This window comes from Anaeromyxobacter soli, assembly GCF_022808855.1.
Classification (GTDB): domain Bacteria; phylum Myxococcota; class Myxococcia; order Myxococcales; family Anaeromyxobacteraceae; genus Anaeromyxobacter; species Anaeromyxobacter soli.
Genome location: NZ_JAKZLF010000008.1, coordinates 73,236 through 173,982 on the forward strand (window position 1 = coordinate 73,236; position 100,747 = coordinate 173,982).

The window sequence follows — 100,747 nt, forward strand, 5'->3', positions numbered from 1 at the left end:
ACGGCCCGGTGCTGCGCGCCCGCGAGGCGCGGGCGGGCCGTCCCCGCGAGGTCTACCAGGCCGGCGTCGAGCTGCTCGGCGCGGGCGGGCCGTCCGCGGACGCGGAGGCGCTCGTGGTGCTGGCGCGCGCGCTCGAGCGGGTGGGGCTCGGCGCCGCCGTGCTGGAGGTCGGCCACGCACGCTTCGCGCACGCGGTGATCGACGGGGCGGGGCTCGCGCCGAAGGGCCGCGCCGCCGCGTGGGAGGCGCTCTCCCGCAAGGACGAGGACGCGCTCGCCGCGCTCGCGAAGAAGGGCCGCGGCGAGGCCGCCGCCCGCGCGGCGCTCCCGGAGCTCGCGACGCTGTACGGCGACGGCGCGCTCTCCCGCGCCCGCAAGCTCGTGCGCGACGTCCCCGGCGCCGCCACGTCGCTCGGCCAGGTCGAGGCGGCGCTCAGGATCGCCCGGCGCCGAGGGGTCAAGGACGTCTCGGTGGACCTCGGGGAGACGCGTGGCCTCGGGTACTACACCGGCATCACCTTCGCCGGCTACGCGCCGGGGGCGGGGAGCGCGGTCGCGGCGGGCGGCCGTTACGACGAGCTCCTCGAGCGCTTCGGCCGGCCCGGGCCGGCGATCGGCTTCGCCGTCGACCTCGAGTTCGCGACCCAGGCGCTCGAGCGTGCCAACGGCCGGGCGGGCGAGCGCACCGCGCGGTCCCGCCGCAGCCGTCCGCGCTAGCGGATCCCGGTCCGCCCTGGTATCGTGCCGCACCTGCGTCGGCGCTGCGACCGCGAGGTGCGCGCGCCGGGAGTCCACCCAGGGAGCCATCACATGCCGAACGTGGTCGTCGTCGGAGCCCAGTGGGGCGACGAGGGCAAGGGAAAGATCGTCGATCTCCTCACCGAGCACGCGGACGTCGTCGTCCGCTTCCAGGGGGGGAACAACGCCGGCCACACGCTGGTGGTGAACGGCGAGAAGACGGTCCTCCACCTCATCCCGGCGGGCATCCTCCACCCCGGCAAGTCGTGCGTCATCGGAAACGGCGTCGTCTTCGACCCCGAGGTCTTCGTCATGGAGGTGGACCGGCTCAAGAGCCGGAACGCCCTCGCCGACGACGCCCAGCTCGTGGTGTCGCTCGACGCGCACGTGATCATGCCGTGGCACAAGGCGATCGACATCGCGCGCGAGCAGGCGATGGGCGCCGGGAAGATCGGGACGACCGGCCGCGGCATCGGGCCGACCTACGAGGACAAGGTGGCGCGGCGCGGGCTCCGGATCCGGGACCTCGTCGACGCCTCCCGCCTCGAGCGCAAGGTGAAGGAGCGGCTGCCGGCGGCGCGGGAGGAGCTGCGCCGGCTCGGCGCCACGCCCGACCTCGACGAGGCGGCGATCGTCGCCCGCTACGCGGAGCTCGGCCGCCGCGTCGCCCGCTACGCCGCGGACGTGTCGCTCTGGCTCCACCGCGCGCTGCAGAACGGCAAGCAGCTGCTGTTCGAGGGCGCGCAGGGGACGATGCTCGACGTCGATCACGGCACGTACCCGTTCGTCACGAGCTCGAACACCGTCGCGGGCAACGCCGTGGTGGGGTGCGGCCTCGGCCCGACCGCCGTGGACTACGTCCTCGGGATCTCCAAGGCCTACTCCACGCGCGTGGGCGGCGGCCCTTACCCGAGCGAGCTCAAGGACGAGACCGGCGAGCGGCTGCGCAAGATCGGCGGCGAGTTCGGCGCGACCACCGGCCGGCCCCGCCGCACCGGGTGGCTCGACGTCCTGGCGCTGCGCTACGCCGCTCGCGTGAACGGGCTGCACGGCATCGCGATGACGAAGCTCGACGTGCTCACCGGGTTCGACACGGTGAAGATCGCCGTCGGCTACCGCGTGGACGGCAAGGTGCTCGACGAGATGCCGTCGGATCCGGAGCTGCTCGAGCGGGCCGAGGCCATCTACGAGGAGCTGCCGGGGTGGAGCGAGAAGCTCGACCACCTCCGGAGCTGGGACGACCTCCCGCCCCGCGCGCGCGCCTACGTGAAGCGCGTGGAGGAGCTCTCGGGCGTGCCGGTGGTCGGACTCTCCGTCGGCGCCGACCGTGGGCAGACGATCCTGCTCGAGAACCCCTTCCGCAAGTAGCCTCGGCGCACGCGGTGGGCGCGTCCCCGCGCCCGCCGCGCACCTCTTCCGCGTTCCACGCACAGCGGCGCCATCTCGGGCGCCGCCTCGCGCGGCGCCGCGGGCGGTCGCTTCGGCTCTGAGCGGTCGCGCCTCGAGCGCCGCCGCCTTCGCTGGTCGTGCGCTCGGGCGTATCATGCGCGCCATGCGCGCTCTCGCCCTGTTCGCAGTCCTCCAGGCCGCTCCGGCGCTCGCGCTCGCGCAGGGGGCGCCCGGGACGGCGCCCTCGAGCGGCGCGCGCCCGGTCGTGCAGAGCGCGGGCGCGAGCCCCGCGGCTCCTCCGTCGAGCGTGACGGGCGTGACGGCCGCCCCGGCTCCCGGCACGACGACCGTGACCGCCGCTCCGAGCTCTCCTCAGCCGTCGACCGCGGCCCCGACCGCCACCGCGACTCCGACCGCCGCGAGCCCGACCCCGGCCGCGACGGCGAACCCGGCCGCGACCGCGACCGCGAGTCCGGCCCCGACCGCGACGGCCAGCCCGGTCGTGACCGCGAGTCCGGCCCAGACGCCGCCCGCGAGCCCCGCCGCGACCCCGACCGCCGCTTCCGTTCCGGTCGCGCCCACGGCCGCCGTCGCGGAGCGGCTCGCGCAGGGCGATCGCGCCTTCGGGGCGGGTGACGTCCGCGGCGCGCTCTTCGCGTATCAAGACGCGGTCTACCTCCAGCCCGGGTACGTTTTCGCGCGCGTGAAGCTCGGGCGCGCCTACCTCGCGCTCCGCTACCCCGCGCAGGCCATCGCGCAGGGAGAGCTCGCGCTCGCGTCCGATCCGACCAGCGACGACGCGCGCAGGCTCCTCGAGGAGGCCCGCGCCGCCCGGGTCCCGGCGCCCGCCCTTTCGGCCTCCCCGACGCCGCAGCCCGCGGCTGCGGCGCCCGCTGCACCCGCTGCGGCCGCTGCGCCCGCGATCGGCGCGCCCACCGCCGCCATTCCGGCGGGAGCGACGGTCGTCGTCGTGATGCCGGCGGGCGTGGCGCCCGGAACGACGATCGCCGTGCCTTCCGCGGCCCCCGCGGCCCCCGCGGCCGCTCCGGCCCCGGCGGGGACCCAGCCACGCACCTACCGTCTCACGCCCGAGCCGTACGACGCTCCTGCGCCCCTCCCTGCGGCGCCGGCGCAGGCCGGCGGGCCCACCGCCGCGCAGCGCTACCGCAGCGCGCTCGACCTCGTCGCGCGCCGCGAGTACGGCGCGGCGATCGCGCTCCTCGACGACGCGATCGCGCTCGATCCGCGGCTCGCCGTCGCATACACGGCCCGTGCGAGCGCGAAGTTCGGCCAGAGACGGTTCCGCGAGGCGGCCGACGACTACAAGGCTGCGCTCGGCCTCGACCCGGCCCTCGGGACTCCGCTGTACGGCCTCGCCGAGTGCTACCGGCTCCTCGGCGACCCGCTCGCGGGCGAGCTGTACCGCCGTTACTCGAATAGCCACGCCCGGGACGTGCGCGAGGAGCTTCGGTCGGTCGCGCGCGCCCGCGCAGACGAGCTCTCCGGCCGCTGATCCTGGAGGCGCGGCCCCCTCGGCCGCGCGGCCGCCTCCGCCCCCGCGCGGAGGGCGGTCGCGTGCCGCGCACGAGCGCTCGGGTCGCCCGGGCCCGGCCCCAATCGTACCGCGCCGCCCGTCTGGCCCACCTCCGTGGGCGGCCGTACACTTGGGGCATGGAGGCGGCGCGGATCTACAAGACGCGCCTGCCGCTCCGGATCGCGGTCGCCACGGCGGGCACGTTCTGGTTCGGCGTGCTCGTCGTGCTCCTCGGCGCCCCGGGCGCGGAGCCGCGCGCCGTGCTCGGCGCGACGCTGTTCCTCGCCTTCTTCGCGGTGTTCACCGTCCTCTACGCCCGGACGTCCATCACCGTGACGGACGACGGCATCGTGGCCGCGACGCCCTTCAGCCGTCGGCCCGTGCGCTACGAGGAGATCCGCGAGATCATCGTGCAGGACGGGCTCGGCGGGCGCGTCTACGCCCTGTTCACGCAGCGCGGGCGCGTGCAGTTCACGAGCCTCTTCGCTCGCCACCGCGAGCTGTTCGAGCTGCTCCTCGAGCGGGCGGACCTCTCGCCGCAGCGGCTCCGGCGCTGAACCTCACGATGAGGACGCGAGCGCCAGCGCCGCGGCGGAGAGGCCGAGGAGCGCCGCGGCGGTGAGGTGCGCGAGGGGGAGCCGAGGCGCCCTTCGGCCGGGCGCGTCGGCCGAAGCGGGGAGCGCGGCGCACGTGCGCGCGCCCGGGTGGACGAAGACGAGCGTCGTGTCTCCGACCGTGAGCTCGTCGCCGTCGCGGAGCGCGCAGGGCAGGCGCTCGAGCCGCATGCCATTCACCCGCAGGCCGTTCTTGGAGCCGAGATCCTCGATGAAGGCGCCCTCCGCGTCGAGGCGCAGCCGCGCGTGACGGCGCGACGCCTGGGCGTCCCGGACGCGGATGTCGGCCGCGCGCCCGCGCCCCAGGACCTGCTCGGCGCCGAGCGGGTGCCGCGCCCCGGCCTCGGGCCCGGTGACGACGACGAGGTGCACGCCGCCGATCGGCGCCTCCGGGCTCGCCGACGCATCCCGGAGCAGCGCCGCCGCGGCGACGCGGGTGCCCTCCGCGGCGACGGCGGCGGGGAGGGCGATGCGGTGGCCCCCGAGCTCGACCGACTCGCCGGAGCGGAGCAGGCGGCGCGCGCCCGCAGGCAGGGGCCGCCCCGCCGCGCGAGCGCCCGACACGCACGCCTCCACCACCAGGCCGGCCGCGCACGGCAGGAGGCGGAGCGCGCAGGGGGGAGCGCCAGGCAGCGGGAGGTCGTCGGCGCGCGAGCCGCCGGCGGTCGCGGGGGAGGAGAGGTCGCGCCGCTCGGGGTCGGCACCGGCGCACTGGAGCATGAGCGTCTGTCGCACGAGGCCATGGGATCCAGCGCCCGTGCCAGCGGGGACCGAGCACGGGCCATGAGATCTCGCGAGGTTGGACGGGCGGCCTGGCTGAGGGGGTCCGCCGCGCGGCCCGGCCGGCACCGCGCGCGCCCTATAGCGGGCAGCGCTATCCGGAGTCGGAGCCGACGTGCCAGCGGCTCTCGGCCCGCGAGCGCTCGGAAGGATCGCCCTCGAAGCGCAGGTAGCCGTTCAGCTCCAGGGTGTCCACGAGCGTCTCGGCCTCGAACTCGCCGATGCCGAGCTCGTGCACCAGGACGTCCCGGAAGTAGCTCCGGCCGCGGAGGTATCCGACGGGAGGCTCGGTCGGGGGGATGTGACGGCGAATCCGCTCGGCGACGTCGGCCAGGTCGAAGTCCTCGATGCCCACAGGCAACCCTAGGGGCGCTCCCATAGGATCGCCAGGGGGTCGAGGGCGGCCGAAGCGGGCACGCGGGTGACGCGGCGCCCGTCCGAGAGCAGCCGGACCGCCCCCTCCTCGTCCGTCCGGAGCACTGCGGCGCCCGCCGCGCGCCAGCGCTCCACCGCCTCGGCATGGGGGAAGCCGAAGCGGTTGTCCCGGCCGAGGCTCACGACGGCGAGCGCCGGGCGCACCGCCCGGACGAACGCCTCGCTCGAGGACGTCCGGCTGCCGTGGTGCGGCACCTTCACGACGTCGGCCCGGAGCCCTCCCCTCGAGAGCGCTGCGGCCTCTCCCGCGTGCTCGACGTCGCCGGGGAACAGGAACGCGGTCGTGCCGTACCCGACGCGCAGCACGACCGAGGCGTCGTTCGCGCCGAGCCCTTCGCGGTCCCCGCCCAGCACGTCGAAGCGGACGCCGGCCCGCTCCCATCCGTCGCCGGGGGCCAGGGGAACCGGCGCCAGCGCCGCGAGCACGCGCGCCACCTCGCCCTCGGCGGGAGCGCCGTTCGAGAACACGAGGTCGATCGGGAACGCGCCCGCGACGGCGGCGAGGCCGAGGGCGTGGTCGGGGTGCGGGTGCGAGACGAAGACGGCGGCGAGGCGGGTGACCCCCAGATCGCGGAGGAGGGGGACGACGTCGCGCGCGCCGGGATCCGCGCCGCCGTCCGGCGCGCCGCCGGCGTCCACCAGCACGGCGCTGCCGTCCGGGAGCCGCAGGAGCGCCGCGTCCCCCTGGCCCACCGAGAGGAACAGGACCTCGAGCCCGCCGCGCGCCTCGGCCGCGGCGGCGCGCAGGTGGGCCGGGGCGAGGAGCGCGGCGACCGCGGCGAGCGCAGCCGCGAGCCGGCGCGCGCCGCGCGCGCGGGTGGCGACGAGCGCCGCCACGTAGAACGCCACGACGCCGGCGAGCCCCGGCGAGCCGACGCCGACCACCGCGAGCCGGGGCGCCGCGGCTGCGTCCGAGACGGCGAGGAGCGCGGTCGCCAGCGGGCGCGCCGCGACGAGGGCGAGCGCTCCGAGCGCGGGGGCGGCCGCCGCGCCGACCGCAGCGATCGTGGCCGCGATCGTGAGCGCCGAGCCGATGGGCACGGCGGCGACGTTGGCGAGGAGCCCGAGCACGGGGAGCTGGCGGAAGTGAAAGGCGAGCACCGGCGCGGCGGCGAGCGACGCGGCGACGCTCGCGCAGGCCCCCGCGACGACGGGCTCGAGGAGGCGCGCCCGCCAGGTGCCGGCGCGCGGCCGCTCGAGCGGGAGCGCGCGGCGGAGAGGCCCGGCCCAGGCGACGAGGCCTGCGACCGCCGCGAACGAGAGCTGCAGCGAGACGTCGAGCGCTCCGCCCGGATCCGCGGCGAGGAGCGCGATCGCGGCGAGCGCGAGGGTGTTCGCGCCGCCGGGCTCGCGGTGGAGCGCGGTGCCGGCGAGGATCACCGTCGCCGCGACCGCCGCGCGCAGCACGGGCGAGCCGGCACCGGTGGCGATCGCGTAGACGAGCGCGACCGGGAGGGCGATCGCGGCGGCGATCCTGCGCGGGTCGGCCCGCTCGGCGAGCGCGTCCGCGCGCAGGAGGAGAGCGCGCAGCAGCCGCTCGAGCCCGAACGCGACCACCACGAGGTGCATGCCCGAGACGGCCAGGACGTGGGCGAGCCCGCTGCGGGCGAACGAGGTGCTCGTCTCCGGATCGAGCCCGCCCCGATCCCCCGCGCCGATGGCGCGCACGACCCCGGCCTCGCGGGCCGGCAGCGCACGCGTCGCCTCCTCCGCGAGCCGCTCGCGGCCGCGCTCGAGCCAGCTCGGCGCGCGCGCGGGACGGGTCCGGATCGCCGGGCCGGTCGCGAGCGCCTGGTGCGCGATGCCGCTCGCCGCGAGCCGCGCGCGCACGTCGCGCCCGCCGGGGTTGCGGGCCTCGGGGGGAACCCGGAGCACCGCCCGCAGCCGCACCTCGTCGCCCAGGCCGAGCGGCCAGGGCGCCTGCGCGGCGAGCACCTCCAGCGGGCGGCCCTCCGGGGCGCGGAGCCGGAAGCGGACGCGGTCGCCGAGGGACTCCGGAACCGAGACGATCCGGCCCTCGAGCGGCGCCGGCCGCGGCGGACCCGAGGAGAGGCCCCGATCGCCTCGGGAGTCGCGAGCACGCGCCGTTCCCTCTCCGGCGGCCGTGAGCGCACGCTCGGCTGCCCACCAGCCGGCCACGGCGAAGGCCGCGGGCGCGAGCGGCGGGGACGCCCCGAGGAGCAGGAGTGGGGCAGAGGCGGCCGGGAGGCGAGCGCCGTGGAGGCCGAGGGCCACTCCGGCGACGAGGCCGAGCGCCGGCGCGACGAGGGGATCCCGGCGGGTCAACGGACCCCTCGGGACCCCCAAACGGGAGGCACGCGAAGAAATCCGATTTCCGTAGTGTTATTGAGCGGAACGGGAGCTTGTGATAGCCTCCCGCGATCAAGCTCCCGCCCTGGCCTCGACCGTTCCGGTCGGCTCCCGGGAAGACTCAGGGAGCGGAGGAAGGAATGCCCGCAACGCAGGCTACTCAGATGGCCCCGAATTTCAAGGTCGGGGACAAGGCGGTTTATCCCGGCCAGGGGGTCGGCGAGGTCATGGGAATCGAGCACAAGGAGGTCGCCGGCCAGCGCCAGTCCTTCTACGTGCTCCGGATCCTCGAGAACGGGATGAAGATCATGATCCCCATGAACAAGGTCGGCTCCGTCGGCCTGCGCGAGATCATCGGGGAGAAGGACGTCCGACGCGTCTACACCATCCTCCGGGAGAAGGAGGTCTCGGTCGACTCGACGACCTGGAACCGCCGCTACCGGGAGTACATGGACAAGATCAAGACGGGCAGCGTCTTCGAGATCGCCGAGGTCCTGCGCGACCTGTACCTCCTCCGCTCCGACAAGGACCTCTCGTTCGGCGAGCGGAAGATGCTCGACACGGCGCGCTCGCTGCTCATCAAGGAGCTCGCGATCGCGAAGGAGTGCGGCGAGGACGACGTCGAGCAGGACCTGAAGAAGATCTTCAACTGTTGACCGGCTGCCCGGGCGCGAAGGCGCCCGGGCGCATCCCACCCGACCGCCGCACGGACGCTCGTCCGCGCGGCGGTTGCGTATCGGCGCGCTCGTGCGCGCGGGTGGGTGAGCGGCGGTCACGGTGGTCACGGCTGTAGCAGGTGCGGTGCCAGCCCGCGTCGCGGGCGAGGAGATCCGGATGATCCGCGGCGAGCGGGTGGCGGCGATCCTGGCGGCAGGCGGCTCCGGCGTGCGCGCCGGGGTCCGAAAGCAGTGGCTCGAGGTCGGGGGCGAGACGGTCCTGCGGCGCGCGGCGCGCGTGCTCGCCGGCTGCGACTCCGTCGACGAGCTCGTGGCGGTGGTGCCCGCCGGCGAGGAGGAGCGCGGGCTCGCCGAGCTGGCAGGGCTCGGGAAGCCGGCGCGGGCTGTCGTGGGCGGCGCCGCGCGCGCCGACTCGGTGCGGAACGGCGTGCGCGCGGCGGACGGCTGCGGGATCGTGCTCGTGCACGACGCCGCCCGGCCGTTCGCGACCGCGGAGCTCGCGACGCGCGTGGCGGAGGCGGCGGCGCGCGACGGGGCGGCCCTGGCGGCCCTCCCGGTCACGGACACGGTGAAGCGGGCCGCGGCCCGCGCCGACGCCGCCGCGCCCGCGCGGGTCGAGGCGACGCTCGACCGGCGTGCGCTCTGGCTCGCGCAGACACCCCAGGGGTTCCGGCGGGCCCTGCTCCTCGAGGCGTTCGAGCGGGCGGGGGCCGCGGCGGCCGAGGCCACGGACGAGTGCGCGCTCGTCGAGGCCATGGGGGCGACCGTGACGCTCGTGCCCGGGGAGCCGGGGAACTTCAAGATCACCGGGCCCGAGGACGTCGCCCGGGCCCGGACCTTCCTCGAGGCCCCCGTGGCGATGGGGGTCGGCTACGACACCCACCGGTTCGCGGAGGGGCGCAGGCTCGTGCTCGGCGGCGTCGAGTTCGACGGGGACGGCCTCCTCGGCCACTCCGACGCGGACGTGTGCGCCCACGCCATCGGCGACGCGATCCTGGGCGCGGCCGGGCTCGGCGATCTCGGCCGCCACTTCCCCGACACCGACCCGCGCTGGAAGGGGGTCTCCTCGCTCGCGCTGCTCCGCGAGATCGCCGCGAAGGCGGCCGCCCGGGGCCTCCGGGTCGGGAACTGCGACGTGACGCTCGCGGCCCGGCGGCCCAAGATCGCGCCGCGCGCCGAGGAGATGCGCGCGCGGCTCGCCGAGGCGCTCGGCGTCGCGCCCGCGCAGGTGAACGTGAAGGCCACCACGGGCGAGGGGATGGGCTTCGTCGGGCGCGGCGAGGGGATCGCCGCGCACGCCGTCGCGCTCCTCGTCAGAGTGCGGTAGGAGAAGCGCCGATGCCCATCGTCATCTCGGACACGCTCACCGGCACGAAGCGCGAGCTCGTGTCCATCGAGCCCGGCAAGATCCGCTTCTACGCCTGCGGCCCCACCGTCTACGACTCGGCGCACGTCGGCCACGGCCGGAGCTACGTCGTGTGGGACCTCGTGGTGCGGCACCTGCGGGCCCGCGGCTACGAGGTCCGCTACGTCCGGAACTTCACCGACGTGGACGACAAGATCATCCGCCGCGCGAACGAGCGGGGCGAGGACCCGGTGAAGCTCGCGGCCCGCTACGCCGAGGAGTTCGACGAGGACATGGACGCCCTCGGCAACCTGCGCCCCGACGTGGCGCCGAAGGTCTCCGAGCACGTCCCGCAGATCGTCGCGATGATCTCGACGCTCGTGGAGAAGGGCTTCGCGTACGCGCCGGGGAACGGCGACGTGTACTACGCGGTGCGCGCGTTCCCCGACTACGGGCGGCTCGCCAAGCGGAACCTCGACGACCTCCGCTCCGGCGCGCGCGTGGAGCCCGGCGAGGCGAAGCGCGATCCACTCGACTTCGCGCTCTGGAAGGCGGCGAAGCCCGGCGAGCCGGCGTGGGACTCGCCCTGGGGCCGCGGCCGGCCGGGCTGGCACATCGAGTGCTCGGCCATGACCCTCGCCCACCTCGGCGCGCCCATCGACCTGCACGGCGGGGGCAAGGACCTCGTCTTCCCTCACCACACGAACGAGATCGCGCAGTCGGCCGCGGCGGTGGGGGACGGCCGGACGGCGGAGAGCTTCTGCCGCCACTGGATGCACCACGGGTTCGTCGAGATCGACAGCGAGAAGATGTCGAAGTCGCTCGGCAACTTCTTCACGCTGCGCGACGTGATCGCGAAGTTCGACCCGGAGGCCATCCGCCTCTTCTTCCTGGGGACGCACTACCGCAACCCGATCAACTACTCGGACGCGATCCTCTCCGAGGCCGAGCGCCGCCTGAACTACTTCTACGAGACGCTCGAGAAGGTGGACGCCCTCTCCGAGGGGATCTCGCCGGCGGGGGAGGGCGGGGCGGTGGTGGAGGCCGCGCGCCGGGCGCTCGACGACGACTTCAACGCGCCGCAGGTGCTCGCCGCGCTCGCAGAGGCGTTCACGGCGGCGAACGCGCTCGCCGATCGCAGGGGGAAGAAGAGCCCGGAGGACCGCGCCCGGCTCGCCGCGTTCGCGCGGGACGTGCGCGAGGTCGGCACGACGCTCGGGCTCGTTCAGCGCCGGCCGGCCGAGGCGCTGCGCGCCGTCCGCGCCAAGGCGGCGGCGCGCCGCGGGATCGAGCCGGCGGCCGTGGAGGCGAAGCTCGTCGCGCGCGCCGAGGCGCGCAAGGCGCGGGACTTCGCGCGCGGGGACGCCATCCGCGACGCGCTGCTCGCCGAAGGGGTCGCGATCATGGACGGGCCGCAGGGCACGACCTGGAAGGTCGAGTAGCCGCGGTCGGGCGCGGCCGGCGGACGCGCCGGGAGACCGGGCGTCCGCGGCGCGGGAGGTCACTCCTCGAGCGGCGGCTGCGGACCGGGGACGATCCCGGCGATGTCGGGGTCCTCGCCCGGCGCGACGGGACCGCGGTCCACCTTCTCGCGCTTGCGCTGCTCCTTCTTCTCGTCCTTGCGGCGCTGCTTGTCGCGGCGCGCCGCCTCCTTCTGCCGCTTGGTCGCTCCAGGGTTGAAGGCCATCTCTCCTCCGGGGCTCGAGATCGCGAAATCGTGGGGGCCCGGCCACTGCGGCCGAGCCCCCGGGAAGCGGCTCACGCCGCGCGCTGCGCCGGGCGGACGTACGCCGCCTGGGCCCGTGCCGTTTCGACAGGCGGGACGCGCGCAACGTAACCGGAACGGGTGCGCTTGTCGAGCGTCCGCGCCGCCACTCTCCGCCCGGGCGCGCAGTCCCGGACGGTGCGCCGCCAGGCGGGGAGCGGAGGCCTCGCCGCCCGCCGCGGGAGGGAGACGGCGAACGGTTCCTGATCGCGGGGCCGCGCGCCGTTACACTCCGCTGCGTGCCTTTCGACTTGAGGAGCGAGTTCAAGCCCACGGGCGATCAGCCGCGGGCCATCGAGGAGCTCACGGCCGGGCTGCGCCGCGGCGACCCGCACCAGGTCCTGCTCGGCGTCACCGGCTCGGGCAAGACCTTCACCGTCGCGAACGTGGTGGCGGAGGTGCGGCGGCCGACGCTCGTCATCGCGCACAACAAGACGCTCGCGGCCCAGCTCTACGGCGAGTTCAAGGAGCTCTTCCCCAGCGCCGCCGTCCACTACTTCGTCTCGTACTACGACTACTACCAGCCCGAGGCGTACGTCCCGTCGACCGACACGTACATCGAGAAGGACTCGTCCATCAACGACGAGATCGATCGGATGCGGCACGCGGCCACGCACGCGCTCCTCACGCGCAACGACGTGCTCATCGTCGCCTCCGTCTCCTGCATCTACGGCCTCGGCACCGCGGAGGCCTACTACGGCCTCCTGCAGCAGGTGGAGCGGGGGCAGGAGTTCCTGCGCGACCGCTTCATCCGGTCGCTCATCGACATCCAGTACGAGCGGAACGACGTCGACTTCCACCGCGGCACCTTCCGCGTGCGCGGCGACACCATCGAGGTGTTCCCGCCGTACGAGGAGGATCGCGCCATCCGGATCGAGTTCTTCGGCGACGTGGTCGAGTCGATCCACGAGTTCGATCCGCTCCGCGGCCAGACGCTGGCCGAGCTCGACAAGGCGGCGATCTTCCCGAACAGCCACTACGTGTCGGCGCCCGAGACGCGCAAGCGCGCCGTCGACGGGATCCGCGAGGAGCTGCGCGAGCGGCTCGGCGAGCTCAAGGCGGCGAACAAGCTCGTCGAGGCGCAGCGGCTCGAGCAGCGGACGATGTTCGACCTCGAGATGCTCGAGCAGATGGGGTTCTGCTCCGGCATCGAGAACTACTCGCGCTGGCTCTCGGGCCGGAAGGCGGGCGATCCGCCGCCGTGCCTCCTCGACTACTTCCCGAAGGACTTCCTCCTCGTCATCGACGAGTCGCACCAGACCGTCCCGCAGATCGGCGCCATGTACCGCGGCGACCGCTCGCGCAAGGAGACGCTGGTGGACTTCGGGTTCCGCCTGCCGTCGGCGCTCGACAACCGGCCGCTCAAGTTCGAGGAGTTCGAGGGGCTCGTGCGCCAGGGCATCTACGTCTCGGCGACGCCGGCCGAGTACGAGCTGCAGAAGGCGCAGGGCGTCGTCGTCGAGCAGATCATCCGCCCGACCGGCCTGACGGACCCGGAGGTCGAGGTCCGGCCGGTGGGGTCCCAGGTGGACGATCTCCTCGGCGAGGTGCGCAAGCGCGCGGAGGCCGGGGAGCGCGTCCTCGTCACGACGCTCACGAAGCGGATGGCGGAGGACCTCACCGAGTACTTCACCGACGTGGGCGTCCGCTGCCGCTACCTGCACTCCGACATCGAGACGCTCGAGCGCAGCGCGCTCATCCGCGACCTGCGCAAGGGCGAGTTCGACGTGCTCATCGGCATCAACCTGCTGCGCGAGGGCCTCGACATCCCCGAGGTCTCGCTCGTCGCGGTGCTGGACGCCGACAAGGAGGGCTTCCTCCGCTCGTCGGTGTCGCTCATCCAGACGATCGGGCGGGCCTCGCGGAACGTGAACGGGCGCGTGATCCTGTACGCAGACTCGATCACGGCGTCCATGAAGCAGGCGCTCGACGAGACGAACCGGCGCCGCGAGATCCAGCGCGCCTACAACCTCGAGCACGGGATCACCCCGCAGACGGTGAAGCGCAACATCACCGACCTGCAGATGGCGATCGTGGAGGCGGACTACGTCACCGTGCCGATGGCCGCCGAGGGCGCGGAGTACAAGCCGGAGCAGCTCCCGATCATCGTCGCCTCGCTCGAGGAGGAGATGAAGGAGGCGGCGAAGGCGCTCGAGTTCGAGAAGGCGGCGCAGCTCCGCGATCGCATCCTCGCGCTGAAGGACCTCCAGCTCGGGCTGCCCGCCAAGGCGAGCGGGGTGAAGGGGCTGCTCGGCTCCGGCGCCTTCGCCGGCGCGGCGGCGATGGGGAAGCTCGGCGGCGCGCGGCGCCCGCAGCAGCGGCGCCGCCGGCGCTGACCACCGGCGGGCGGGCGAGCGAGCGCGTGCCGTCGCCGCCTGGAGGAGCGCCGCCCCGCGTGGGAAGACGTGCGGCGCCTCGCGATGGGTAGGGATGGATCTCCATCTTCACGGAGGGAGATCGGACCATGGAGCGGATCGCGGCGGCGGTCGTGCTGGTGGGGGTGCTGGGGGCGTGCGGTGGCGGCGGCGACGGCAAGAAGTCCGAGCCCGAGCCCGCCCGGGTGAAGGGGACGGTGCTGGGCCAGGCGTTCGACCCGGTGGACGGCACCGCCCTCGTGCTGAGCCCGGAGACCTGCGTCTTCCAGGACGTGCTGCAGGCGAGCGCGACCGCGATCCTCGTGGGCTTCGGGACGTTCGAGAACATGTGCCAGGTCGCCCAGCAGACGAAGGCGTGCGGCGGGAAGGCGAACGGGACCACCGTGAACCTGCTCGTGCTGAACGCGAGCGCGGTCGGCGCCGCGACCGCGGTCCAGCCGGGGACCTACCCCGTCACCACGGCCCAGCCCGACGTGACGAAGCCGTTCACCGTCGCGACCGCGTTCGTCGCGAAGACCGACGGGGCGTGCGCGGACTCCGCGAGCGCGGTCGAGGCGACCGGCGGCACCGTCACGCTCGACAGGACGGGGCCGGACCGGGTGACCGGGAGCGCGAGCGTCACCTTCTCGGACGGGAGCAGCGTGAGCGGCGCGTTCGACGTCCCGGTGTGCGGGTTCTCGATCGACGTCTGCAGCGGCCTCGGCGCGGGCTGCGACAGCCCCACCTGCGTCCCCTGAGCGAGCGGCGGGGAGGCGTCCGGGCGCCCGGGAGGGCCCGCGCCGACCGCGAGGGAGCGGGGCGTCCCGGCCGACGCCGGGGCGCGGCCGCCCGCCCGCGCGAACCCACAGGTGATCCGCGCCCCATTTCCGGGTAATTCCTCTACTCCGGGATGGACGCGAACCTCCGAAAGAAGCTCGACGAGCTGCCCGCCGAGCCGGGCTGCTACCTCATGAAGGACCGCCGCGGCGAGGTGGTCTACGTGGGGAAGGCGTCGAGCCTCCGCTCGCGCGTCCGCTCCTACTTCGACGCCTCGCGCGGCGACCGCCGCGCCTTCGTCGCGCTGCTCGACGACCTCCTCGGCGATCTCGAGGTCATCGTCACGCGCTCGGAGAAGGAGGCCGTCCTCCTCGAGAACGAGCTCATCAAGCGGCACAAGCCGCGGTTCAACATCCGGCTGCGCGACGACAAGGACTTCATCGTCCTGCGGCTCGACGACCGTCACCCGTTCCCGCGCCTCGAGGTCCGGCGCGCGCGAGAGCCGCGCCGCCCGGGCGCGCGCTACTTCGGCCCGTACTCGTCGGCGAGCTCGATCCGGGAGACGCTCCGGGTCGTGAACCGGCACTTCCAGCTCAGGACGTGCACCGACCACGTGTTCGACCACCGGAAGCGGCCCTGCATCCTCTACCAGATCAAGCGCTGCCCGGCGCCGTGCGTGTACGACGTGCCCGAGGCCGAGTACCGGCGGTCGGTCGAGGACGCCATCGAGTTCCTCGAGGGGCGCGAGTCCGAGCTCGTCGAGCGGCTCCGCGGGCGGATGGAGGAGGCGGCGGGCGCGCTCCGCTTCGAGGACGCGGCGCGGCTCCGCGATCAGCTCCAGGCGGTGGAGCGCAGCCTCGAGAAGCAGCGCGTGCTCATGGCCGACCGGGCCGATCGCGACGTGGTCGGGCTCTACCGGGAGGGCCCGGACCTCGTGGTGCAGGTCCTCGCCATGCGCGGCGGGAAGCTCCAGGACTCGCGCAGCTACCCGTTCCGCGAGCAGGAGTTCCCGGACGAGGAGACGCTCTCGTCCTTCCTCTCCCTCTACTACGAGCAGAACCCGGCGCCGGAGGAGATCCTCGTCCCGGTCGAGCCGGTCGAGGCCGACGCGCTCGCCGAGGTGCTCGCCGAGCGGCGCGGCCGCCGCGTGCGGGTCCTCACCCCGCAGCGCGGCGCGAAGGCGGATCTCCTCGAGGTGGCGGCGCGCAACGCGGAGCAGGGGTTCAAGAGCTGGCACGAGAAGGACGAGCGGCGCGAGCAGGCGCTCGCGGCGCTCACGCGCGCGCTCCACCTCGCGAAGCCGCCGCGCTGGATGGAGTGCTACGACATCTCCACCTTCCAGGGCGCGCTCGCGGTCGGCTCGGGCGTCTCGTTCCGGGACGGGGAGCCCGACAAGGCCAACTACCGCCGCTACAAGGTGAAGGGGGTCGCGGGGCAGGACGACTTCGCGATGCTCTACGAGGTCGTCTCGCGGCGGCTCAAGCGCGCGATCGGCGAGGGCGTGTTCCCGGACCTGCTCGTCATCGACGGCGGCAAGGGCCAGCTCAACGCGGCGCTCGCCGCCGCGAAGGACCTGGGCGTTCCGACGAAGCCGTCACCCGGCAACGTGGGCGCGCCCTTCGTCGAGCTCGTCGGCCTCGCGAAGAGCCGGCTCGTGGACGCGCCGGCCCTCGGGACGTCGCGGGTCATCGGGCGCCGGGGACGGGGCGCGCGCGGCGCCGCGGCGCTCGCGGACGCGGCGGAGGCGCAGGAGCGCGGGTTCGTGTCCGAGCTGGCGCGGAGCCCCGAGCGCGTGTTCCTCCCGGCGCGAAAGGATCCGGTCGTGCTGCGGCAGAACTCGGCGGAGCTCTTCCTGCTCGCCCGCCTGCGCGACGAGGCGCACCGCTTCGCGATCACCTTCCATCGCAAGCTCCGGCGCGAGCGGAACTTCCAGAGCGTGCTCGAGGAGATCCCCGGCGTCGGGGAGGGGCGGAAGCGGACGCTGCTCCGCCACTTCGGGTCGCTCCGGCGCGTGAAGGAGGCGACGCTCGCGGAGATCGGCGAGGTGGACGGGTTCGGGCCGAAGCAGGCGCGGGCCGTGCACGAGTTCTTCCACGCCGCCGTCGGATCGGATGCCGCCGCGCCGGAGGGCCCCGAGGTCGCCGGGCCCCTCGCCGGCGCGCCCCCGGCCGCCGTCCCCGCGGGCCCGCCCGCCGAGGGCGTGACCGAGGCGGACATCGACGCGGCGCTCGCGGCGGAGGCCGAGGCCGGGGAGGGCGTGGAGCCGATCGAGGACGCGCACGCCCCGTCGCTGACGGAGTGACGCGCGGCCGCCGGTCGAGCGTTGCCGGGCGGGCGCCGGCCTCTTATGCAGGACGGAACCGGTCCCCTTTACGGAGGTCACATGCGCATCGCCGAAGACATCACGAAGCTCATCGGCAACACGCCGCTCGTGCGGCTCAACCGCGTGCTCGACGGCGCGAAGGCGACCGTCGCGGCGAAGCTCGAGATGTGGAATCCGGCGGGCAGCGTGAAGGATCGGATCGGCGTCTCGATGATCGAGGCCGCGGAGCGGGAGAGGAAGATCAAGCCCGACACGATCCTGCTCGAGCCGACGAGCGGCAACACCGGCATCGGCCTCGCGTTCGCCGCCGCCGCGAAGGGCTACCCCCTCACGCTGACCATGCCGGACACCATGAGCGTGGAGCGCCGCAAGCTGCTCGTCGCCTTCGGGGCGGAGCTCGTGCTCACGCCGGGCGCGGAGGGGATGAAGGGCGCCATCAAGCGCGCCGAGGAGATGGCCGCGAAGGACCCGCGCTACCTCATCCTGCAGCAGTTCGAGAACCCCGCCAACCCGGACATCCACCGCCGGACCACGGCGGAGGAGATCTGGCGCGACACGGACGGCAAGGTGGACATCCTCGTCTGCGCGACCGGCACGGGCGGCACGGTCACGGGCTGCGCCCAGGTGCTGAAGCCGCGCAAGCCGTCCCTGCGGATCGTCGCGGCCGAGCCGGCGGACTCGCCGGTGCTCTCCGGCGGCAAGCCGGGGCCGCACAAGATCCAGGGGTGGGGCCCGGGGTTCGTGCCCAAGGTGCTGGACCCGAAGCTCCTCGACGAGATCGTGACGGTGCGTCACGAGGACGCGGGGGACATGGCGCGCCGCCTCTGCAAGGAGGAGGGGATCCTCTCGAGCATCTCCGACGGCGGCGTCGCCTGGGCGGCGCGGGAGATCGCCCGGCGGCCCGAGAACGAGGGTAAGCTCGTGGTCGCGGTGCTCCCCGACACCGGGGAGCGGTACCTGTCCACATGGCTCTTCGAGGAGGCGAAGTGAGCGATTCCAAGCAGGCGAGGGCGCCGGCCGTCGACACGGTGGCGCTCGCGCCGGTGGTCGACCGGCTCTGCCGCGAGGCGACGCTCGCGACGGCGTTCCCGCCCGGCGGGAAGGTGACCCTCCCGTCGCGCGAGGCCGTGATCGGCTTCGTCGAGGATCTGCGCGGGGTCCTGTTCCCCGGCTACTTCGGGACGAACGACGTCCACGGCGAGAGCCTGCACTACTTCGTCGGCGCGACGCTGGCCCGCGCGCTCCGCTCGCTCGAGGAGCAGGTCCGGCGCGGGCTGTCGTTCACGGAGCGTCACGACCTGGACACGTGCGATCACTGCGCGGACACCGCGCGCCACGTGACGCGAGCGTTCCTCGGGCGCGTCCCGGAGCTCCGGCGACTCGTGGCCTCCGACGTCGAGGCCGCCTACGAGGGCGATCCCGCGCTGAAGACGCGCGACGAGGCGATCTTCGCCTACCCGGGCATCTTCGCCATCACGAACCAGCGCATCGCCCACGAGCTGCACGTCCTCGGGGTGCCGCTCATCCCCCGCATCATCACGGAGCACGCCCACACGCTGACGGGGATCGACATCCACCCGGGCGCGGCGATCGGCGAGCGCTTCTTCATCGACCACGGCACGGGCGTCGTGGTGGGGGAGACGTCCCGGATCGGGGATCGCGTCCGCCTGTACCAGGGCGTGACCCTCGGGGCGAAGAGCTTCCCGCTCGACGAGAAGGGGACCCCGATCAAGGGCATCGATCGGCACCCGATCGTCGAGGACGACGTCGTGGTATACGCCGGCGCCACCATCCTCGGCCGGATCGTGATCGGCAAGGGCTCGTCGATCGGCGGCAACGTCTGGCTCACCAACGGCGTTCCGCCCGGGAGCCGCATCACGCAGGCCGAGGTCCGGGAGCAGCGCTACTCGCACGGCGGCGGGATCTGAGCCTCGCGCGGGGCGCCGAACCGAAAGGAAACGCCTCCTTGGCCTACCACCCCTGGCACGACGTCGAGCTGCCCCGCTTCATCGAGGAGCCGGTCCCGGCCATCATCGAGATCGCCACCGGCTCGAAGGTGAAGTACGAGCTGGACAAGAAGTCCGGGCTGCTCCTCGTCGACCGGATCCTCTTCTCCTCGGTTCACTATCCGGCGAACTACGGCTTCGTCCCGCGCACGTACTGCGACGACGGCGATCCGCTCGACGTCCTCGTGCTGTGCCAGGAGGCGATCGTACCGCTCGCCATCATGCGCGCCAAGGTCATCGGCGTCATGAAGATGCGCGACGACAAGGGCGAGGACGACAAGCTCATCGCGGTGCACGCCGACGATCCGACCTACTCGGACTACTCGGACATCTCCCAGATCCCCTCCCACAAGCTGCGCGAGCTGAAGCGCTTCTTCGAGGACTACAAGGCCCTCGAGAACAAGAAGGTGCTCGTCTCCGAGCCGCAGGGCCGCTCCGAGGGCCTGCAGGTGCTACGCGACGCCATCCGCCTCTACGAGCAGGAGAAGGTACGGCTCAAGGAGGCGCCGCTCGCCCCGCCGGCGCTGCCGCCCAGGGCGCGGCAGGCGAGCCGGGCGAAGCCCTCCGCGCGGAAGGCCACCGCCAAGGCCCGCCGCTAGCGGGCTCGCGGGGAGGGGCCCGCTCGTCCGGGGCGCGCGGACGGGCGGGTGGTTATGTTCGTCGCCGATGGAACACGCGCTCGAACACATCGCGGCGGCGGTGACGCCGGCGGTCATGGTCTCCGCGTGCGGCCTCATCGCGCTCGGCCTCGACAACCAGGTCGCCCGGATGTCCGGGCGCCTGCGCGATCTCGCCCGCGAGTTCCGCGACGAGGACGCGCCGGCGCGGCGGGCCGTCGTGGCGCGGCAGGTGCGCGTGATGGAGCTCCGGCACCGGCTCTACTCGCGCGCCATCCTCCTCGACTACGCCGCGCTGTTCGCGTTCGTGGTCACCTCGCTCCTGTGGCTCGCGCAGGCGTTCGTGTCGCTCTCCGCGGCGGTCCCCGTCATGACGTTCGGCGTCGGGGTGCTCCTCCTCGCCGGCATGGCGATCTACGTCATGGCCTCGATCACGCTCGCGCGGCGGACGGTGCGGGCCGAGGCGGCGGACATCATCGGGCGCACCCCCGAGGCCCCGTTGCGAGAGCCGGCCGGAGTGCGTGCGCACTGAGCCGACGGGCGGCCGGGCGGGACGCGCCGCCGCGTCGCAGGCCGCCGCCGTGCCCGCCCGGTCCACGAATCCTTCCCGCGGCGGTGGGCTCTCATGCGAAGAACGGGCCCTGAGGCCCGAGGTCCCTCCCGACGATGCCGATCTACGAGTACGCCTGCGCCAGCTGCGAGAAGAAGTTCGAGGAGCTCATCGTCCGCAAGACGGACGAGGCCGAGGTGAAGTGCCCGGCCTGCGGAGGGACCGAGGTCGCGCGGCAGATGTCGCGCCCCGCGGCCGCCCGCGTGGGCGGCTCCGGCGGTGGGGCGCCGCCCGCGTGCGGCCCCGTCGGTTGAAGCATCTAGCCGCCGCCCGGTCGGGCGGCACACCACGACGGTAGCGGCGCGGGCGGCGCCCGCGCTGCGTCGAACACCTACAAGGGCGGAGCTCCCGGGAACTTCTGGCGCGGGGGACCCCGCGGTACACTCGCGCGCGCCGATGGCCAGGACCTACCGCGCGACCGACTACACCCTCGAGTTCGTGGCCGATCTCCTCGCCCGCGAGGGGATCCTCACCGACGACGCCAAGCGCACCGCCTTCGCGCGCGAGAACGTGCAGCGCGCCCGCCTGCTCCGCGATCACGCCTCGCGCGCGGGTGGCCGCGGGCTGCGCCGGGCGGAGCTCTCGCCCGTGGAGGTGCTGGCCTCGTTCGAGTTCCCCGACGCCCGGCGCGACTCGGAGCTCGTCGACGAGGACAAGGCCACCCAGGCCATCGCGCAGGCGGTGGGGATCCCTTACCGCAAGATCGACCCGCTGAAGCTGGACGCCCAGCTCATCACCCGCACCCTGTCGCGCCCGTTCGCGCGCAGGCACGCGGTGCTGCCGATCGAGCGCCGCAACGGGGCGCTCGTCGTGGCGGCGGCGAACCCGTTCGACCGCGAGCTGTTCGAGAACCTGCGCGGCCTGACCGGGGCCGAGATCGACCCGGTGCTCTCGTCGCCCTCCGACATCCACCGCGCCATCGCCGAGGTCTACGGCTTCCGCCAGCAGATCTCGGAGGCGCACACCCAGCTCGAGCAGGGGCCGTCGGGGCCGGACGTCGCGAACCTCGAGCAGTTCGTGAACCTCTCGGGGATCGAGGCGCTCGAGGCGTCCTCGGAGCCGGTGATCGCGGCCGTCGAGTACCTGCTCCACTACGCGTTCGAGCAGCGGGCGAGCGACATCCACCTCGAGCCGCGGCGCGAGGAGTCCGTCATCCGGATGCGCATCGACGGGATCCTGCACCCGATCCACCGCATCCCGAAGGCGGTCCACGGGGCCATCGCGAACCGGTTCAAGATCATGAGCCGGCTCGACATCTCGCTGAAGCGGCCGCAGGACGGGCGCATCCGCACGGCGCGCGGCGACGCCGAGATGGAGCTGCGCGTCTCCACCATCCCGACGACCTTCGGCGACAAGGTCGTGATCCGCGTGCTCGACCCCAACGTGCTCGTGCGCGATCTCTCCGAGCTCGGGTTCCTGCCCGGCGAGCGCGACCAGCTCGAGCGGTGGCTCGTGCGGCCTCACGGGCTCGTGGTGGTGACCGGGCCGACCGGCAGCGGGAAGACGACCACCCTGTACTCCGCGCTCCAGGCGCTCGCCTCGCCCGAGGTGAACGTCGTCACCATCGAGGATCCCATCGAGATGGTGCACGAGGAGTTCAACCAGATCGCGGCGAACGCGAAGACCGGCACCGGCTTCGCCGAGGCGCTGCGCCACGTGCTGCGCCAGGACCCCGACGTCATCATGGTGGGTGAGATCCGCGACGGCGAGACCGCCACGCAGGCCGTCCAGGCCGCGCTCACGGGGCACATGGTCCTCACGACGCTCCACACGAACGACAGCGTGAGCGCCATCGCGCGCCTGCGCGACCTCGGCGTGCCGAGCTTCCTCGTCGCCGCGACGCTCACGGGCATCGTGGCGCAGCGGCTCGTCCGGCAGGTCTGCCCCTCCTGCGCGAGCGACGTGCCGCTCACCGCGGACGAGATCCACGCGCTCGGCGTGCCTCACCCGGAGGACCACGCGGGCCAGCTCCTCGCGCGCCGCGGGCAGGGCTGCCCGAAGTGCCGGCACACCGGGTACTACGGCCGGACCGGCATCTTCGAGGTGCTGCCGGTGAACGCGCGGCTGCGCCACCTCATCGCGGAGGGCGCGACGCCCGAGGTGCTGGCGCGGACCGCGCGGCAGGACGGGCTCGAGTCCCTGCGCGGGCACGCGGTCCGGAAGATCGCGGCGGGGGCGACCTCGTTCGAGGAGGCGTTCCGCGCCACCGCCGACGTGGAGGCCAGCGCGTGAGCGCCATCGCCCAGGAGATCGCGGAGCTCTGGTCGGCGGGGACGCCGCTCCTCTACATCGTGACGGCCGAGGAGGAGCGGGCCGTGGCGGTGTGCGAGGCCGCCGCGGCGGGGTTCGGCGCGCGGGCCGCCGTCTGGTCTGCCCCGCGCGGCCTCGAGGGGCTCGCGCCCGCCGCCAAGGAGCCCGCCGCGCTGCTCGAGGCCCTCGCCCGGGCGCCGGCGCCGCTCATCGTGGTCGCGCTCGACTTCCACGAGGCCCTGCGCGATCCGCTGACGGTTCGCCGGGTCCGCGATCTCCTCCCGCGGCTCGCCGCGGAGGGGCGCTGCCTCGCCATCGTCGCGCCGCGGCTCGCCGTCCCGGACGGTCTCGCCGCCGACGTCGCGGTGCTCCGGCTGCCGCTCCCGGACGACGGCGAGCTCGCCGCCCTGCTCGAGGCCGTGCAGGTGGGCCTCGCGCACCCGGCCCCGGCGGCGGCGCTCGCGCCGGAGGTCCGCCACCGCGCGCTCGTCGCGGCCCGCGGGCTGTCCGAGGGGCAGGCGCGCCGCGCCTTCACCCGCGCGCTCCGGCGCGACCCGACCCTCGGCGCCGCCGGGCAGGCGATCATCGCCGCGGAGAAGAAGCGGCTCCTCGCGCGCGACCTGGGCCTCGAGCTCGTCGAGAGCGCGGAGGGTCCGTCGGACCTGGGCGGGCTCGCCGGGTTCAAGGCCTGGATGGAGGAGCGCGCGCTCGCGTTCGACCCGGACGCGTCCCGCTTCGGCCTGCCGCCCCCGCGCGGCGTGCTGCTCGTGGGCGTGCAGGGCTGCGGGAAGTCGCTCGCCGCGAAGGCGGCCGCGGCGCGGCTGGGCGTGCCGATCCTCCGGCTCGACCTGCCGCGCGTCCTCGGGGCGAGCGCCGCCGAGGAGCGGCTCTCCGCCGCCCTGGAGGCCGCCGAGGCGCTGGCGCCCGTGGCCCTGTGGGTCGACGAGATCGAGAAGGGCTTCGCGGGCAGCGCCCCGGGGGACGGCGGCGAGCCCCGCGCCGCGCGGCTCCTCGGCGCGTTCTCCACCTGGCTCCAGGAGCGCCGCGGGCCCGTGTTCGTGGTGGCGACCGCGAACGACGTGTCGCGGCTTCCGCCCGAGCTCCTCCGGCGAGGCCGGTTCGACGAGCTGTTCTTCGTGGATCTCCCCGACCCCGAGGCGCGCCGGGAGATCCTCGGCCTGCACCTCCGCCGCCGGGGCCGCGACGCCGAGCAGATCGACGTCGGCGCCGTCGCCGAGCTCTGCGTGGAGTACTCGGGCGCCGAGCTCGAGCAGGTCGTCGTGGGGGCGCTCCACCGCGCCTACGCGCTGGGCCGCGACGTGGAGACGGGCGACCTGCGGCGCGTCGCGCAGGACCTGGTGCCGCTCTTCCGCACGTACGAGGACCAGATCAAGAGCCTGCGCGAGTGGGCCCGCGGGCGGGCGCGCGTGGCGGGTCGCGCGGGCGCGGTCGTGGATCTGTTCCGCCGCGCCCAGTAGCCCTCCGGCGTCACCCGCGGTCGCTCACGGATCCCGGGCGCGCGAGCGCCCGGCTCGCTAGGGAGCCGGGATGCCCCCCGCTCGCGCCCCGAGGCCCCCCGCCGCGAAGCTCGAGATCCATCCGGCCACGCCGGCGCGCTTCGCGGACCTCGAGCGGCTCTTCGGGCCGCGCGGTGCGTGCGCCGGCTGCTGGTGCATGTGGTGGCGCGTGCCGCGCGCAGAGTTCGAGGCCGGGAAGGGGGAGGGGAACCGGCGCGCGCTCGCGGCGTACGTCGCGGCCGGGCACGTCGCCGGGCTGCTCGCCTACGACGGCGCCGTCCCCGTCGGGTGGGTCGCAGTGGAGCCTCGCGCGGCCTACCCGCGGCTGGCGCGCTCGCGGAACCTCGCGCCGGTGGACGCGCGGCCGGTCTGGTCGATCACCTGCTTCTTCGTGGCGCGCTCTCACCGGCGCCGCGGCGTGACCCGCGCGCTCGTCGAGGCGGCGGCGGCCCATGCCCGCGCGCACGGCGCGCCGGCGATCGAGGCGTACCCGGTGGACTCGAGCGCGCGGCTCGGCGACGCGTTCCTCTACACCGGGGCGGCCTCCACGTTCGAGGCGCTCGGGTTCGAGGAGGTCGCGCGCCGCAGCCCGACGCGCCCGGTCGTGCGGCTCGAGCTCAGCGCCCGCCGAGCGCCCGCAGCACGTGATCGTGCACGAGCCCGTTCGACAGGACGCAGCTCCCCGACGCGACCGTCGGGTGCCCGTCGAGGTCGGTGAACCTGCCGCCTGCCTCCTCGGCGAGCACCGGCAACGGCCCGAGATCCCAGATCTGCACGCCCGCCTCGATCCAGGCCTCGGCCTTCCCCTGCAGCACCAGGGCGGCGCCGGCCAGATCGCCGTAGCAGCGGGCGCACTGCGCGCTCGTCGCGAGCGCGGCGACCCGCTCCAGCATCGGCGGGCGGAACAGCACGTGCGGCTCGCCGAGCGAGAGCGTGGAGTCCTCCCACGCCCCGATCTTCGACACCTGGAGGCGCAGCGGCGCGCCGTCGCCGGCCCGCAGCCAGGCGCCCTTCCCGCGGGCGGCCCAGTAGGTCTCCCCGAGCGCGGGCAGGGCCATGGCGCCGGCCACGACCGCGCCCTCGTGCTCGAGCGCCACGAGCGGGCCCCAGAAGCCCCGCCCGCGGGTGAAGCCCTTGGTCCCGTCGATCGGATCCACGATCCAGCGGGTGCCCGCGGCGCCCGCGTGCGCTCCGGTCTCCTCGCCGAGGAAGGCGTGGTCCGGGAACGCCGCGCGGACGACGGCGAGGATCGCGGCCTCGGACTCGCGATCGGCGGCGGTGACGGGGGTGCGATCGGGCTTCACCTCCACGCGCACGCCGCGCCGGAAGTGGGCGAGGCTCGCCTCCGTGGCCGCCTCCACCGCGCGCCGCGCGGTCGTCATCGCAAGGTCGAGATCGAGCTCGGGCATGGCGGGAGATTAGGCGGGGGCGGGGGCGCGGACCGATAAAAAAGAGCGGCGGTCCCGGGGGACCGCCGCTCGTCGGCACGACGGGGGTGGGGCGCGCGACTACTTCTTCGGGCGCATGTCCCCGGTCTTGAGGTACCGGGTGTGGAACGAGAACGCCTCGTCCAGCATGTGCGGCGAGTGCAGGCCGGCGCTCGGGTTCTTCATCGACCGGTTGTAGTAGTCCCACAGGATCGGGCGGAACTCCGGGTGGGCGCACTTCTCGATGATCTCCTTCGCCTTCTGCTTCGGGCTCTTCCCGCGCAGGTCGGCGAAGCCGTACTCGGTCACGATGCCGCTCACGTCGTGCTCGGTGTGATCGATGTGCGACGCGAAGGGCACGATGGCGGAGATCTTCCCGCCCTTGGCCACCGACGGAGACATGAAGATGGTGTACGCCGAGTTGCGGGCGAAGTCGGCCGAGCCGCCGATGCCGTTCTCGATGCCCTTGCCCACGATGTGCGTCGAGTTCACGTGGCCGTAGATGTCGGCCTCGACGAACCCGTTCATCGCGATGCAGCCGAGGCGGCGGATGACCTCGGGGTGGTTGGACACGTCCTGCGGGCGCAGGATGATCTGCTTGCGGTAGCGCTCGATGTTCTTGTTGAAGCGCTCCTGGCCGGCCGGGGAGACCGAGAACGCCGTCGCCGAGGCGATGCGGAGCTTGCCGGAGTCGAGCAGGTCGAGCATGCCGTCCTGGATGACCTCGGTGTAGCTCGTCATGTTCTCGAAGTGGCCCTCGTTGAGGCCGACGAGAACGGCGTTCGCGATGTTGCCGACGCCCGACTGCAGCGGCGTGAGGCTCTTCGGGAGCCGGCCGCCCTTCACCTCGCCGTCGAGGAAGTCGAGGATGTGCTGGGCGATGCGCTTGTGGTCGGCCTCGGGCGCCTTGAACGGCGCGTTGCGGTCCGGGTAGCTCGACATCACCACCGCGACGACCTTCGAGACGTCGAGGTTGTAGTGCGGGGTGCCGACGCGGTCGTCCGCCTTGAGGACAGGGATCGGAATGCGATCACCGTGCTTGCCGGGGACGGAGAGGACGTCGTGCATCCCCTCGAGCCGCTCGTCCTGCCACTCGCTCACCTCGAGGATGATCTTCTCCGCCGTCTCGAGGTACGCGGTGTTCGCGCCGACCGACGACGAGAAGATGACCGAGCCGTCCTCGCGGATCTTGGTGACCTCGACGAGGGCGAAGTCGATCTTGTTGTCCGGACGACCGTAGTAGCCGTACCGGACGAGCGACCCGGCGTGGCTGAGGTGCATGTCCTGGTACTCGATGACGCCCGCGTTGAACTTCTCGCGCATGACGGCGTCGCCGTTGTACGGGAAGCGGAAGCTGACCGCCTCCGTCAGGCCCATCACCTGGTCGAGCTCGGGGCCCGTGGAGGCACCCGTGAGCAGGCTCACCTTGAACGGCTTGCCCTTGAGGCGCTCGTCGACGGCGCGCTTCGCGAGCGCGATCGGGACGGCCTTCGGGTAGCCGGCGCCGGTGAAGCCGCTGGCGCCTAGGACTGCGCCGCTGGGGATCAACGCGGCGGCGGCCTCGGCGGACATCACCTTCGCCTTCAGGCCCTTGTGCTGGATGCGGTCCGACATTCGATCAGCCTCCTGGGTATCGTCCGTCACGCAGGACGAGGCTCGGTACGACTCCGGGTGCTGCGGCAGAGCTGCGCGGATTTAGCTGCGCGGGTGGAGGCGAAGGTTACCGCGCTCGATGTAGGCTGGGAAGAGACCCCGGCCCAAATCACGCGGCAGTATGCCGAGTTATCCCGTCCACGATCGCCCGCAGCGACGCGCCGTCCGCGTCGGCGAGGCGAAGCTTTCCCGCCTCCTCGGCGATGACGCCCTGCGTCGCGAGCCACTCGATCGCGTTCTCGAGCGTGGCCTTCGACAGGGATTCGCGGAGCTGGATCTCCCCGGAAAGAAAGGCCGCGCGACCCCGCTCGAGCGCCTCGCGCACCAGCGCGCGCCGGTCCGGCGCGGCGGCTGGCGCGCCGGCTGCCGGGGAGAGGACGGAGAGCGCCGTCGCCGCCGCCAGGCGATAGGCCTCCAGGTAGGCCCGCAGGAGCTCCGCGAGGAACGCGAGGAGCTCCGGCTCGGATCCCGGCCGCACCCGGTCGCCGTCCCGCGTCACGGCCCCGACGCGGGCGAGGAAGGCGAGGTTCTGCTGGAGGATCTCCTCCGGCGCCGAGCCGACCTGGTACATGAACTCGAGCTTGAAGAGGCGCGACAGCCACAGGGCGCGCTGGCGCAGGACGAGGAGCGGGGCCTCCCCGCCCTCGGCCCGGAGGGCGGCGGCGACCACCGCGGGCGCCACGAAGCGGTGGATGACCGCGTTGCGGTGGTAGTCGAGCACCGGACGCTTCTCGTCGGGGACGAGGTAGATGGTGTCGCCGGCCGCCACCTCGATGCGCACCGTCCCGCCGAGCGCGAGCCGCCGCACCGCGTCGGCGATCGCGCCCGGCTGGCGCGGATCCGACGGCGCCCCCGCCAGGTCGCGCCCGAAGCGCGCGCCCCCCTCGGCCGCCATGTAGCGGAGGAGCTCGATGCGGCGCGCGAACTCCGCCGCGGTCATGCCGCGCCGCCCGTGCGACAGGAGCGTCGCGGCCACGAGGCCCACCGGCGTGATCGTGACCGCCCGGCTGATCCCGTAGGCGACGCGGTTCGTGAGCGCCTGGACGAGGGCGCGCTTCCCCTCGCCGGGGGCGCCGCGCGCGACCCGCTCCCCCTCGCCGCCCCAGGCGTCGTCCACCGCGAGCGTGGCGGCGCTTTGGCCGAGCCGCTCCGACGCGACCTCGCGCAGCGAGATCGGCTCCTCGAACTGCACGTACAGCCGCTCGTACCGGCGGAAGAGCACGGTCGCCGCGCCCAGGAGCCCGCGGAGGCTCTCCTTCTGCTTCTCCGCCCCGGAGAGCTCGCGCACGTAGCTCGAGGCCTCGATGAGCTTCTCGTAGTCGATCGCGATCGGGACGAAGAGGATGTCGTCGGCCGCGCCGTCGAGCCAGGCGTCGACCTCCATCGAGACCAGGCCGCTCTTCGGGGGGAGGAGCTTCCCGGTCCGGCTCCGGCCGCCCTCGACGTAGAACTCCTGCGGGAACCGGTCGCGCAGGAGGTGCTTCACGTAGGCGCGCAGGACCGCGGTGTAGATGCGATCGCCCTTCACCTTGCGGCGGATGAAGAACGCGCCGCCGCGCCGCGCGATCGGGCCGAACGGCCAGAAGGAGAGGTTGATGCCGGCCGCGACGTGCGGCGGCGTCATGCCGTGCTCGTACAGGAGCCAGGAGACGACGAGGTAGTCCACGTGGCTCTTGTGGCTCGGGCACAGCACCACGGGCGCCTCGGCCGCGGCGCGCTTCAGGCGCGCGAGCCCCGCCTCGTCCACCTCGACGCTGCGGTAGAGCCGGCCGAACATCCAGGCGAGGAGCCCGCGCAGGAAGCCGACGAACGTCGGGTCGTAGCGGCTCGCGATCTCCTTCAGGTCCTTCTCCGCCTCCGCCACGAGCGCGGTCGACGGACGGCCGGTCTCGGCCGCCACCGCCTCGATGGTGGCGCGCAGCGTGCGATCCCGCAGCACCTTCTCGCGCACGCGGGAGGGCGCCTTGAGCGGCGGCCCCACCACGGTGCGGAACACGCGCGCGAGGTGCTGGTGGAGGGCGCCGCGGATCTTGCGGGCCACGATCGCGTCCGGCTCGTCGGGGCGCTCGCGCAGGTGGGCCTGCAGGTCGAGCGGCCGGCCCACGTCGAAGAGCGCGCGCCGGAAGTTCCGCAGGAAGCCGACCGCGTTCGCGAACGCGCTCGGTGCCTCCGGCGAGCCGTACAGGAGGTCCCAGAATGACGGCTTCAGCTTCTGCGCCCGGCGGCTCCAGACGAGCAGGACGGGGACGAGGAACACCGGCTGGAAGAGGTCGCGCTGGATGCGCACCAGCGCGGCGAAGGGATCCTTCTCGGTGGGCCGGCCGAGGAACAGCAGGCTCGCGTCGCCCGTCGCGAGCGCGTCCTCGAACGCGCGCCGGCTGCGGCGCACGCGCGCGATCCAGCCGAAGAAGCCCGGGAAGCCCTGCGCCGCGCGGAGCGTCGGCAGCCCGAGCCGCCGCAGGAACCAGCGCAGGTAGAGGAAGTTGAGCAGCCCCGGCGACCGCATCACGAAGACGAGGCTGCCCCGGGCCGCGAGGGCCTGCAGCTCGGCCCCGGCGTCGCGCGAGACGCGCACCGGCTCGAACCAGCGCGAGAGGAACGTGCGGGGGGGCTCGGGAGCGGGCGGCGCAGGACTGGCGGGCGCGGCGCCGGAGGGCCGCCCGTTCGGAGGTGACTCCTGTACGTCCACGGAGCGAGTGTAACCCGGGCGGGGCGGCTCAGCCGCGCTTCTTCACGCGTCCTTCGCGGTCGAGGAAGAACGGCTCGACGAGCAGGGCCTCCACGCTCGGTCGGTGCCCCTTCACGTCCGCGCCGAGGTGCGCGAGCGCCTCGAGCACCTCTCCGCGCACGCGGGCGTTGTCGCGATCCCGGAGGAGGAGCTGGATGAGCGCGTCGCGGCTCGCCTCGCCCGGCGCGAGGCGGGCGATGGCGCGCGCCGCGCCGATGCGCACGTCGTCCGAGAAGTCCTCGAGCAGCGGCAGGAGCGCGCCCTCGATCTCCGCGCCCGTCGCGCCGGGGTGGTGCTCGACGAGCCAGGTGAGGAGGACGAGCTTCTTCTCCGGGTCGCGGGTGTACTCGCGCCCGAGCCGGGCGAGCTCGCGCACCACGACCTCGACGAGCCGGTCCGGAGGCACGATGTCCGCGAGCGCCCGCAGGCCCCAGGCGATGCCGCTCTCCTGCTCGCGCACGAACGCCTCGAGCGGACCGACCGCGGCCTCCTTCGCGTCGGCGAGGATCCGGTGCGCGGTCTCCTTCTCCTCGTCGTCGGTGATGCCCGGCTCGGCCCTCACCGTGAAGCGCAGGCACAGCGTCGAGAGCGCGCCGGGCGTGCCCATGTCGCCGAGCTGCTGGATCGCCTTCTGCCGGTTCTCGGGCGGCCCGTAGCGCTCCGTCACGCGCTTCGCGAGCTTCTTCAGCGCGCCGCGCTCCCGTTCCTCCTTCGAGCCGAACAGATCGAAGAGTCCCATCCATCCTCCGTGGGGCGAGGTTCTACAACGAGATCCCCGCCCGCGGATCCTCCTCGTACAGGGCTTCGAGCGGCTCGACCGCCTTCCGGAGCGCGTCCGAGGCCCGGGGGAGGACCACCTGGACCACCGCGTACAGGTCGCCGCGCGAGCCGTGGCGCAGGTCGGGGAGCCCCTTGCCGCGCAGCCGCAGCCGCGTCCCCGTCTGCGCGCCGGGAGGGACGCGGAGGCGGACCGGGCCCTCGAAGGTCGGGAGCGTCACCTCTGCGCCGCGCACCGCCTCGGGGACCGTGACGGGGAGGTCGATGGAGAGGTCCTTCCCCTCGCGCCGGACGTGCGGGTGGTCCTGGAGCTTCACCTTGAGGTAGAGGTCCCCGGCCGGGCCTCCGTGGGCGCCGGGGCCGCCCTGGCCCGCGAGCCGGATCTGCGACCCGTCGGTCACGCCGGCCGGGATCTTCACCCGGAGCGTCCGCCCGTCGAGGCGCAGGTCCCGCTCCGCGCCGAGCACCGCGTCTCGCAGCGGGATCTCGATCTCGGCCTCGGCGCTCGCGCCGGAGGAGGGGATCGGGCCGCGGCGGACCCGGCCGTGCGCGCGGGGCCCGCCCGCGCCGCCGAAGAGGTCTCCGAAGATGGAGCCGAAGTCGAACGCCCCGTAGTCGCCGACGTTCACGGTGCTGAAGTCGCCGAAGTCGAACGGCATCCCACCGGGCGGCGCCCCCTCGCGCTTCCAGCGCCGGTACTCCGCGGCCCGCTTCTCATCGAAGCCGGTGCGCAGCGCGTCGGCGCCGAACTCGTCGTAGAGCTTGCGCCGCTTGGGATCGGAGAGCACCTCGGAGGCCGCGGTCACCTCCTTGAACTTCTCCTCCGCATCCTTGTTCCCGGGGTTCACGTCGGGGTGGTACTTCTTCGCGAGCTTCCGGTACGCCTTCTTGATCTCCTCGGCGCTCGCGCCCCTCGGGACGCCCAGGATCTCGTAGAGGTCGCGCTGTGGCACGCCGGGAACGTAACGCGTCCGGAGGGGGCGTCAATGCACGGCCGCTCCGGAGCGCCGCGGCGTCGCGCCGCCCCGGCCCCTCGCACTACAATGGGGCACATGCTCTCGCTCGTCGCCGCGACGCTCCTCGCCGCCGCCCCTCCGGCGGCCGCCCCCCGCGTCGTGGAGGAGATCGTCGCCGTCGTGCGGAACCCGGCCGGTGCCCCGCCGCGGGTCGTGACGCTGACGAAGCTCGCCGAGGAGGCGCGCCTCGCGCTCGTCTCGCGCGGCGCCGCGGCGGCCGCCACCCGTCCCCTCGACGCGGAGGCCCTCCGGGCGGCGCTCGACTGGCTCCTCGATCAGATGCTCCTCGCGGACGAGGCGGCGCGGCTCGGGCTCGACGGGGTGGAGCGCGAGGCGGTGGCGGCCGCGCTCTCCCGGTTCCGCGCGCAGGTGGGCCCGGCCGAGGCGTACGCGCGGTTCCTGGCGGAGTCGGAGCTGACGGAGGAGGAGCTCTCCGTCACGCTGGCGCGCATGGTGAGGGTCGAGCGCTACGTCCAGAGCCGGGTGGGCCGCGCAGCGCGGGTGGGCGACGAGGAGGTGGACCGCTGGCTCGCGGAGCACGGCGCGGCCGGCGCGGCGGGGCCGGCGCGCGACGCGGCGCGCGCGCAGCTCGAGGAGGAGCGGGCGCGGGGGCAGGTGCGCGAGCTCGTGGCGGAGCTCCGCGCGCGGGCGGACGTGAGGATCCTCCACGTCGAGCGGAAGGACGGGTAGCGTGCGGCGTCCCGTCGATTCGCAGGGGTGGCTCGAGTTCCGGCGGATGCAGCCGGAGGATCTCGATCGCGTGGTCGACATCGAGCGGGCCGGGTTCCGCAACCCGTGGTCGCGCGAGCTGCTCGCGCGCGAGCTCGACCATGCGTGGTCGCACATCGTGCTCGCGGTGGACCGCGACGCGGGCGCGGAGCGGGTGCTCGGCTACATCGTGTTCTGGCTCGTCCACGACGAGATCCACGTCCTGAACATCGCGACGGCGCTCGAGGCGCGGCGGCGCGGCGTCGGCCGGGCCCTCATGCTCGAGGCGCACGGCGCGGGGAAGGCGCGGGGCGCCACCGTCGCGACGCTGGAGGTTCGCCGCTCGAACGCGGCGGCGCTGGAGCTCTACCGTTCCCTCGGCTATCGGCAGGTGGGGGTGCGGCCGAACTACTACCAGGAGGAGGGCGAGGACGCGATCGTGATGATCCTCGACCTCTGACGCGCCACGGCGTGGGAAGGCGCTCGCATCCTCTCCCGCCATCGAGTATCTCTCGCCCCCCGGATGATCTGGCCCGCCCTGCGCTGGACCCTGTTCCACCTCGATCCTGAGCAAGCCCACCGGCTCGCGCACGCCGCGCTTCACCGGGTGACGCCCGGGCTCGCGCGCCTCCGCCGGCCGAAGGTTCCCCCCGAGCTGCACGTCTCCTGCCTCGGCCTCGAGTTCGACGGCCCGATCGGCCTCGCCGCCGGCTTCGACAAGGGCGACGCGTCGATCGCGGGGCTCTTCGCGCTCGGCTTCTCGCACGTCGAGATCGGCACCATCACCCCGCGCCCGCAGCCGGGGAACGAGCCGCCGCGCCTGTTCCGCCTCGTCGAGCACCGCGCCCTCATCAACCGCATGGGGTTCAACAACGCCGGCGCCGAGGAGTGTGCGCGGCGGCTCGCCCGCGTGCCCCCCGTCGCGCGGATGGGGCCGGTCGGCGTGAACGTCGGCAAGAACAAGACGACGCCGAACGAGGACGCCGCGGCGGACTACCTCGCCTGCATCGAGCGGCTCCACGCCCACGCCGACTACCTCGTCGTCAACATCTCGTCTCCGAACACGCCCGGCCTCCGCCAGCTCCAGGAGCGCGAGCAGCTCGACGCGCTGCTGCGCGCGTGCGTGGGGCGCCTGCGCGAGCTCGCGCCCGGGAAGCCGCTCCTCGTGAAGCTCGCGCCGGACCTCTCGCCCACCGCGCTCGACGAGGCGGTGGACGTGGCCATCGAGGCGGGCGTGTCCGGGATCGTGGCGACGAACACGACCCTCTCCCGCGCGGGCGTCGAGCGCCACCCGCGCGCCACCGAGGCGGGCGGGCTCTCGGGGGCGCCGCTCGGGCCGCTCGCGACGACCGTCGTCCGGCGCTGCTATGCGCGCGCGGCGGGGCGGGTCCCCATCGTGGGCGCGGGCGGCGTGATGAGCGCCGAGGACGCGTACGCGAAGATCCGGGCGGGGGCGGCGCTCGTGCAGGTCTACACGGGCCTCGTTTACGGCGGGCCCGGCTTCGTGCGCCGGCTGAACGACGGGCTCGCGAAGCTCCTCGCGCGAGACGGCTTCCGCTCCGTCGCGGAGGCCGTCGGCGCCGACCACGGGCCGGGCGAGCGGGCGAGCGTCTGACCTATCCCTAGGTGTGGTGCCGACCCTCCAGGGGCAATTTCCCCTGGCAGGAGAGGGGCCACACATGTAGGGTCGATCGGTCCGGAGCACCGACTGGGTCGTTTGACGTGTGCTGACGCGACGCGTTACCTGGATGCTGTCGCGGGGGTTTGCCTGCTCCCTGGAACCCACCGACCGCCCAGGAGGACGACCAATGACCGAAGCTCAGAAGACGGACAACGGGAAGCTGAAGGTGCCGGAGTTCCTGCGAGAGCCGCTCGTCGCGGCGCAGGCGCGCATCGGGCTCATCGAGGAGGAGGCGCAGCGGGTTCTCAAGGACCTGGTGGTCCGGGGCCGCGCCGGAAGGAAGGACATCGAGGAGATCGTTCACCGCCTGTCGCGGCAGGACTTCTCGCTGCCCGAGGTGAGGCAGCGGCTCGAGAAGCTGCGCGACCAGGGCGCCGAGCGCGCCGCCGAGTGGCGCGACCGGGCCGAGTCGTTCCGGTCGGAGGCGCTGGAGCGGATGCTCGACCTGCAGTCGCGCGCGGTGCAGTTCCTCGGCGTCGCGACGCGCGACGAGGTCCAGGAGCTCTCGCGCGAGCTCGAGAAGCTCGCGAAGCGCTTCGAGAAGAAGGGCGCGCGCCGCGCCAGGCGGGCGAAGTCGCCCGAGGGGACTTAGGGATGCCGGACCTGCAGGAGATCTTCAAGGACGCCTGGTCCCACGCGCTCGCCGGCGTCAACGCCGCCGAGCAGGAGGCCGAGAAGGTGTTCGCGCGCGTCGCCGACGTGGCGGGCTTCTCGCCCGAGGACGTCCGGCGCCACGCGCGCGAGTTCGGCGAGCGGCTCGTCGCCCAGCGACGGGAGGTCGAGCGGACCCTCGACGACGCGATTCGCCGCGCCACGAGCCGGTTCCGCGTCCCCTCGCGCGAGGATCTCGACCAGCTCGAGAAGCGGCTCGAGGCCATCGCCGCGCGGGTGGAGGCGCTCGCCCAGGAGAAGGAGAAGAGCGCGCCGTGACCCCGCCGCGCCTCCACGGGCTCGTCGGAGCCGCGATCGCGGTCGGCCTCGCGGCCGCCGCGGTCGCGTTCCCGGGCGAGCTCGCGGAGGGGCCGCGGCAGCTCCTGCCCGCCGAGCCGGGGCCGGCGGCGTGCCTTTTGGGCTGCGACGCCGTCGGGTCCGCGGTCGGGCGGATCGAGCGGCAGCTCGGGGCCGAGATGCCGTCCCTCGGCGCGGACCGCCGCGGCGCGCTCGCCCGGACCATCGTGGCGGAGGCGCAGGCAGCCCGCATCGACCCGCTGCTGGTCCTCGCGCTCATCGAGGTCGAGTCGTCGTTCGACCCGCGCGCGCTCTCCGGCGCGGGCGCCCGGGGGCTCATGCAGCTCCGCGAGCCCACGATGCGCCGCGAGCTCCAGCGCGCCGGGCTCCTCCACCTCGACCTGCACGACCCGGCCGCCAACGTGGTCGCGGGCGTGCGCTACCTCCGCCGGCTGCTCGACGCGTTCGGCCGCGAGGAGGTCGCGCTCATGGCTTACAACGCCGGGCCGAACCGGATCCTCGGCTACCTGCGCGAGGGGGAGATCCCCGCGCGGTTCCACGCCTACCCGCGCCGCGTGCAGGCCCTGCACCGGAAGCTGCGGCGCAGCGCCGGGGGGACCGCCGTCGTCGCCGCCGCACCGCTCGCCGTGGCGCGCGTCCCGGTGGCCGCGGAGTAGCCGCTCGCGGGCGTGACCTCCCGCCCCGGAACGGTTAAGGATGGCCCGCCATGCGGGTCGACGAGATCTTCTTCAGCCTCCAGGGGGAGGGGACGCGAGCGGGGCGGCCCTGCGCGTTCGTCCGCTTCACCGGCTGCGATCTGCGCTGCGGCTACTGCGACACCACCTACGCGTTCCAGGGCGGGCGCGACATGACGCGCCAGGAGATCCTCGCCGCGCTCGGTCGTTACCCGACGCGCTTCGTGTGCCTGACCGGCGGCGAGCCGATGCTCCAGCGCGAGCTGCCCGAGCTCGCGCGCGCGCTCCTCGAGGGCGGGTACGAGGTCGCCGTGGAGACGCACGGGCAGCGGCCGCTCGAGGCGCTCCCGGCCGAGGCGATCCGCATCGTGGACGTGAAGACGCCCGGCTCGGGCGAGGAGGCGCGGGACCTCGCCTACCTCGACCGGCTGCGCGCGCACGACGAGGTGAAGTTCGTCGTCTGCTCGGAGGCGGACTACCGCTGGTCGGTCGAGGTCGTGCGCCGGCACCGGCTCGAGGGGCGGGCCGCGCTGCTGTTCTCGCCGGCGTGGGGCCAGGTCGCGCCGCGGGACCTCGCGCGCTGGATCCTCGAGGACGGGCTCGACGCCCGGCTCTCCCTCCAGATCCACAAGGTGATCTGGGGTCCCGACGCGCGCGGCGTGTAGGCGCGCGCTTTCTTGACCTGGGCGGCGGGCCGGGGCTAACAAGTCTGCGGATGCGTCCCTTCGCCCTCGCGCTCGCCGCGGCCGCGCTCGCGACGGCGCCGCCTGCCGCCGCCGAGCCGTCCCTCACCCTGAACGGCGTCGCGATCGACGGCGTCACGAGCCAGCGCTTCGAGAACGCGACGGTCGTCATCGACGCGCAGGGGAACGTCCACATCGAGGCGAAGGGCTACACGGTGCGCGTCGCCGGCGAGGCCACGACCCCGGCCGCCGCGGCCGTGCCTCCCCCCGCCCCCGAGGCCGGCGCCGCCGGCGCGCCCGCGCGGGTGACCCGGCGCTACTTCCTCGCGGCGGAGCACCCGGCCCCCTCCGGCCCGCAGTACGACCTCGCGATCTTCATCAACGCTCAGTGGATCCGGGAGGTGAAGGCGAACGAGCCGCAGGTGGTCATGGAGGTCACGCGCTACCTGCGCCCCGGAGCGAACCGCGTCGTGCTCGCGCCCACGCGGCGGAGCCCGGGCGACCAGCCCGCCGGCTCGCGCGAGGTGGCGCTCAGGGTGGTCATCGGCGAGGGGAACGTCGGCGGCGACCACGTGATGATCGACAACCCGCTCCTCGAGATGACGCGCAGCGCGGCGGACCTCGAGGACCGACCCGAGGAGCACGTCCTCGTGGCGCGCTGACAGGGGGCCACGTGTTCACTGCGGAGCCGAGCCTCAGCTGGGTCCAGACGACGCGCGAGCAGATCGTCGCGGTGGTGGAGAGCATCAACCAGGCGCAGGTGTCGATCCCTGGCAAGGCGGCGCAGGCCGTCTCCGCCCACCTGTGCGGGCTGCGCAACCCGAACGGCTCGTTCTCGATCTACGTCGCGCTCCACCTCCAGAAGTCCGGCGAGAACGTCGTCTACCTCCCCTCGCGGCGGCAGCTCACGACCGCGGACGAGTACCGCGAGATCGAGCTCGAGGGGCTGCAGTTCCTCGAGTCGATGGGCTTCATGCTCGACAACCTGAACTTCCGTAACCTCGCCGCGGACGTGCAGGAGCAGGTGCTCCGCCGCGTCCCGCTGTTCTCGCCGCCGCGCGCTCCCGCGGCCTCCGCGCCCTCCGCTTCGCCCGGGGCGCCCGGCGCGACCTCCGCCGCGCCCGACGCCGCCCGCGTGGCCCGCCTGCTCGCGTCCTTCTGATGACCCGATCTCTCGCCCTCGTCCTCCTCGCCGCGGCCGCGCTCGGCTGCGCTCACCGTCCGAGCGGCAAGCAGCGCCGCACCGCCGAGATCCACCACGACCTGGCGGTGGAGGCGTTCCGCGGCGGGCGGGCGCCCGACGCGCTCCGCGAGTACGACGCGGCGCTCGCGGTCGACCCCGGCTTTGCGGAGGCCCACCGCGGCCGCGGGCTGGTCCTCGACTTCGGGTTCGGCCGGCTCGACGAGGCCGAGCGCGCCTACCGCCGCGCGCTCGAGCTCCGGCCCGAGTACCCGGAGACGCACAACGATCTCGGCCAGCTCCTCGCGCGCACCGGCCGCTACGACGAGGCGCTGCGGGAGTTCGACCTCGCGCTCGGCGACATGACCTACCGCGAGCCGTACGTGGCGCGCTGCAACAAGGGCCAGGCGCTCTGGCGGATGGGGCGCCGGGAGGAGGGGCACGCCGAGCTCCGCGCGTGCCTCTCGCTCGCGCCGTCCTACTGCAAGGGGCGCCGGGACCTCGGGCGCATCTTCCTCGAGGAGGGCAAGATGACCGAGGCCGTCGAGGAGCTCGGCGCGTACGCGCGGAGCTGCGAGAAGACCCCCGACGCGCACCTCCAGCTCGGCCTCGCCCGCATGCGCGCGGGCGACCTCCCCGGCGCGCGCACCGCGTTCGAGCGCTGCGCCGAGCTCGCCCCCTCGAGCGCCGACGGCGAGGAGTGCCGCCGCAGCCTCACCCTGCTCGGCGAGTAGCCCGTGACCGATCCCGTCGACCCCACCGGAGCCGCCCCTCCCGACGTCCCCACCGACGACCCCGGCGCGTCCGCCGAGGAGCGGCTCGCCGCGTTCGGCCGCTGGCTCGCGCGGGAGCGCGAGCTGCGGGGCCTGTCCCGCGACGAGGTCACGCGCGCCACGAAGCTCGCGCCCGGCGTGGTCGAGGCGCTCGAGTCGGGCGAGGAGGCGCGCATGCCGCCGCGGGCGTACGTGGTCGGCTACCTCCGCAGCTACGCGATCGCGGCCGGCCTCGACGCGACCGAGGTGGTCCTCCGGTACGAGGAGGCGGCGGCCGCTTCCGCCGAGGCGGGCCCGCGCGGCGACGCGCGGGGAGTTCCCGCGGGCGCCTGGGTGGCGGCCGCCGTCGCGCTCGCCGCGGCGATCGCGGCGGCCATCGCCCTGCTGCGGTAGCGGCCGCGGCGCCCGGCGGGCCTGGCGCCCAGCCCGGTGAGGGGCTACGGTCCCTCCGTGCCGGATCGGCTGAAGCTCACCGCGCTCGTCCTGCGCGCCGTCGACTACGGCGAGTCGGACCGGATCGTGACGCTCCTCACGCACGAGCGGGGGAAGGTGTCCGCGTTCGCGCGCGCGGCCCGCGCGTCGCGCCGGAGGTTCGGCGGTGCGCTCGAGCCGTTCACGCTCGTCGCCGCGGAGGCGCGGGAGCGGGCCGGCTCGGACATGCTCGGGCTCGACTCCGTCGCGGTCCTGCGCGCGCACGGCGCGATCCGCGGCGACCTCGCCCGCATCGCCTGCGCCGGCTACGCCTCCGAGCTCGCGCGCGAGCTCGTGCGGGACCACGAGCCGCACGCCGAGCTCCTCGCCCTCCTCCTGGAGTACCTCGGCGCCCTCGACGCCGCGCCGGCGCGGCCGGCGGCCCTGCGCGCCTTCGAGCTCGGCGCGCTCCGGGCCGCCGGGCTCATGCCGCGCCTCGACGCGTGCGCGAGCTGCGGCGGGCCGGTCCCGGCGCAGGGCCGGGTCCGCTTCGATCCGGCGCAGGGCGGGACGCTCTGTCCGGCGTGCGCGCCGCAGGCCGCGCCCGGCGCCCCCTGGCTGTCCGCCGGCGCCGCCGCCGCGCTCGCGCGGCTCCAGGCGGCCGGGCTCGGCGGGGCGGAGGCGGCGCTCTCGCCGGCGATCGGGCGGGAGGCGCGCGACGCCCTCGCGGCCTTCATCGAGCACCACCTCGGCCGGCGCCTCGCGGCGCGCCGGTTCCTCGACGAGATCGGGCCGCTGCTCGGGGACTGACGCATGCAGCGCGACCTCGACGTGGTCTGCCTGGGCGAGGCGCTCGTCGATTTCCTCCCGGAGCGGCGCGGGCGGCTCGAGGACTGCGATCGCTTCGAGGCCTGCCCCGGCGGCGCCCCCGCGAACGTCGCGACGGGGCTCGCGCGCCTCGGGGCGAGGGTCGCCTTCCGGGGAGTGCTCGGCGACGATCCCTTCGGCAGGCTCCTCGTCCGCAAGCTCGAGGAGGAGGGGGTGCGCTGCGCCTTCCGGCTCACCCGCGAGCGGCCGACCGGCATCTGGTTCGTGGCCCTCGACGCCCGCGGCGAGCGGAGCTTCTTCTCGCCGAACGCGCGCTTCTCGGCGGACAAGCTCGTCGCCCCCGGCGACGTCGATCGCGGCCTCCTCTCGCGCGCCGCGTGGCTGCACGTGGGCTCCTCCGCGCACGTCCTGCCCGAGGGACAGGAGGCGCTGCGCGCGGCGGTCGCCGCGGCGCGCTCGCTCGGCCTGTCCGTCTCGTTCGACCCGAACGTGCGCGCGCACCTGTGGGACGATCTCGGCGCGCTCCGCCGCCTCTGCGCGGACGTGGTGCCCGCATGCACGCTCGTGAAGGTGTCGGAGGAGGAGGCGGAGCTCGTGACGGGGGAGGGGGACCCCGCCCGCGCGGCGGCGCGGCTCGCCTCGCTGGGGGTCCCGCTCGCGTGCGTGACCCTCGCCGAGCGCGGCGCGCTCGTCCGGCGCGGGGACGACCTCTTCCACGTCCCGGCGGAGCCGGTGGAGGTGGTCGACACCACCGGCGCCGGCGACGGCTTCGTGGCCGGCCTCCTCGCGGCGATCGCCGGACGTGGCCCGATCGAGGCGCTGGCGCGCGCGGATCTGGAGCGGGCGGTCGCGTTCGCGAACCGCGTCGCCGGCCGCGTCTGCACCCGCGTCGGCGCGGTCGCCGGGCTCCCCCGCGCCGGCGATGTTTCGGTTTGACACCGCACCCTTACGGCCCTACCGTCGCCGGCTCCGGTGACGGGGCCGCCGCGCGACGCGCGCCGGTCGAGGAGGCGCGCGCGTGTACTTCCAGGACCTCATCTTGAAGCTCCAGACCTACTGGGCGGGCCGCAACTGCATCCTCGCCCAGGGGTACGATCAGGAGGTCGGGGCGGGGACGATGAACCCCGCGACCTTCCTGCGCGTGCTCGGGCCCGAGCCCTGGAACGTGGCGTACGTCGAGCCCTCCCGCCGCCCGGCCGACGGCCGCTTCGGCGAGAACCCGAACCGCCTGTACCAGCACCATCAGTTCCAGGTCATCCTGAAGCCCAACCCGCCCGACGTGCAGGAGCTCTACCTCGGCTCGCTGAAGGCGATCGGGATCGACCCCCTCGAGCACGACATCCGCTTCGTCGAGGACGACTGGGAGAGCCCGACGCTCGGCGCCTGGGGCCTCGGCTGGGAGGTCTGGTGCGACGGGATGGAGATCACCCAGTACACCTACTTCCAGCAGGCGGGCGGGTTCGAGGTGAGGCCGGTGGCGGCGGAGCTCACCTACGGCCTCGAGCGCATCGCCATGTACCTGCAGGACGTCGAGAACGTCTTCGACGTCGAGTGGGTGAAGGGCGTCCGCTACCGCGAGGTCTTCCACCGGAACGAGGTGGAGATGAGCGAGTACTCGTTCCGCGTCGCGGATCCGAAGATGCTCTTCGGGCTCTTCGACATCTACGAGGCCGAGTGCAAGCGGCTCCTCGCGGCGAAGCTCCCGCTGCCCGCGTACGACTACTGCCTCAAGTGCTCGCACACGTTCAACAACCTCGACGCCCGCGGCGCGATCAGCGTGACGGAGCGGGCGGCGTACATCGGGCGCGTCCGCGCGCTCGCCCACGAGTGCGCGCGGGGCTACCTCGACTCGCGCGAGGCGCTCGGGTTCCCGCTCCTGCCGCCCGCGGAGCGGAAGAAGGCGGTCGAGGCAGCGCGCCTCGCGCGAGAGGCGCGAGAGGCCCTCCGCCAGGCACAGGGCGAGCGGTCGCAGGCGCGAGACGAGCGGCCGCGGCAGGCCTGACGGTCCGATACCTCCTACCCCACGAGAGACACCAGATGGCGGACCTTCTGTTCGAGATCGGCGCGGAGGAGATCCCGGCGGGCTTCGTGCCGCCGGCGCTCAAGCAGCTCGAGGAGGATCTCGCGAAGGCGCTCGACGCCGCGCGGCTCTCCCACGGCGAGGTGAAGGCCGTCGGCACCCCGCGGCGGCTCGCCGTGTGGGCGCGCGACGTCGCGAAGCGCCAGACCGACGCCAAGACGGAGGCGTTCGGGCCGCCCGTGGCCCAGGCGTTCGACGCGGGCGGCAACCCCACGCCGGCCGCGCTCGGGTTCGCGAAGAGCCAGGGCGTGGAGGTGTCGAAGCTCGAGCGGGCCCAGACGCCGAAGGGCGAGCGGGTCGCGGTGACGAAGGTGGAGAAGGGGCGCAGGGCGGAGCAGGTCCTGCCCGAGCTCCTCGAGCGGCTCCTCGCGGGCCTCCGCTTCAGGAAGGCGATGCGCTCGCGCTTCGACGACGCGACCTTCGCGCGCCCGATCCGCTGGATGGTCGCGCTCTACGGCGGCCGGCCGCTGAAGGTCCGCCACGGCGAGATCGTCTCCGGGAAGGTGACGTTCGGGCACCGCTTCGCCGCGCCCAAGGCGATCGCGCTCGCGGGGACCCCGGAGGACTACGTCGCGAAGCTCCGCCGGGCGAAGGTCCTCGCCGATCCGGTCGAGCGGCGCGCGGTCCTCGAGCTCGAGCTCGCGAAGGCCGCCAAGGCGGCCGGGGGCAAGATCCGGCCGGACGAGCCGCTCGTCGAGCAGGTGCTGTACCTCGTCGAGCACCCGACCGGCGTCGCGGGCGAGTTCGAGCGGTCGAACCTCGACCTGCCGCCCGAGGTGGTCGTCTCCGAGATGCGGAACCACCAGCGCTACTTCGCGGTGGTGGACGGGAAGGGCCGGCTCAAGAACCGGTTCGTCGCGATCTCCGGCACGCCGGTGAGGGACCCGAAGGTCGCCCGCCACGGCTACGAGCGCGTGCTGCGCGCGCGGCTCGCGGACGCCCGGTTCTTCTTCGAGGAGGACAAGCGCCGGCCCCTGCGCGATCGCATCGAGGACCTCGGGCGGCGCACGTTCCAGGCGCGGCTCGGGAGCGAGCTCGCGCGCACCGACCGCATCGTGGCGATCGCGAGCGCGCTCGCCAAGGCCGTCGACCGGGAGGACCTCGTGCCCGACGTGGTCGAGGCCGCGCGGCTCGCCAAGACCGACCTCACCACCGGCATGGTCGGCGAGTTCCCCGAGCTGCAGGGGGTCATGGGCGGCCACTACGCCCGGCTCGAGGGCCTGAAGCCGGAGATCGCGGACGCGATCGAGGATCACTACCGGCCGGTGGGGGCCTCGGGAGAGATGCCCCGGGGCGACGTCGGCGCGCTCGTCGCGATCGCGGACCGGCTCCACTCGCTCGTCGGGATCGTCGGCGTGGGCGAGAAGGCCACCGGCGCCGCCGACCCGTTCGGCCTGCGCCGCGCCACCATCGGCATCCTCCGCATCCTGCTCGCCCGCGGGTATCACCTGTCGCTCTCCGCGGCGGTCGAGCAGACGCTCGACGCGCTCGCGGGGGTGAGCCTCGCGGCCGATCGTGCCGTGATCGCGGAGCAGGTGCTCGACTTCGTCCGCGGGCGGCTGCGCGCGCTGTGGAGCGACGAGCTCGACGGCGACCTCGTGGACGCGGTGCTCGCCGCGGGCTTCGACGACGTGGTGGACGCGCGCCGGCGCCTCGAGGCGCTCGCGCAGGTGAAGGCGCGGCCCGACTTCGTGCCGCTCGCGCTGGCGTTCAAGCGCGTCGCGAACATCCAGGAGAAGGCCGGGGGCGGGACGGGGGCGGCGGTGGATCCCCACCTCCTGCGCGAGGAGGCCGAGCGCCACCTGCTGGCGGAGCTCGAGCGCGTCGAGGCGGAGGCTGCGACTCTCCGTACGACCCGCGACTACCCGGGCGTGCTGCGGAACGTCGCCGAGCTCGAGCCCGCGGTCGCGCGGTTCTTCGACGACGTGCTCGTCATGGCGGAGGATCCGCAGGTCCGCGCGAACCGGCTCGGGCTCATGCGGCGGGTCGCGGCGCTCTTCTCCGGCGTCGCAGACTTCCGGAAGATCCAGGCCGAGGCGCCGGCCCAGGCGTGAGCATCCCGACCTTGACCGGCTCCCGACCCCGCGGCTACGGTTCGCGCTCACCCGTGCCCGCCCACGTCAGAAACGCGCTCCTCGCCGCCGCCGCCGCAGCGCTGGCAGCCTGCGGCACCCCGCCGTCCGCCGACCCGGCTCCGCTCGACCGGTTCAGCGCGCCCATCGCCCTCGGGATGTCGGGGAGCGACCTGCTCGTCGTCTCCTCCAACTTCGAGCTCGCCTACGGGCTCGACGACGGCGGGAGCGTCATCCCGGTCGACGTGCAGGCGTCCCCGAGCACCTTCGGGAAGGGCGTCCGCATCGCCAGCTTCGCGGGGGAGCTCTCCGTCGCCGACGCAGCGGCCTGCGGGCTACCCGAGTCGCTCGCGCTCGTCCCCGCGCGCGAGGGGAACGCGCTCTATCGCATCGGCGTCGGCGCCGGCGGCGAGCTGTCCTGCGGCGCCGGGTGCCGCCTGCCGCTGCGCAGCGACGTGGCGGACGCGTACGGCGTCCTCGCCGTGTGCCGCCCGCCCGCCGTCGCCGGCGGCGAGCCGCGGGCGCGCGCGTACGTCGGCTTCCTGCGCACGCCGGGGAGCCGCGGCCAGATCTCCGAGGTAGACCTCCGGACCGGCGCCACCCGCAACCGGGACGTCGGGCTCGGGCCGGTGCGCAGCTTCGCCTACGACGCGCAGACCGACCGGCTCTTCTTCACCGCCATCGAGAGCGGCACGACCGCGCCGTTCCGCTGGCTCGACCTGGCGGGCGACTGCGCGATCGACGCGGCCGTCTCGGAGGGCGGCTGCCCGGTGTTCGGCATGGACCTCGCGGTGTTCCTCCGCGGAGTCGAGGCGCGCGGCATGGCGCTGTCGAACCCGCAGGACGGCCGGACGCGCCGCGCGTACGTCGCGGCGCGCGTCTACAACGCCGATCTCGCCGGCGCGATCGGGGGGCGTCCGGGGTTCGACGTGGGAGGCGTGCTCCTCGTCATCGACCTCGTCGAGGAGCGGTCCGGCCTCCAGCCACGCGTCGTCGGGATCTACGACGTGGGGCTCGGCGCGAACGAGGTGAAGGTGCTGCCGCCGAGGCCGGGGATGGGCGATCTCGTCGCGGTCACCGCCTCCGACGACGGGCTCCTCTGGATCTACGACGACGAGCAGGGCGCGCTCGTGCGCGTGATCGGGCGCGATCCCCACACCGGGATCCCGCTGTTCGGGCGGCAGCCGTTCGGCCTCGCCGTCCGCGACGACGGGGCCAAGGCGCGCCTGTTCGTCTCCTCCTTCAAGGACGGGTTCGTGACGCCCATCGACATCCCGCTCGACGCGCCGTGGACCGCGGCGGACCCGCGCGTCGAGGACCGGATCGGGGTGACGCCGTGAAGAGACGGCTGGCCTTCCTCGCGCTCGCGGCCCTGGCCGCGTGCGGAAAGAGCAGCACCTCCATCGGCGTCGGGCTCTCGGGGCCGTCGTCGGTGGTGGCGTACAACGGCTTCACGCCCAAGAACGCCGGGCTGCACCCGTACTTCGCCATCGCGAACGCCGCGCGCTCGGACCTGACCCTCGTCGACGCGGTGGACGACGCGCCGGTCCTCGCGCCCGTCATCGTCCGCTCGCTCGCCGTGCCGGTTCCGGATCCGCGCCCCACGCTGCTCGCCGCGTCGTCGCTCTGGGACGGCACCGGGGACGCCGCGAAGGCGGACCTCCTCGTCGTCGCGTCGGCCGCGGTGCCGGCGCTGCAGCTCGTCGAGACCTGGAACGCGTCGGCCCGCATCGTGGACGAGGCCGACCTCGCCGCGCTCGCGCCCGGCGCCGCGATCGTGGCCCTCGCCGCGATCCCGGTGCCGGACGGCGCCAGCCCTCCCGGCCGGACCCCGGGCCGCGTCCGCGTCGTCGCCGCTCTCACCGGCGCCCGGCTGGCGATCGTCGAGTACTCGCGGGCAGCGGACGGCCCGGGGATCGTGCGCGGAGAGGCCTCGGTGCGCTCCCTCGACGCCGGCGGCGCTCCGTTCGACGTCGTCTCGCTCGCGATGAACCCCCACGACCCGCTCCACCTGTACGCCGCGTCCCCCGATCCGATCGGCGCGGTGGAGGGCGTCGCCGAGATCACGGTGGCAGGTGCGCCCGCCGACTGGACGATCCGCGCGCTCGACGCCCGCGCGCCGACGCGGTTCGTGGCCGCGGCGCGCCTGCAGGAGCGGCTCACGGAGTGGCCCTCGGCCATCTACGGCGCCTTCTACGACGACACCAGCGAGTTCCAGGCCACGGCCGTGGATCGCGTCTACGCCGTGGTCGATCCGACGCGCTGCGGGCCGAACCACCGCATCGGCTGCGGCATCGCGGTCATCGATCCGGCGACCGGCGGCATCGTTCCGGACTACGCCGGCCTCATGCCGTACCTGGCGCCGATCACGCTGCCGGAGTTCCCGCTCGGGCTGGCCGTCGCGGAGCCTCCCGCCACGCCGCCGCCGGGCGAGGAGGCCCTCTTCCCGAGCGGGTTCATGAAGATCGCGCCCGGCACCGGGCGCCGCGCCACGACCGCCGTCGCGGCGATCCCGTCCGCGAACGGGCGGATCTACTACGCCGATCTGGGCCGGTACGCCGTCCCGAACGACCTGTCGATCATCCGCGCGAAGACCAAGACGCGCGTCACGACCGGCCTCGCGCTCGGAACGACGGTGGAGGGCGAGGACCACCCGCGCATCTTCGGCATCTGGTTCCTCGACGGCGAGACCTGGAAGCTCGGGTACGACACCACCGAGATCCAGAAGGGCGTGCACGTGACGCCCGGGTTCACTGGCAGCGAGACCTGGGTGGTCTCGTTCCAGGGGCTGCTCCCGGGGCTCGAGGCGCACCGCGGCCAGACCGGCGCCACGGCCGGCGGCGGGACCTGGGTCGCCATGCAGGTCCCGGTGACCGGCTCGGGCGCCACGCCGTTCACCGAGGTGGTGCGCGTCTACGACCCCACGTTCGCCGTGCGGGTGGGGGACCTCGCCGAGATCTACGCCCCCGCCGTCGCGGGCTGTCCCAGCGACGCCGCCATCGAGGCCCGGGTGACGGAGCTCCTGCCGCCCGCCGACGCCTACCCGGGCGGCGCGCTCGCGCTCGAGCCGCTCGACGACCCGCGACCCAAGGTGAACACGGACGGCTCGGTCGGCCCGTGGCGCGACTGGCCCGCGTGCCTCCAGGCGCTCCGCGCAGGGGCCGTCGGCGTCCAGGCCCGCGTGCGCGCCTCGGGGCTCATGCTGACCGGGACCGCGAGCGGCTACGCCGGGCGGCCGGAGCTCGTGCCGGCGGCGGACGTCGCCACCACGCCCGACTTCGCGCTGCAGTACGAGGACGAGGACGCCCTCGCGGCGCAGTGCCCGCTCCTGCCCTGGCCGGCCGACTGGCGGACCCCGCCCGCCGGTTTCAGCACCTGCGACGCCGCGTGCCGGCTCGTCTGCGAGCGGCTGGTGCTGGCTCGCAAGGCGCGCCGCATCTACCACGTGTCCGACCAGTGTCACGGCACCGAGGCCGCCCCTGGCGACGACCTGGAGTGCTACCAGGCCTGGCCCGCGGCGCTCTATCCGTTCCCGCGGGCGAACGGGCCCGTCATCTCCTTCAAGGTCGGCTATCACGGCTCGGTGGCGGAGGGGGAGGTCTTCCCCGCGGACGACCACACGCTCTGGAGCCAGCTGCGGCTCCTGCAGACCTCCGCCGTCACCGTCAGCGGGATCGCCCCGAGCTCCCGCGGGCCGACCTCCCCGACCTCGACGGCCGCGGTCCTGCCGCTCGCCGTCTCGAGCTTCGATCGCAGCGCCATCGCCGGCGAGGCCGGCCTCTCCGCGGACACCCGGAAGCGTCTCCTCACCGAGGGCTACCGGTTCCTCGTCCCGTACGCGAACGACTTCGTGCTCGACTTCAGCCCGAGCGAGCCGGTGAACACCATCAAGGTGATCCGATGAGCTCGGCGGCGCGCGACGGGGGGCCTCGCGGGCGCCCGGGAGCGCTCGCATGAAGACGGTCCGGCAGGTCGCGATCGCCGACCACCTGTGGGAGGCGCTCGAGCGGATGGCGGAGGAGATGGGCTCCGACCGCGAGGCGCTCGTGAACCAGGCGGTCCACGTGTTCATGCGGCTCAACGGCTACGTGGTCCCCGGCAGCGTCGCCGCGACCACGCGCCCGGGGGCCCCGCCTCCGGCGGCCGGGGCGCCCGTGCTGCCGCGGGCCGAGCGCGCCGTCGTGGCGGAGCAGGTGCTCGACACGGCCGCGCGGCTCGAGCGCGAGATGCGCGCGCCCCCGCCGGTGCCGGCCGCCGTCGCGGCGGCTCCGGCCGCCTCGCCTGCGCCGTCGGCCGCGGCGGGCGTCGCGTCCGCGCTCGTGCTCGTGCGCGACGACGGCACCGAGGTGCCGGTCGCGAAGGATCGCTTCGTCATCGGCCGGGGACGGCACTGCGACCTCGTCGTGGACAGCGCGAAGGTGTCCCGCGAGCACGTCGCCATCGTGCGCGAGGGGCCGGGCTGGCTCATCGAGGACCTCGGCTCGTCGAACGGCACGTGGTTCCGGCGCGAGCGGATCGCCCGCCGGCGCATCGAGGACGGCGACGAGTACTTCGTGTGCGCCGAGCGGCTGCGCTGCGCGCTGCGGTGAGGCGTCCCTCGCGCGGGCCCTGGGCCGCGACGTTTCCGCCGCACCGCCTCGCGACTCGCGGGCGCGCCGCGTTTTCCCGCTGCCCGCGCCGGCGCGTGGGACTATCGTTCCGTCCCGCATGCCCACCCTGACGCTCATCGACGGCTCGGGCTTCGTCTTCCGCGCCTATCACGCGATCCCGCACCTCTCGACCACCCGCGGGACGCCGACCAACGCGGTCTACGGCTTCACGACGATGCTCCTCAAGGCGCTCCGCGAGCACGCGCCGACGCACGTCGCGCTCGTCATGGACGCGGGGCGCAAGAGCTTCCGGAACGAGATCGACCCCACCTACAAGGCGAACCGCCCCGAGGCGCCAGACGATCTGCGCGCGCAGTTCCCCCTCGTGCGGGAGGTGGCGGACGCCCTCGCCGTGCCGCGCATCGAGGAGGGAGGCGTGGAGGCGGACGACGTCATCGCCACGCTGGCGTGCCGCGCGCGCGAGCAGGGCTACGAGGTCGTGGTGGTCACGGGCGACAAGGACTTCGCGCAGCTCGTGGACGAGAAGCTCTCGCTCTACGACCCGATGGCCGAGGCGAGCGGCCGGGGCGGGTGGACCGGGCCCGCCGAGGTCGAGAAGAAGCTGGGGGTCCGGCCGGACCAGGTCGTCGAGTACATGGCGATCCTGGGCGACAAGATCGACAACGTGCCGGGGATCGCGGGCATCGGCGAGGTGACCGCCGCCGCGCTGGTGCGCCGCTTCGGCACCGTCGAGGAGATGCTGCGCCGGCCCGACGAGATCCCGGCGGCGGTCGCGCGCGGCGGCGAGAAGGTGAAGGAGAAGATCGTCGCGAACGCGGCGCGCATCCGGATGAACCGGGAGCTCGTGGCGCTGCGCTGCGACCTCACCCTCCCGCTCGCGCCCGAGGCGCTCGGGCGGAGACGTCCGGACGACTCGCGCGTGCGCGCGCTCTTCTCCGAGCTCGAGTTCTCCCGGCTCCTGAAGGACCTGCCCGCGCCCCCGCCGACGCCGCGCACGGAGCGCGCGGAGCTCGTCCTCGACGCGGCGGCGCTCGCGGACGCCGTCGCGGCGCTCACGGCCGCCCCCGCCGTGGGGCTCCGGCCCGTGCTCGCGGGGCCGGCCCCGCGCACGGATCCGGTGGTGGGCCTCGCGCTGGCGGGAGGCGGCAGGGCGTTCTACGTGCCGCTGCGCCACCGCTACCTCGGGGCGCCCGCGCAGCTCGGCGTGGAGGACGTGCGCGCCGCGCTGCGGCCGCTCCTGGAGGGCGACGCGCCGAAGCACACGCACGACCGCAAGGCGGTGCAGCACGCGCTCGCGGGGCTCGGGCTCACGCTCGCGGGGCCGGGGATGGACACCGAGCTCGCGAGCCGGCTGCTCCTCCCCACCCGGCGCGAGCACGCCCTCGCCGACGTCGCACGCGAGCGGATCGGCTGCGAGCTGCCGCGCGATCCGAGCGGCGGCGACGCCGCCCGCAAGAGCGAGCGGGTCGCGGTCGAGGGGATCGAGGTGGAGCGCGCCGGCGCGTGGGCCGCGCAGTGCGCCGCCTCGCTGCTCGACCTGGTCCCGGCGCTCGAGCGCGCGCTCGAGGAGGAGAAGGTCCTGCCCCTCTACCGGGACGTGGAGCGGCCGCTCGTGCCCGTGCTCTGGGAGATGGAGCGGGCGGGCATCCTCGTCGACCGCGGCGCCATGGAGGGCATGAGCGCCGAGTTCGGGCGCTCCATGCAGGACCTCGAGACCCGCATCCACGCGTCCGCCGGTCACCCCTTCAACATCGCGTCCACCCGCGAGCTCTCGCAGGTGCTCTTCACCGAGCTCGGCCTCCCCGTGCTGAAGCGGCTCAAGACCGGCCCGTCCACCGACCAGGACGTCCTCGAGAAGCTGGCCGAGCAGCACGAGCTGCCGCGGCTCGTGCTCGAGCACCGGGGGCTCTCGAAGCTCAAGGGCACCTACGTCGACGCGCTCCCTCAGCTCGTCGACCCGGCGGACAGCCGCATCCACACGACCTTCCACCAGGCAGGCGCGGCGACCGGGCGCCTCTCCTCGTCCGATCCGAATTTGCAGAACATCCCGGTGCGCACCGAGCTGTCGCGCCGCATCCGCGCGGCGTTCGTCGCCCCGGAGGGCGCCCGGCTCCTCTCGGCCGACTACTCCCAGATCGAGCTCAGGATCCTCGCGCACTACTCGCACGATCCCGCGCTCCTCGAGGCGTTCCGCGCCCGCGACGACGTTCACACGCGCACCGCCGCGGAGACGTTCGGCGTCGCGCCCGCCATGGTCACGTCGGACATGCGCCGCATCGCGAAGGTGCTGAACTTCGGGATCGCCTACGGCCTCTCCGCCTTCGGGCTCTCGCAGCGGCTCGACCTGCCGGGCGCGGAGGCGCAGGCGATCATCGACCGGTACTTCACGCGCTACGCCGGCGTGCGGCGCTGGGTCGAGAAGGCGGTGGAGGACGCGCGTGCGACGGGGGAGTCGCGCACGCTGTTCGGGCGCGTCCGCGCCATGCCTGAGATCGCGGCGCGGAACCCCGCGCTCCGCAACGCCGCGGAGCGCACGGCGATCAACACGCCGATCCAGGGCACGGCCGCGGACATCGTGAAGATCGCGATGATCCGCGTGCACGACGCGCTCGCGAGCGAGGGGCGCCGGGCCCGGCTGCTCCTCCAGGTCCACGACGAGCTCGTGCTCGAGGTCCCCGAAGGCGAGCTCGCGCCGGTCGAGGCGCTCGTCCGGCGCGAGATGTCCGGCGCGGCGGCGCTCGAGGTGCCGCTCGAGGTGGAGGTGGGGGTGGGGGGGAGCTGGGCGGAGGCGCACTGATTACGGCGCACGATCCCTGCCTGCTGGGGCTACGGCGCACGATGCCTGCCTGCGCCGGGCGGACTCGTCGCTCCGCTGCTCGGCGTACGGAAGCGGTCTCATTCATCACAACGGCAGGTACTCGCCGGACGAGCGGTGGGTGTTTCGACCGCGGTTTCAGTGCGGGTGCCGGATTTGGGCATCGACGGGGTCGGCGCACGCGCTCGTGCTCGACCCCGATGAACGCGGGGAGGCGGCGGAGCAGGCGAACGTCTCGTCGTGTCGGGCCGGGCGCGGCGACGGCATGATTTCGCGCGTGGTGCGTGCGGCCTTCTCGAAGGCGCCTCCGCAGCCGCACCGGAGCACGGGCTGGAGCGTCACGGACGGTCGGCCGTCTTCACCCATGGTGATAACTATCGCCAGCGGTAGTGCCGCCCGATGTCGCGGCATTCTCGCGAAGAGGCAGGGCGTCCCAGGTGCGGTGGGTGAAACATTTCCCGTTGACGCCTTCTCGCCTCGAGCGCGCTCCGGCATCGGAGCCGGCGCGGAAGGGCCGCTCTCGCGCACGCGCCTCGCGCGTGTCACGCGCGGAGACCGCGGAAAGGCATCGACGAGGGCGCAGCGGATAGCGCCGCGGGCAGGTGCTCACCCAGGAGAACGTGGACGACATCCTCGCTCGCGCCGCCTTCCGGACGCGGGCCGAGGTCGAGCACCTCGTCGTCTCCGTCCAGGCCCGCACCGCTCCGCGCGCAGGCGTCCGCAAGCTGGCCGAGCGCGCGCCCGCCGCAGCGAGCGCAGCGCTACCGCTCCCGGCGTCCGATGCAGGCGCCGAGGCGGCGCCAGTGGCCGGCCCTGCTGAACCGACCCTCGGCCCGGACCCCATCGCCGACTCGCGGCCTGCGCTCCCGCCCACCGTCGCGCAGCCGAAGCGAAGGGCCGAGACGCTCGCCGTCTCGGAGACGCACTGGTCGCTTCGGGTCACCCTCGACCGCGCCTGCAAGGAGGACCTCGAGACGCTCCGGTCACTCCTGTCGCACAAGGTTCCGGACGGCGACCTCGCGGCGGTGCTCCACGAGGCGATCCGCTGCGCCATCGAGAAGCACGGCAAGCGCAAGGGCGCTGCCGCGCCGGAGCGGAAGACGAAGGACGCGAAGGAAGGTTCGAAGGAGTGCGCGAAGGAGGGCTCCGAGGAAGGCTCGAACAGGGGCGCGAAGCAGGTCGCGGCGAAGCCGCCGGGGGCGAGGCCCACGATCCCGGCGATAGTTCGCCGCGCCGTGTGGAAGCGCGACGGCGGGCGCTGCGCCTGGGTCGGTCCGGACGGCTGCGGCTGTAACAGCCGTTGGAAGCTCGAGCTCGACCACATCCGACCCGTCGCCCTCGGGGGACTGTCGACGATCGACAATCTTCGGCTCGCCTGCCGAGCCCACAATCTTCTCCACGCAGAGAACACCTTCGGGCGCGAGCACATGGATCACTTCCGCCGCGACGCGAGCGCCGGGCCGACGCCGCTCTCTGGCGCTGGCGTGGCACCTCTGCGTCCCGTCATGCAGCTGGGGATGTGGGCGCCGTGACGCTGCGGCCGCCAGCGGAGTTGGCCGACCTCCGGCGAACCGGGTTGGGTTCACATGGCCGCGCGGCTAGAGCGACGACTCGCCGCTCGGTGCTACCCGGCTTCCGAACCTTTACGCCCCATCGGGTGACGCTCACCGCTCTGCGCCCGCAGTGCTCCGCGCGGAGCCTTCCCGGTGCGCGCGTGCCAACCCCGTCGTTGCCCAGCCGGAGCGTGCGATTCCCCGCTCGTCCGACCGAAGCCGCTCCCCCCCCTCCGGTCAGCAGCCGAAGATGTGACGGATCCTCAAACGCAAGCAGTACGCCTGCGCGGCTGCGCTCCTCGTGCGCCCGGCTCGGCGACGGGCTCGTGCGCCTGCGAGTGGCCGTGCTCGGTGGTGCTGGCTCTACGGTAAACGACCCCGCCTGCGACGGGCTCGTGCCCCTGCGTTCTGCTCGACTACGCGAGGATGAGAGCGAGCGGGCCCGGAGCGCTCTGAACGTCCGCTACTCGTCCGCGGCCTTCCGGCGCGAGGGGATGTACTGGACGGTCTCCTCGCGGGCAGGCTCGCGGAACGCCTCGATGAGCTTCAGGTGGCTCTCGGCGAGGGTCCGCACGTTCGCCTCGAACTGGACGCGCTGGCGCTTCAGCTCGTTGATGTCGTCGACGATGCGGAGGAAGCGCTGGTGCGCGCCCTGGACGATCTTCTCGGCCTGGAGCTCGGCGTCCGAGATCGTGATCTCCGCCTCCTTGCGGGCGGACTCGCGGATCTCCTCGGAGGCCCGCTGGGCCGTCACGAGCGTCTCCTGGAGCGCGCGCTCGCGGCTCCTGAACTCCGCGATCTCCTCGGCCTTGCGGCGGTCCTCCTCGCGCAGCGCGAGGTTCTCCTTCACGAGCGACTCGAACTCGGTCGCCACGAGGGCGAGGAACGCCTCGACCTCCTCGGGGGAGGAGCCGCGGAACACCTTGGAGAACTGCTTCTGAGTGATGTCGAGGGGCGTGATCTTCATTGGGGGCGCGCTCCGGTGGGTCATGATACCGACCCATCCGCGGCTGTCCATTTCGCCCGGCCCACCTCGGCCCACAGGTTGGCCGGCGCGGTTCCCCGTCCGGTCGCTATGATCCCTGCCCGTCGAGGCTCCCACGATGGACTCGTCCGCCGGCCAGATCCTGCTCGCTGCGGTGACGCTCGCCGCGGCGGCGGTCGCGGTGGCGCTCGGCGTCGCGCTCCGGCGGGTCTCCAGGGCGAGGAGCACCCTCGAGCGCGAGGGCGGGACGCTGCGCCGGGAGGCGGAGACGGCCCGTCGCGAGCTGGACGCCGAGCGGCAGCGCGCGAGCGAAGAGCGAGCGCGGCTCGAGGCGAGGGAGCGAGGTGCGCGCGCGGAGGCGGAGCGTTCGGATCGCGCGAAGGACGAGTTCGTCTCCACCGTCTCGCACGAGCTGCGCACGCCCCTCAACGCCGTGCTCGGCTGGGCGCGGCTCCTCCGGCTCGGCAAGCTCGACGCGACCGCGGCCGCGCGCGGGATCGAGACCATCGAGCGGAGCGCCCAGGCGCAGGCGCAGATCGTGGACGACCTGCTCGACGCGTCGCGCATCGTGCGGGGCCAGCTGCGGCTCGACGTGCGTCCCGTCGAGCTCGTGCCGGTCATCGAGGCGGCGCTCGAGGCCGTCCGTCCTGCCGCGGCGGCGCGGAGCATCTCGATCGCGGCGGTGCTCGTGCCGCGCGCCGGGCCGGTGGCGGGCGATCCGGGGCGGCTGCAGCAGGTCGTCTGGAACCTGCTCTCGAACGCCATCAAGTTCACGCCGCCCGGCGGTCGCGTGGAGATCCGGCTCGCGCGCGAGGGGGACGAGGTGACCATCCACGTGCGCGACACGGGCGCGGGGCTCGACCCGGCGTTCCTGCCGCACCTCTTCGAGCGGTTCCGCCAGGCGGACTCGTCCTCGACGCGCGCCCACGGGGGGCTCGGCCTCGGCCTCGCGCTGGTGCGGCACCTCGTGGAGGCGCACGGCGGCTCCGTCTCCGCGTCGAGCGACGGCCCGGGGCGGGGCGCGACGTTCGCCGTGCGGCTGCCCATCTCGCCTCAGCGGCCCCGGCGAACGTCGGAGACGGCTCCGGCGCCGCCGACCGGGCCGCGCGAGCTTCGGCCGCTCGCGGGGCTCGAGCGCGTGCGGGTGCTCGTCGTCGACGACGATCCCGACACCCTCGACGTGGTCCGTCAGGTGCTGGAGGCGGCCGGCGCCCTCGTGACCGCGGCGGCGTCCGCGCGCGAGGCGCTCGCGGCGCTCTCCGCGCGCCCTCCCGACGTGCTCCTGTCGGATCTCGGCATGCCCGGGGAGGACGGGTACGCGCTCATCCGCAAGATCCGCAGCCTCGAGGCGACGCGCGGCGGGCGCGTCCCCGCGGCCGCGCTCACCGCCTACACCCAGGCGGAGGATCGGACGGAGGCGCTGCTCGCGGGCTTCCAGGTCTACCTCGCGAAGCCGGTGGAGCCCGCGGAGCTGACCGCGGCGGTCGCCCGGCTCGCGGGGCGGATGAACTGATCCCCTCTCGCCGGTGCGCAGCGCGCGCGGCGGCCGCCCGGCGCGCCCCTTATGTTATCTTCCGCGCCGCGTCATGCCGTTCTCCGAGCTCATCGCGCAGGATCGCGCCGTGTCCTCGCTGCGATCCGCCCTGCGGCGCGGCGCGCTCCACCACGCGTACCTGTTCGGTGGTCCGGAGGGCGTCGGGAAGGCGACGGCGGCCCGGCTCCTCGCGCAGGCCGCGAACTGCGAGGCCCCGGCGCCAGAGGGCGGGAGCCGCGACGACGCCTGCGGCACGTGCGGGCCGTGCCGGAAGATCGCGCGCGGCGTCCACCCGGACGTGCTCGTGCTCCACGAGGAGCGCGTGATGGCCAAGGCCGGGAGGTGGGATCCGAAGGGCGGCCGCGCGCCCTCCAAGGACATCGTCGTGGACCAGGTGCGGGACGTGGTGGACCGCCGCCTCGCCCTGAAGCGCTTCGAGGGGCGCCGCCGGTTCGTCGTCCTCGATCCCGCCGACGCGATGAACCCTCAGGCCCAGAACGCGCTCCTCAAGACGCTCGAGGAGCCGCCCGACGACACGACGCTCGTGCTCGTGGCGTCGAGCCCCGACGCGCTCCTGCCCACAATCCGCTCGCGCTGCCTGCGCGTGCCGTTCGCGCCGCTGCCGGCGGCGGCGGTCGCGGCGCGGCTCGAGGCGGAGGGCCGGCCTGCCGGGGAGGCGCGGCTCGCGGCCGCGCTCGCGGGGGGCTCGCTGGCGCGCGCCCTCGCGCTCGACGCGGAGACGCTCGCCGCCGAGCGGGACGCGGTGCTGGCCGCCGCCGCCCTCGATCCCGCCGACGCAGGCGCCTGGCTCGCCTTCGCGCGCGAGCACGGCGACGACCGCGAGAGCGCGGCCGAGCTGTGCGCGCTCCTCGCGGTCTGGCTGCGGGACGTCCTGGCGGCGCGCGCCGGAGCCGCCGAGCTCGCCCTCGGGGATCTCGCCGAGGCCACCCGGCGCGCCGCCGCGGCGCTCTCGCCCGCGGAGATCGTCCGGCGACGCGAGGAGGTCCAGAAGACCGCCGCCGCCCTGCGCCAGAACGCGTCGGCGACCCTCGCACTCGAGCGCATGCTCATCGCGTGGTTCCATGGCCGGGGGTAGGGGGACGGCGCCGCGCGGCGCGGCGGGCGCCACGCTCGAGACCTGCCTCGCGGACGTCCGCGGCGGGGCGCCGCGTCCCGTCTACCTGCTCGACGGCGACGCGTTCCTCGCGCTGCGCGCGGCGCGCGAGCTCGCCTCGGCGCTCGTCCCGGAGGCGCAGCGCGCGCTGAACCTCGTCGAGCTCGACCCCGCCACCTCGCCCGCCGAGGTCGCGGCCGAGCTGTCCACCGGCGGCCTCTTCGGCGGCGGCAAGGTCGTGCTCCTCCACGAGCCGGCGTTCCTCACCTCGAAGGAGGACGCGGAGGACGCGTTCCGGCGCGCGAAGGACCAGTGGGCGAAGGGCGCCCAGCGCGACGCGGCGCGGCGGCTGCTCGCGCTCGCCGCGAAGGCGGGCTGGTCCTCGAAGGACCTCGCGCCGGACCGGGGGATCGACCACGCCGCGCTCGCGGCGGATCTCGGCGTGCCGGAAGGCGCTTACGACGCGGCGTTCGTGGAGGGGGCGGCGCGGTTCGCGGCGGAGCGCGAGCTCAAGGTCTCGAAGGACGACGCGTCCGCGCTCGACGCCGCGCTCGAGCGGGGCTTCGCCCGCGGCCACGTCCTCGTCGTCGCCGCCGGCAAGGTGGACGGGCGGCTCCCGCTCGTGAAGCGGCTCGCCGCGGCCGGGCGCCGGGTCACGATCCAGCTGGAGAAGGAGGGCACGTGGGACGCGCAGCGGCTCGTCCTCGGCCCCGTGCTCGAGTCGCTCCTCGCGGGGACCGGCAAGCGCGTCGACCGCGCCGGCGAGGCCCGGCTCGCGGCGCTCGTCGGCGAGGACGCGCGCACGCTCGCCTCCGAGGTCGCGAAGCTCGCCGCCTACGTCGGCGACCGGAAGGTCATCGGCGCGGAGGACGTCGACGCGGTGGTGACCCGCGTCGCCTCGGATCCCTTCTTCGCGCTCGGCAACGCCGTCGAGGCCCGCGACCTCCCGCAGGCGCTGGGCGTGCTCGAGCGCGCGATCGCGGACGGCGGGAGCCCGTTCATGCTGCTCGGCTCGCTCGCGAGCACCGTCCGGCGGATGATCGTCGAGCGGGAGCGCGCGCGCCGCGCGGTGGGCGACCGGCGCATCGGCTCGGCGCGGGAGTGGGAGGCCGAGGTCTTCCCGCTCGTCCCCGAGGACGAGGCGAAGGGCAAGAAGCCCTACGGGTTCTGGATGAAGTACCAGGCGGCGCTGCGCTTCTCGCGGGCCGAGCTGCTCGACGGCCTCGCCGCGCTCGCGGAGGCGGACGTCGCCATGAAGAGCGGGCAGGACGGGCGGATCCGCCTCGAGCGCGTCCTCCTCGGCCTGCTCGCCAGCGGACACATCGAAAGGAGCCACCCTTGAGCCAGCGTCTCCTCGTGACGAGCGCGCTCCCTTACGCGAACGGGTCGATCCACCTCGGCCACCTCGTCGAGTACATCCAGACCGACGTCTACGTGCGGTTCCGGCGGGCGTGCGGCGACCACGTCACCTACGTCTGCGCGGCCGACTCCCACGGCACGCCCATCGAGCTGAACGCCGCGAAGGCCGGGATGACGCCGAAGGCGTTCGTCGAGAAGTACCGCGCCGAGCAGCACCAGGACTTCGCCCGGTTCGGGGTCGAGTTCTCGACGTATTACACGACGGACTCGCCCGAGAACGCGCGCTGGGCGTACCGCGTCTACGACGCCCTCAAGGCGAAGGGGCTCATCTACAAGCGCTCGATCGAGCAGCTCTACTGCGAGACCGACCGGCGCTTCCTGCCCGACCGCTTCGTGAAGGGCACCTGCCCGAAGTGCGGCGCGAAGGACCAGTACGGGGACGTCTGCGAGGTCTGCGGAACGACCTACGACCCCCGCGACCTCATCGACCCGCGCTGCGCGATCTGCGGCAGCACGCCCGTCGTGCGCTCGTCGGACCACGCCTACGTGGATCTGAAGAAGGCCCAGGGGATCATCCGCGCGTGGGTGGAGGAGGAGGGGCACCTCGAGCCGGGGGTGCGGGAGCAGGTGAAGGGCTGGCTCGCCGACCTTCAGGACTGGTGCATCACGCGCGACGCGCCTTACTTCGGGTTCCCGGTGAAGGATCCGGAGTTCGCCGGCAAGTTCCTGTACGTCTGGGTGGACGCCCCCATCGGCTACCTCTCCTCGGCGGAGCACTACTTCACGGAGGAGGCGCCGGAGGGCGAGCGGCTCACCGCGGCCGAGTTCGAGCGCCGCTACCTCGCCGAGGGCGCGGACGCGCGCCTCGAGCACTTCATCGGCAAGGACATCCTGCGCTTCCATGCGGTGTTCTGGCCGGCGATGCTCTGGGCGGCCGGCCTGAAGCGGCCGGACCGGATGCCGGTGCACGGGCACCTCACCGTGAACGGCGAGAAGATGTCGAAGACCCGCGGGAGCTTCATCACCGGACGCACCTACCTCGACTCGGGCCTCGACCCCGAGCTGCTCCGCTACTTCTACGCGGCGAACCTCGGGCCGAGCGTGCAGGACCTCGACCTCGCGCTCGACGAGTTCCGCAACCGCGTCAACGCCGACCTCGCGAACAACGTCGCGAACCTCGCCTCGCGCGTCGCGGCGCTCGTCCCCCGCGCGGGGGCGCCGCTCGCGGAGGCCCCGGAGCCGGCGCTCGTCGAGGTGACGCGCACGGCCCTCGCGCAGGCGCGCGCCGCGTACGGCGCGCTGGAGTACCGCGAGGTGGTCCGCGCGGCGAACCAGGTGGCGGACCGCTGCAACAAGCGGCTCCAGGAGGCGAAGCCCTGGGAGGATCCGGCCTCGGCGGCGAGCCGGGCGCTCCTGTACTCCTGCGCCAAGGCGCTCCGCGGCATCGCCACGATCCTCTGGCCGGTGATGCCGCGCTTCTGCGACGGCCTCGCCGCGGCGTTCGGGCAGGAGCGGCCGGCGCGCTGGGACGAGGGCTTCGATGCCTTCGCCGGCGGCCCCGTCGCCGTCGCCGCGAAGCCCCCCCAGATCGCGCGCCTCGACGCGAAGCAGGTGGAGAAGCTCATCGTGGTGCCGCCCGAGGCGAAGGCGCCGCCTCCCAAGGTGGCCAAGGCGACGAGTCCCGCGGAGACCGCCACCAAGGCGAGCGCGAAGCCGGCGCCGCCTCCGCCCCCGGGCGTCATCCAGTACGACGACTTCGCCAGGCTCGAGCTCCGCGTGGCCCTCGTGCGCGCTGCCGAGAAGGTCCAGGGGGCGGACAAGCTCCTGAAGCTCACCGTCGAGGCCGGCGATCCCGAGCCGCGCACCATCGTCGCCGGCATCGCGCAGGCGTACCCGGATCCCGGCGCGCTCGTCGGCAGGCGGATCGTCGTCGTCGCGAACCTGGCGCCGCGCCCGCTGCGCGGCATCACCTCGCAGGGCATGCTCCTCGCCGCGGGCGAGCCGCCGAACCTGTCGGTGGTGACGGTCGCCGACTCGATCGCGCCCGGGACGCGCGTGAAGTAGGGCGGGGGCGACGCGCGGCCGGGGAGGGCAGGGGAGACGGATCGCATGGGGCTCATCGACTCTCACGCCCACCTCGACTACGAGGACTACGCCCAGGACCTCGACGGCGTCGTCGCGCGGGCGCGCGCCGCCGGGCTCGAGCGCGTCGTCTGCGTGGGGCTGTGGCGCAAGCCTGGAGACTTCGGCAACGCGCTCGAGCTCGCGACCCGCGATCCCGGCTTCTTCAGCGCGACGATCGGCGTCCACCCGCACGAGGCCGCGCGCGTCCCGGAGGAGGACTGGGCGACCGCGGCCCGGCTCGCGGCGGACGCACGCGTCGTCGCGGTCGGGGAGACCGGCCTCGACTACCACTACGACCACTCGCCCCGCGAGGATCAGCGCGCGGGGTTCCGCCGCTCGATCCGCATGGCGCGCGCCGCGGCGAAGCCGCTCGTCGTCCACGTGCGCGAGGCGGACGCGGACTGCGCGGCGATCCTCCGCGAGGAAGGGGTGCCGGCCGCGGGCGGGGTCATCCACTGCTTCACCGGCGACGTGTCCGCCGCGCGCGCCTACCTCGACCTCGGCCTCCTCATCTCGGTCGCCGGGGTCGTGACGTTCAAGACGGCGGACGCGATCCGCGAGGCCGTGAGGATCGTCCCGCGCGACCGGCTCCTCGTCGAGACCGACAGCCCGTTCCTCGCGCCGGTGCCCTTCCGCGGGAAGCGCAACGAGCCCGCCTACGTGGTGAAGACCGCGGAGAAGGTGGCGGAGCTGTGGGGCGCGACGCTCGACGAGGTCGCGGCCGCGACGACGGCGAACGTGCGGCGCCTGTTCCGGATCTGACCGGGGGCTGCGCCCCCCGCCCCGCCGAGCGAAGCTCCGCGCGCACGTGCGCCCCGGCGGACTCGCTTTGCTCGCCTGTTCGCGAATTGATCGTTGAGGCTACCCGCCCCAGCTGCCCCACTCGTCCGCGACGTCGCCCGGCTCCCCGGGCCGGTTCCGCTCGCGCCACTCCTGGAGCTCCCAGCCCCGGCGCTGGGCGAACGCGCGGAACGGCGCCTTGGGGTTCACGACCACCGGGTTCCCCACCGCCTCGAACAGCGGCACGTCGGCGATGGAGTCGGAGTAGAGCCAGCTGCGCGACGGGTCGAGGTCCCACTTCTCGAGCACCGCCTCCACGGCCGCGCGCTTGCCCTCGCGGAACACGACCGGCGGGACGATCTGGTCCGTCACCTTGCCGTCCACCACGCGCGTGCGGGTCCCGATCGCCGCGTGGACGCGCAGGTGCCGGCCGATCTCGTCCACCACGTACTGCGGCGACCCGGACGCGATGAGGACGAAGTGGCCGGACAGCAGGTGCCGGCGGATGTGGCGCATCGCGCCGGAGGTGATGCGCCTGCGCAGGTGGCGCTCGAAGCAGGCGTGCGCGTGGGCGCGGAGGTCGTCGGCGTAGAGGCCCTGCTGGCAGCGCGAGCCGACCTCGACCATGTCCTGCTCGGTCAGCCGGTGGCGGGCGTACTCGTAGATGATGCGCGGGATCCGCGCGCGCATCTCCGGCCGCATCACCTTCTGGTTGTACAGGTACCAGGTGAAGATCGTGCCGGCGTTCCCGTCGAGGAGCGAGTCGTCGACGTCGAAGATCGCCGCCGTGCGGCCGAACGGAACCATCAGGGAGCCCCCGCGCGCCCGGTCGTCGGGCGCACGGGGGCGATTGTACGCGCGTCAGGGCGCTTACGTGCCCTGCTTCGGCTCGGCCGCGGGGGCGTCGGCCGGGGCGGCAGACGCCTGCTCGGGTGCGGAGTCCACCGGCGCGGTCTCCGGAGCGGCCTCCACGGGAGCGGAGGCCGGCGTGGCCGGCTCCTCGGCGTGAGGAGGCGCCTCCGCCTTGCCGGTGTCCTCGAGCTTGGCAGCGAGCGCGGCGAACGGGTTGTGCGTCAGGTTCTTCTTCTCGGGCGGGCGATGCGGCCCCTTGTCGCCGGGGAGCCGCGGCCCCGTGTAGCCCCGCTTCTTGTCGCCGAAGCCGCCGGGCCCGCGGTGCTCGCCGGGGCCGCCGCGGTGCTCGCGCGGGCCGCGCTCGGGGCGCGCCTCGCGCACGGCGCCCTCGGGCCGCGCCTGTGCCTCCGCCGTACGCGGCGCCGGGGCGCCCTCGGCCGGCCTCGCCTCGCCCTGCGCGGGCGGCGGCCGCGGCGCGGGCGCGCGCTTCTCGCGCGGCGGCTTGTTCCGCTTCGGTCCGCCGCCGGCGCCGCCGCCCTCGCGCGGCACGTAGATCACGGGCGTCATGAGCTCCGCCGGCGGCCCCTTCTTCTCGGCCTGCACGGTGGGGAGCTGGCCCCGCCAGATCTGCTGCTCGTAGACGTTGTCCGACGAGGTCCAGCGCTTCGAGCCGGACTCCTTGGCCATCAGGTTGAGCCAGGAGTTCACGCGGCTGTCGAGCTCGTCGATGTAGTGGGTGAGCAGCGCCTCGAGCGTCATCGGCGGCTTCGGCGAGCCGTACTCGAGCCGGCCGTGGTGCGCGAGGACCATGTGCACGACGTGGTGCTCGAGGTCGCGCGGCACGCCCACGCGCCGGGCCTTGTCGTGCACCCACTGCGCGGTCATGACGAGGTGGCCCACCAGCCGGCCCTCGTCGGTGTACTCGGCGTTCCGATCGCCCTGGATCTCGCGGATCTTGCCGAGGTCGTGGAAGAACGCGCCGGCGACGAGCATGTCGCGGTCCACCTGCGGGTAGTGGTCGGCGATCCGGTGCGCGAGCTTGAGCGACGAGACGGTGTGCTCGAGCAGGCCGCCCGCGTAGGCGTGGTGGACGGACTTCGCGGCGGGGGCGCGGCGCATGCGGCTCGCGACGTCCTCGTCGTCCACGAACGCCTTCACGAGGCTCTTCAGGTGCGGATCGACGATGACGTCGACGATGCCGACGAGCTCCTTCCAGAGCGCGTCCTCGCCCTCGCTCGGCCCCGGCTTCTCGGGCTTCTTGGGCTCCGGCGGCGGCGCCCACACGAACTCCGCCGCGTCGAGCGCCGTGGCGTCGGCGACCTTGGCCGCCGTCTCGATCTTGAGCTGGGGCTTGCCCTGGAACGCGCCGATGGGGCCCTCGACCTCGACGTAGTCCTTCTCGTCGAAGAGCCCCGAGAGCTCGTCCACGCGCTCGAACGCGCGGGCCTCGAGCTCCCCCGTCTTGTCCTGGAAGGTGACCGACAGGTACGTCTTGCCGCTCTTCGCGGTGGGCACCGCCTTGCGAGCGACGAGGAAGACGCTCTTCAGCCGCTCGCCCTCCTTGACGTCCTTGACCCAGATCTTGTCCATGGTGCGCGCAAGCTAGCTCAGGCCCGCGCCCGAGACAACACGGATTCCGGCCGGTTCCGGGCCTCTTCGCGCGGCGCGCGCGGTCCTGGACTTCCCCCCGGCCGGGTGGCCGGAGGGCGGCGCGCGCGAGGAGGGGAACGCGGCGCGCGCCCCGGTTAAACTGGAGACGCATGCGAATCGATCGCGAGCACGACGCCCTCCTCGCCGTCGACCTGCAGCACGACTTCCTGCCGGGCGGCGCCCTCGCCGTCGAGGACGGCGACGCCATCGTCGCGCCGATCGCGCGGCTCGCGCCGCGCTTCGCGACGGTGGTGGCGACGCAGGACTGGCACCCGCCGGGACACGTCTCGTTCGCGTCGGCCCATCCCGGCGCGAAGCCCTACGAGACGATCGCCCTCGCGCAGGGGCCCCAGGAGCTCTGGCCGGACCACTGCGTGCGCGGCAGCCGCGGCTCGGCCCTCCACCCGGAGTTCCCGGACGTCGCGGCCACGATGATCCTGCGCAAGGGCATCCACCTCACGGTGGACTCCTACAGCGCGTTCCGGGAGAACGTCGGGCCGGACGGGCACCGCCCCACCACCGGCCTCGGCGCGTGGCTCGCCGCGCGCGGCGTGCGGCGCGTGTTCCTGTGCGGCCTCGCGCGAGACTTCTGCGTGCTCTGGTCCGCGGAGGACGCGGCGGCCGAGGGTTTCGAGACCTTCGTGCTCGACGACCTGACGCGCGCGGTCTTCCCGGAGCGCCGGACCGAGATCGACCGCGCGTTCGCCCGGGCGGGCGTCCGCCTGGTGCGCTCCTCGGAGCTCGACACCGCCTAGCTCGGGCGGCCGCGCGAGCGTCCCGTTTGCGCTCCGCGCGGGCACGTCGAACCTTTCCCGTGGGGAGGGCGATGCGCGCGCTCGTCTACGAGGGGCCGTACCGGGTGCGGGTGAGGGACAAGCCCGCGCCTCGGATCGAGCACCCGGATGACGTCATCCTGCGGGTCACCCGCGCCGCGATCTGCGGCTCGGACCTGCACCTCTTCCACGGGATGGTCCCGGACACCCGCGTCGGCACGACGTTCGGGCACGAGTTCACCGGGGTGGTCGAGGAGATCGGGTCGTCGGTCCGCGGCGTGCGCGCAGGCGACCGGCTCGTCGTGCCCTTCAACATCTCGTGCGGCACCTGCTTCTACTGCGAGCGCGGGCTGTACGGCGACTGCGAGTCCTCGAACCCGATGAACGACCTCGCCTCGGGCGTGTTCGGCTACTCGCACACGACCGGCGGCTACGACGGCGGCCAGGCGCAGTACGTCCGGGTGCCGTTCGCGGACGTGGGCCCGATGAAGATCCCCGACGACCTCGACGACGAGGACGTGCTCCTCCTGTCCGACGTGCTGCCCACGGGCTACCAGGCCGCGGAGATGGGCGCGATCCGCCAGGGCGACGTGGTGGCGGTGCTCGGCTGCGGGCCGGTGGGGCTCGTGGCGGCGCGCTCCGCGTGGCTCCTCGGCGCGTCGCGGGTGGTGGCGGTCGACCGGATCGAGGCGCGGCTCGGGTTCGCCGAGCGCTGGGCCGGCGCCGAGACGATCGACCTTCGGCGCGAGCACGATCCCATCGCCGCGCTGAAGGCGCTGAAGGGCGGGCACGGTCCGGACGTGGTCGTCGACGCGGTGGGGATGGAGGCCTCCGGCTCGGCGTGGCAGACGCTCGTCGGGCGCAAGCTGAAGCTCGCGCCCGGATCGTCGATCGCGCTCCACTGGGCGATCCACTCGGTCCGCAAGGGCGGGACCGTCTCGATCGTCGGCGTGTACGGCCCGCCCGCGAACCTCGTCCCGATCGGCGTCGCGATGAACAAGGGCCTCACCTTCCGGATGGCCCAGGCGAACGTGAAGCGCTACATGCCGCACCTGCTCGAGCACGTCCGCGCGGGCCGGCTCGACGGCAAGGGGCTCATCACGCACCGGTTCCCGCTCGAGCGCGCGCCGGAGGCATACGACCTCTTCGACGCGAAGGCGGACGGCTGCGTGAAGTGCGTGCTCGTGCCGAGCGCGTAGAGGGGGAGGAGATGGACGACGCGGGTCGAGTGAACGTCTCCGGCGCGGGCATCGACGGCGCCACGGGCGTGCGTCCGGGCGTGCCGCGCGAGCGGCGCGCACCGGACCCCGGCGCGCACTGGGACAGGCCCGAGCAGCAGCACGACCTGACGCCGCTCGCGCGGTCGGGGCTCCTGCACGCGACGCCGGTGTTCGGCACCGCCGCGCCGCCGCGAGCGCTCTCCGGCGCGGTGCGGCGCCTCGCGTATCGCGTGCCGGAGCACCGCGCGACGCGCTGGGCGCTCCTGCTCGCGGGCGACAGGCTCGACGTGATCGAGCACCGCCTCGCGGCGGGCCTCTGGCTCCTGCCCATCGCGGCGGCGCTCGCAGTCGGCTACGTGGGCGTGTCTCGCGCGCTGAGGCGGTGAGGTGTCGAGGCGGGGACTGCGCCCCCGAACCCGCGGCGGCTCTGGACGTGGAGCCCCATTCGGCGCTGCGCAAGGCGTGCGTCACCTGCTCGGCCGCACGCAAACTCTGGCGGGTACATCGCGGAATCACGCGGGATTCCTGGAGGCACGCCTCGTGAAGAGGGGCGGACCCCATGAGTCGTATCGAGGCGGAGGCGCGCGAGGTCCTGCTGCGTCGCCGCCGCTCACTCAGCCAGGGAACGTCCCACGCCGCAGCGGATCCCGCCGCGCGCTGGACGGACTACGAGGCCATGCCCGATCCGGTCTCGGAGCTGGCCCGGCGGGAGCTCGCCGACATCGACGCGGCGCTCGCGCGGATCCAGGAGGGGAGCTACGGCCGCTGCCTCAACTGCGGCGGCCCGCTGGGCCTGCAGCGCCTCCGCGCGATCCCCGAGGCGCGCTACTGCCTGGCCTGCAGCGGCCACGTGCACCTCCTGGATTGACGCGGCGCTTCAAGCGAAATCGCAGGCCGGTCCGGGCGGTTGTAGAGGTAGTCACTCCCGCCCGCAGGCGTCGTCGTGTAGCGCTCCAGGCGGGGGCCTGCTATTTCACCCGCCCGTGTTGCCCGAGATCGCACAGCGCGAGCCGACGCTCGCTTACTCGCTTGGCGACGCGCTCTACCTGAACCTGACGAGCGCCTGCACCCTCGCGTGCGTCTTCTGTCCGAAGATCCGCGACGACGACTGGACGGTGGGCGGGTTCGACCTCCGCCTCGCCCGCAACCCGAGCGCGGACGAGGTCTGGGAAGCGGCCGTGCACGCCGGGATCGCAGGGCGATCCGAGGTCGTCTTCACCGGCCTCGGCGAGCCGACGCGACGGCTCGCCGTCCTGCTCGAGGTCGCTCGCAGGCTGCGGGCAGCGGGCGTGGAGCGCGTGCGGGTCGACACCGACGGGCTGGCGTCCCTGCGCGAGGGCTACGACGTCGCTCCCGCGCTCGCGGCCGCTGGGATCTCGGCCGTCTCGGTCTCGCTCAACGCGGCGGACCCCGCGACCTACGCACGGATCTGCCCGAGCCGGTACGGCGAGGCGGCGTACGAGTCCGTGAAGGCTTTCATCCGCAGCGCGGTGCGCTGCATCCCGGATGTGGCGGCGAGCGCGGTTGCGCTCCCCGGCCTGTCCGAGGAGGCGTGCCGGAGCGTGGCCGAGTCACTCGGGGCCCGGTTCCGGTGGAGACCCTTCGACCGGCTCGGTCGGGTCGAGGGGGCCGGCTCGCTCCCCCAGGGAAGCGCGTGAGCCAGGCGGGGTTGGTAAGCGGCTTTGTCCCGTAGGATTGGGGACTTGCGTCGAGATCTGGTGGATCTCGCGCGCAGGATCATGCATAACGTGCGGCATCCTGCACGGTTTGCGCTTGGCGTGAGGCAACGGTGAACATTCCGAACACGGCCGGCCGCTCGGGGAAAGAGCGGATCCTCGTCGTCGACGACGAGCAAAACGCGCGCGTCGCGCTCAGGACCATCCTCACCGAGGAGGGTTACGAGATCGCGGAGGCGGCGGATGGCGAGGAGGCGCTCGCGCTGCTGCCGGGGTTCGCCCCCGCGGCGGTCCTCGCGGACGTGCGGATGCCGCGCATGGACGGCATCACGCTCCTCAAGCGGGCGCGCGAGCAGGGCTCCGACGCGGTGTTCGTCATGATGACCGCCTTCGCGAGCGTCGAGGCGGCGGTCGAGGCCATGCGGGCCGGGGCGGAGAACTACCTCGTCAAGCCGCTCGACGTGAACGCCGTCATCGTCGTGCTCGAGAAGGCGCTCGAGAAGCTCCGGCTCCAGCGAGACACGGCGAACCTGCGCGAGCGCGTCCGCGAGCGCTACCGGTTCCACAACATCGTCGGCGACGCCCCGGAGCTGCAGGCCGTCTACGAGGTCGTCAAGCGCGCCGCGCCGACCCGCGCGACCGTCCTCATCCTCGGCGAGTCCGGCACCGGCAAGGAGCTCATCGCGCAGGCGCTCCACGAGGAGTCGCCGCGCTCCGACAAGCCGTTCATCAAGGTGAACTGCGCGGCGCTCTCCGAGACCCTCCTCGAGTCGGAGCTCTTCGGGCACGAGAAGGGCTCCTTCACCGGCGCCATCGGCCGCAAGGAGGGGCGGTTCGAGCTCGCCGACGGCGGGACGCTGTTCCTCGACGAGATCGGCGACATCTCGCCCGCGCTCCAGATCAAGCTCCTGCGGGTCCTGCAGCAGAAGGAGTTCGAGCGCGTCGGCGGCACGCAGACCATCAAGGTGGACGTGCGGCTCGTCGCGGCCACGAACCGCGATCTCGCCGCCGAGGTGAAGGCGGGGAAGTTCCGCGAGGATCTCTACTACCGGCTGAACGTGGTCGCGGTGACGCTGCCCCCGCTGCGCCAGCGCAAGGGCGACATCCCCGCGCTCGTCTCCCACTTCATCGACAAGTACGCGAAGGCCTACGGCAAGGAGATCCGCGGCCTCGCGCCGGGCACGCTGAACGCCCTCCTCTCGCACGACTGGCCCGGCAACGTGCGCGAGCTCGAGAACGTCGTCGAGCGGGCCGTCGTGCTCTGCAAGGCGACCGAGCTCACCGCGGACGACCTGCCGCCGACCTTGCGCGGGCCGCGGCCGCGCGAGCGGTCCCCGGGCGCCCTCATCCCCGGCGCGACGCTCTACGAGATCGAGCGCGAGGCCATCCTCCGCACCCTCGAGATGGTCGGGGGCTCGACCTCGCGCGCGGCCGAGATCCTCGGGATCAGCGTCCGCAAGATCCAGTACCGGCTGAAGGAGTACGCCTCCGGAAACCGCGAGCCCCGCGAGCACGGGGAGCTCGAGGCGGAGAAGGCGGAAGGGGCGGAGTAGGGCAGGCGGCCCGCCCGCCGGGCGCGACCTCAGCGCCCGCGCGGAGCCGCCGCGACTGACGCGGCCATCGTCGCCAGGAACGCCTCCGGCCGGTCCGGCGAGAGGACGTACTGAGCTCCGCCCGCGCGCACCAGCACGAGCCCGGCGCTGCGCGTCGCGTACATCCGGAAGCGACCGAGGGCGCGCGAGCGGAACAGCCCGTAGTGTCCGAACAGCCCGCTCGTGCCGAGGAGCCGGAGCGCACCGCGCAGGGCGTCGGGGGCGAGGGGCTCGGCCGTGCGGACCTCGCGGAGCGGTACGAGTCGCGCCGGCCAGGCGTTCCGCTCGATGCGGAGGAAGCCGCCCCCGATCACGAAGCCGCGGGGCCCGAGCGCCCATGCGCCGACGGGGACGGCAGCGACGAGCGCGGCGAGCGCCACCCGGGGGAGGGACCAGCCCGCGTGCGCGGCGGCGGCGAGCGCCGTCGCCGCGGCGGCGACGATCAGGACGAGCACGAGCGCGGTCGTGATCCGGAGTGAGCGGTCCCAGGGAGCGCGGAAGCGGTGCATGCCGGAGACAGTAGACGACAGTCCACTTCGCGACACCTTCGATGACGCGAATCGCGCCGTTCAGCGCGCCTGCGGCAGCTCGAGGACGAACCGCGCTCCGCCCTCGGGGGACTCCGCGACGGTGATCGTGCCCCCGTGCTGCGTGACGATCGCGTGCACGATGGAGAGCCCGAGCCCCGAGCCCTTCGCCTTGGTGGTGAAGAACGGCTCGAAGATCCGGTCGCGCGACTCGGGCGGGACGCCGGGGCCGTCGTCGTCGATGACGATCGCGACCTGGCCCGGCGCCTCGCCGGTGCCGCTCGCGGCGGGCACCTCCCGGCAGGAGACTCGCACGAGGCCGCCGTCCTTCACCGCCTCGAGCGCGTTCAGCCCGAAGTTCACGAGCACCTGGCGGAGCCGCTCCTCGTCGCCCGCGACCGGCGGCACCGGCTCGAGCTCGCGCTCGAGGCGGATCTCGCGCCGCTCGGCCTGGGCGCCGAGCAGATCCAGGATGCGGTTCAGGAGCGGGGCCACCTCGATCGGCCGCGCCACGAACTCGCGCGGCCGGGCGAACTGGAGGAAGTCCTCGAGGATGTGATCGAGCCGCCTGATCTCGTCGCGCACGAGCGTGAGCGGCTCGAGGAGCGGCCCCTGGGTGTCCTTGTGGAGCTTCTGGATGCGGCGCTCCAGGACGGAGAGCTGCAGGGCCGCGGCGTTCAGCGGGTTGCGGATCTCGTGCGAGAGGCCGGCGGTCATGGTGCCGACCGTGGCGAGCCGCTCGGCCATCTGGGCGCGCCGCGAGAGCTCGCGCTTCTCGCCGTGGAGGCGCACCTGCCGCATCGCCTGCTCGACCGTGACGAGCAGCTCCTGCGTCGCGCACGGCTTCACGAGGTACGCGCAGGCCCCCGCGCGCACCGCCGCGACCGCCGACTCGAGGGTGGCGAAGCCGGTGAGGAGCACCACCTCTCCGTCGGGCGAGAGCTCCTTCAGCTGGGGGGCGAGGGCGGTGCCGTCGCCGTCCGGCAGTCGCAGGTCCACGAGCGCGACGTCGAACCCGTCGCGCGCCGTCGCGAGCGCCTGCCGGCAGGTCCCGGCGCCGCGCGCCGAGTAGCCCGCGCCGTCCAGGATCTCGCAGAGGTTGTCGACCAGCCCCTCGTTGTCGTCGACGACGAGGATGCGCGCCGGCTTGGGGGCGTCCTTCATGGGCGCGCGACCGCCTCGCCGCGGTGGCGGTGGAGCCGCTCCACGGCGGAGAGGAGCTCCGCGGTGTCGAACGGCTTCGTGAAGTACCCCTCGTGCGGGAGCGCCGGGACCTCGGGGATGCCGGTCACGACGATCATCGGCAGCCCGGGGAACTTCTCGCGGAGCCGGCGCATCGCCTCGCCGTCCGTTCCGCCGGGGACGCGGAGGTCGACGAGCGCGCAGAAGGGCTTCACCGGGCCGAGCCGCTCCGTCTCGAGCACCGACGCGGCCGTGACGGCGGCGAACCCGCGGCCGCGCAGCGCCTCGCAGAGGTTGTCCGACATGCGGGGGTCGTCCTCGACGACGGCGACGAGCCCGTCGCGGCGCGCCACCGCGAGCAGGTCGAGGAGCCGACTCACGGCGACCGGCTTGGGCAGCACGGCGAGGAGCCCCTCGCGCCGCGCGGCCTCGATCGCGTCGTCCGCGACGTGGGCGGTGATCACCATCGCGGCGGCCTCCGGGTCCACCCGGCGGATCTCGTGCACGAGCTCCGCGCCGCCCATGAGCGGCATCCGCATGTCGGTGAGGAGCGCGTCGAAGCGGGACCCGTGCGCGAGCTCGAGCGCCTCCTGCCCGTTCTCCGCGATGGCGACCTCGTCGCCCGCGTCCCGCAGGATCTCGGCGAGGTTCTCGGCGAACTCGCGGTTGTCGTCCACGATGAGGTAGCGGCGCATGGAGACCTCGCGCGTCAGGCGGGCAGTCGAACCGTGAAGCGCGCGCCGCCGCCCGGGCGATCGGAGTACTCGACCGTCCCGCCGTGGCGCTCGGCGATCCGCTTCACGAGCGCGAGCCCGAGACCGATGCCCTTGTCCTTGGTGGTGATGAGCGGCTCGAAGAGCCGCCTGCGTGTGGCGGGGTCGACGCCCGGGCCGGTGTCCTCCACCTCGAGCGCGACGCTCCCGTCGGCCGCGCGCGCGCGGACCGCCACGGCGCCCTCGGGCGACGCGGCGAAGACCGCGTTCTCGAGCAGGTTCACGAACACCTGCCGAAGCTGGACCGGATCCCCCTCCACCTCCGGGATCGCGTCGAGCCCGTCGAGGTCGAGGGAGACGCCCGCGGGGCGCTTCACCACCGCCGCCGCGCCGCCCAGCACCTCCGCCAGCGCGACGCGCTCGCGGGCGAGCGGGCGGTTACGGATCATGTCGAGCAGGTTCGTGATGATCCCGTTCGCGACGCCGAGCTGCTCGCCGATGCGGTCGAGGTGCTTCTTCGCGCGCTCGTCGCCCTCGCCGATGCGCGTCCGCAGGATGTACAGCGACGTCTCGATCACGCCGAGCGGGTTGCGCAGGTCGTGGCCGATCGAGCCGACGAGCTGACCGAAGGTGGAGAGCCGCTCGACGCGCGCCTGCTGGGCGAGGAGGTCGTCGCGGTAGGTGTGCAGCATCACCGCGAGCTCGAGGTCCAGGATCTTCCCGAGCGCGGTCCGCACGCGCTGGAGCGCGTCCGGATCGTCGTGGAACGCCTCGTAGGCGATGCGCGCGAGCCCCGTCCGGTGCACGTTCATCGCTCCGAACATGTAGTGCTGCGGCAGCCCGATGCGGACGTGCACCCGGCCGATCCGGTAGCGCTGCTCCCAGTACGCCTCGTCCCACGGCCCCGCGAGGAGCCGATCGAGCCAGGCGACCATCGTCACCTTCAGATGACCGACCTGGCTCTCGCCGCCCGCGAGCGCGGCGCGCGCCCCCTCGTGCTTGAGGATGCGGTCGTAGAACTCCTCGGCCAGGAGCTGGAACTGCGGCGCGGCGAACCCGTGCAGCGTCCGGAGCGCCTGCTCGTCGGTCTCCCCCCAGCGGACGTACCGCTTCAGCTCGTCGAAGACCGTCTCGGGCACACCGCTCATCTAGCGGCGCGCCCCCCTCCGGTCAACGGGCGAACGGCCCGGCGCTGCCGCACCCGGAGCCCTCCCTCGCGCGGGCCCGGCGGCGGCGCGTCCGGTGCCGCGCGCGCTGCCGTCTAATGCACCACCAGGACGGGCTTCGGGCTGATGTGTATGAGCCGGTCGGAGACGCTGCCGAGGAACATGCGCGCCACCGCGCCGTGGCCGCGGCTCCCGACGACGATCATGCCGACGTCGGCCGCCGCGCCCTCCTCGGCGATCGCCTCGGCGGGCGCGCCGTACAGCACGGAGGTGCTGACCTCGATGGCGGGCTCCTCGATGGCCTCCACGGCCCGCTCGAGCAGGCGGTCCGCGTAGGCGCGGTGCTCCCGCTCCACCTCGGCGATGGTGAGGCCGTACACGTCCGGCGGAAGCAGCAGCTTCGGGACGACGTGGACGAGCGAGAGCTTGGCGCCGAAGCGCAGCGCGATGTCGGCGGCCATGCGGGCCGCCTTGAGCGATGAGTCGGAGCCGTCGACGGCGACCAGGATGCGCTTCATGGTGTTCTCCCCCCTGCGTGACGCTCCAACCATTCAAGGGGGATGCCTTCGCGTCACGCTCCGGAGGGACCGCGCGGAGCGGCGCGATTCGCCCGCCGGCCGGGCCCGCGAGCCGGTGCTTTCCTCGGGCTCGCAACCCGCCTGGGCATCTCCCGGCCGCTGGCGACCGCCTGTGCGAGCGAACGCGGAACGGGGCGCGCGCGAGGCTGGGCCCACACGGGGTGGGACGGCTCGAGCGGGTCCGGGCGGTGGGACGCATCCCGCGCGCCGGCCGAGGATCATGTGCGAGGTAACGGGAAGGGAGGCGCGCCGGTAAGGCCGCAAAAGGCGCGGGGGCGAGCACGGTCGCGCTCGCCCCCGACGAGAGTCGGAAGATGGGGACCGCGCGGTCGCGCGGTGCGAGGTCGGCTACGCCTGCTTGCCGGCCTTCGACGCCTGATCCTGCGAGGAGGCGCTCGGCTCCGCCGGCTTCTCCTCGTCCTCGCCCGAGAACGACTTCTTGAAGCTGCGGATGCCCTGACCCAGGCCCGCTCCGAGCTGAGGGAGCTTGCTCGACCCGAACAGGATCACGACGATGAGCAGGATGACGACGAGCTCGCCCATTCCGAGCTTGGGAAACATGCGGGAGTCCTTTCTGAACCTCGGTGCGACGGCCCTCTTCTAACAGGGATCAGGCCGCGTTGTCTTCCATCGCGATCGCCGCGAGGCGGCGCTGATCGAGCACGCGGACGCCGCGAGAGGCGTCGACCACACCGTCCTTCTCGAGCTTCGTCAGGCAGCGCGAGAGCGTCTCCGGGCGCATCCCCAGCAGCCGAGCCACCACCTGCTTGCGAACCGCGTTCGGGCGATCCGCGAGGAAGCGGGCGTGAGCGAGCGCGAAGCGCGCGACGCGCGAGAGGCAGTCGCCCTGGCGCCAGTTCACCTCGTCGCGCTGGGCGCGAGACTCGGTGAGCAGGAGATCGAGGACGACCCGCGCGGCGCTCTTCTCGGGTCCAATCCACTGGGACATCGCGTCGCCGCCGATCCCGCAGATCTTCACGCGCGACAGCGCGCGGACCTCGAAGGGCGAGGGCTCGCCGTGCAGCGACTCGGTGCAGAGGAGCGACGTCGGCCCGCGGAGCGAGAGGAGCAGCTCGGAGCCGCGTGGGCTCACCGCCGAGAGGGCGACGAAGCCTTCCTTGACGAAGTAGACGGTCCGGGGGCGCTCGCCCTGCGCGCAGATCGTGGCGCCGGACTCGCGCGAGGTGGGCGTCAGCCGGCAGCGCCCCTGCGAAGCGAGACCCAGCGAGCAGGCGTTGCAGTCAGAGACCGGAGCGTTCGAGAGCACCGCAGTTCCTCCCCCGCGACAGACTTCCTTTTACTTGATCGGCGTCTGTTTGCACGAGCTAGGCCCGCGTACGCCCGGGGTTTTATAGGGCGCTCCGTGCAGACAATGCGTTTGCGGTTCGGGGGCCCTCCGGTGTGCGCAAGGTTTGCGGAGGCTCGTCCGGGGACCCGCTCCTCCACCCGGTCCCCGCGCGGTCTCGCGGCCGCTCGCGCAGGACGGATCCGCGCGTCGCGGCACGTGGCGACCTCCGCAGGCGCGGGTGACGCGCCGTGCGGACGGCCCGCGCCGCGCGCGCGTGGCATGATGCGCGCGCATGCAGAGGCTCCTGCGCATCCGCGACGAGGTGCTCGCCGCGATCTCGCCGCTCGAGGCCGAGGAGGTCGCCCTCGGCGACGCCGCCGGCCGGTACCTCGCCGCGCCCGCGCGCGCGCGCGTCCCCGCGCCGCCCGCGACGTGCTCGGCCATGGACGGCTACGCGGTTCGTGCGGAGGACGTGACCGGGCCCTGCGTGCTCGCCGTGACGGGCTCGCGCTACGCCGGAGAGGAAGCGGGCGCGCCGCTCACGCCCGGGACCGCCGTCCGGATCTTCACCGGCGCGCCGCTGCCCCCCGGCGCGGACACGGTCGTGCGCGAGGAGGCGACGCACGCGGAGGGCGGGCGCGTGCGCTTCGCCGCCGCTGCGCGGCGCGGCGAGAACGTCCGGCTCGCCGGCGAGGACGTCGCGGCGGGCGGGCTCGCGCTCGAGCCGGGGACCCGCCTCGGCGCCCGCCAGGCGGCGCTCCTCGCCGCGGTGGGCGCCGATCCGGTGAGCGTCCACCGGCGCGCGCGGGTGGCCGTCATCTCCACCGGGGACGAGGTCGTGACGGGGCGCACGCCCGACTCGAACGGAGTCGCGGTCGCGGGCCTCGTCCGCGCCCTCGGCCTCGAGGTCGTCCGCCGCGCGGTCGAGGACCGGCTCGAGGCGGTCTCCGCCGCGGTCGCGGAGGCCGCGCGGACCTGCGACGCGGTCGTCACGATCGGCGGCGTGTCCGTGGGCGAGCGTGACCACGTGCCCGCGGCGCTCGCCGGCCTCGGCGCGGACGTGCGCGTGCACGGCGTGCCCATGAAGCCCGGCAAGCCGTTCTTGTTCGCGCTCGCCGGCGCGACGCCGGTGTTCGGGCTGCCCGGCAGCCCCTCCGCCTGCCTCGTCGCGTTCGAGGTGTTCGCGCGGCCCGCGCTCCTCGCCCGGGCCGGTGCGGCCCGCCGCGAGCGCCCGGCGCTACCCGTGAGGCTCGCGGAGGTCACCGAGGGCAGACCGGGTCGCGCGCGGCTCGTGTGGGCGCGCCTCGAGGGCGGCGGGCGCGCGCGGCCGCTCGGGAAGGACGCCGCGCAGGTGCGCGGGCCGGCGCTCGCGGACGCGCTGCTCCTCGTGCCCGCCGACGCGGGCGATCTCCCCGAGGGCGCGGAGGTGACGGCGTGGCTGCTCGGCGACGACGCGTGAGGCGTGCGCCCCTCGTCGCCGTGTCCGGGGCCTCCGGCGCCGGCAAGACGCGGCTCCTCTCCCGCCTCATCCCGGTGCTCGTGCGCCGCGGCGTTCGCGTGGGGGTCCTGAAGCACACCGGCCACCCGCACCCGTTCGACGTGCCCGGCAAGGACACCGACGTGCTGCGCCGCGCCGGCGCGGTCGCGGCGGCCATCGAGGGTCCGCACGGGCTCGCCTACTTCGGCCCCCCCGCCGGCGGCGCGCGGGCGCTCGCGCGGCTCCTGCCCGAGGTGGATCTCGTGCTCGCCGAGGGCTTCAAGCGCGAGCCGCTCCCGCGCGTGGAGGTGTACCGCCCCGGCGTGTCGCGGGCGCTGCTCGCGGACGCAGACCCGCGCGTGTTCGCGATCGTCGGCACGCGGCCCACGCGGCGGCGGATCCCCGCGCTCGATCCCGACGACGCGGAGGGGCTCGCCGACCTCCTCTGCGGGCGCTTCCGCCTGCTCGGTGCCCGGGCCGGGGGCCCCGAGCGCTTGCGGGTGCGACCCACCGTGAGCAGGGTTTCCGCGAAAGGAAGCGAGCGCACGCGAGCGCTCGGGAGAAGGGAACGCATGCCGAAGAAGACGACGAACCGGAAGGGCGCCACGGCGCGCGCGCGCGGCAGCCGCCGCAGCGGCGCCTCCCGCAGCGACGCGGGGCGCAAGGGCGGGAACGCGACGCTTCGCGCGCGTGGCCCGGAGTTCTACTCGGAGATCGGCCGCAAGGGCGGCAAGAAGAGCCGCTCCGGCGCGCGGGCGGGGCGCTCCTCCTCCGCGGCGCGCACCAGCTCGAAGCGCGGCACGACGACCAAGCGCGGCGCGGCCCGGCGCGGCACGGCGCGGCGCACGTCCCGCACGAGCCGCACGAGCCGCACGCGCTGACGCGCTGACGCGATGACGCGATCCAGCGGTGATCACGGCGCCGCCGGGAGCTCCCCGGCGGCGCTCGCGCTTTCGGCGGCCCGGCTGCGTCGCGCGAGGCCCGTGCTAAGACATGGGCCCGCATGGTGACGCTCCTCTGCTCGCTTTTCCTCGCCGCGGCGCAGCCGCCCGTGCCCCCGCCGCAGGCCCCGTTCCTCACCCAGCTCGCCGAGACCCGCGGCTTCCGCGCCGGCAGGCCGACCCGCGTCACGCTCGCGCGGGACGGGCAGCACGCGCTCTTCCTCCGCTCGGGGCCGCGAACGGCCGTCCAGTCGCTCTACGAGACCGACCTCCGCACCGGCGAGACGCGTGAGCTCCTCTCGCCGGCGGCGCTCGCGGGCGGCGCGCTCGCCCCGACGGCGGCGGAGGCGGCGCGGCTCGAGCGGCAGCGCATCCTCGCGCGCGGCATCACGCACTACGCGGCGTCGCCCGACGGGCGCCGGATCGCCTTCGCGCTCGGCGGGCGCCTGTGGCTCCTCGAGCGCGCGACGGGGAGGGCCGCGCCGGTCGCGGGGGCGGACGGCGTGCTCGATCCGCGCTTATCGCCGGACGGCGGCGCGCTCGCCTTCGTGAAGGACCGGGACCTGCACGTCCTCGAGCTCGCGTCGGGCCGCACCCGGCGGATCACCCGCGCGCGCTCCGCCTCGATCACGAACGGCCTCGCCGAGTTCGTCGCGCAGGAGGAGATGGGGCGGCAGGAGGGCTACTGGTGGTCGCCCGACGGGCGCCGGCTCGCCTACGCGGAGGTGGACGTGGCGCCCGTGCAGCGCCTCGCGCTCTGCGATCCGGCGCGCCCGGAGGCGCGCTGCGAGGACGTGGCGTACCCCCGCGCCGGGACGCCGAACGCGGCCGTGCGCCTCGCCGTGGTGCCCGCCTCCGGGGGTCGGCCGGTCCTCGTCCGCTGGGACCGGGAGGCGTTCCCCTACCTCGCCACCGTGCGCTGGGAGGCGGGCGGCCCGCTCGCGCTCGTCGTGCAGAACCGCGCGCAGACCGAGCTGCGGCTCCTCGCGGCCGACCCCGCGACGGGCGCGACGCGCGTGCTGCTCGACGAGCGGGACGAGGCGTGGGTCGAGCTCTTCCAGGCGTTCCCGCGCTTCCGGCGCGACGGGAGCTTCTACTGGGAGACGGAGCGGAACGGCGCCCCCGAGGTGGAGCTGCGCGGCGCCGACGGCGCGCTCCGCGCGAGCGTCGTCCCGGCGTCGTCCGGGTTCGTCGACCTCGCCGGCTACGACCGCGACGAGGACGAGCTCGTCTACACCGCCGCGCCGGATCCGACGCGGACCGTGGTGCAGCGCGTGCGCCGCGGCGGGCCGCCCGAGACGCTCGCGCTCGGAGAGGACGGCCCCGCGCTCGCGCGCGCCGTGGCGGCGGAGAAGGGCGGGGCGGTGGCGGTGACGTGGACCACGCTCACCCACGCGGCGCGCACCACCGTGTTCGCGCGGGGCGGGGAGCGGCTGGCGGAGCTGCCGAGCGTCGCGGAGGAGCCGCCCTTCGCCCCCACGACCGAGCTCCGGCGCGTCGGCGCGGGGGAGGGGCTCTGGACGGCGGTGGTGCGCCCGCGCGGCGCGGCTCCGGGCGCGAAGCTCCCCGTGGTCGTGGACGTCTACGGCGGGCCCTCCGGACCGCGCGCCGTGCGCGCGCCGCTCCTCGCCGAGCAGTGGCTCGCGGATCAGGGGTTCCTCGTCGTCCGGATCGACGGCCGCGGGACGACCGGCCGCGGCCGCGCGTTCTCTCGCGCGGTGAAGGGCGACTTCTCCTCGATCGTCCTGGAGGACCAGATCGCCGGGCTGCGCGCGCTCGCGGCGGAGCTCCCGGAGCTGGACCTCGGGCGCGTCGGGATCACGGGCTGGTCCTTCGGCGGCTACGCCTCGGCGCTCGCGGTGCTGCGCCGCCCCGACGTGTTCCACGCCGCGGTGGCGGGCGCGCCCGTCTCCGAGTGGCGCGACTACGACACGCATTACACCGAGCGTTACCTCGGGCTCCCCGACGACAACCGCGCCGGGTACGACGCGAGCTCGCTCCTCACGTGGGCCCCGGGGCTCACGCGGCCGCTCCTCGTCCTGCACGGCACCGCAGACGACAACGTGTTCTTCTCCCACGCGCTCAAGCTCGGGAACGCGCTGTTCCGAGCCGGCCGCCGCTTCGAGCTCCTGCCGGTCGCGGGCGCCACGCACCTCCTCCCCGAGCCGACCGCGGTCGTGCGCCGGTGGGAGGAGACCGCCGCGTTCCTGCGGACCCACCTCGCGCCCGGGGGGAGCGCGGCGGCGGGGACCACCCCGCTCTGATCCGGCGCCCACGCGGCGCTCTGGCGGCGGCCTCGAGGTCGGGGAGAGCGCCGCTCGGCGACGCCGCGGTTCACCGTCGAGCTGCCCTCCGCCGCTCCTTGACACCCCGGATCCCCGGTCGTTACCCTCCGCCGTCCATGACCTCGACGACGGGCAGCGCGGATCGCTCCGCGGCGGGGCGCGCGGCGTTCGTCTCGCCGGAGACGCTCACCCTCGAGCTGCCGGGCGGCCTCGAGCTCGAGCTCGGCGGCCGGCTCGAGCGCGTCCAGGTCGCGTACCGGACCTGGGGCGCGCTCGCCGCCGACGGCGGGAACGGCGTGGTCGTCTGCCACGCGCTGACCGGCTCGGCGGACGCCGACCAGTGGTGGGCGCGCATGTTCGGGCCCGGGCGCGCGCTCGACCCCGAGCGCGACTTCATCGTCTGCGCGAACATCCTCGGGAGCTGCTACGGCACCACCGGGCCGACCTCGATCGACCCCGCCACCGGCCGGCCGTACCTGGGAGCGTTCCCCGCCGTCACCGTCCGCGACATGGTCCGCGTCCAGCGCGCGCTCGTCGACGCGCTCGGCGTCCGCCGCGTGCGGATGGCGATCGGCGGCTCGCTCGGCGGCATGCAGGTGCTGGAGTGGGCGCTCCTCTACCCGGAGCTCGTCGAGTCGGTGGTGTTCATCGCCTCGACGGCCCGGCACTCGGCCTGGTGCATCGGCCTGTCCGAGGCGCAGCGGCAGGCGATCTACGCGGATCCGCGCTGGAGGGACGGCGCGTACGACCCGGCCGATCCGCCGGCGGCGGGGCTCGCCGCGGCGCGGATGATGGCGATGCTCTCGTACCGGAGCCAGCCCTCGTTCGAGCAGCGCTTCGCGCGGCGCCCGCAGACCGAGGACCTGTTCGCGATCGAGAGCTACCTCCGCTACCAGGGGCGCCTGCTCGTCGACCGCTTCGACCCGGCCACCTACGTCACGCTCACGCGGGCGATGGACACGCACGACGTGTCCCGCGCGCGCGGCGACTTCGACGACGTGCTGCGCTCCCTGCGCCAGCCGACGCTCGTCGTCTCGATCGACTCGGACGTGCTGTACTGGCCGTGGGAGCAGCGAGAGGTGGCCTCGCTCCTGCCGAACGCCCGGCTGGCGATGCTCGACTCGCCCCACGGTCACGACGCGTTCCTCATCGACGTCGACCGCCTCTCGGAGATGGTCGCGGAGTTCCGGGGCGAGCGGCGGCGGGTCGCCGGCGCGGCCGTGGAGGGGGAGGCGCCCATCGACCGCGCCTACGCGGAGCACGGCGTCTCGCTCCTCGTGCTCGGCAAGGGCAAGGTCGGGGCGGAGCTCCTCGAGCAGCTTCGCGCCCAGCGCACCGAGCTCGAGCTCGACTACGAGACCGTGCTGCGGGTGGTCGGCATCGCAGACCGGCGCGGCGCGCTCGTCCGGGCGGAGGGCGTCGATCTCGAGCGCTGGCGCGAGCTGCTCGCCGCCGCGCCCGCGTCCGGCCCCGTCGTCCCGGCGAGCGCGCCGGCGCTCCTCGATCGGCTCGCGGGGATGCCGCGGCCGGTGCTCGTGGATCTCACCGCCGCGGAGGGGATGGAGGAGGTCTACGAGCAGGCGTTCCGTCGCGGCATCGACGTGGTCGCCGCGAACAAGCGGCCGCTCGCGGCGCCCCCGCGCCGTCGCGAGCAGCTCCGGGAGGCGCGCCGTCACCACGGGCGGCAGTACCGCTACGACACGGCCGTCGGCGCGAGCCTGCCGGTCATCGGCACGCTCCGGCGCCTCGTGCGGAGCGGCGACCGGATCCGGTCCATCGTCGGCTCGCTGTCGGGGACCCTCGGCTACCTCTGCACCGAGCTCGGCCGCGGCGTGCCGCTGTCGCTCGCGACGCGGTGGGCGATCGGGCTCGGCTACGCCGAGGAGGACCCGCGCGACGATCTCTCCGGGCTCGACGCCGCCCGCAAGGCGCTCATCCTCGCCCGGGAGATGGGCGCGCAGCTCGCGCTCGAGGACGTCTCGGTCGAGCCGCTCGTGCCGGGGGAGGCGCTCGTGCCCGGTCGCCCGGAGGCGCTCATCGCCGCGCTGCGCGCGCACGACGACGCCCTCGCGGCCCGCGTGGAGCGGCTCCGCGGCGAGGGCAAGGTGCTGCGGTACCTCGCGCGCCTGCAGACCGGTCCGGACGGCCGGGTCTCCGCGCGGGTGGGCCCGGAGGCGGTGGAGCTCGCGGACCCCGCGGCCCGGCTGGTGGGCGTGGAGGCCTACGTGGCGTTCACGACCGCGCGACACGCGGAGCGGCCGCTCATCGTGCAGGGCGCGGGCGTCGGCGGGGCCAGCACCGCGGGCGGCATCCTCGCGGAGATCCTCTCCATCGCCGGGGGCGGCGAGGCGGGGTGAGCCCGCGCCCGTCACGCGCCGGCTCCGCTGGGCCGGCGCGTCCGGGCGAGCGCTACGGCCGCGCGCGCGTGGGCGCGACGCCGTACTTCTTCATCTTGCCCTGCAGCGTCGTCGGACGGAGGCCGAGCAGGGAGGCCGCGCCGCCCGGGCCGTAGACCCGGCCGCCGGCGTGCGAGAGCGCGCGCTCGATGAGCGCCCGGACCTCCTCCTCGAACGTGCCGGGCGCCGCGGCGTCGGGCGCGGCCGCCGGCGCGCCGTCCTGCGTGAGGCGGACGGGCAGGTCGGGGAGGGACAGCTCGGGCCCGGGGGAGAGGATGAGCGCCCGCTGCAGGAAGTTCTCGAGCTCGCGGACGTTGCCCGGCCAGTCGTGCGCCTCGAGGGCGCGCCAGACGTCCTCGGCGACGCGGGGCGGGCGGCGGTGCATCCCCGCCGCGTGGCGCGCGAGGAAGTGCATGGCGAGGGGCCGGATCTCGTCGCGCCGCTCGCGCAGCGGCGGGAGCTCGATGGGAAACACCGCGAGGCGGTAGTAGAGGTCCGCGCGGAAGGTGCCGCGCGCGACCATCTCCTCGAGGTTCCGGTTCGTCGCGGCGACGACTCGCACGTCGACCTTCACCGGCTCGGTCCCGCCGACGCGCTCGACCACGCGCTCCTGCAGGACGCGGAGGAGCCGCACCTGCACCGAGGGTGGAGCGTCGCCGACCTCGTCGAGGAAGATCGTCCCGCCGTCCGCCTGCTCGAACCGGCCCGGGCGGCGGCGGCTCGCGCCGGTGAAGGCGCCCTTCTCGTGGCCGAACAGCTCGCTCTCGATGAGCCCCTCGGGGATCGCGCCCAGGTTCACCGGGACGAACGGTGCGTTGAAGCGGGGGCTGAACTCGTGGACCATCCGCGCGAGCCCCTCCTTGCCGACACCGGTCTCGCCCCGGATGAGGACGGTGGTCGTGGAGGGCGAGACGAGCCGCACCCGCTCGACGACGTCCTTCATCCCCGGGCTCTCCGCCACGTAGCGGGCGTCGCGCTTGATCTGCCGGATCTCCTCCTTGAGGAGGGCGTTCTCGCGCCCGAGGAGCCGGTTGAGGCGCTGGACCTCCTCGACCATGAGGCTGTTGTGCAGGGCGATGGCGACGAGGTGCGCGACCTGCTTCGCCACCTCGAAGCAGCAGTCGAGGAGCCCCTCCGCGGGCGGATGGGCGATGTCGAGCGTGCCGAGCACCTCGTTCTCGAAGACGAGGGGGAACGAGACGAGGGAGCCGTAGCCGTACGCGGCGAGCAGCGGCTCCTCGCGGTACCGGGGCGACTTGGGCTGGAGCGGGTCCACGACGCAGGGCGTCCGCTCGCCGAGCGCCTTGCCGGCCGCGGACCCCGCGAGCGGGAAGGAGGTGCCGAGCTCCGGCGAGGGCTGGCGGGGGTCCGAGACGAGCACGACCTCTGCACGGGTCGGGTCGGTCGGAGAGATGCGGTTGATCGCCACGCGCGTCACCCCGAAGTGGCGGCGCAGGAGCTGGCCCGTGCGGTCGAGCACGGAGGCGAGATCGACGGTCGAGAGCACCGCCTCGATCGCCTCCTCGACGATGCGCCGGTGCGGGTCCTCGTGCGAGACGACGGGCAGGATCGAGCCAACCATGGGCCGGTGAGTAACGAAATGCCGGTGCGTCCGTCAACCTCCCGGCGGTGCGAGTTCCCCCGTTGGAGAGTCGAACCCCAGGAAGACCGGGGGGTTCGGCGGTTGGCAACGCCCTTGCTCTAGCTCACGGACGGGTGCGCGCTGTCGCCCCCGCACGGAGAGGAAGCCATGGACGCCATCGAGACCCTCATGAACGAGCACCGCCTGATCGAGCGCGTGCTGGACGCTCTCGTCGGCTTCGCCGACGAGGCCCGCCGCAAGGGCACGACCGACAAGGCGGAGCTCGGCCGCTTCGTCGGCTTCATCCGCGAGTTCGCCGATCGCTGCCACCACGGGAAGGAGGAGGACATCCTCTTCGCCGCGATGGTGTCGCACGGCTTCCCGAAGAACGGCGGTCCGGTCGCGGTGATGCTCCACGAGCACGCGCAGGGCAGGGCGCTCGTGGGCGAGCTCGCCGCCAAGGCCGCGCAGGACGGCGAGTGGACCCCGGCCGACCTGCAGGAGATCGCCGACGGCGCGTACGCGTACTCGAACCTGCTCCACGCCCACATCCACAAGGAAGACGCCATCCTCTACCCGATGGCGGAGCAGCGGCTCCCGCCCGAGGCGATGGAGCGCGTCGCCGAGGACTGCGAGCGCTTCGAGCGCGAGCAGACCGGCGGGGGCGAGCACGAGCGCTACCACGCGCTCGCCGACGAGCTCGTCCTCCGCCACGCGGGCACCATCCACCCCGCCGCGAGCACGACCCAGCCGCACCGCCACGACTGCTGCGGCTAGCGGCCCGCGCCCGCTCGCCAACCCACGACCTTCACCCCGCACCCGCACGGCTGCCACGGCACGCCGCCGCGCGAGCCTCATACCCCGCAGTCCGGAGAGTCCATGAGCCACAAGGGACGCGCCATCCTGCTGTTCACCATCGTCGCCGCCTTCTCCGTCCTCATCTTCGGCGGTGCGAAGATCAACGAGCACAAGCCGCCCATCCCCGACCGCGTCGTCTCCGCGACGGGCGAGGTGGTGATGACGGGCGAGGACATCCACCAGGGCCAGCTGCAGTACCTGTCCCGCGGTGGGCAGCAGACCGGCTCGATCTGGGGCCACGGCGCGTACCTCGCGCCGGACTGGTCCGCCGACGCGCTCCACCGCGTCGGCCTCGCCGCGGCGGGGCTCGCGGCCGGCCGCGCGCCCGCGGACGCCGCCGCGTTCACGCAGGGAGACCTGGAGGCGCTGCCCGCCGGCGAGCGCGGGCGCGTCGACGCCGAGGTCGCCGCCGAGCTGCGCCAGAACCGCTACGACCCCGCCACCGGCACGCTCACGCTCTCGCCGGGCCAGTCCGCGGCGTTCCCCGCGCTGGTCGCGTACTACACGAAGCTCTTCGGCGAGGGCTCCGACCCGATGTCGATCCCGAAGGGCTTCGTCGCCGATCCCCGGGACGCCCGGGCGATGACAGCGTTCTTCTTCTGGACGGCCTGGTCCGCGGGCACGAACCGCCCCGGCGAGACGTTCAGCTACACCGCGAACTTCCCGTACGACCCGCTCGTCGGCAACCGCCCGCTGCCCTCGTCGCTCGTCTGGTCCATCGTCTCGGTCGTGCTGCTCATCCTGGGCACGTTCGGGGCCATCTACTTCTACCTGCGGCTGCGCGGGAAGGATCACGAGGAGCCCGCCCGGCTCGCGCCGCTCGCGGAGCCGAACCCGACCCCGAGCCAGCGCGCCGCGCTGCCGTACTTCCTCGTCGCGATCGTCCTCTTCATCCTCCAGGCGGCGCTGGGCTCCGTCACCGGCCACTTCGCCGTCGAGGGCAACAAGCTCTTCGGCATCGAGATCGGGCAGCTCCTGCCGTACGCCGCGACGCGCGGCTGGCACCTCCAGCTCGCCGTCTTCTGGATCGCGACCTGCTGGCTCGCGACGGGCCTCTTCATCGGCCCGGCGGTGAGCGGCCACGAGCCGAAGGGCCAGAAGGCCCTCGTCTACACCCTCCTCGGCGCGCTCGTGGTCGTCGTCGTCGGCGCCCTCGCCGGCACCTACTTCGGCGTCCGCGGCAAGCTCTCCGGGCCGAACGGCTGGCTCATCGGACACCAGGGCTACGAGTACATCGAGCTCGGCCGCGTCTGGCAGCTCGCGCTCATCGGCGGGATGCTCCTCTGGCTCGCGCTCGTGTACCGCGCGGTGAAGCCCGCGCTCGCGGCCGAGAAGGACAAGGGCGGCCTCACCCACCTGCTGCTCTACGCCTCGGTCACCATCCCGCTCTTCTACTCGGTCGGGCTCTTCTACACGCCGGGCACGCACATCGCCGTCGCCGACTACTGGCGCTGGTGGGTCGTGCACCTGTGGGTGGAGAACTTCTTCGAGGTGTTCGCCACCGTCGCGCTCGCGTTCATCCTCGCCCGCATCGGGGCGGTCGGTCAGAAGTCGGCGCTCCGCGCGACCTACTTCTCCATCCTGCTCTACCTCGGCTCCGGCATCATCGGGACCTTCCACCACCTGTACTTCACCGGCTCCCCGCTCTTCATCACGGCGCTCGGCGCGACGTTCTCGGCCCTCGAGATCGTGCCGCTCACGCTCCTCGGCTTCGAGGTGTACGAGAACCTGAAGCTCGCGCGGTCGGGCCCGAACGCGCAGCCCTGGAAGTGGCCGCTCTACTTCTTCGTCGCGGTCGCGTTCTGGAACGCGGTGGGCGCCGGCGTCCTCGGCTTCCTCATCAACCCGCCGATCGTCCTCTACTACGCGCAGGGCCTCAACACGACGCCCATCCACTCGCACGGCGCGCTGTTCGGCGTGTACGGCTTCCTCGCCATCGCGCTCATGCTCTTCTCCATGCGGAACATCGTCCGCAAGGACGCCTGGAGCGACGGCCTCCTCAAGGGCGCGTTCTGGGGCCTCAACGGCGGCCTCGCGGGCATGATCGTCTTCTCCCTCCTCCCCGCGGGCATCTACCAGTTCGCGATCGGGATCGAGAAGGGCCTTTGGTACGCCCGCAGCCCCGAGGTGACGGGCAGCGCCTTCATCCACGCCGTCACCTGGGCGCGCCTCGTGCCGGACCTCGTGTTCCTCGGCGGCGCCGCGCTCCTCCTCACGTTCGTGGTGCGCGCCATCGCGCGGGACGTCGCGCTCCGCCGCGCTGACAGGGCCGGCGAGCGCACGGACGTGCGCCGGGCGGCGTAGCCGGGCGGACGTGGGAGCGCGTCCGTCCCGGACGGACGCGCGAGCGCCAGGGGGTTTCCCCCGAGCCCGAGGCGCGACGGAGGGGCGGGGCCGGTTCGCCGGTCTCGCCCCTCCGCCTTTTCGGCGGCGCGTGCCTACGCTGCCAGGAGGGAGGGAACACCGTGAACGCCATCGACCTACTGGAGCAGCAGCATCGAGAGGTGGAGGAGCTCTTCGAGGAGTTCGAGAGCGCCGGGGAGCGGGCGAAGAAGAAGAAGGAGCAGCTCTGCCGGGAGATCTCGGACCAGCTCGCGATGCACGCCGAGATCGAGGAGAAGCTCTTCTACCCGGAGTCGAAGCAGGAGAACACCGAGGACATCCTCCGCGAGTCCGTGGAGGAGCACCTGTCCATGAAGCGCATCCTCTCCGACCTGCTCGAGCTCGGGGCCGACGACGCGCAGTTCGACGCGAAGCTGTCGGTGCTCAAGGAGCAGGTCGAGCACCACGTCGAGGAGGAGGAGAAGGAGCTCTTCCCCAAGGTCCGCAAGGCGCTGTCGAAGGACGAGCTCGAGGACCTCGGCGAGCGGATGGAGCAGATGTTCGACCGGCTGGAGGCGGAGGGGGACGCCAGCGCCAAGATCCCCGGCCAGACGGACGCGCCGTCGCAGATCTGAGCGGGCGAGTTGCCCGCTCCCCCCGGCTCCCTTAAAACGGCTCCCGTGAACGAGACCGAGCTGCTCGCTCGGGCGCGGCCGGGTCGGAACGACCCCTGCTGGTGCGGGAGCGGGCAGAAGTACAAGAAGTGTCACCTCGACGAGGACTCCCGCGGCGCGGCGCCGGACGCGCCGGCGCGCCCGCACCGCCGCCCCCTGCGGCCGGGGGTCGTATCGCCGCGGCGGGCCGTGCCGGCCACCATCCCGCGGCCGGACTACGCGTCGAGCGGGCGTCCCAAGGCGCAGGGCCGGGACGTGAAGACGCCCGAGGAGCTCGTGCGGCTCCGGCGCGCCTGCCGGGCGGCCGCCCGCGTGCTGCGGGTCACCGGCGAGGCGGTCCGGGCGGGGGTCACGACCGACGCCCTCGACGAGCTCGCCCACGCGGAGACGCTGCGGCTCGGCGGCTACCCGAGCCCGCTCAACTACCGCGGCTACCCCAAGTCCCTCTGCACCTCGGTGAACGAGGTGATCTGCCACGGCATCCCGGACAGCCGGCCTCTCGAGGACGGCGACATCGTGAACCTCGACGTGACCGTCTACCTCGACGGCATGCACGGGGACTGCTCGGCGACGTTCCTCGTCGGCCAGGTGGACGGCGAGGGGCGCCGGCTCGTGCAGGTCGCGCGCGAGTGCCTCGCGAAGGGCATCGCGGCCGTCCGTCCGGGGCGGCCCATCTCCGACATCGGGCGCGCCATCGAGTCGCACGCGTCGCGCCACGGCTACGGCGTCGTCCGCTCCTACTGCGGGCACGGCATCGGCGAGACGTTCCACACCACGATCCAGATCCCGCACCACTACGATCCGTCGCTGCGCCGCACGATGGAGAAGGGCATGACGTTCACGGTCGAGCCCATGATCACCGAGGGGACCTGGCAGGACCTGCTCTGGGACGACGGCTGGACCGCCGTCACCGCGGACGGGAAGCGCTCGGCGCAGTTCGAGCACACGCTGGCAGTGACCGACGACGGGGCGGAGATCCTCACGCTGGAGGAGTAGCTCCGCCCCCGCCCGCAGGCGCCGAGGTGAGCCGGCGGGGCGCGCGCCCCCTCACACCCTCAGCCCGACCGCGCGCATCAGCGCGAGGGCGTTCGAGTGCGCGACGACCCCCGGCCGCAGCCGGTAGTCGAACGCGATCTCGCCGTCCTTCACCTGATCCTCGAAGTGCCCGTTCGCGAGCACGCCGTCCGAGCCGCCGAGCTCGGTGAGGGCGAGATCGTGCGTCGTGACGAGCCCGAGGGCGCCGCGGTCGAGGAGGCCCCGCACGATCGCCTCGGCGCCGATGCGGCGGTCGTGCGAGTTCGTGCCGTGGAGGATCTCGTCGAGGAGGAAGAGGAGGGGGAACGGGCCCGCCGCGAGGTCGGCGAGCTCCTTGAGCCGCGTGATCTCGGCGTAGAAGCGGGACTTGCCGGCCTGGAGCGAGTCCTGGATCCGCAGCGTGGCGCCGGCCTGGACCGGCGTGAGGCGCATGCGGGCGGCGCGGACGGGCGCGCCGGCGAGGGCGAGCACGACGTTCACGCCGGCGGTGCGGAGGTAGGTGCTCTTCCCGGACATGTTCGAGCCGGAGACGAGGAGCACGCGCGGACCCTCGCCGCCGAGACGGAGATCGTTCGGCACCGCGCCGGGCAGCAGCGGGTGCCTGAGCCCCTCGGCCTCGAGGATCGGCCCGCGACCCGGACCTCCGTCCAGGAGCTCCGGCCAGGCGTCGCCGGGATGCTCGTAGGCATACCCCGCGAGCGAGGAGAGCGCCTCGAGCTCCGCCACCGCCTCGAGCCAGCGCCGGATGCCGCGGCCGGACGCCGCGCGCCAGCGCTCGACCGCGGCGGCGTGCAAGGGCCCCCACGCGAGCGCGAACGCGAGGGGGGCGAAGAACTGGTTCCGGCCCCACTCCATCCGCGCGACCACGCGGACGAGGGCGGCGATCCGGACGGAGGCGGGCGCCCCGGCGCCGCGCAGCGACGCCTGGAGCGCCCCGAGGCGCGCGTCGCCGTCGAGCGGCTCAGCCTCGAGCCGCTCGAGCAGCAGCGCCAGCACGCGCAGCTCCGCCGCGGGGTGCTCGACCCCGCCGAGGACGTGGGCCATCCGGCCGCGCAGGACGCGCGAGAACGCCCACTCCCCGAGGAGGACGAGGAGCAGCGGCGCCGGGCCGAGCCCCACTCCCCAGGCGACCGCCGCCGCGACGGCCAGCGCGGCGAGCGCCAGCGCCGCCGGCCGCACGAAGGCCGGGAGGAGGGGCGCGGCCTCGCCCCACGCGGCGAGCCCGGCGGCGTCCACGCCGGCGCGGACGTCCTCGCCGAGGACCGCGAGGTCCTCGCGCAGATCGAGGCGCGGAGCGAGCGAGGCGATCGCGCGCTGGCGGGCTCGGCCCTCCGCCGCCGGCGCGGGGTGGAGGAGCCAGGCCGCGAGGCGCTCCTCGCCCGGGCGCGTGCGGGCGGCGCAGAGGAGCTCGAACAGCGAGCCCCGGCCGAACAGGTCGAGGTCGAGCGCGTACGGGTGGGCGGGATCGGCGAACCGCTCGCCGCCGGCGCCGGCGCCGGCGAACGTTCCGTCCATGCGCGCCAGCGCCGCCGTGTGGAACGCGACGGCGCGCCGGGCGCGAGCGCGCGCGGAGAGGACGCGATCGTGGACGACGGCGAGCGCCACGAACGCGGCGAGCGGCCCGAGGAGCCAGCCGGCCGAGAGCCGGTGCTGGCCCCACGCGAGCCACGCGAGCGCGGCGCCGGCGGCGAAGATCGCGAGGCGGCCCCACGCGATGCGGGCGTCGGCGCGGTCGAGCCGCGCGACCGCCGCGCGGCGCGCCTCGAGGCGGCGGGTGATCTCCTCTCGGGGACCGTTCACGGCGCGGGAGGGTAGCGCGGAAGCGGCGCGGCCGCACCGGTTCGCAGGCGCGACGGTTCGGAGGCGTGGACCCGCCGGGGCGCCGAGGCGCGCTCCCGGACGCCCGAGCGCGCAGCCTCCGCTGGGGCTAAGCGAAAGGGGTCCGCCGCGTTGCCTGGCTCTCCGCGCGTGGAAAGGTTCAGAGCCGGCGCGGGACGCGGACCGTCCGTCCGGCGCGCCAGGGAGGACGGGTGAGGGAAAGCGTGGGGGGCGCAGGAGGGGCGGATCGCGCGGGGACGCTGGCCGCGCGGCTCGCTGACGTCCGCCGCCGCACCGTCGCGCTCGCGGCTCCGCTCTCGCCGGAGGACGCCGCCGTTCAATCGATGCCGGACGCGAGCCCGGCGAAGTGGCACCTCGCGCACACGTCCTGGTTCTTCGAGGCGTTCGTGCTCCCCCGGGTGGAGCGGGCCTTCCGCCCGTTTCACGATGCGTACGCGTACCTCTTCAACTCCTACTACGAGGCGGTCGGGCCGCGGCAGCCCAGGCCGCAGCGGGGCCTGCTCTCTCGCCCCTCGCTGGCGGAGGTGCTCCGCTACCGCGCGAACGTGGACGAGCGGATGTCGGCGGCGCTCGCCGCGCGCCCCGGGGACGAGGTCCTCGCCACGGTGGAGCTGGGGATCGCCCACGAGGAGCAGCACCAGGAGCTGCTCCTCACCGACGTGAAGCACGCCTTCTTCTCGAACCCGCTCCGCCCCGCCTACGCCCCGGACGCCCTCCCGGGGAGACCGGCGCCCGCCTCCGCCCCGCCGCTCGCCTACGTCCCGCGCGACGGCGGGATCGTCGAGGTCGGCGCGCGCGGGAGCGAGTTCGCGTTCGACAACGAGCGGCCCCGCCACCGCGCCCTCCTGGAGCCGCACGCCCTCGCGACGCGGCCCACCACGAACGGCGAGTGGCTCGCCTTCGTGGAGGACGGGGGCTACCGGCGGCCCGAGCTGTGGCTCTCCGACGGGTTCGCCGCGGCGCGCGCAGGTGACTGGAAGGCGCCGCTCTACTGGGAGCGCGGGGAGAGCGGATGGGCGATCTTCACGCTCGCGGGCCCGCGCCCGCTCGATCCCGCGGAGCCCGTCGCGCACGTCTCGTACTACGAGGCGGACGCCTACGCGCGGTGGGCGGGCGCGCGGCTGCCGACCGAGGTCGAGTGGGAGGCGGCGGCGGCCGGAGCGAGCGCCACCGCCGAAGGGACGCTCGCGGACGCGGGACGGTTCCACCCCGCGCCGGCCGCCGCCGGTCCGGGGTTCCGCCAGCTCCTCGGCGACGTGTGGGAGTGGACCTCGTCCGCCTACGCGCCATACCCGGGCTTCCGCCCGCTGGCGGGGCCGCTCGGCGAGTACAACGGGAAGTTCATGGTCAGCCAGCTCACCCTGCGCGGCGGCTCGTGCGCCACGCCGCGGGGGCACGTGCGCCCGACGTACCGGAACTTCTTCCCTCCGGGGGCGCGCTGGCAGTTCACGGGCGTACGACTGGCGAGGGACGGGGCGTGATCGGACTCGAGGGTGCGAGCATCGGGGTGGGGGAGCGGACGAGCGAGTCCGCCCGGTTCCGCGAGGACGTGGTGCGCGGCCTGTCGCTGCCGCGAAAGGCGCTGCCGCCGAAGTGGCTCTACGACCGCCGCGGCTCGGCGCTGTTCGAGCTCATCTGCGAGCAGCCGGAGTACTACCCGACGCGGACGGAGCTCGGGATCCTGGAGGGGTACGCCGGTGAGATCGCCGAGGCGATCGGCCCCGGCGCGCTCGTCTTCGAGCCCGGCGCCGGCAGCGGCCGGAAGACCGCGCTCCTGCTCGCGGCGCTGGAGCGGCCCGCCGGCTACGTGCCGGTCGACATCTCCGGGGACGCGCTCCTCGAAGGCGCCGAGTCCCTGCGCCGGCAGTTCCCGCGCCTCCCGGTCCTGCCGCTCGTGGGCGACTTCACCGCGCCCATGGCGCTGCCCCTCGGGGAGCTCCCCGCGCGCCGGCGCGTGGCGTTCTTCCCGGGCTCGACCATCGGCAACTTCGATCCGCCCGAGGCCGTGGCGCTGCTCCGGCGGATGGCGCGCGACGCCGGGCCGGGCGGCGCGCTCGTCATCGGCGTCGATCTCGCCAAGGACGAGCGGACCCTCGTCCGCGCCTACGACGACGCCCGCGGCGTCACCGCCGCGTTCGACCTGAACCTGCTCGCGCGCATGAACCGCGAGCTCGGCGGGGACTTCCGGCTCTCTTCGTTCCGCCACCGCGCGATCTTCGACCCGGACTACTCGCGCGTGGAGATGCACCTCGAGAGCCTGGAGCCGCAGATCGTCACCGTGGCGGGCGAGCCCTTCGCGTTCCGCGCCGGCGAGACCATCCACACCGAGAGCGCGTACAAGTGGGAGCCGCGCGCCTTCGACGCGCTCGCGCTCATCGCCGGCTGGCGCCCGGAGCGGACCTGGACGGACGAGCGGGCCTGGTTCGCGGTGAAGCTCTACACCGCCGTACGCTGAACGGCCGATCATGATTCGCGAACGGGCGAGCGACGCGCGCGCGCCGGGGCCCTGACGGTCCATGGGCGCGCGGCGGACCGCGGCCGAGCTGGAGGCGCGCGCCGCCCGCGCGGCGCCGGGCAGCACGGCGCGGCCGCCGGTCTCGGAGCCGCTCGCGATGCTGCAGCGGCGGGGCCTCGACCCGCGCCCGTCGCGGCACGACCTGCCGTTCCCGCCCGGGCACGATCCCGCCGCCGTCGCGGCCCTCGTCGAGCGCCTCCGGCACTACGCCTTCCGGCTGTTCCTGCGCGGCGCGATCCTGCGTGGCGCGGGGTTCACGCCCGGGCAGGCGACGCGCTACGTCGCCGCCGAGAAGGCGCGCGAGCTGGCCGACGCGCTGGTCGCCATGGGGCTCGCCGCGCCGCTCCCCCGCGGCCGCTACCGGCTCGTGCACCGGCCGCGCACCTTCGGCGGCACGCTCGAGTGGTGGCTCGGCGAGGAGCTGCGCGCGCGGCTCGCGCTCGAGGTGGCGACGGGCGTCCGCTCCGGCGCGCCCGGCGTCGGCGGCGACCTCGACGTCGTCGCGGCCGGCGAGGGGAAGCTCATCTACCTGGAGGTGAAGTCGTCCCCGCCCAAGCACGTCACCCAGCCGGAGGTCGGCGCGTTCCTGCGCCGCGTCTCGGCGGTCCGGCCCGACGTCGCGCTCTTCGTCGTCGACACGGCGCTCCGCCTCGGGGACAAGATCGTCCCGATGTTCGAGCTCGCCCTCGCGCGCGGCGGCGGCGCGGGGCCGGTCCGCCGCCTGTTCCGAGAGACGTGGTCGGTCGGGCCGCACGTCTACGTGGTGAACGCGCGGGAGGACCTCGTGGACAACGTGTGCCGCGCGATCGCGGAGGGGATCCGGGCGCTGGCGCCGCCGGCGCCGTAGGGGAGGGGGACTCGACCGCGAGTGCGACCGGTCCCCCCACGCGTCGTCCGTTCTCCATTCGTCACGTCTTCCGCGCGGTCTGGCAGCGTCGCGCGAGCGCCCGCCCCGGCGGACCGGAGCGGGCGCGGGCGTCTCCCATGGGGGCGGAGCGTCAGGAGACCGGCTGCGGCTCGGCGAACAGGGCATGCCCGCCCGCCTCCCCGACGGCGGCTGGCCGCGCGGCCGGGGTCACGGGCAGCTTCGGGCGGAGCTCCTCGACCGTCACGCCGAGGCCGATGCCGCCCTGCTCGAGCCAGGCGTGCTTGCCCTCGAGCACCTCGCGGCCCATCGCGTAGCTCCTCGCGTCGTCGTTGCTCCAGAGCGCGCCGAAGAGGGCACGCACCTTCCGGCGCGTGCCGAGGCAGAAGTGATCGGCGAGCCTCGCGGCGTCCGCCGCCTCGGAGAGGCCGGCGTTCTTCATCGCCTGCGCGCGCGTCACGCTCGCCGCCATCGCGAAGAGCTCGTTCGCGATGTCCACGAGGCGGAACAGGAACGCCTGCTTCCGCTCCGCGGCGGCCTGGAAGACCACCATCGAGTGGAAGATCTCTCGCGCGAGCTTGCGGCTCGAGCGCTCGACGAAGCGGAGGTGGCTCGCGTTCCTGCCGAACTCGCGGTAGCGCGGGGCGAAGAGACCCCGCGCCCACAGGCCGAGGTACCAGGGCACGTAGAACGCCCCGAGCCTCGGGAGCTGGGCGAGCTTGCTCGAGACCGGCACCTTCGGGTCGATGAGGGCGCCGGCGATCTCGAGGTGCTTGTCCACCGCCTCGCGCGCCATGAAGAGGTGCATCACCTCCGACGAGCCCTCGAAGATGAGGTTGATGCGCAGGTCGCGCATCGCGCGCTCCACGTCGACGCCCGCCTCGCCGCGCGCGGCGAGGGAGCTCGCCTTCTCGTACCCGCGGCCGCCGCGGATCTGCATCGTCTCGTCCACGAGGTGCCAGGCCTCGACGGTGTTCCACTCCTTCGCCGCGGCGGCCTCGAGGCGGATGTCGTAGCCCTTCCGGTCGGCGAGCGACTGGGCGAGATCCGAGACCGCCTCCATGGCGAAGACGGTGGACGCCATGCCGGCGAGCTTGTGCGCGATCGCCTCGTGCTTGCCGATCTCCTGGCCCCACTGGACGCGGGCCTGGGACCACTTGCGCGAGAGCTCGAGGAACCGCTTCCCGCCGCCGACCACCGCGGCCGGGAGCGACAGCCGGCCGGTGTTGAGCGTCGTGAGCGCGATCTTGAGGCCGCGGCCCTCCTTGCCGATGAGGTTCTCGACCGGGACCTTCACGTCCGTGAAGCGGATGGCGGCGTTGGCGAGCGCGCGGAGGCCCATGAACCTGCAGCGGTGCGTGACCTCCACGCCCTCCGAGTCCGCCTCCACCACGAACGCGCTGATGGCGCTCGTGCGCGGGTTCTTCGCCATGACCACGAGGAGCTCGGCGATGGTGCCGTTCGTGCACCAGAGCTTGGAGCCGTTGATGACGTAGTGCCTGCCGTCGGGGCTGAGCTCGTAGCTCGTGGAGAGGCGGGCCGGATCCGAGCCGACCTGCACCTCGGTGAGCGCGAACGCGCTCACCGCGCCCTTCGCGATGCGCGGCAGGTACTTCTTCTTCAGCTCGGGAGAGCCGAAGAGCTTGAGCGGCTGCGGGACGCCGATCGACTGGTGCGCCGAGAGCAGGGCGGTGACGTTCGCGTCGTAGCCGCCGACGAGCTGCATGGCCTTGCCGTACTCGACCTGGGTGAGCCCCAGGCCGCCGTACTCGACCGGCACCTTCATCCCGAACGCGCCGAGCTTGCGGAGCCCGTCGAGGACCTCCGGCGGATACTCGCCGGTCTCGTCGATGCGGACGGGATCCACCTTCTCGCGCAGGAACCGCTCGAGCTCCGCGTAGAAGCGCTGGAACTCGGGACGCTCCGCCCGATCGAGCGGATAGGGGTGGATGAGATCCAGCCGAAGCTTCCCGAGGAACAGCTCGCGGAGGAACCCGGCACCCTGCCACTCGGCCTCCCGTGCCGCCTCGGCCACCTCGCGGGAGCGCTGCATCTCGTCATTGCGCTGCGTCACGGCCATGGCGCTACCTCCCCTGATTCCCTAATCAAATTAACGCAACGCGCCTTGCCAACTGACACGACCCCTCGGGGCGCGGGTCGGCGGAGGCTCGCCCGAGGGGGCGGGGGACAGCCCCTGGCGTCCGGGCGCCATGCGATCGACCCTATCGCTGGCCAGACGATGCCGAAGCCGCCCTCCCGCGAATCGCCCGCCTTCCTCGCGCTGCTCGCCCTCGCCCTCCTGGCCGTGCTCGGCGCGGACGCCGTGGGCCCCCTCGGCTCCGCCGAGTGGGCGCTGTACGCAGTGCCGGTCGCCCTGACGCTGCTCGCGCGAACCGCGTGGGCGCCGCTCGCCACCGCCACCGCGGCCACCGCCCTGGTCGCGGTCGGCTACCACCTGTCGCCCGCGGCGCCGGTGGGCCTCCCCGCCTGGCTGCCCGTCACGAACAGGGTGATCGGCCTCGTGATGGTCTGGGTGGTCGCGCTCATCGTCCGGGCCACGGTGCGCGCGCGGGCGGAGGTCGCGCGGGAGCAGTGGTTGCGGGAGGGGACGGCCGTGGTCCGGCGCGCGCTGCAGGGCGACAAGGCCGTCGAGGCGGTCGCGGCCGACGCGCTCCGCGCGATCGCGAACCACCTCGGCGCCGAGATCGGCGTGCTGCACGTGGCGGGCGACGACGGCCGCTATCACCGGCGCGCGGCCCTCGCGGGAGCGCCGGGCGGCGCGCCCGCCCCGTTCGCGGAGGGGGAGGGGCTCCCGGGAGAGGTCGCGGTGGCCGGGCGCGTGCGGGTCGTGAACGACGTCCCGCCGGGCTACCTGCGCGTCACCTCCGGCGCGGGCGCGGCCGACCCGCGCGCCCTCGTGCTCGCGCCGTCGAGGGTGGACGACGAGGTGAACGGCGTCGTCGAGCTCGGCGCGTTCCGACCGTTCGACGACCTCGACGTCGAGGTGCTCGACCGCATCGCGCTGCCGCTGGGGATCTCGCTCCGCTCCGCCCGGGACCGGGCGCGGCTCGAGGAGCTGCTCGCGGAGACGCAGCGGCAGGCGGAGCGGCTCGAGGTGCAGCAGGAGGAGCTGCGCGTCGCGAACGAGGAGCTGCAGTCGCAGGCCGACGCGCTGCGCGAGTCCCAGGCTCGGCTCGAGGAACAGCAGGCGGAGCTCGAGCAGGTGAACGTCCAGCTCGAGGAGCAGGCCACGGTCCTCGAGGATCAGCGGGCGCAGCTCGCCGGGCGCGGCGCGGAGCTCGAGGAGCGCGCGCGCGAGCTCGAGCGCGCGAGCCGGTTCAAGTCGGAGTTCCTCGCCAACATGTCGCACGAGCTCCGCACCCCGCTCAACAGCGCGCTCATCCTCGCGAAGCTCCTCGGCGAGAACGCGACCGGGAACCTCACGGAGGAGCAGGTGAGGTACGCGCGCACGATCCACCAGGCGGGCAGCGACCTGCTCGCGCTCATCAACGACATCCTCGACCTCTCCAAGATCGAGGCGGGCCGGCTGGAGGTCCACCCGGAGGCGCTGCCGATCGCGCGGCTCGTGGAGCAGCTCGCGCTCACGTTCGCGCCGATCGCGGCGGAGCGCGGCCTGGCGTTCGAGCGGATCATCGAGCCGGGGGCGCCCGCGGAGCTCACGACCGATCCCCAGCGCCTGCTCCAGATCCTGCAGAACCTCCTCTCGAACGCGTTCAAGTTCACGGAGCGCGGCGGGGTCATCCTGCGAGTCTCGTCCGCGCCGGACGACCGCGTCGCGCTGTCGGTCCGGGACACCGGCATCGGCATCCCCGAGGAGAAGCAGCGCCTCGTGTTCGAGGCGTTCCGGCAGGCCGACGGCACGATCAACCGGCGCTACGGGGGCACGGGGCTCGGGCTCTCCATCGCGCGCGAGCTCGTGGCGCTCCTCGGAGGGGAGCTCTCGATCGAGAGCGCGCCGGGGAAGGGGAGCGTCTTCACGGTCACGCTGCCGAGAGCCATCGGCCCTCGCGCGCGCGAGGGCGTCCCGCACGTTCCCGCGCCGGCTCCGCCTGCGCCGCCCGCCGAGCCCGCGCCGGCCGCGAGCCGGCCGCCGCCGGCCCTGCGCGCGACCGCGCCCGCCGCCCTCGCGAAGGCGCCGCCCGACGCCTCCCCGGAGGCGGCGCCTGCGAAGCTCACCGGCGCGCGCCGTGTGCTGGTGATCGAGGACGACCCGGCCTTCGCCGAGGTGCTCTGCGGGCTCGCGCGGGAGCGCAGCTTCGCCTGCGAGCTCGCCACGACGGCGGCCGCGGGGCTCGAGCGGGCGTTCGCGGAGCCCCCCGAGGCGATCGTGCTCGACGTGGGGCTGCCGGACCTCTCCGGGCTCGCCGTGCTCGATCAGCTGAAGCGCGACCCGCGCACCCGCCACGTCCCGGTCCACGTGATGTCGGTCGAGGACTACACCCACGCCGCGCTGGAGATGGGCGCGGTCGGGTACGTCCTGAAGCCGGTGAAGCGCGAGGAGCTCCTCGGGGCGTTCGAGACCCTCGAGCAGCGTCTCCGCGCCGGGGTGCGGCGCATCCTCCTGGTGGAGGACGACCCCGTCCAGCAGGAGAGCCTGTCCCGGCTGCTCTCGGGGCGCGACGTCGAGACCGTCGGCGCCTCGACCGTGGTGGACGCGCTCTCGAAGCTCGGGAGCCAGACCTTCGACTGCGTGGTGATGGACCTCGCGCTCCCGGACGGCTCGGGCTTCGACCTCCTCGAGCGGATGGCCGCGAGCGAGCGGACGCCGTTCCCGCCCGTCATCGTCTACACCGGCCGCTCGCTCGAGCCGGACGAGGAGCAGCGGCTGCGGCGCTACTCGCGGTCCATCATCGTGAAGGGGGCGCGCTCACCCGAGCGGCTCCTCGACGAGGTCACGCTGTTCCTCCACCAGGTCGAGTCCGAGCTCCCGCCGGAGCGGCGCCGCATGCTCCAGGTGGCGCGCAGCCGCGAGGCCGCCTTCGAGGGCCGCCGGGTGCTGGTGGTGGAGGACGACGTCCGCAACGTGTTCGCGCTCGCGGCGCTCCTCGAGGCGCGCGGCGCGACGGTGGACATCGCGCGGAACGGGCGCGAGGCGCTGGAGGTGCTCGCGCGCACTCCCCGCACGGACCTCGTGCTGATGGACATCATGATGCCGGAGATGGACGGATACGAGGCGATGCGGCGCATCCGCGCCGATCCGCGGCTCGCGAAGCTGCCCATCATCGCGCTCACCGCCCGCGCGATGGCGGACGATCGCCAGCGCTGCCTCGACGCCGGGGCGAACGACTACGTCTCGAAGCCCATCGACCTCGAGAAGCTCCTCTCGCTCATGCGGGTCTGGATGCCGCGCTAGGAGACCTTTGGCCTCGCAAGACGTCGATCTGGAGATCCAGCTCCTCCTCGAGGCGATCTTCGAGAAGTACCAGTACGACTTCCGCCGCTACGGCCGGGCCTCGATGAAGCGCCGCCTCGTGCGCGCCGCCCACCGCCTCGGCTGCCGGACGCTGTCCGCCCTGCAGGAGCGCGTGCTCCACGAGCCCACCGTTTTCCCGCAGCTCCTCGAGGACCTCACGATCCAGGTGAGCGATCTCTTCCGCGACCCCTCGTACTTCCGGGCGGTGCGGGAGCGGGTGGTGCCGGTCCTCGCCACGTATCCGTCGGTGAAGCTCTGGATCGCGGGCTGCGCGACCGGGGAGGAGGTCTACTCGTACGCGATCCTGTTGCGGGAGGAGGGGCTCCTCGAGCGGACGATCATCTACGCCACGGACATCCACCCGCCGGCGCTCGCGCAGGCGGAGGCGGGCGTGTTCGCGCTCGAGCGCATGCCCGCGTTCAGCGAGAACTACCAGCGCGCGGGCGGGAAGGGCTCGCTGTCCGATCACTACGTGACCGGCTACGGCGGCGCCGCGTTCGACCGCTCGCTCCGCGCGCGCGTCGTGTTCGCCGACCACAGCCTCGCGACCGACGAGGTCTTCGCCGAGGTGCAGATGGTCTCGTGCCGGAACGTGCTCATCTACTTCGACCGCGGGCTGCAGGACCGGGCGCTGCGCCTCTTCGCCGACGCGCTCTGCCCCATGGGGTTCCTCGGCCTCGGCGCGCGCGAGACCGTCCGCTTCTCCGCCCAGGCCGGGCGCTTCACCGACTTCGATCGGGGAGAGCGGATCTACCGGAGGGCGTGAACGTGGCCGAGCCGCGCATCGTGGTCATCGGCGGATCCGCCGGGGCGATCGAGACGCTCCTCGAGATCCTCCCCGCGCTGCCGCCGGGTTACCCGCTGCCCGTGGTCGTCGTCGTCCACCTGCCCGCGGGGCAGCCGAGCCTCCTGGCGGAGGTCCTCGGCACCCGGAGCGCGCTCCCGGTCGTCGAGGCGGAGGACAAGGCGCGCGCGTGCCCGGGTACGGTGTACCTCGCGCCGCCCGACTATCATCTGCTCCTCGAGGGGGACGGTACGCTCGCGCTGTCCGTCGACGCTCCCGTGCATCACTCCCGGCCGGCCATCGATCCGCTCCTCGAGTCGGCGGCCGACGCCTTCGCGGACGGCGTCGTCGCGGTGGTGCTCTCCGGCGCGAGCAGCGACGGCGCCGCGGGCCTCGCCGCCGTGCGTCGCGCCGGCGGGCTGGCGATCGTCCAGGACCCGGCGACGGCGTCGTCGCCGCTCATGCCCGAGGCGGCCCTCCGCGCCGCGGACCCAGAGCTCGTGCTCTCGCCCGCGGAGCTCCGCGTCCACCTCGCCGCCCTGGGACGGACGGGGGTGAGGCGGTGAGCGGCCCGGAGAAGATCCTCCTCGTCGACGATCGAGAGGAGAACCTCGTCGCGCTCCAGGCGCTGCTCGCGAGGGACGGGCTCGAGATCCACTGCGCCCGCTCCGGCGAGGACGCGCTCGAGCTCGTCCTGCGCCACGAGTACGCGCTCGCGGTGCTCGACGTGCACATGCCCGAGATGGACGGCTTCGAGCTCGCCGAGCTGATGCGCGGCACGCGGCACGCGCGCGGGGTGCCGGTCATCTTCGTGACCGCGGCGGCCCGGGAGCCGGGGCGCGTGTTCCAGGGGTACGAGGCCGGGGCGGTGGACTTCCTGCACAAGCCGCTCGATCCGCACGTCGTCCGCTCCAAGGTGGACGTCTTCCTGCAGCTCGCGCGGCAGCGGCGCGAGCTCGCCGCCCGGCTCGAGGAGCGAGACGGGCTCGTGGCGCAGCTCCGCGAGCAGCTGCGCATGAACGAGACCTTCGCCGGGATCCTCGCGCACGACCTGCGGAACCCGCTCTCCTCCATCCTCACCTCGGCCGAGCTCATCCAGCGCCGCGCCGAGAGCGAGCCCACCGTGAGGACCGCCCAGCGGATCCTGTTCTCCGGGCGCCGGATGGCGCGGATGATCGAGGAGCTGCTCGACTTCACCCGCCTGCGCGTCAGCGGCGGGATCCGCCTGGAGCGGCGAGCCGCGCGGCTCGGGGAGATCGCCCGGCGCATCGTGGGCGAGCTCGAGGGCGAGCACCCGGAGCGGACGGTCGTCGAGGTGCGCGGCGACGACTCCGGCGAGTGGGACGTCGACCGGCTCGGGCGCGTGGTGTCGAACCTCGTCGCGAACGCGCTGCAGCACGGCGAGGATCGGCCGGTGCGGGTCGAGGTGGACGGCGGGGACCCGCGCACGGTGGAGCTGCGCGTCCGCAACGCCGGCGCGATCCCGCGCGAGCTGCTCCCGTCGATCTTCGACCCGTTCCGCTCCGGCGCGCGCCGCGGCAGGCGCGGCGGGCTCGGGCTGGGGCTCTTCATCGTGCGGAGCCTCGTGGAGGCGCACGGGGGCGACGTGGGTGTGGTCTCCTCTCCCGGCACCGGGACGACCTTCGCCGTCCGCCTGCCGCGCCTCGAGCCCGCGCAGTCGCGCGAGGCGCGCGTGGAGACGGGGCCGCGCAGGGAGCCGGACGAGGCCGACGGGCTGGCCGCGCCGGCCGCCCCGAAGGACGGGGCGGGCATCTAAACGGCCGATCATGATTCGAGGACCAGGCGAGCGACGCGAGCCCGCCGGGGCGACGCCGCGGAAGCGGCGAAGCCGCTCGCGGCGGCGCCCGGGACCCGGCGGGCAGGGGTGGGGCCCCGACGAGCTTCGCTCGGCGGGGCGGGGGCGCAGCCCCCGTTCGAACATGGCTGAA

At 74.2% G+C, this 100,747-nt stretch carries 85 protein-coding genes and 1 pseudogene (1 of these 86 running past the window's edge); 64 read left to right on the forward strand and 22 right to left on the reverse strand.

Translation table 11 applies throughout. From position 1 onward, the window contains the following. The 4 genes from hisZ to MLV88_RS08180 all read left to right on the forward strand — a co-directional run. Positions 1–716, forward strand: the 3' portion of a protein-coding gene (hisZ, locus tag MLV88_RS08165; RefSeq protein ID WP_242336469.1) for an ATP phosphoribosyltransferase regulatory subunit. The gene continues 313 nt to the left of window position 1, outside the view; only the last 716 of its 1,029 coding nucleotides appear in the window; the start codon falls outside the window, past its left edge; the stop codon is at positions 714–716. A 93-nt stretch (positions 717–809) separates the two neighbouring features. Further along, a complete protein-coding gene (locus MLV88_RS08170) occupies positions 810–2,105 on the forward strand; it encodes an adenylosuccinate synthase (protein WP_242336466.1) in 1,296 nt (431 codons plus the stop codon). Positions 2,106–2,289: 184 nt separating this feature from the next. Then, complete coding sequence (locus MLV88_RS08175; protein ID WP_243337274.1) at positions 2,290–3,639, forward strand: tetratricopeptide repeat protein; 1,350 nt, start codon at positions 2,290–2,292, stop codon at positions 3,637–3,639. Between the two features lie 158 nt (positions 3,640–3,797). Further along, on the forward strand, positions 3,798–4,217 hold the full coding sequence (locus MLV88_RS08180) for a hypothetical protein (RefSeq protein WP_242354677.1): 420 nt from the start codon (positions 3,798–3,800) through the stop codon (positions 4,215–4,217). A gap of 3 nt (positions 4,218–4,220) precedes the next feature. On the opposite strand, the gene MLV88_RS08185 is transcribed toward MLV88_RS08180, so the two are convergent. The 3 genes from MLV88_RS08185 to MLV88_RS08195 form a co-directional block, all read right to left on the reverse strand. Further along, positions 4,221–5,009, reverse strand: a complete 789-nt coding sequence (locus MLV88_RS08185) for an FHA domain-containing protein (RefSeq protein ID WP_243337277.1) — start codon at positions 5,007–5,009, stop codon at positions 4,221–4,223. A 139-nt stretch (positions 5,010–5,148) separates the two neighbouring features. Next, the gene (locus MLV88_RS08190; protein WP_242336454.1) at positions 5,149–5,409 is read right to left on the reverse strand and encodes a hypothetical protein; all 261 of its coding nucleotides are present in this window, start codon (positions 5,407–5,409) and stop codon (positions 5,149–5,151) included. 8 nt (positions 5,410–5,417) lie between these two features. Then, a complete protein-coding gene (locus MLV88_RS08195) occupies positions 5,418–7,775 on the reverse strand; it encodes a DNA internalization-related competence protein ComEC/Rec2 (RefSeq protein ID WP_243337278.1) in 2,358 nt (785 codons plus the stop codon). Between the two features lie 188 nt (positions 7,776–7,963). Here MLV88_RS08195 and MLV88_RS08200 point away from each other — a divergent pair, with 188 nt between their 5' ends. The 3 genes from MLV88_RS08200 to cysS all read left to right on the forward strand — a co-directional run bounded on the left by MLV88_RS08200 (position 7,964) and on the right by cysS (position 11,263). Then, positions 7,964–8,455, forward strand: a complete 492-nt coding sequence (locus tag MLV88_RS08200; RefSeq protein WP_242339422.1) for a CarD family transcriptional regulator — start codon at positions 7,964–7,966, stop codon at positions 8,453–8,455. Positions 8,456–8,633: 178 nt separating this feature from the next. Next, the gene (ispD, locus tag MLV88_RS08205; RefSeq protein ID WP_242355694.1) at positions 8,634–9,803 is read left to right on the forward strand and encodes a 2-C-methyl-D-erythritol 4-phosphate cytidylyltransferase; all 1,170 of its coding nucleotides are present in this window, start codon (positions 8,634–8,636) and stop codon (positions 9,801–9,803) included. A gap of 11 nt (positions 9,804–9,814) precedes the next feature. Further along, on the forward strand, positions 9,815–11,263 hold the full coding sequence (gene cysS, locus MLV88_RS08210; RefSeq protein WP_242339420.1) for a cysteine--tRNA ligase: 1,449 nt from the start codon (positions 9,815–9,817) through the stop codon (positions 11,261–11,263). 59 nt (positions 11,264–11,322) lie between these two features. Here cysS and MLV88_RS08215 read toward each other — a convergent pair whose 3' ends face one another. Beyond that, positions 11,323–11,508, reverse strand: coding sequence for a hypothetical protein (locus tag MLV88_RS08215; RefSeq protein ID WP_242339418.1), 186 nt, complete (start codon positions 11,506–11,508; stop codon positions 11,323–11,325). Positions 11,509–11,825: 317 nt separating this feature from the next. Here MLV88_RS08215 and uvrB point away from each other — a divergent pair, with 317 nt between their 5' ends. The 11 genes from uvrB (at position 11,826) to MLV88_RS08270 (ending at position 24,758) form a co-directional block, all read left to right on the forward strand. Next, positions 11,826–13,922 carry an excinuclease ABC subunit UvrB gene (uvrB, locus tag MLV88_RS08220; RefSeq protein ID WP_242339415.1) on the forward strand — a complete coding sequence of 699 codons (2,097 nt, stop codon included), beginning with the start codon at positions 11,826–11,828 and terminating at the stop codon, positions 13,920–13,922. A gap of 128 nt (positions 13,923–14,050) precedes the next feature. Further along, the gene (locus tag MLV88_RS08225) at positions 14,051–14,698 is read left to right on the forward strand and encodes a hypothetical protein (protein WP_242339414.1); all 648 of its coding nucleotides are present in this window, start codon (positions 14,051–14,053) and stop codon (positions 14,696–14,698) included. A gap of 152 nt (positions 14,699–14,850) precedes the next feature. Further along, positions 14,851–17,019 carry an excinuclease ABC subunit UvrC gene (uvrC, locus tag MLV88_RS08230; protein WP_242339413.1) on the forward strand — a complete coding sequence of 723 codons (2,169 nt, stop codon included), beginning with the start codon at positions 14,851–14,853 and terminating at the stop codon, positions 17,017–17,019. Positions 17,020–17,100: 81 nt separating this feature from the next. Then, a complete protein-coding gene (gene cysK / locus MLV88_RS08235; protein ID WP_242339412.1) occupies positions 17,101–18,030 on the forward strand; it encodes a cysteine synthase A in 930 nt (309 codons plus the stop codon). After that, positions 18,027–18,968, forward strand: coding sequence for a serine O-acetyltransferase EpsC (gene epsC, locus MLV88_RS08240; RefSeq protein WP_242339410.1), 942 nt, complete (start codon positions 18,027–18,029; stop codon positions 18,966–18,968). Before cysK ends, epsC begins: the two co-directional genes overlap by 4 nt. A gap of 38 nt (positions 18,969–19,006) precedes the next feature. Then, positions 19,007–19,645 (forward strand): inorganic diphosphatase, encoded by a 639-nt coding sequence (locus MLV88_RS08245; protein ID WP_242339409.1) that lies wholly within the window; start codon positions 19,007–19,009, stop codon positions 19,643–19,645. 67 nt (positions 19,646–19,712) lie between these two features. Beyond that, positions 19,713–20,195, forward strand: a complete 483-nt coding sequence (locus MLV88_RS08250) for a DUF2721 domain-containing protein (RefSeq protein ID WP_242339407.1) — start codon at positions 19,713–19,715, stop codon at positions 20,193–20,195. A gap of 134 nt (positions 20,196–20,329) precedes the next feature. Continuing rightward, positions 20,330–20,527 carry an FmdB family zinc ribbon protein gene (locus MLV88_RS08255; RefSeq protein WP_242339405.1) on the forward strand — a complete coding sequence of 66 codons (198 nt, stop codon included), beginning with the start codon at positions 20,330–20,332 and terminating at the stop codon, positions 20,525–20,527. A 142-nt stretch (positions 20,528–20,669) separates the two neighbouring features. Beyond that, positions 20,670–22,505: a GspE/PulE family protein gene (locus tag MLV88_RS08260; RefSeq protein ID WP_242339403.1), complete on the forward strand. Its 1,836-nt coding sequence runs from the start codon at positions 20,670–20,672 to the stop codon at positions 22,503–22,505. Next, positions 22,502–24,001: an AAA family ATPase gene (locus MLV88_RS24535; protein ID WP_242339401.1), complete on the forward strand. Its 1,500-nt coding sequence runs from the start codon at positions 22,502–22,504 to the stop codon at positions 23,999–24,001. Before MLV88_RS08260 ends, MLV88_RS24535 begins: the two co-directional genes overlap by 4 nt. A gap of 70 nt (positions 24,002–24,071) precedes the next feature. Beyond that, positions 24,072–24,758, forward strand: coding sequence for a GNAT family N-acetyltransferase (locus MLV88_RS08270; RefSeq protein WP_242339399.1), 687 nt, complete (start codon positions 24,072–24,074; stop codon positions 24,756–24,758). Here the strand turns inward: MLV88_RS08270 and MLV88_RS08275 are convergent. The 5 genes from MLV88_RS08275 to MLV88_RS08295 all read right to left on the reverse strand — a co-directional run bounded on the left by MLV88_RS08275 (position 24,658) and on the right by MLV88_RS08295 (position 31,578). Further along, complete coding sequence (locus MLV88_RS08275; protein ID WP_242339397.1) at positions 24,658–25,449, reverse strand: inositol monophosphatase family protein; 792 nt, start codon at positions 25,447–25,449, stop codon at positions 24,658–24,660. The two genes, MLV88_RS08270 and MLV88_RS08275, sit on opposite strands and share 101 nt — an antisense overlap. A 99-nt stretch (positions 25,450–25,548) precedes the next feature. After that, a complete protein-coding gene (locus tag MLV88_RS08280) occupies positions 25,549–27,081 on the reverse strand; it encodes an acetyl-CoA hydrolase/transferase family protein (protein ID WP_242339395.1) in 1,533 nt (510 codons plus the stop codon). A gap of 148 nt (positions 27,082–27,229) precedes the next feature. Then, positions 27,230–29,809 (reverse strand): 1-acyl-sn-glycerol-3-phosphate acyltransferase, encoded by a 2,580-nt coding sequence (locus tag MLV88_RS24540; RefSeq protein ID WP_242339393.1) that lies wholly within the window; start codon positions 29,807–29,809, stop codon positions 27,230–27,232. 28 nt (positions 29,810–29,837) lie between these two features. Beyond that, a complete protein-coding gene (locus MLV88_RS08290; protein ID WP_242339392.1) occupies positions 29,838–30,587 on the reverse strand; it encodes a HEAT repeat domain-containing protein in 750 nt (249 codons plus the stop codon). A gap of 22 nt (positions 30,588–30,609) precedes the next feature. Further along, positions 30,610–31,578: a DnaJ C-terminal domain-containing protein gene (locus tag MLV88_RS08295; RefSeq protein ID WP_242361151.1), complete on the reverse strand. Its 969-nt coding sequence runs from the start codon at positions 31,576–31,578 to the stop codon at positions 30,610–30,612. Between the two features lie 99 nt (positions 31,579–31,677). Here MLV88_RS08295 and MLV88_RS08300 point away from each other — a divergent pair, with 99 nt between their 5' ends. The 20 genes and pseudogenes from MLV88_RS08300 to MLV88_RS08395 form a co-directional block, all read left to right on the forward strand. Further along, a complete protein-coding gene (locus MLV88_RS08300; protein ID WP_242361152.1) occupies positions 31,678–32,331 on the forward strand; it encodes a hypothetical protein in 654 nt (217 codons plus the stop codon). Between the two features lies 1 nt (position 32,332). After that, positions 32,333–32,809 (forward strand): ribosomal protein S18-alanine N-acetyltransferase, encoded by a 477-nt coding sequence (gene rimI / locus MLV88_RS08305; RefSeq protein ID WP_242339385.1) that lies wholly within the window; start codon positions 32,333–32,335, stop codon positions 32,807–32,809. Positions 32,810–32,872: 63 nt separating this feature from the next. Continuing rightward, positions 32,873–33,964: a quinone-dependent dihydroorotate dehydrogenase gene (locus MLV88_RS08310; protein WP_242339383.1), complete on the forward strand. Its 1,092-nt coding sequence runs from the start codon at positions 32,873–32,875 to the stop codon at positions 33,962–33,964. A gap of 193 nt (positions 33,965–34,157) precedes the next feature. Further along, a complete protein-coding gene (locus tag MLV88_RS08315; protein ID WP_242339381.1) occupies positions 34,158–34,622 on the forward strand; it encodes a hypothetical protein in 465 nt (154 codons plus the stop codon). Positions 34,623–34,624: 2 nt separating this feature from the next. Next, the gene (locus MLV88_RS08320; protein ID WP_242355690.1) at positions 34,625–34,960 is read left to right on the forward strand and encodes a phasin family protein; all 336 of its coding nucleotides are present in this window, start codon (positions 34,625–34,627) and stop codon (positions 34,958–34,960) included. After that, entirely contained in the window at positions 34,957–35,655 is a 699-nt protein-coding gene (locus MLV88_RS08325) for a lytic transglycosylase domain-containing protein (protein WP_242339377.1), read from the forward strand. Before MLV88_RS08320 ends, MLV88_RS08325 begins: the two co-directional genes overlap by 4 nt. 50 nt (positions 35,656–35,705) lie before the next feature. Next, positions 35,706–36,338: a radical SAM protein gene (locus MLV88_RS08330; RefSeq protein ID WP_242339375.1), complete on the forward strand. Its 633-nt coding sequence runs from the start codon at positions 35,706–35,708 to the stop codon at positions 36,336–36,338. 50 nt (positions 36,339–36,388) lie between these two features. After that, positions 36,389–37,018: a hypothetical protein gene (locus MLV88_RS08335; protein WP_242339373.1), complete on the forward strand. Its 630-nt coding sequence runs from the start codon at positions 36,389–36,391 to the stop codon at positions 37,016–37,018. 11 nt (positions 37,019–37,029) lie between these two features. Continuing rightward, positions 37,030–37,518, forward strand: a complete 489-nt coding sequence (locus MLV88_RS08340) for a hypothetical protein (protein WP_242339371.1) — start codon at positions 37,030–37,032, stop codon at positions 37,516–37,518. Further along, positions 37,518–38,270 carry a tetratricopeptide repeat protein gene (locus tag MLV88_RS08345; protein WP_242339369.1) on the forward strand — a complete coding sequence of 251 codons (753 nt, stop codon included), beginning with the start codon at positions 37,518–37,520 and terminating at the stop codon, positions 38,268–38,270. The genes MLV88_RS08340 and MLV88_RS08345 overlap by 1 nt, the downstream gene beginning before the upstream one ends. 3 nt (positions 38,271–38,273) lie before the next feature. Then, complete coding sequence (locus tag MLV88_RS08350; RefSeq protein ID WP_242339367.1) at positions 38,274–38,702, forward strand: helix-turn-helix domain-containing protein; 429 nt, start codon at positions 38,274–38,276, stop codon at positions 38,700–38,702. Between the two features lie 57 nt (positions 38,703–38,759). Continuing rightward, positions 38,760–39,530, forward strand: a complete 771-nt coding sequence (gene recO, locus MLV88_RS08355) for a DNA repair protein RecO (protein WP_243337280.1) — start codon at positions 38,760–38,762, stop codon at positions 39,528–39,530. Between the two features lie 3 nt (positions 39,531–39,533). Continuing rightward, on the forward strand, positions 39,534–40,484 hold the full coding sequence (locus MLV88_RS08360; protein ID WP_242341158.1) for a carbohydrate kinase family protein: 951 nt from the start codon (positions 39,534–39,536) through the stop codon (positions 40,482–40,484). An 82-nt stretch (positions 40,485–40,566) separates the two neighbouring features. Continuing rightward, entirely contained in the window at positions 40,567–41,550 is a 984-nt protein-coding gene (locus tag MLV88_RS08365) for a glycine--tRNA ligase subunit alpha (protein ID WP_242341159.1), read from the forward strand. A 35-nt stretch (positions 41,551–41,585) separates the two neighbouring features. After that, positions 41,586–43,682: a glycine--tRNA ligase subunit beta gene (gene glyS, locus MLV88_RS08370; RefSeq protein WP_242360689.1), complete on the forward strand. Its 2,097-nt coding sequence runs from the start codon at positions 41,586–41,588 to the stop codon at positions 43,680–43,682. Positions 43,683–43,735: 53 nt separating this feature from the next. Beyond that, on the forward strand, positions 43,736–45,040 hold the full coding sequence (locus MLV88_RS08375) for a YncE family protein (RefSeq protein WP_242360687.1): 1,305 nt from the start codon (positions 43,736–43,738) through the stop codon (positions 45,038–45,040). Continuing rightward, positions 45,037–47,604, forward strand: a complete 2,568-nt coding sequence (locus MLV88_RS08380) for a hypothetical protein (protein ID WP_242360685.1) — start codon at positions 45,037–45,039, stop codon at positions 47,602–47,604. Before MLV88_RS08375 ends, MLV88_RS08380 begins: the two co-directional genes overlap by 4 nt. A gap of 49 nt (positions 47,605–47,653) precedes the next feature. Next, positions 47,654–48,289, forward strand: coding sequence for an FHA domain-containing protein (locus MLV88_RS08385; protein WP_242360683.1), 636 nt, complete (start codon positions 47,654–47,656; stop codon positions 48,287–48,289). 118 nt (positions 48,290–48,407) lie between these two features. Further along, positions 48,408–51,107: a DNA polymerase I gene (gene polA, locus MLV88_RS08390; protein ID WP_242356219.1), complete on the forward strand. Its 2,700-nt coding sequence runs from the start codon at positions 48,408–48,410 to the stop codon at positions 51,105–51,107. 614 nt (positions 51,108–51,721) lie between these two features. Beyond that, positions 51,722–52,657, forward strand: a pseudogene (locus MLV88_RS08395) (HNH endonuclease); the annotation flags it as partial. A 484-nt stretch (positions 52,658–53,141) separates the two neighbouring features. On the opposite strand, the gene MLV88_RS08400 reads toward MLV88_RS08395, so the two are convergent. Then, positions 53,142–53,645, reverse strand: coding sequence for a DivIVA domain-containing protein (locus tag MLV88_RS08400; RefSeq protein WP_242340893.1), 504 nt, complete (start codon positions 53,643–53,645; stop codon positions 53,142–53,144). Positions 53,646–53,781: 136 nt separating this feature from the next. Between MLV88_RS08400 and MLV88_RS08405 the strand changes: the two genes are divergently transcribed. The 5 genes from MLV88_RS08405 (at position 53,782) to MLV88_RS08425 (ending at position 60,556) form a co-directional block, all read left to right on the forward strand. Next, complete coding sequence (locus MLV88_RS08405; RefSeq protein ID WP_242340894.1) at positions 53,782–55,176, forward strand: hybrid sensor histidine kinase/response regulator; 1,395 nt, start codon at positions 53,782–53,784, stop codon at positions 55,174–55,176. 73 nt (positions 55,177–55,249) lie between these two features. After that, positions 55,250–56,293, forward strand: a complete 1,044-nt coding sequence (gene holB / locus MLV88_RS08410) for a DNA polymerase III subunit delta' (protein ID WP_242340895.1) — start codon at positions 55,250–55,252, stop codon at positions 56,291–56,293. After that, positions 56,280–57,653: a DNA polymerase III subunit delta gene (locus tag MLV88_RS08415; protein WP_242340896.1), complete on the forward strand. Its 1,374-nt coding sequence runs from the start codon at positions 56,280–56,282 to the stop codon at positions 57,651–57,653. Before holB ends, MLV88_RS08415 begins: the two co-directional genes overlap by 14 nt. Further along, positions 57,650–59,734 carry a methionine--tRNA ligase gene (gene metG / locus MLV88_RS08420; RefSeq protein WP_242340897.1) on the forward strand — a complete coding sequence of 695 codons (2,085 nt, stop codon included), beginning with the start codon at positions 57,650–57,652 and terminating at the stop codon, positions 59,732–59,734. Before MLV88_RS08415 ends, metG begins: the two co-directional genes overlap by 4 nt. A 45-nt stretch (positions 59,735–59,779) precedes the next feature. Continuing rightward, positions 59,780–60,556, forward strand: coding sequence for a TatD family hydrolase (locus tag MLV88_RS08425; RefSeq protein ID WP_242340898.1), 777 nt, complete (start codon positions 59,780–59,782; stop codon positions 60,554–60,556). Positions 60,557–60,655: 99 nt separating this feature from the next. Here MLV88_RS08425 and MLV88_RS08430 read toward each other — a convergent pair whose 3' ends face one another. Together MLV88_RS08430 and MLV88_RS08435 are read right to left on the reverse strand one after the other, a co-directional pair. Further along, entirely contained in the window at positions 60,656–61,381 is a 726-nt protein-coding gene (locus MLV88_RS08430) for an HAD family hydrolase (RefSeq protein WP_242340899.1), read from the reverse strand. 63 nt (positions 61,382–61,444) lie between these two features. Further along, positions 61,445–63,016: a 3'-5' exoribonuclease YhaM family protein gene (locus MLV88_RS08435; RefSeq protein WP_242360681.1), complete on the reverse strand. Its 1,572-nt coding sequence runs from the start codon at positions 63,014–63,016 to the stop codon at positions 61,445–61,447. Between the two features lie 170 nt (positions 63,017–63,186). Here MLV88_RS08435 and MLV88_RS08440 point away from each other — a divergent pair, with 170 nt between their 5' ends. The 6 genes from MLV88_RS08440 (at position 63,187) to MLV88_RS08465 (ending at position 68,298) form a co-directional block, all read left to right on the forward strand. Next, a complete protein-coding gene (locus MLV88_RS08440; RefSeq protein WP_242339258.1) occupies positions 63,187–63,831 on the forward strand; it encodes a nicotinamidase in 645 nt (214 codons plus the stop codon). A 71-nt stretch (positions 63,832–63,902) separates the two neighbouring features. Continuing rightward, on the forward strand, positions 63,903–65,048 hold the full coding sequence (locus MLV88_RS08445; RefSeq protein ID WP_242339260.1) for a zinc-dependent alcohol dehydrogenase: 1,146 nt from the start codon (positions 63,903–63,905) through the stop codon (positions 65,046–65,048). A gap of 11 nt (positions 65,049–65,059) precedes the next feature. After that, positions 65,060–65,455: a hypothetical protein gene (locus tag MLV88_RS08450; protein WP_242339262.1), complete on the forward strand. Its 396-nt coding sequence runs from the start codon at positions 65,060–65,062 to the stop codon at positions 65,453–65,455. 173 nt (positions 65,456–65,628) lie between these two features. Then, positions 65,629–65,937, forward strand: a complete 309-nt coding sequence (locus MLV88_RS08455; RefSeq protein WP_242339264.1) for a TraR/DksA family transcriptional regulator — start codon at positions 65,629–65,631, stop codon at positions 65,935–65,937. 118 nt (positions 65,938–66,055) lie between these two features. Beyond that, complete coding sequence (locus MLV88_RS08460; RefSeq protein ID WP_242353202.1) at positions 66,056–66,727, forward strand: TatD family nuclease-associated radical SAM protein; 672 nt, start codon at positions 66,056–66,058, stop codon at positions 66,725–66,727. 137 nt (positions 66,728–66,864) lie between these two features. After that, a complete protein-coding gene (locus MLV88_RS08465; protein WP_242353233.1) occupies positions 66,865–68,298 on the forward strand; it encodes a sigma-54-dependent transcriptional regulator in 1,434 nt (477 codons plus the stop codon). A gap of 29 nt (positions 68,299–68,327) precedes the next feature. On the opposite strand, the gene MLV88_RS08470 is transcribed toward MLV88_RS08465, so the two are convergent. The 7 genes from MLV88_RS08470 to MLV88_RS08500 form a co-directional block, all read right to left on the reverse strand. Continuing rightward, positions 68,328–68,846 carry a PH domain-containing protein gene (locus MLV88_RS08470; protein ID WP_242339268.1) on the reverse strand — a complete coding sequence of 173 codons (519 nt, stop codon included), beginning with the start codon at positions 68,844–68,846 and terminating at the stop codon, positions 68,328–68,330. Between the two features lie 60 nt (positions 68,847–68,906). Continuing rightward, entirely contained in the window at positions 68,907–70,028 is a 1,122-nt protein-coding gene (locus MLV88_RS08475; protein WP_242339270.1) for a hybrid sensor histidine kinase/response regulator, read from the reverse strand. Next, the gene (locus MLV88_RS08480) at positions 70,025–70,741 is read right to left on the reverse strand and encodes a response regulator (RefSeq protein WP_242353200.1); all 717 of its coding nucleotides are present in this window, start codon (positions 70,739–70,741) and stop codon (positions 70,025–70,027) included. The genes MLV88_RS08475 and MLV88_RS08480 overlap by 4 nt, the downstream gene beginning before the upstream one ends. Positions 70,742–70,755: 14 nt before the next feature. After that, positions 70,756–71,907 (reverse strand): sensor histidine kinase, encoded by a 1,152-nt coding sequence (locus tag MLV88_RS08485; protein ID WP_242353190.1) that lies wholly within the window; start codon positions 71,905–71,907, stop codon positions 70,756–70,758. A gap of 113 nt (positions 71,908–72,020) precedes the next feature. Beyond that, complete coding sequence (locus tag MLV88_RS08490; protein ID WP_242339276.1) at positions 72,021–72,443, reverse strand: universal stress protein; 423 nt, start codon at positions 72,441–72,443, stop codon at positions 72,021–72,023. 408 nt (positions 72,444–72,851) lie between these two features. Further along, the gene (gene tatA / locus MLV88_RS08495) at positions 72,852–73,064 is read right to left on the reverse strand and encodes a twin-arginine translocase TatA/TatE family subunit (protein WP_242339278.1); all 213 of its coding nucleotides are present in this window, start codon (positions 73,062–73,064) and stop codon (positions 72,852–72,854) included. A 49-nt stretch (positions 73,065–73,113) separates the two neighbouring features. Beyond that, on the reverse strand, positions 73,114–73,770 hold the full coding sequence (locus MLV88_RS08500) for a Crp/Fnr family transcriptional regulator (RefSeq protein WP_242339280.1): 657 nt from the start codon (positions 73,768–73,770) through the stop codon (positions 73,114–73,116). Between the two features lie 313 nt (positions 73,771–74,083). Between MLV88_RS08500 and MLV88_RS08505 the strand changes: the two genes are divergently transcribed. From MLV88_RS08505 to metX, 4 genes are all read left to right on the forward strand, one after another. Beyond that, a complete protein-coding gene (locus MLV88_RS08505) occupies positions 74,084–75,250 on the forward strand; it encodes a molybdopterin molybdotransferase MoeA (protein WP_242353179.1) in 1,167 nt (388 codons plus the stop codon). Beyond that, positions 75,247–76,149 carry a molybdopterin-guanine dinucleotide biosynthesis protein B gene (mobB, locus tag MLV88_RS24545; protein ID WP_242339284.1) on the forward strand — a complete coding sequence of 301 codons (903 nt, stop codon included), beginning with the start codon at positions 75,247–75,249 and terminating at the stop codon, positions 76,147–76,149. The genes MLV88_RS08505 and mobB overlap by 4 nt, the downstream gene beginning before the upstream one ends. Before the next feature lie 122 nt (positions 76,150–76,271). Then, positions 76,272–78,473 (forward strand): S9 family peptidase, encoded by a 2,202-nt coding sequence (locus MLV88_RS08515; RefSeq protein ID WP_242339286.1) that lies wholly within the window; start codon positions 76,272–76,274, stop codon positions 78,471–78,473. A gap of 137 nt (positions 78,474–78,610) precedes the next feature. Continuing rightward, the gene (metX, locus tag MLV88_RS08520) at positions 78,611–80,851 is read left to right on the forward strand and encodes a homoserine O-acetyltransferase MetX (protein ID WP_242339288.1); all 2,241 of its coding nucleotides are present in this window, start codon (positions 78,611–78,613) and stop codon (positions 80,849–80,851) included. Between the two features lie 52 nt (positions 80,852–80,903). Here metX and MLV88_RS08525 read toward each other — a convergent pair whose 3' ends face one another. Further along, positions 80,904–82,472 (reverse strand): sigma-54-dependent Fis family transcriptional regulator, encoded by a 1,569-nt coding sequence (locus MLV88_RS08525; protein ID WP_242339290.1) that lies wholly within the window; start codon positions 82,470–82,472, stop codon positions 80,904–80,906. A 168-nt stretch (positions 82,473–82,640) separates the two neighbouring features. Between MLV88_RS08525 and MLV88_RS08530 the strand changes: the two genes are divergently transcribed. From MLV88_RS08530 to map, 4 genes are all read left to right on the forward strand, one after another. Further along, positions 82,641–83,249: a hemerythrin domain-containing protein gene (locus tag MLV88_RS08530; protein ID WP_243337283.1), complete on the forward strand. Its 609-nt coding sequence runs from the start codon at positions 82,641–82,643 to the stop codon at positions 83,247–83,249. 102 nt (positions 83,250–83,351) lie between these two features. After that, positions 83,352–85,634, forward strand: a complete 2,283-nt coding sequence (locus MLV88_RS08535; RefSeq protein WP_242339294.1) for a nitric-oxide reductase large subunit — start codon at positions 83,352–83,354, stop codon at positions 85,632–85,634. Between the two features lie 161 nt (positions 85,635–85,795). Continuing rightward, on the forward strand, positions 85,796–86,287 hold the full coding sequence (locus tag MLV88_RS08540; RefSeq protein ID WP_242339296.1) for a hemerythrin domain-containing protein: 492 nt from the start codon (positions 85,796–85,798) through the stop codon (positions 86,285–86,287). A 45-nt stretch (positions 86,288–86,332) separates the two neighbouring features. Continuing rightward, entirely contained in the window at positions 86,333–87,322 is a 990-nt protein-coding gene (map, locus tag MLV88_RS08545) for a type I methionyl aminopeptidase (protein WP_242339298.1), read from the forward strand. Between the two features lie 51 nt (positions 87,323–87,373). Here map and MLV88_RS24550 read toward each other — a convergent pair whose 3' ends face one another. Beyond that, the gene (locus MLV88_RS24550; protein WP_242339300.1) at positions 87,374–89,161 is read right to left on the reverse strand and encodes a MutS-related protein; all 1,788 of its coding nucleotides are present in this window, start codon (positions 89,159–89,161) and stop codon (positions 87,374–87,376) included. 242 nt (positions 89,162–89,403) lie between these two features. Here MLV88_RS24550 and egtB point away from each other — a divergent pair, with 242 nt between their 5' ends. The 3 genes from egtB (at position 89,404) to MLV88_RS08565 (ending at position 92,562) form a co-directional block, all read left to right on the forward strand. After that, the gene (egtB, locus tag MLV88_RS08555; RefSeq protein WP_242339303.1) at positions 89,404–90,681 is read left to right on the forward strand and encodes an ergothioneine biosynthesis protein EgtB; all 1,278 of its coding nucleotides are present in this window, start codon (positions 89,404–89,406) and stop codon (positions 90,679–90,681) included. Then, positions 90,678–91,655, forward strand: a complete 978-nt coding sequence (gene egtD / locus MLV88_RS08560) for an L-histidine N(alpha)-methyltransferase (RefSeq protein WP_242339305.1) — start codon at positions 90,678–90,680, stop codon at positions 91,653–91,655. The genes egtB and egtD overlap by 4 nt, the downstream gene beginning before the upstream one ends. A 61-nt stretch (positions 91,656–91,716) precedes the next feature. After that, positions 91,717–92,562, forward strand: coding sequence for a hypothetical protein (locus MLV88_RS08565; protein ID WP_242339307.1), 846 nt, complete (start codon positions 91,717–91,719; stop codon positions 92,560–92,562). Between the two features lie 151 nt (positions 92,563–92,713). On the opposite strand, the gene MLV88_RS08570 is transcribed toward MLV88_RS08565, so the two are convergent. After that, entirely contained in the window at positions 92,714–94,660 is a 1,947-nt protein-coding gene (locus MLV88_RS08570; protein ID WP_242339309.1) for an acyl-CoA dehydrogenase family protein, read from the reverse strand. Between the two features lie 159 nt (positions 94,661–94,819). Here MLV88_RS08570 and MLV88_RS08575 point away from each other — a divergent pair, with 159 nt between their 5' ends. From MLV88_RS08575 to MLV88_RS24555, 4 genes are read left to right on the forward strand one after another with little or no spacing between them, the layout of a single operon-like run. Further along, entirely contained in the window at positions 94,820–97,954 is a 3,135-nt protein-coding gene (locus tag MLV88_RS08575; RefSeq protein WP_242353176.1) for a response regulator, read from the forward strand. A 7-nt stretch (positions 97,955–97,961) separates the two neighbouring features. Further along, the gene (locus tag MLV88_RS08580) at positions 97,962–98,780 is read left to right on the forward strand and encodes a CheR family methyltransferase (RefSeq protein ID WP_242337303.1); all 819 of its coding nucleotides are present in this window, start codon (positions 97,962–97,964) and stop codon (positions 98,778–98,780) included. A gap of 2 nt (positions 98,781–98,782) precedes the next feature. Then, on the forward strand, positions 98,783–99,364 hold the full coding sequence (locus MLV88_RS08585) for a chemotaxis protein CheB (RefSeq protein ID WP_242337305.1): 582 nt from the start codon (positions 98,783–98,785) through the stop codon (positions 99,362–99,364). After that, complete coding sequence (locus MLV88_RS24555; protein WP_242337307.1) at positions 99,361–100,575, forward strand: hybrid sensor histidine kinase/response regulator; 1,215 nt, start codon at positions 99,361–99,363, stop codon at positions 100,573–100,575. The genes MLV88_RS08585 and MLV88_RS24555 overlap by 4 nt, the downstream gene beginning before the upstream one ends. Positions 100,576–100,747: the final 172 nt, after the last annotated feature.

Bases quoted from the DNA above. Each gene is read 5' to 3' on its own strand.
- MLV88_RS08170 (WP_242336466.1), top strand. From the start codon at position 810: ATGCCGAACGTGGTCGTCGTCGGAGCCCAGTGGGGCGACGAGGGCAAG.
- MLV88_RS08480 (WP_242353200.1), bottom strand. From the start codon at position 70,741: ATGCGCCGCTACCTCATCGTGGACGACAACCGCGAGTTCGCCGAGAAC.
- MLV88_RS08505 (WP_242353179.1), top strand. From the start codon at position 74,084: ATGCAGAGGCTCCTGCGCATCCGCGACGAGGTGCTCGCCGCGATCTCG.
- MLV88_RS08320 (WP_242355690.1), top strand. From the start codon at position 34,625: ATGCCGGACCTGCAGGAGATCTTCAAGGACGCCTGGTCCCACGCGCTC.
- MLV88_RS08360 (WP_242341158.1), top strand. From the start codon at position 39,534: ATGCAGCGCGACCTCGACGTGGTCTGCCTGGGCGAGGCGCTCGTCGAT.
- MLV88_RS08225 (WP_242339414.1), top strand. From the start codon at position 14,051: ATGGAGCGGATCGCGGCGGCGGTCGTGCTGGTGGGGGTGCTGGGGGCG.
- MLV88_RS08455 (WP_242339264.1), top strand. From the start codon at position 65,629: ATGAGTCGTATCGAGGCGGAGGCGCGCGAGGTCCTGCTGCGTCGCCGC.
- MLV88_RS08250 (WP_242339407.1), top strand. From the start codon at position 19,713: ATGGAACACGCGCTCGAACACATCGCGGCGGCGGTGACGCCGGCGGTC.
- MLV88_RS08335 (WP_242339373.1), top strand. From the start codon at position 36,389: ATGCGTCCCTTCGCCCTCGCGCTCGCCGCGGCCGCGCTCGCGACGGCG.
- MLV88_RS08300 (WP_242361152.1), top strand. From the start codon at position 31,678: ATGCTCTCGCTCGTCGCCGCGACGCTCCTCGCCGCCGCCCCTCCGGCG.
- MLV88_RS08275 (WP_242339397.1), bottom strand. From the start codon at position 25,449: ATGCCCGAGCTCGATCTCGACCTTGCGATGACGACCGCGCGGCGCGCG.
- MLV88_RS08525 (WP_242339290.1), bottom strand. From the start codon at position 82,472: ATGGTTGGCTCGATCCTGCCCGTCGTCTCGCACGAGGACCCGCACCGG.
- MLV88_RS08260 (WP_242339403.1), top strand. From the start codon at position 20,670: ATGGCCAGGACCTACCGCGCGACCGACTACACCCTCGAGTTCGTGGCC.
- MLV88_RS08475 (WP_242339270.1), bottom strand. From the start codon at position 70,028: ATGAAGGACGCCCCCAAGCCGGCGCGCATCCTCGTCGTCGACGACAAC.
- MLV88_RS08180 (WP_242354677.1), top strand. From the start codon at position 3,798: ATGGAGGCGGCGCGGATCTACAAGACGCGCCTGCCGCTCCGGATCGCG.
- tatA (WP_242339278.1), bottom strand. From the start codon at position 73,064: ATGTTTCCCAAGCTCGGAATGGGCGAGCTCGTCGTCATCCTGCTCATC.
- uvrC (WP_242339413.1), top strand. From the start codon at position 14,851: ATGGACGCGAACCTCCGAAAGAAGCTCGACGAGCTGCCCGCCGAGCCG.
- MLV88_RS08435 (WP_242360681.1), bottom strand. From the start codon at position 63,016: ATGGACAAGATCTGGGTCAAGGACGTCAAGGAGGGCGAGCGGCTGAAG.
- MLV88_RS08270 (WP_242339399.1), top strand. From the start codon at position 24,072: ATGCCCCCCGCTCGCGCCCCGAGGCCCCCCGCCGCGAAGCTCGAGATC.
- MLV88_RS08445 (WP_242339260.1), top strand. From the start codon at position 63,903: ATGCGCGCGCTCGTCTACGAGGGGCCGTACCGGGTGCGGGTGAGGGAC.
- cysS (WP_242339420.1), top strand. From the start codon at position 9,815: ATGCCCATCGTCATCTCGGACACGCTCACCGGCACGAAGCGCGAGCTC.
- MLV88_RS08215 (WP_242339418.1), bottom strand. From the start codon at position 11,508: ATGGCCTTCAACCCTGGAGCGACCAAGCGGCAGAAGGAGGCGGCGCGC.
- MLV88_RS08280 (WP_242339395.1), bottom strand. From the start codon at position 27,081: ATGTCGGACCGCATCCAGCACAAGGGCCTGAAGGCGAAGGTGATGTCC.
- MLV88_RS08430 (WP_242340899.1), bottom strand. From the start codon at position 61,381: ATGGTTCCGTTCGGCCGCACGGCGGCGATCTTCGACGTCGACGACTCG.
- holB (WP_242340895.1), top strand. From the start codon at position 55,250: ATGCCGTTCTCCGAGCTCATCGCGCAGGATCGCGCCGTGTCCTCGCTG.
- MLV88_RS08385 (WP_242360683.1), top strand. From the start codon at position 47,654: ATGAAGACGGTCCGGCAGGTCGCGATCGCCGACCACCTGTGGGAGGCG.
- MLV88_RS08485 (WP_242353190.1), bottom strand. From the start codon at position 71,907: ATGAGCGGTGTGCCCGAGACGGTCTTCGACGAGCTGAAGCGGTACGTC.
- MLV88_RS08535 (WP_242339294.1), top strand. From the start codon at position 83,352: ATGAGCCACAAGGGACGCGCCATCCTGCTGTTCACCATCGTCGCCGCC.
- MLV88_RS08570 (WP_242339309.1), bottom strand. From the start codon at position 94,660: ATGGCCGTGACGCAGCGCAATGACGAGATGCAGCGCTCCCGCGAGGTG.
- glyS (WP_242360689.1), top strand. From the start codon at position 41,586: ATGGCGGACCTTCTGTTCGAGATCGGCGCGGAGGAGATCCCGGCGGGC.
- MLV88_RS08470 (WP_242339268.1), bottom strand. From the start codon at position 68,846: ATGCACCGCTTCCGCGCTCCCTGGGACCGCTCACTCCGGATCACGACC.
- MLV88_RS08575 (WP_242353176.1), top strand. From the start codon at position 94,820: ATGCCGAAGCCGCCCTCCCGCGAATCGCCCGCCTTCCTCGCGCTGCTC.
- MLV88_RS08405 (WP_242340894.1), top strand. From the start codon at position 53,782: ATGGACTCGTCCGCCGGCCAGATCCTGCTCGCTGCGGTGACGCTCGCC.
- MLV88_RS08290 (WP_242339392.1), bottom strand. From the start codon at position 30,587: ATGGGACTCTTCGATCTGTTCGGCTCGAAGGAGGAACGGGAGCGCGGC.
- cysK (WP_242339412.1), top strand. From the start codon at position 17,101: ATGCGCATCGCCGAAGACATCACGAAGCTCATCGGCAACACGCCGCTC.
- MLV88_RS08450 (WP_242339262.1), top strand. From the start codon at position 65,060: ATGGACGACGCGGGTCGAGTGAACGTCTCCGGCGCGGGCATCGACGGC.
- MLV88_RS08490 (WP_242339276.1), bottom strand. From the start codon at position 72,443: ATGAAGCGCATCCTGGTCGCCGTCGACGGCTCCGACTCATCGCTCAAG.
- MLV88_RS08530 (WP_243337283.1), top strand. From the start codon at position 82,641: ATGGACGCCATCGAGACCCTCATGAACGAGCACCGCCTGATCGAGCGC.
- metX (WP_242339288.1), top strand. From the start codon at position 78,611: ATGACCTCGACGACGGGCAGCGCGGATCGCTCCGCGGCGGGGCGCGCG.
- MLV88_RS08330 (WP_242339375.1), top strand. From the start codon at position 35,706: ATGCGGGTCGACGAGATCTTCTTCAGCCTCCAGGGGGAGGGGACGCGA.
- MLV88_RS08175 (WP_243337274.1), top strand. From the start codon at position 2,290: ATGCGCGCTCTCGCCCTGTTCGCAGTCCTCCAGGCCGCTCCGGCGCTC.
- MLV88_RS08515 (WP_242339286.1), top strand. From the start codon at position 76,272: ATGGTGACGCTCCTCTGCTCGCTTTTCCTCGCCGCGGCGCAGCCGCCC.
- MLV88_RS08565 (WP_242339307.1), top strand. From the start codon at position 91,717: ATGGGCGCGCGGCGGACCGCGGCCGAGCTGGAGGCGCGCGCCGCCCGC.
- MLV88_RS08440 (WP_242339258.1), top strand. From the start codon at position 63,187: ATGCGAATCGATCGCGAGCACGACGCCCTCCTCGCCGTCGACCTGCAG.
- MLV88_RS08345 (WP_242339369.1), top strand. From the start codon at position 37,518: ATGACCCGATCTCTCGCCCTCGTCCTCCTCGCCGCGGCCGCGCTCGGC.
- MLV88_RS08315 (WP_242339381.1), top strand. From the start codon at position 34,158: ATGACCGAAGCTCAGAAGACGGACAACGGGAAGCTGAAGGTGCCGGAG.
- MLV88_RS08255 (WP_242339405.1), top strand. From the start codon at position 20,330: ATGCCGATCTACGAGTACGCCTGCGCCAGCTGCGAGAAGAAGTTCGAG.
- ispD (WP_242355694.1), top strand. From the start codon at position 8,634: ATGATCCGCGGCGAGCGGGTGGCGGCGATCCTGGCGGCAGGCGGCTCC.
- MLV88_RS08425 (WP_242340898.1), top strand. From the start codon at position 59,780: ATGGGGCTCATCGACTCTCACGCCCACCTCGACTACGAGGACTACGCC.
- MLV88_RS08400 (WP_242340893.1), bottom strand. From the start codon at position 53,645: ATGAAGATCACGCCCCTCGACATCACTCAGAAGCAGTTCTCCAAGGTG.
- MLV88_RS08415 (WP_242340896.1), top strand. From the start codon at position 56,280: ATGGCCGGGGGTAGGGGGACGGCGCCGCGCGGCGCGGCGGGCGCCACG.
- MLV88_RS08310 (WP_242339383.1), top strand. From the start codon at position 32,873: ATGATCTGGCCCGCCCTGCGCTGGACCCTGTTCCACCTCGATCCTGAG.
- polA (WP_242356219.1), top strand. From the start codon at position 48,408: ATGCCCACCCTGACGCTCATCGACGGCTCGGGCTTCGTCTTCCGCGCC.
- MLV88_RS08200 (WP_242339422.1), top strand. From the start codon at position 7,964: ATGGCCCCGAATTTCAAGGTCGGGGACAAGGCGGTTTATCCCGGCCAG.